The 115,343-nt window shown below is 63.5% G+C and carries 103 protein-coding genes, 1 tRNA gene and 6 pseudogenes (1 of these 110 running past the window's edge); 63 read left to right on the top strand and 47 right to left on the bottom strand.

The features are described 5' to 3' along the window. Positions 1-191 precede the first annotated feature (191 nt). Both rph and rdgB read left to right on the top strand, forming a co-directional pair. Positions 192-971, top strand: coding sequence for a ribonuclease PH (gene rph, locus AWC27_RS16210; RefSeq protein WP_085671555.1), 780 nt, complete (start codon positions 192-194; stop codon positions 969-971). Beyond that, positions 968-1,579, top strand: a complete 612-nt coding sequence (gene rdgB, locus AWC27_RS16215) for an RdgB/HAM1 family non-canonical purine NTP pyrophosphatase (protein WP_085671418.1) — start codon at positions 968-970, stop codon at positions 1,577-1,579. The genes rph and rdgB overlap by 4 nt, the downstream gene beginning before the upstream one ends. A 56-nt stretch (positions 1,580-1,635) precedes the next feature. Here the strand turns inward: rdgB and AWC27_RS16220 are convergent, their stop codons facing one another. The 3 genes from AWC27_RS16220 to AWC27_RS32175 all read right to left on the bottom strand — a co-directional run bounded on the left by AWC27_RS16220 (position 1,636) and on the right by AWC27_RS32175 (position 3,141). Next, on the bottom strand, positions 1,636-1,992 hold the full coding sequence (locus AWC27_RS16220; RefSeq protein WP_085671419.1) for a DUF3817 domain-containing protein: 357 nt from the start codon (positions 1,990-1,992) through the stop codon (positions 1,636-1,638). Beyond that, positions 1,989-2,369, bottom strand: a complete 381-nt coding sequence (locus AWC27_RS16225; protein ID WP_085671556.1) for a hypothetical protein — start codon at positions 2,367-2,369, stop codon at positions 1,989-1,991. Before AWC27_RS16225 ends, AWC27_RS16220 begins: the two co-directional genes overlap by 4 nt. Positions 2,370-2,664: 295 nt before the next feature. Beyond that, entirely contained in the window at positions 2,665-3,141 is a 477-nt protein-coding gene (locus AWC27_RS32175) for a helix-turn-helix domain-containing protein (protein ID WP_245847208.1), read from the bottom strand. On the opposite strand from AWC27_RS32175, the gene AWC27_RS16235 reads away from it, so the two are divergent. Next, a tRNA-Leu gene (locus AWC27_RS16235) sits at positions 3,098-3,181 on the top strand. The two genes, AWC27_RS32175 and AWC27_RS16235, sit on opposite strands and share 44 nt — an antisense overlap. Positions 3,182-3,246: 65 nt before the next feature. Here AWC27_RS16235 and AWC27_RS16240 read toward each other — a convergent pair. Then, a complete protein-coding gene (locus tag AWC27_RS16240; RefSeq protein ID WP_085671420.1) occupies positions 3,247-4,446 on the bottom strand; it encodes a PPE family protein in 1,200 nt (399 codons plus the stop codon). A 418-nt stretch (positions 4,447-4,864) separates the two neighbouring features. On the opposite strand from AWC27_RS16240, the gene AWC27_RS16245 reads away from it, so the two are divergent. From AWC27_RS16245 to AWC27_RS16255, 3 genes are read left to right on the top strand one after another with little or no spacing between them, the layout of a single operon-like run. After that, on the top strand, positions 4,865-7,441 hold the full coding sequence (locus tag AWC27_RS16245) for an ABC transporter ATP-binding protein/permease (RefSeq protein WP_085671421.1): 2,577 nt from the start codon (positions 4,865-4,867) through the stop codon (positions 7,439-7,441). Next, a complete protein-coding gene (locus AWC27_RS16250) occupies positions 7,438-9,174 on the top strand; it encodes an ABC transporter ATP-binding protein (protein ID WP_085671422.1) in 1,737 nt (578 codons plus the stop codon). The genes AWC27_RS16245 and AWC27_RS16250 overlap by 4 nt, the downstream gene beginning before the upstream one ends. Positions 9,175-9,219: 45 nt before the next feature. After that, positions 9,220-10,305, top strand: a complete 1,086-nt coding sequence (locus AWC27_RS16255) for a phosphotransferase family protein (RefSeq protein WP_085671423.1) — start codon at positions 9,220-9,222, stop codon at positions 10,303-10,305. Here the strand turns inward: AWC27_RS16255 and AWC27_RS16260 are convergent. Further along, the gene (locus AWC27_RS16260) at positions 10,286-11,458 is read right to left on the bottom strand and encodes an acyl-CoA dehydrogenase family protein (RefSeq protein WP_085671424.1); all 1,173 of its coding nucleotides are present in this window, start codon (positions 11,456-11,458) and stop codon (positions 10,286-10,288) included. The two genes, AWC27_RS16255 and AWC27_RS16260, sit on opposite strands and share 20 nt — an antisense overlap. Positions 11,459-11,553: 95 nt before the next feature. On the opposite strand from AWC27_RS16260, the gene fabG reads away from it, so the two are divergent. From fabG to AWC27_RS16290, 6 genes are all read left to right on the top strand, one after another. Next, entirely contained in the window at positions 11,554-12,294 is a 741-nt protein-coding gene (fabG, locus tag AWC27_RS16265; protein ID WP_139837045.1) for a 3-oxoacyl-ACP reductase FabG, read from the top strand. Beyond that, positions 12,291-13,502, top strand: coding sequence for an acetyl-CoA C-acetyltransferase (locus AWC27_RS16270; RefSeq protein WP_085671426.1), 1,212 nt, complete (start codon positions 12,291-12,293; stop codon positions 13,500-13,502). The genes fabG and AWC27_RS16270 overlap by 4 nt, the downstream gene beginning before the upstream one ends. Next, on the top strand, positions 13,499-14,704 hold the full coding sequence (locus AWC27_RS16275) for a CoA transferase (RefSeq protein WP_085671427.1): 1,206 nt from the start codon (positions 13,499-13,501) through the stop codon (positions 14,702-14,704). The genes AWC27_RS16270 and AWC27_RS16275 overlap by 4 nt, the downstream gene beginning before the upstream one ends. Next, positions 14,701-15,894 (top strand): acyl-CoA dehydrogenase family protein, encoded by a 1,194-nt coding sequence (locus AWC27_RS16280; RefSeq protein WP_085671428.1) that lies wholly within the window; start codon positions 14,701-14,703, stop codon positions 15,892-15,894. Before AWC27_RS16275 ends, AWC27_RS16280 begins: the two co-directional genes overlap by 4 nt. A gap of 4 nt (positions 15,895-15,898) precedes the next feature. Continuing rightward, positions 15,899-16,600 (top strand): GntR family transcriptional regulator, encoded by a 702-nt coding sequence (locus AWC27_RS16285; RefSeq protein ID WP_085671557.1) that lies wholly within the window; start codon positions 15,899-15,901, stop codon positions 16,598-16,600. An 84-nt stretch (positions 16,601-16,684) separates the two neighbouring features. Further along, entirely contained in the window at positions 16,685-17,053 is a 369-nt protein-coding gene (locus tag AWC27_RS16290; RefSeq protein ID WP_085671429.1) for an Rv1352/Rv1906c domain-containing protein, read from the top strand. Here AWC27_RS16290 and AWC27_RS16295 read toward each other — a convergent pair. The 6 genes from AWC27_RS16295 to AWC27_RS16320 are packed head-to-tail and all read right to left on the bottom strand — an operon-like array spanning position 17,029 to position 23,972. After that, complete coding sequence (locus AWC27_RS16295; protein WP_085671430.1) at positions 17,029-18,567, bottom strand: class I adenylate-forming enzyme family protein; 1,539 nt, start codon at positions 18,565-18,567, stop codon at positions 17,029-17,031. The genes AWC27_RS16290 and AWC27_RS16295 overlap by 25 nt on opposite strands. Then, complete coding sequence (locus AWC27_RS16300) at positions 18,560-20,086, bottom strand: class I adenylate-forming enzyme family protein (protein WP_085671558.1); 1,527 nt, start codon at positions 20,084-20,086, stop codon at positions 18,560-18,562. The genes AWC27_RS16295 and AWC27_RS16300 overlap by 8 nt, the downstream gene beginning before the upstream one ends. Continuing rightward, entirely contained in the window at positions 20,076-21,530 is a 1,455-nt protein-coding gene (locus AWC27_RS16305; RefSeq protein ID WP_085671431.1) for a class I adenylate-forming enzyme family protein, read from the bottom strand. Before AWC27_RS16305 ends, AWC27_RS16300 begins: the two co-directional genes overlap by 11 nt. Then, entirely contained in the window at positions 21,530-22,312 is a 783-nt protein-coding gene (locus tag AWC27_RS16310) for an enoyl-CoA hydratase/isomerase family protein (protein WP_085671432.1), read from the bottom strand. Before AWC27_RS16310 ends, AWC27_RS16305 begins: the two co-directional genes overlap by 1 nt. Then, positions 22,303-23,109 carry an enoyl-CoA hydratase/isomerase family protein gene (locus AWC27_RS16315; RefSeq protein ID WP_085671433.1) on the bottom strand — a complete coding sequence of 269 codons (807 nt, stop codon included), beginning with the start codon at positions 23,107-23,109 and terminating at the stop codon, positions 22,303-22,305. Before AWC27_RS16315 ends, AWC27_RS16310 begins: the two co-directional genes overlap by 10 nt. A gap of 2 nt (positions 23,110-23,111) precedes the next feature. Next, positions 23,112-23,972 (bottom strand): enoyl-CoA hydratase/isomerase family protein, encoded by an 861-nt coding sequence (locus AWC27_RS16320; protein ID WP_085671434.1) that lies wholly within the window; start codon positions 23,970-23,972, stop codon positions 23,112-23,114. 91 nt (positions 23,973-24,063) lie between these two features. On the opposite strand from AWC27_RS16320, the gene AWC27_RS16325 reads away from it, so the two are divergent. After that, positions 24,064-24,726, top strand: a complete 663-nt coding sequence (locus AWC27_RS16325; protein WP_085671435.1) for a hotdog family protein — start codon at positions 24,064-24,066, stop codon at positions 24,724-24,726. Beyond that, positions 24,723-25,601: an enoyl-CoA hydratase/isomerase family protein gene (locus tag AWC27_RS16330; RefSeq protein WP_085671436.1), complete on the top strand. Its 879-nt coding sequence runs from the start codon at positions 24,723-24,725 to the stop codon at positions 25,599-25,601. Before AWC27_RS16325 ends, AWC27_RS16330 begins: the two co-directional genes overlap by 4 nt. Positions 25,602-25,605: 4 nt before the next feature. On the opposite strand, the gene AWC27_RS16335 is transcribed toward AWC27_RS16330, so the two are convergent. Continuing rightward, on the bottom strand, positions 25,606-26,385 hold the full coding sequence (locus tag AWC27_RS16335) for a TetR/AcrR family transcriptional regulator (RefSeq protein ID WP_083113464.1): 780 nt from the start codon (positions 26,383-26,385) through the stop codon (positions 25,606-25,608). A 114-nt stretch (positions 26,386-26,499) separates the two neighbouring features. Here AWC27_RS16335 and AWC27_RS16340 point away from each other — a divergent pair. The 11 genes and pseudogenes from AWC27_RS16340 to AWC27_RS16385 all read left to right on the top strand — a co-directional run. Then, a pseudogene (locus AWC27_RS16340) lies at positions 26,500-26,742 on the top strand (SDR family NAD(P)-dependent oxidoreductase); the annotation flags it as partial. Then, positions 26,742-26,852, top strand: a pseudogene (locus tag AWC27_RS33230) (SDR family oxidoreductase); the annotation flags it as partial. The pseudogenes AWC27_RS16340 and AWC27_RS33230, both read left to right, overlap by 1 nt. A 20-nt stretch (positions 26,853-26,872) precedes the next feature. Next, the gene (locus AWC27_RS16345) at positions 26,873-27,877 is read left to right on the top strand and encodes a dihydrodipicolinate synthase family protein (RefSeq protein ID WP_085671437.1); all 1,005 of its coding nucleotides are present in this window, start codon (positions 26,873-26,875) and stop codon (positions 27,875-27,877) included. A gap of 62 nt (positions 27,878-27,939) precedes the next feature. Beyond that, on the top strand, positions 27,940-28,215 hold the full coding sequence (locus tag AWC27_RS16350) for a GlsB/YeaQ/YmgE family stress response membrane protein (protein WP_083113467.1): 276 nt from the start codon (positions 27,940-27,942) through the stop codon (positions 28,213-28,215). A gap of 162 nt (positions 28,216-28,377) precedes the next feature. Then, complete coding sequence (locus AWC27_RS16355; protein WP_085671438.1) at positions 28,378-29,220, top strand: enoyl-CoA hydratase; 843 nt, start codon at positions 28,378-28,380, stop codon at positions 29,218-29,220. Positions 29,221-29,392: 172 nt separating this feature from the next. Further along, positions 29,393-30,619: a CaiB/BaiF CoA transferase family protein gene (locus AWC27_RS16360; RefSeq protein WP_139837052.1), complete on the top strand. Its 1,227-nt coding sequence runs from the start codon at positions 29,393-29,395 to the stop codon at positions 30,617-30,619. A 123-nt stretch (positions 30,620-30,742) separates the two neighbouring features. Then, entirely contained in the window at positions 30,743-31,954 is a 1,212-nt protein-coding gene (locus AWC27_RS16365) for an amidohydrolase family protein (RefSeq protein WP_085671439.1), read from the top strand. A gap of 8 nt (positions 31,955-31,962) precedes the next feature. Further along, positions 31,963-33,582, top strand: a complete 1,620-nt coding sequence (locus AWC27_RS16370) for an acyl-CoA synthetase (RefSeq protein ID WP_085671440.1) — start codon at positions 31,963-31,965, stop codon at positions 33,580-33,582. Next, complete coding sequence (locus AWC27_RS16375; RefSeq protein WP_085671441.1) at positions 33,579-34,442, top strand: amidohydrolase family protein; 864 nt, start codon at positions 33,579-33,581, stop codon at positions 34,440-34,442. The genes AWC27_RS16370 and AWC27_RS16375 overlap by 4 nt, the downstream gene beginning before the upstream one ends. Then, a complete protein-coding gene (locus AWC27_RS16380) occupies positions 34,435-35,484 on the top strand; it encodes an acyl-CoA dehydrogenase family protein (protein WP_085671442.1) in 1,050 nt (349 codons plus the stop codon). Before AWC27_RS16375 ends, AWC27_RS16380 begins: the two co-directional genes overlap by 8 nt. 14 nt (positions 35,485-35,498) lie before the next feature. Next, positions 35,499-36,698, top strand: a complete 1,200-nt coding sequence (locus AWC27_RS16385) for an acyl-CoA dehydrogenase family protein (protein ID WP_085671443.1) — start codon at positions 35,499-35,501, stop codon at positions 36,696-36,698. A 1-nt stretch (position 36,699) separates the two neighbouring features. Here the strand turns inward: AWC27_RS16385 and AWC27_RS16390 are convergent, their stop codons facing one another. Next, positions 36,700-38,238, bottom strand: a complete 1,539-nt coding sequence (locus AWC27_RS16390) for a hypothetical protein (protein ID WP_085671444.1) — start codon at positions 38,236-38,238, stop codon at positions 36,700-36,702. A gap of 377 nt (positions 38,239-38,615) precedes the next feature. Between AWC27_RS16390 and AWC27_RS33235 the strand changes: the two are divergent. Together AWC27_RS33235 and AWC27_RS33240 are read left to right on the top strand one after the other, a co-directional pair. After that, positions 38,616-39,008: pseudogene (locus AWC27_RS33235) on the top strand (PAS domain-containing protein); the annotation flags it as partial. After that, a complete protein-coding gene (locus AWC27_RS33240; protein ID WP_372516839.1) occupies positions 38,988-40,280 on the top strand; it encodes a putative bifunctional diguanylate cyclase/phosphodiesterase in 1,293 nt (430 codons plus the stop codon). The pseudogene AWC27_RS33235 and the gene AWC27_RS33240, both read left to right, overlap by 21 nt. Positions 40,281-40,361: 81 nt before the next feature. Here the strand turns inward: AWC27_RS33240 and AWC27_RS16400 are convergent, their stop codons facing one another. Continuing rightward, positions 40,362-40,688 (bottom strand): WhiB family transcriptional regulator, encoded by a 327-nt coding sequence (locus tag AWC27_RS16400; protein ID WP_372516838.1) that lies wholly within the window; start codon positions 40,686-40,688, stop codon positions 40,362-40,364. A 416-nt stretch (positions 40,689-41,104) separates the two neighbouring features. Here AWC27_RS16400 and AWC27_RS16405 point away from each other — a divergent pair. Further along, positions 41,105-42,304 (top strand): annotated as a pseudogene (locus tag AWC27_RS16405) (cytochrome P450); the annotation flags it as partial. 154 nt (positions 42,305-42,458) lie between these two features. Here the strand turns inward: AWC27_RS16405 and AWC27_RS16410 are convergent. Genes AWC27_RS16410 through AWC27_RS16425 form a run of 4 tightly spaced genes read right to left on the bottom strand, consistent with a single transcriptional unit; the run spans position 42,459 to position 46,166 of the window. Beyond that, a complete protein-coding gene (locus AWC27_RS16410) occupies positions 42,459-44,102 on the bottom strand; it encodes an acyl-CoA synthetase (protein ID WP_085671448.1) in 1,644 nt (547 codons plus the stop codon). Between the two features lie 8 nt (positions 44,103-44,110). Then, positions 44,111-44,728 carry a PaaI family thioesterase gene (locus AWC27_RS16415; protein WP_085671560.1) on the bottom strand — a complete coding sequence of 206 codons (618 nt, stop codon included), beginning with the start codon at positions 44,726-44,728 and terminating at the stop codon, positions 44,111-44,113. Next, a complete protein-coding gene (locus AWC27_RS16420; protein WP_085671561.1) occupies positions 44,725-45,342 on the bottom strand; it encodes a cysteine hydrolase family protein in 618 nt (205 codons plus the stop codon). Before AWC27_RS16420 ends, AWC27_RS16415 begins: the two co-directional genes overlap by 4 nt. Further along, the gene (locus tag AWC27_RS16425) at positions 45,342-46,166 is read right to left on the bottom strand and encodes an aromatic ring-hydroxylating oxygenase subunit alpha (protein WP_085671449.1); all 825 of its coding nucleotides are present in this window, start codon (positions 46,164-46,166) and stop codon (positions 45,342-45,344) included. The genes AWC27_RS16420 and AWC27_RS16425 overlap by 1 nt, the downstream gene beginning before the upstream one ends. A gap of 306 nt (positions 46,167-46,472) precedes the next feature. On the opposite strand from AWC27_RS16425, the pseudogene AWC27_RS32180 reads away from it, so the two are divergent. Next, positions 46,473-46,923, top strand: a pseudogene (locus AWC27_RS32180) (cyclohexanone monooxygenase); the annotation flags it as partial. Between the two features lie 650 nt (positions 46,924-47,573). On the opposite strand, the gene AWC27_RS16435 reads toward AWC27_RS32180, so the two are convergent. The 3 genes from AWC27_RS16435 to AWC27_RS16445 form a co-directional block, all read right to left on the bottom strand. Then, positions 47,574-48,437 (bottom strand): MlaE family ABC transporter permease, encoded by an 864-nt coding sequence (locus AWC27_RS16435; protein WP_085671450.1) that lies wholly within the window; start codon positions 48,435-48,437, stop codon positions 47,574-47,576. Between the two features lie 195 nt (positions 48,438-48,632). Then, positions 48,633-49,298 (bottom strand): ABC transporter substrate-binding protein, encoded by a 666-nt coding sequence (locus tag AWC27_RS16440; protein WP_245847211.1) that lies wholly within the window; start codon positions 49,296-49,298, stop codon positions 48,633-48,635. 232 nt (positions 49,299-49,530) lie between these two features. Beyond that, positions 49,531-49,938, bottom strand: coding sequence for a hypothetical protein (locus AWC27_RS16445; RefSeq protein WP_139837047.1), 408 nt, complete (start codon positions 49,936-49,938; stop codon positions 49,531-49,533). Positions 49,939-50,921: 983 nt separating this feature from the next. Between AWC27_RS16445 and AWC27_RS16450 the strand changes: the two genes are divergently transcribed. The 4 genes from AWC27_RS16450 to AWC27_RS16465 all read left to right on the top strand — a co-directional run bounded on the left by AWC27_RS16450 (position 50,922) and on the right by AWC27_RS16465 (position 58,804). Further along, positions 50,922-52,175 carry a YcaO-like family protein gene (locus AWC27_RS16450; RefSeq protein ID WP_085671453.1) on the top strand — a complete coding sequence of 418 codons (1,254 nt, stop codon included), beginning with the start codon at positions 50,922-50,924 and terminating at the stop codon, positions 52,173-52,175. A 489-nt stretch (positions 52,176-52,664) separates the two neighbouring features. Next, positions 52,665-53,735 (top strand): alpha/beta hydrolase, encoded by a 1,071-nt coding sequence (locus tag AWC27_RS16455; RefSeq protein WP_085671454.1) that lies wholly within the window; start codon positions 52,665-52,667, stop codon positions 53,733-53,735. A 288-nt stretch (positions 53,736-54,023) separates the two neighbouring features. Next, positions 54,024-57,083 (top strand): MMPL family transporter, encoded by a 3,060-nt coding sequence (locus tag AWC27_RS16460; protein ID WP_085671562.1) that lies wholly within the window; start codon positions 54,024-54,026, stop codon positions 57,081-57,083. A 200-nt stretch (positions 57,084-57,283) separates the two neighbouring features. Next, positions 57,284-58,804: an APC family permease gene (locus tag AWC27_RS16465; protein ID WP_308207146.1), complete on the top strand. Its 1,521-nt coding sequence runs from the start codon at positions 57,284-57,286 to the stop codon at positions 58,802-58,804. On the opposite strand, the gene AWC27_RS16470 is transcribed toward AWC27_RS16465, so the two are convergent. Further along, positions 58,738-60,006, bottom strand: coding sequence for an Rv1453 family transcriptional regulator (locus AWC27_RS16470; RefSeq protein WP_085671456.1), 1,269 nt, complete (start codon positions 60,004-60,006; stop codon positions 58,738-58,740). The two genes, AWC27_RS16465 and AWC27_RS16470, sit on opposite strands and share 67 nt — an antisense overlap. An 886-nt stretch (positions 60,007-60,892) precedes the next feature. Between AWC27_RS16470 and AWC27_RS16475 the strand changes: the two genes are divergently transcribed. The 5 genes from AWC27_RS16475 to AWC27_RS16495 all read left to right on the top strand — a co-directional run bounded on the left by AWC27_RS16475 (position 60,893) and on the right by AWC27_RS16495 (position 64,704). Further along, positions 60,893-61,201, top strand: a complete 309-nt coding sequence (locus AWC27_RS16475; protein ID WP_085671457.1) for a PE family protein — start codon at positions 60,893-60,895, stop codon at positions 61,199-61,201. A gap of 2 nt (positions 61,202-61,203) precedes the next feature. Further along, positions 61,204-62,547 (top strand): PPE family protein, encoded by a 1,344-nt coding sequence (locus AWC27_RS16480; RefSeq protein ID WP_169726807.1) that lies wholly within the window; start codon positions 61,204-61,206, stop codon positions 62,545-62,547. A gap of 48 nt (positions 62,548-62,595) precedes the next feature. Next, entirely contained in the window at positions 62,596-62,889 is a 294-nt protein-coding gene (gene esxG, locus AWC27_RS16485) for a type VII secretion system protein EsxG (RefSeq protein WP_085671459.1), read from the top strand. 32 nt (positions 62,890-62,921) lie between these two features. Then, the gene (locus AWC27_RS16490; protein ID WP_085671460.1) at positions 62,922-63,212 is read left to right on the top strand and encodes a WXG100 family type VII secretion target; all 291 of its coding nucleotides are present in this window, start codon (positions 62,922-62,924) and stop codon (positions 63,210-63,212) included. Positions 63,213-63,723: 511 nt separating this feature from the next. Further along, a complete protein-coding gene (locus AWC27_RS16495; RefSeq protein WP_245847193.1) occupies positions 63,724-64,704 on the top strand; it encodes a lipase family protein in 981 nt (326 codons plus the stop codon). A 54-nt stretch (positions 64,705-64,758) separates the two neighbouring features. Here AWC27_RS16495 and AWC27_RS16500 read toward each other — a convergent pair whose 3' ends face one another. Both AWC27_RS16500 and AWC27_RS16505 read right to left on the bottom strand, forming a co-directional pair. Then, complete coding sequence (locus AWC27_RS16500) at positions 64,759-66,012, bottom strand: EspA/EspE family type VII secretion system effector (protein WP_085671461.1); 1,254 nt, start codon at positions 66,010-66,012, stop codon at positions 64,759-64,761. A gap of 61 nt (positions 66,013-66,073) precedes the next feature. Continuing rightward, positions 66,074-67,648, bottom strand: coding sequence for an adenylate/guanylate cyclase domain-containing protein (locus tag AWC27_RS16505; protein WP_211281651.1), 1,575 nt, complete (start codon positions 67,646-67,648; stop codon positions 66,074-66,076). A 566-nt stretch (positions 67,649-68,214) separates the two neighbouring features. Here AWC27_RS16505 and AWC27_RS16510 point away from each other — a divergent pair. Genes AWC27_RS16510 through AWC27_RS16520 form a run of 3 tightly spaced genes read left to right on the top strand, consistent with a single transcriptional unit; the run spans position 68,215 to position 70,762 of the window. Next, complete coding sequence (locus tag AWC27_RS16510; protein ID WP_085671463.1) at positions 68,215-69,339, top strand: alpha/beta hydrolase; 1,125 nt, start codon at positions 68,215-68,217, stop codon at positions 69,337-69,339. Then, the gene (locus tag AWC27_RS16515) at positions 69,339-69,716 is read left to right on the top strand and encodes a nuclear transport factor 2 family protein (protein WP_085671464.1); all 378 of its coding nucleotides are present in this window, start codon (positions 69,339-69,341) and stop codon (positions 69,714-69,716) included. Before AWC27_RS16510 ends, AWC27_RS16515 begins: the two co-directional genes overlap by 1 nt. Then, a complete protein-coding gene (locus AWC27_RS16520; protein ID WP_085671465.1) occupies positions 69,680-70,762 on the top strand; it encodes a TIGR03857 family LLM class F420-dependent oxidoreductase in 1,083 nt (360 codons plus the stop codon). The genes AWC27_RS16515 and AWC27_RS16520 overlap by 37 nt, the downstream gene beginning before the upstream one ends. Here the strand turns inward: AWC27_RS16520 and AWC27_RS16525 are convergent. Beyond that, entirely contained in the window at positions 70,759-71,790 is a 1,032-nt protein-coding gene (locus AWC27_RS16525; RefSeq protein ID WP_085671466.1) for an alpha/beta hydrolase fold domain-containing protein, read from the bottom strand. The two genes, AWC27_RS16520 and AWC27_RS16525, sit on opposite strands and share 4 nt — an antisense overlap. Before the next feature lie 165 nt (positions 71,791-71,955). Further along, positions 71,956-73,452, bottom strand: a complete 1,497-nt coding sequence (locus AWC27_RS16530) for an acyl-CoA carboxylase subunit beta (RefSeq protein WP_085671467.1) — start codon at positions 73,450-73,452, stop codon at positions 71,956-71,958. Between the two features lie 44 nt (positions 73,453-73,496). On the opposite strand from AWC27_RS16530, the gene AWC27_RS16535 reads away from it, so the two are divergent. The 5 genes from AWC27_RS16535 to AWC27_RS16555 all read left to right on the top strand — a co-directional run bounded on the left by AWC27_RS16535 (position 73,497) and on the right by AWC27_RS16555 (position 77,895). After that, a complete protein-coding gene (locus tag AWC27_RS16535) occupies positions 73,497-74,519 on the top strand; it encodes an LLM class F420-dependent oxidoreductase (protein ID WP_085671468.1) in 1,023 nt (340 codons plus the stop codon). After that, positions 74,516-75,751 carry a cytochrome P450 gene (locus tag AWC27_RS16540; protein WP_085671469.1) on the top strand — a complete coding sequence of 412 codons (1,236 nt, stop codon included), beginning with the start codon at positions 74,516-74,518 and terminating at the stop codon, positions 75,749-75,751. The genes AWC27_RS16535 and AWC27_RS16540 overlap by 4 nt, the downstream gene beginning before the upstream one ends. Positions 75,752-75,774: 23 nt before the next feature. After that, positions 75,775-76,617 (top strand): SDR family NAD(P)-dependent oxidoreductase, encoded by an 843-nt coding sequence (locus tag AWC27_RS16545; RefSeq protein WP_085671564.1) that lies wholly within the window; start codon positions 75,775-75,777, stop codon positions 76,615-76,617. A 136-nt stretch (positions 76,618-76,753) separates the two neighbouring features. Further along, positions 76,754-77,002 carry a dsRBD fold-containing protein gene (locus tag AWC27_RS16550; RefSeq protein WP_085671470.1) on the top strand — a complete coding sequence of 83 codons (249 nt, stop codon included), beginning with the start codon at positions 76,754-76,756 and terminating at the stop codon, positions 77,000-77,002. 98 nt (positions 77,003-77,100) lie between these two features. Then, a complete protein-coding gene (locus AWC27_RS16555; RefSeq protein WP_085671471.1) occupies positions 77,101-77,895 on the top strand; it encodes an SDR family NAD(P)-dependent oxidoreductase in 795 nt (264 codons plus the stop codon). On the opposite strand, the gene AWC27_RS16560 is transcribed toward AWC27_RS16555, so the two are convergent. Together AWC27_RS16560 and AWC27_RS16565 are read right to left on the bottom strand one after the other, a co-directional pair. Further along, positions 77,892-79,049, bottom strand: a complete 1,158-nt coding sequence (locus AWC27_RS16560) for a Zn-dependent alcohol dehydrogenase (protein WP_085671472.1) — start codon at positions 79,047-79,049, stop codon at positions 77,892-77,894. The genes AWC27_RS16555 and AWC27_RS16560 overlap by 4 nt on opposite strands. After that, complete coding sequence (locus AWC27_RS16565) at positions 79,046-80,281, bottom strand: cytochrome P450 (RefSeq protein WP_085671473.1); 1,236 nt, start codon at positions 80,279-80,281, stop codon at positions 79,046-79,048. The genes AWC27_RS16560 and AWC27_RS16565 overlap by 4 nt, the downstream gene beginning before the upstream one ends. A gap of 106 nt (positions 80,282-80,387) precedes the next feature. On the opposite strand from AWC27_RS16565, the gene AWC27_RS16570 reads away from it, so the two are divergent. From AWC27_RS16570 to AWC27_RS16585, 4 genes are read left to right on the top strand one after another with little or no spacing between them, the layout of a single operon-like run. Then, a complete protein-coding gene (locus AWC27_RS16570; RefSeq protein ID WP_372516844.1) occupies positions 80,388-80,747 on the top strand; it encodes a Rieske (2Fe-2S) protein in 360 nt (119 codons plus the stop codon). Then, positions 80,744-81,790 (top strand): amidohydrolase family protein, encoded by a 1,047-nt coding sequence (locus AWC27_RS16575; RefSeq protein WP_085671475.1) that lies wholly within the window; start codon positions 80,744-80,746, stop codon positions 81,788-81,790. Before AWC27_RS16570 ends, AWC27_RS16575 begins: the two co-directional genes overlap by 4 nt. Next, positions 81,787-82,911: an amidohydrolase family protein gene (locus AWC27_RS16580; RefSeq protein WP_085671476.1), complete on the top strand. Its 1,125-nt coding sequence runs from the start codon at positions 81,787-81,789 to the stop codon at positions 82,909-82,911. The genes AWC27_RS16575 and AWC27_RS16580 overlap by 4 nt, the downstream gene beginning before the upstream one ends. Beyond that, positions 82,908-83,867: an alpha/beta hydrolase gene (locus tag AWC27_RS16585; protein WP_085671477.1), complete on the top strand. Its 960-nt coding sequence runs from the start codon at positions 82,908-82,910 to the stop codon at positions 83,865-83,867. The genes AWC27_RS16580 and AWC27_RS16585 overlap by 4 nt, the downstream gene beginning before the upstream one ends. 2 nt (positions 83,868-83,869) lie before the next feature. On the opposite strand, the gene AWC27_RS16590 is transcribed toward AWC27_RS16585, so the two are convergent. Further along, a complete protein-coding gene (locus AWC27_RS16590; RefSeq protein ID WP_372516843.1) occupies positions 83,870-84,517 on the bottom strand; it encodes a hypothetical protein in 648 nt (215 codons plus the stop codon). Then, positions 84,514-85,308, bottom strand: a complete 795-nt coding sequence (locus AWC27_RS16595; protein ID WP_085671478.1) for a hypothetical protein — start codon at positions 85,306-85,308, stop codon at positions 84,514-84,516. The genes AWC27_RS16590 and AWC27_RS16595 overlap by 4 nt, the downstream gene beginning before the upstream one ends. 113 nt (positions 85,309-85,421) lie before the next feature. On the opposite strand from AWC27_RS16595, the gene AWC27_RS16600 reads away from it, so the two are divergent. Continuing rightward, on the top strand, positions 85,422-86,558 hold the full coding sequence (locus tag AWC27_RS16600; RefSeq protein WP_085671479.1) for an acyl-CoA dehydrogenase family protein: 1,137 nt from the start codon (positions 85,422-85,424) through the stop codon (positions 86,556-86,558). Then, the gene (locus AWC27_RS16605) at positions 86,555-87,835 is read left to right on the top strand and encodes an acyl-CoA dehydrogenase family protein (RefSeq protein ID WP_085671480.1); all 1,281 of its coding nucleotides are present in this window, start codon (positions 86,555-86,557) and stop codon (positions 87,833-87,835) included. Before AWC27_RS16600 ends, AWC27_RS16605 begins: the two co-directional genes overlap by 4 nt. On the opposite strand, the gene AWC27_RS16610 is transcribed toward AWC27_RS16605, so the two are convergent. Then, positions 87,768-89,027 (bottom strand): MFS transporter, encoded by a 1,260-nt coding sequence (locus tag AWC27_RS16610; RefSeq protein WP_085671481.1) that lies wholly within the window; start codon positions 89,025-89,027, stop codon positions 87,768-87,770. The genes AWC27_RS16605 and AWC27_RS16610 overlap by 68 nt on opposite strands. Positions 89,028-89,212: 185 nt before the next feature. On the opposite strand from AWC27_RS16610, the gene AWC27_RS16615 reads away from it, so the two are divergent. Next, positions 89,213-89,713, top strand: a complete 501-nt coding sequence (locus AWC27_RS16615) for a MarR family winged helix-turn-helix transcriptional regulator (protein ID WP_245847194.1) — start codon at positions 89,213-89,215, stop codon at positions 89,711-89,713. On the opposite strand, the gene AWC27_RS16620 is transcribed toward AWC27_RS16615, so the two are convergent. From AWC27_RS16620 to AWC27_RS16675, 12 genes are all read right to left on the bottom strand, one after another. Then, positions 89,682-90,797, bottom strand: a complete 1,116-nt coding sequence (locus tag AWC27_RS16620) for a PPE family protein (protein WP_085671482.1) — start codon at positions 90,795-90,797, stop codon at positions 89,682-89,684. The genes AWC27_RS16615 and AWC27_RS16620 overlap by 32 nt on opposite strands. 16 nt (positions 90,798-90,813) lie before the next feature. Beyond that, positions 90,814-91,113, bottom strand: coding sequence for a PE family protein (locus tag AWC27_RS16625; protein WP_085671483.1), 300 nt, complete (start codon positions 91,111-91,113; stop codon positions 90,814-90,816). A gap of 111 nt (positions 91,114-91,224) precedes the next feature. Continuing rightward, positions 91,225-93,186, bottom strand: coding sequence for a SpoIIE family protein phosphatase (locus AWC27_RS16630; protein ID WP_085671484.1), 1,962 nt, complete (start codon positions 93,184-93,186; stop codon positions 91,225-91,227). A 151-nt stretch (positions 93,187-93,337) separates the two neighbouring features. Further along, positions 93,338-93,763, bottom strand: coding sequence for an anti-sigma factor antagonist (locus AWC27_RS16635; protein WP_139837048.1), 426 nt, complete (start codon positions 93,761-93,763; stop codon positions 93,338-93,340). A 145-nt stretch (positions 93,764-93,908) separates the two neighbouring features. Then, a complete protein-coding gene (locus tag AWC27_RS16640) occupies positions 93,909-95,114 on the bottom strand; it encodes an amidohydrolase family protein (protein ID WP_085671486.1) in 1,206 nt (401 codons plus the stop codon). A gap of 53 nt (positions 95,115-95,167) precedes the next feature. Continuing rightward, positions 95,168-96,199 carry a hotdog fold thioesterase gene (locus tag AWC27_RS16645; RefSeq protein ID WP_085671487.1) on the bottom strand — a complete coding sequence of 344 codons (1,032 nt, stop codon included), beginning with the start codon at positions 96,197-96,199 and terminating at the stop codon, positions 95,168-95,170. Between the two features lie 86 nt (positions 96,200-96,285). Beyond that, positions 96,286-96,966 (bottom strand): glycine-rich domain-containing protein, encoded by a 681-nt coding sequence (locus tag AWC27_RS16650; protein WP_169726808.1) that lies wholly within the window; start codon positions 96,964-96,966, stop codon positions 96,286-96,288. A gap of 675 nt (positions 96,967-97,641) precedes the next feature. Then, the gene (locus AWC27_RS16655) at positions 97,642-99,135 is read right to left on the bottom strand and encodes a class I adenylate-forming enzyme family protein (RefSeq protein ID WP_085671489.1); all 1,494 of its coding nucleotides are present in this window, start codon (positions 99,133-99,135) and stop codon (positions 97,642-97,644) included. 73 nt (positions 99,136-99,208) lie between these two features. Next, a complete protein-coding gene (locus tag AWC27_RS16660; protein ID WP_085671490.1) occupies positions 99,209-100,129 on the bottom strand; it encodes an acyl-CoA dehydrogenase family protein in 921 nt (306 codons plus the stop codon). Further along, on the bottom strand, positions 100,126-101,295 hold the full coding sequence (locus AWC27_RS16665) for an acyl-CoA dehydrogenase family protein (protein WP_211281652.1): 1,170 nt from the start codon (positions 101,293-101,295) through the stop codon (positions 100,126-100,128). Before AWC27_RS16665 ends, AWC27_RS16660 begins: the two co-directional genes overlap by 4 nt. Then, entirely contained in the window at positions 101,292-102,386 is a 1,095-nt protein-coding gene (locus tag AWC27_RS16670; RefSeq protein WP_085671491.1) for an acyl-CoA dehydrogenase family protein, read from the bottom strand. Before AWC27_RS16670 ends, AWC27_RS16665 begins: the two co-directional genes overlap by 4 nt. Then, a complete protein-coding gene (locus AWC27_RS16675; protein WP_085671492.1) occupies positions 102,383-103,417 on the bottom strand; it encodes an acyl-CoA dehydrogenase family protein in 1,035 nt (344 codons plus the stop codon). The genes AWC27_RS16670 and AWC27_RS16675 overlap by 4 nt, the downstream gene beginning before the upstream one ends. A 76-nt stretch (positions 103,418-103,493) precedes the next feature. On the opposite strand from AWC27_RS16675, the gene AWC27_RS16680 reads away from it, so the two are divergent. Then, on the top strand, positions 103,494-104,339 hold the full coding sequence (locus AWC27_RS16680) for an LLM class flavin-dependent oxidoreductase (RefSeq protein ID WP_085671493.1): 846 nt from the start codon (positions 103,494-103,496) through the stop codon (positions 104,337-104,339). Here the strand turns inward: AWC27_RS16680 and AWC27_RS16685 are convergent. Next, entirely contained in the window at positions 104,317-105,042 is a 726-nt protein-coding gene (locus AWC27_RS16685; protein WP_085671494.1) for an SDR family oxidoreductase, read from the bottom strand. The two genes, AWC27_RS16680 and AWC27_RS16685, sit on opposite strands and share 23 nt — an antisense overlap. 5 nt (positions 105,043-105,047) lie before the next feature. Continuing rightward, positions 105,048-105,869 carry a FadR/GntR family transcriptional regulator gene (locus AWC27_RS16690; RefSeq protein WP_085671568.1) on the bottom strand — a complete coding sequence of 274 codons (822 nt, stop codon included), beginning with the start codon at positions 105,867-105,869 and terminating at the stop codon, positions 105,048-105,050. A gap of 67 nt (positions 105,870-105,936) precedes the next feature. On the opposite strand from AWC27_RS16690, the gene AWC27_RS16695 reads away from it, so the two are divergent. The 3 genes and pseudogenes from AWC27_RS16695 to AWC27_RS33245 form a co-directional block, all read left to right on the top strand. Beyond that, positions 105,937-108,318: a CaiB/BaiF CoA-transferase family protein gene (locus AWC27_RS16695; protein WP_245847196.1), complete on the top strand. Its 2,382-nt coding sequence runs from the start codon at positions 105,937-105,939 to the stop codon at positions 108,316-108,318. Between the two features lie 36 nt (positions 108,319-108,354). Beyond that, a complete protein-coding gene (locus AWC27_RS32185) occupies positions 108,355-108,693 on the top strand; it encodes a hypothetical protein (protein WP_372516842.1) in 339 nt (112 codons plus the stop codon). Positions 108,694-108,906: 213 nt separating this feature from the next. Continuing rightward, positions 108,907-109,186 (top strand): annotated as a pseudogene (locus tag AWC27_RS33245) (hypothetical protein); the annotation flags it as partial. Positions 109,187-109,958: 772 nt separating this feature from the next. Here AWC27_RS33245 and AWC27_RS16715 read toward each other — a convergent pair. Beyond that, the gene (locus AWC27_RS16715; RefSeq protein ID WP_085671496.1) at positions 109,959-110,447 is read right to left on the bottom strand and encodes a hypothetical protein; all 489 of its coding nucleotides are present in this window, start codon (positions 110,445-110,447) and stop codon (positions 109,959-109,961) included. Positions 110,448-110,597: 150 nt separating this feature from the next. Here AWC27_RS16715 and AWC27_RS16720 point away from each other — a divergent pair, with 150 nt between their 5' ends. The 6 genes from AWC27_RS16720 to AWC27_RS16745 all read left to right on the top strand — a co-directional run bounded on the left by AWC27_RS16720 (position 110,598) and on the right by AWC27_RS16745 (position 115,005). Beyond that, on the top strand, positions 110,598-110,789 hold the full coding sequence (locus AWC27_RS16720; RefSeq protein WP_083113321.1) for a ferredoxin: 192 nt from the start codon (positions 110,598-110,600) through the stop codon (positions 110,787-110,789). A 77-nt stretch (positions 110,790-110,866) separates the two neighbouring features. Further along, positions 110,867-111,982 (top strand): aromatic ring-hydroxylating oxygenase subunit alpha, encoded by a 1,116-nt coding sequence (locus tag AWC27_RS16725; protein ID WP_085671497.1) that lies wholly within the window; start codon positions 110,867-110,869, stop codon positions 111,980-111,982. Further along, positions 111,982-113,535 (top strand): AMP-binding protein, encoded by a 1,554-nt coding sequence (locus tag AWC27_RS16730; protein ID WP_085671498.1) that lies wholly within the window; start codon positions 111,982-111,984, stop codon positions 113,533-113,535. The genes AWC27_RS16725 and AWC27_RS16730 overlap by 1 nt, the downstream gene beginning before the upstream one ends. A gap of 66 nt (positions 113,536-113,601) precedes the next feature. Beyond that, the gene (locus AWC27_RS16735; protein WP_085671499.1) at positions 113,602-114,027 is read left to right on the top strand and encodes a nuclear transport factor 2 family protein; all 426 of its coding nucleotides are present in this window, start codon (positions 113,602-113,604) and stop codon (positions 114,025-114,027) included. Positions 114,028-114,088: 61 nt separating this feature from the next. Then, a complete protein-coding gene (locus tag AWC27_RS16740) occupies positions 114,089-114,562 on the top strand; it encodes a MaoC family dehydratase (RefSeq protein WP_085671570.1) in 474 nt (157 codons plus the stop codon). Continuing rightward, positions 114,559-115,005 carry a MaoC/PaaZ C-terminal domain-containing protein gene (locus tag AWC27_RS16745; RefSeq protein ID WP_085671500.1) on the top strand — a complete coding sequence of 149 codons (447 nt, stop codon included), beginning with the start codon at positions 114,559-114,561 and terminating at the stop codon, positions 115,003-115,005. The genes AWC27_RS16740 and AWC27_RS16745 overlap by 4 nt, the downstream gene beginning before the upstream one ends. Here AWC27_RS16745 and AWC27_RS16750 read toward each other — a convergent pair. Continuing rightward, positions 114,977-115,343 carry the 3' portion of an aldehyde dehydrogenase gene (locus AWC27_RS16750; RefSeq protein ID WP_085671571.1) on the bottom strand. The gene runs 1,124 nt beyond the window's last position, so the window shows 367 of its 1,491 coding nt (coding positions 1,125-1,491); the start codon falls outside the window, past its right edge — the gene reads right to left on this strand; it ends in the stop codon at positions 114,977-114,979. The two genes, AWC27_RS16745 and AWC27_RS16750, sit on opposite strands and share 29 nt — an antisense overlap.

A 115,343-nucleotide genomic window follows, 5' to 3' on the forward strand; every position in this document is an offset into this window, starting at 1 on the left:
ACGGCAACGAAACTGCAGACGCCACGCCAACGCCCTGCGAACCTTCAAGAACTCACTTATTCAGCGGACTCATATCGGATGCGCTATCGCGTTTGCAATTAGGGTGTGGCCGGCCGCGGTGGTGCTGGCGTGACGGGTGTGATGGCCACTGACCGCATCGCCAGCCCCGTCGCCGGGTTAGGGTGGGCGGCGTGTCAAAACGTGAAGACGGCCGCCTCGACGACGAGCTTCGCCCGGTGGTCATCACCCGGGGATTCACCGAGAACCCAGCGGGATCGGTACTGATCGAATTCGGTCACACCAAGGTGATGTGCACCGCCAGCGTCACCGAGGGCGTGCCCCGCTGGCGCAAGGGATCGGGACTGGGTTGGCTCACCGCCGAATACGCCATGCTGCCGTCGGCCACACACAGTCGTTCGGACCGAGAATCGGTGAAGGGCCGGCTCAGTGGGCGCACTCAGGAAATCAGTCGGTTGGTCGGCCGGTCGCTGCGAGCGTGCATCGACTTGGCGGCGTTAGGGGAGAACACCATCGCCGTCGACTGCGATGTGTTGCAGGCCGACGGCGGAACTCGCACCGCGGCCATCACCGGCGCCTACGTGGCATTGGCTGATGCGGTGACTTATCTGTCGGCGGCGGGCAAGCTATCCGATCCAAGGCCGCTGTCGTGTGCCATCGCCGCGGTCAGCGTGGGTGTGGTCGACGGCAGGATCCGTGCCGACCTGCCTTACGAGGAAGACTCGCGCGCCGAGGTCGACATGAACGTCGTCGCCACCGATACCGGCACGCTGGTTGAGGTGCAGGGCACCGGCGAGGGGGCGACATTCCCCCGGTCAACTCTGGACAAGCTGCTCGACATGGCGCTGGCTGCGTGTGACAAGTTGTTTGCCGCTCAGCGCGAAGCGCTGGCGCTGCCGTACCCGGGTGTGCTGCCCGACGGACCGCCGGCACCGAAGGCGTTCGGGAGCTGACCCGCCTGCTGGTCGCTAGCCGTAATGCCAAGAAGCTGGCCGAACTGCGCCGGGTGCTCGACGGCGCCGGCGTGTCCGGTTTGAACCTGTTGTCGCTCAACGATGTTGAGCCATTTGACGAAGCACCGGAAACCGGTGCGACCTTCGAGGAGAATGCGCTCGCCAAGGCGCGTGACGCGTTCGCGGCGACGGGTCTGGCGAGCGTGGCCGACGACTCCGGTTTGGAGGTGGCCGCACTCAACGGCATGCCGGGGGTGCTGTCGGCGCGGTGGTCGGGTCGCCACGGCGACGACGCCTCCAACACCGCGCTGCTGCTGGCACAGTTGCGTGATGTGCCCGACGGGCGGCGCGGCGCGGCGTTCGTCTCGGCTTGCGCGTTGGTCTCGAGAGACGGCGAGGTCGTCGTGCGCGGCGTGTGGCCCGGCGGAATTGCCCGCGAACCGAGTGGCGACGGGGGCTTCGGCTACGACCCGGTGTTCATTCCCGACGGGTCGACGCGCACCGCGGCGCAGCTTAGCCCGGCGGAAAAGGACGCTGTCTCGCACCGCGGTCGCGCGTTGGCGCTGCTGGTGCCCGCGCTGCGCGCTCTGTCGGCCGGCCCCGGGTGAAACCAGCTTCACGTTCGTCCGCGAGCGTGAAACCAGGTTCACGCTCGGCGTTGCCCCTAGAACCCGTAACGCGCCTTGACGTCTCGGGTTTGGAAGTGCTCGACGATGATGCCCACCAGCGGGACGGTGCCGGCAAGCAAAACTCCGATCGTCTTGCCTATCGGCCAGCGAACCTTGATGGCGAGGTTGAAGGCGGCCAACACGTACACGAAGTACACCCAGCCGTGCACCACTTCGATCCACCGGATTTCCCGATGGAAAGCGAGATGCGAGACGATCTCGTAGCACAGCGCGATCAGCCAGATTCCGGTCGTCCACGCCATGACTCGGTAGGCGAGCAATGCCGTGCGAATCTTCTCAACGGGAAAAGCCGACGCGGTCTGCTGTGCCTCGGGTGTCTCGGGTGCGGTCATGCGGTGGTCCTGTTCTGCTTCTCGGTATCGCTCTTGGCGAGCTCGGCCAGGTAGGCGTTGTATTCCTGCATTGCGGGATCGTCGGGTTGCTGCGAGACGGGCTGGGGCCTTTCGGGTAGCAGCCCGTCAGGTATTTCGGTCACGGCGCCCTTGTTGCGAGGCTCGGGCGGCACGTCTTCATAGCGGACGAATTTGCGGTACGCATAGACGCAGAAGCCGGCGAATAGCGGCCACTGCAGCGCATAGCCGAGATTCTGGAACGTGCCGGACACCGATTCGAATCGTGTCCACTGCCACCAGCCCAGAGCCAGGCAGCCGCAGGCCGCGACGATCACCAAAGCGATCAGCGCAGGCCTCCGACGATGTGTAGTCGACACCCCTTGACGGTACCGCGAGTGGCTCATAACTTCGGCCCGACGAATTGGTCGAGACGCGCAACGGCGGCCTTGCGGTACACGGCAATGCCGTGTCGGCTTGACCGGGTCCATGGAATTGCGCGCGCGTCCCGGGCTCCACTGAACAATCCGAGGATGCCTTCGGATCTATTCGAGAAGTGATAGCCGACGCTGCGGACACCGCGATTATTGGCCGCCACACGGCACCCATCGCTGTCGATGAGTCCGCGAACGGATTGCTCGGTGGCCTCTTTGACCAGCAGTTCCTGCCAGGGTTCTAGCCGAATCGGCCTCTAGTGCTTCTTCCCGGGACCGTGTTGAGGCTGATTTCTGGATATGTCTTGTCGAGGGTGATCCTCAGCCGCCACACTTGGCGGCACCGTGAGATACAGCCGTCCCCGAGGTACATACCAGGACGTAGCAACAAGGCCCCGCCGGCAGTGCCGACATGCTTTGCGCAACACCGCACTCCATGGCGCTGATGACTCTCGGCCGGAGTTGATGTCGACTGTCGCCAGTCCTGCACTGTCGGTCGAGGCACGCCGAGTTGTCGAGAGATAGCGCAGTCGTTTACCCCAGCTGCGATTAGGCGCTTGGCTGCCGCGACTCTTCTGCAGACCGCATGCGAAACCCTTCGACTGTTACGAAGCCAAGTTAGGCTGCACCGCCGACAAGTCGTGGTTGGACAAAGCGATAAGATCGCGATGCCCGCGGGCGTGGCGAAATTGGCAGACGCGATGGTTTTAGGTGCCATTGCTCGTGAGAGCTTGAGGGTTCGAGTCCCTCCGCCCGCACAATCTCAGCCGATGGCGCGGCGCGCTCGGCGCCGTAAAGTCCTCTCACACCAGAGAATCAGGCATCATCCTCCAGCAAGAGGTCGTGACATAACCCGCGGCGTGTGACCGTACCGAGGCACCATGCCGCCGCGCATGGCCACTCCTGTTGGCATCCCCGGCATTCCCGGCGCGCCGGACATTCCGGGGTCAGCGGTAGGCAGGGTCGTCATCGGCGTGGCGTGGATTGCCTCAGCCGTGGTGATCTTCGGAACCGTTGCCCAGGCCGGGGGCACCGACAATTGCCCGACGTAACCAGCACTTCGGAATGCAGCCGATACCTCGCTGACCGCTTCGCTCGCTCCGAGACTGCGGGCTATCGTGTTCAGCGGCGCAAGTAGTTCGTTAGGTGCGCTTGCGGCCTCACCCAGGTTGGGCAGCAGCCCCAAACTGCTCTGAACTCCCATCGTGTCGGTGATCGTCGAGCTCAGGTTGTTCACCGATCCGATCGTTGCGTAGAAAGCGAGCAGTGCGTCTAACACAGTGAAATCGTCGGCGACCAGGCCCGGGAAGTACGACGCGAACGCGTTGATCCCCTCGCCTAATGGAATGAGAATGGCCGACAGTTCAGGGGCGATGGGCAGCAGCAGCGTTCCCAGTTCGATTAGCAGGTTGCCGATGATGTTTCCGGCGTCGTCTCCTACGCTGACCACCGCATGGGCGACGGCGCTGTGCTGCGCGGACTGGCCGGCGGGATTGGTGGTCTGCTGTGGCGAGCTGAACGGCGTCAGTTGCCGCGCGCTCGATGAGGTAATCGCGTAGTCGTACATCACGGTGGCATCGGTCGTCCACATTTCTGAGTACGCGAACTCCGTGGCTGCGATCGCCGCGGTGTTCTGGCCGAAGAAGTTCTCCGCTATCAAGGCGCGTAATTGCGCGCGGTTAGCCGCGATCGTCGCTGGAGGCACGATCGTCGCGAATGCTCGCTCGAAGGCCGCGGCCGCGGCCGCCGCTTGGAGTGCCGTCTGCCGCGCCGAGGCTGCGGTTTTGTCCAGCCATTCGACGTACGGGCGGACGGAAGCCGCCATGATCGCCGATGACGGTCCCGTCCAATGAATATCGGTGAGGGTTGAGACTACCGAGCGATAGCTATCGGCGGCGGTGAGCAGTTCAGTCGACACGTCGTGCCAACTCATCGCGGCCGCCCGCAACGGGCCTGAGCCACATCCGCTGTACATACGGGCCGAGTTGACCTCCGGCGGGTATAGCGCGAAATCGATGAACACTGCCCACTCCTGTCTAGCCGATTGAGGTAACGCTGGCCCCCAGTGGCTACGTCGGCGCCAGGGCAGGCGCCAAGAGTGGATCAAAGGGCGCTATAGCGGCGACCGCATCGCCGGTCCCTCAGTGAACTGACAGGAAGTGATAATTAACTCCTCATTGAGATGGGGACTGCGGCGGAAGTCGTCGGCTAACCAAGCGTCGCAAGAACATTCGCCCAACACGGCTTGCCGCAGCCAAGCCTGTTACCGTGGGCCGCGGGTCGGCGAAAGCAACCGAGTTTGACCTTTGGTAAGGCAACCCTTAGTTTGGTGTGTAGCTTGCCGGGGCGTCCTGAGATGCAAGAACGCTGACGCCGCGCGCCGGCGAACCACCACCCGCTTGTCGCGATGGACAACGTGTGGCTCCAGGAGAGGATCGTTGATGGCCCGCGGGTTGCAGGGCGCGATGTTGCGCGGCTTCGGCGCGCGCGACCACACCGCGACGGTGATCGAAACCGTAATGATCGCACCACATTTCGTGCGGATACGGATGGAATCGCCGACGCTGTTCGAAGATGCCGAGGCCGAGCCCGCCGCCTGGTTGCGCTTCTGGTTCCCCGACCCCGCTGGGACCCATACTGAATTCCAGCGTGCCTACACGATTTCGGAAGCAGATGTTCCCGCGGGCCGTTTCGCGGTCGACGTAGTGTTGCACGATCCGGCCGGCCCCGCCTCGACCTGGGCCCGCACCGTCAAGCCCGGCACGACCATCGCGGTCATGTCTTTGATGGGCTCATCCCGCTTCGACGCTCCGCAAGAGCAACCGGCCGGCTATCTGCTCATCGGCGATTCGGCGTCCATCCCGGGGATGAACGGCATCGTGGGAACGGTCCCCGACGACGTCCCGATCGAGATGTACCTCGAGCAGCACGACGACAATGACACGATGATCCCGATCTCGCGCCATCCCCGGCTGCGGGTGCACTGGATCACCCGGCGCGACGAGAAATCTCTGGCCGCCGCGATCGAGAGCCGGGACTGGTCGAACTGGTATGCCTGGGCGACACCGGAGGCCACTGCCCTCAAGAACGTCCGGAAGCGGCTGCGCGACGCGTTCGGGTTCCCCAAGTCCGAGGTACACGCGCAAGCCTATTGGAGCGCCGGTCGCGAGATGGGCACCCGCCGCGGCGGCGATCCGGGTGATGCTGAGCCGAAAGCTGTTGCACCGCCCGAGAGACCGGCTGAGACAGCCGTTCCTGCGCGCGGGAATTGGCGCGCCCAGGCTGCCGGTCAGTTGCTGGCACCGCTGCGCTGGGCGCTCATCGTTTCCGGAGTGCTGCAGGCCGTGGTCACCCTCGTTCAGCTGGCGCCGTTCGTGTTGCTGGTTGAGTTGGCCCGCCTGCTGATCTCGGGCGCCGATGAGTCCCGGTTGTGGAACGTCGGAATTGCGGCCGTTTCATTGCTGGGACTCGGCACGATTCTCGGTGCCGCGCTCACGTTGTGGCTGCATGTCGTCGACGCGCGCTTTGAAAGTGATTTGCGCTCAAGGCTGTTGGGTAAGCTGTCCCGGCTGCCGCTGGGCTGGTTCACCGCTCGCGGCTCGGGGTCGATCAAGCAGTTGGTGCAGGACGACACGCTGTCACTGCACTACCTTGTCACTCACGCCATTCCTGACGCGGTCAATGCGGTGGTCGGGCCTGTGGCGGTGCTGGTCTATCTATTCATCGTCGACTGGCGGGTCGCGCTCGTGCTCTTCGGGCCGGTGCTGGTCTACCTGGTGACGTCGTCGGCGCTCATGGTTGCGTCCGGTCCCCGCATCGCGCAATCGCAGCGGTGGGCCGAGAAAATGAACGCCGAAGCCGGCGCTTACTTGGAGGGGCAGCCGGTAATTCGGGTCTTCGGCGGTGCCGCGGCGTCGAGTTTCCGACAGCGCCTCGACGAGTACGTCGGCTTCCTGGTCGCCTGGCAGCGTCCGCTCGCCGCCAAGAAAACGTTGATGGACCTGGCCACCCGTCCATCGACGTTTCTGTGGCTCATCGCAACCACCGGCACGCTGCTGATCGTCGGCAACGCGATGGATCCGGTGAATCTGCTGCCATTCCTGTTGTTAGGCACAACTTTCGGATCCCGACTGCTCGGCATCGCTTACGGTGTCGGGGGCATTCGCGGTGGCATGCTGGCCGCCCGGCGTCTCCAAACCGCCCTCGCCGAGTCTGAACTCACGGTGCGGGCTCAGCCTCATGAGGCGTCCGGGCGAGATCCCGCCGCAACGGTGGTATTCGATGGTGTCAGCTTCGGCTACCGTCCCGGTGCCCCGGTGATCCACAACGTGTCGCTGCACCTGCGCCCCGGCACCGTCACCGCGCTGGTCGGTCCGTCCGGATCCGGAAAGTCCACGCTCGCCGCGCTGCTGGCTCGATTCCACGACGTGGAGCAAGGGGCCATAGAAATTGGCGGACAAGACATTCGGTCGCTGACTGCTGACCAGCTCTACACGCGGGTGGGCTTCGTCCTGCAGGAAACCCAACTCGTGCACGGCACCGTCGCCGAGAACATTGCCCTAGCCGCCCCGGATGCCACGGCGGCACAGATCCAGGAAGCCGCGAAACAGGCCCAGATCCACGACCGCGTGCTGCGCTTGCCAGACGGCTACGACACCGTGCTGGGTGCAAGCAGCGGGCTCTCGGGCGGGGAACGGCAACGTCTGACCATCGCGCGCGCGATCCTCGCCGATACGCCGATCCTGATCCTCGACGAAGCCACCGCCTATGCCGATCCAGAGTCGGAATACCTTGTGCAGCAAGCACTCAACCGGTTGACCAGGGATCGTACGGTGCTGGTGATCGCGCACCGATTGCACACCATCACCCGAGCCGACCAGATCATCGTCCTTGACCACGGCCGGATAGCCGAACGCGGCACCCACGAGGAGTTGCTTGCCGCCAATGGCCGTTACCGCCGCCTTTGGGAGACCGGCCAAAGCAGGCCGGTAGCCGCAGTCCGGGAGGGCGCACGGTGATCCGCACCTGGATAAGCCTGGTTCCGGCCGACCGCCGTGCCAAGGTAGTCACCTACACCGTGCTCGCGCTCGTCTCGGTCGTGTTGCGGGCGGTAGCTACCGTTTTGCTGGTCCCGCTGGTTGGCGCGCTATTCAGCGGCAACCCGAAACATGCACTGGCGTGGTTGGTTTGGCTCACGGTCGCGACCGTCGCGGGCTGGGTGATCGACACCATCACCGCGCGGATCGGCTTCGATCTGGGCTTCGCGGTACTCGACCACACCCAGCATGACGTGGCCGACCGGTTGCCAGATGTGCGGCTGGATTGGTTCACCCCGGACAACACCTCCACGGCACGGCAAGCGATCGCCGCGACCGGACCCGAGCTGGTGGGTCTGGTGGTCAACCTGCTGACACCGTTGCTCACGGCGATCCTGCTGCCGGCGGTCATCGCGCTGGTCCTGTTGCCGATCTCCTGGCAGCTGGGAGTGGCTGCGCTGGCCGGTTTGCCGTTGCTGCTGGGTTCGCTTTGGGCCTCGGTCCGCCTGACCCGCCGCGCTGATGCCGCGGCCGGTGAAGCCAACAGCGCGCTCACCGAACGCATCATCGAGTTCGCCCGAACCCAGCAGGCGTTGCGCGCCGCGCGCCGCGTCGAGCCGGCCCGCAGTTTGGTCGGCACTGCGCTGACCGCCCAGCACAGCGCGACGATTCGGTTGCTGGGCATGCAGATTCCCGGTCAACTACTGTTCAGCATCGCCAGCCAGCTCGCCCTGATCTTGCTTGCCGGAGCCACCACGGCACTGACCGTTGCCGGCGCGCTGACGGTGCCCGAGGCCATCGCATTGATCGTAGTGATGGCCCGATACCTGGAACCGTTCACTACCGTCAGCGAGCTGGCACCCGCCCTGGAGAGCACCCGCGCCACTCTGGACCGCATCCGTTCGGTGCTGACGGCACCGGCATTGGACGCCGGGACCGCCACATTGCGTGACGTCGCCGCGGCCCCGCGTATCGAATTCGACGATGTCTGTTTCAGTTACGACGGCGCCAGCCCGGTGCTCGACGGTGTCAGCTTCTCGTTGCGGCCCGGCACCGCGACTGCGATCGTCGGGCCGTCGGGTTCGGGCAAGAGCACTGTCCTGGCGCTGATCGCCGGACTGCACCAGCCCTCTCGCGGGCGCGTACTCATCGACGGTATCGACGCGGCCACGCTGGACCCCGAAGCGCGGCGCTCGGCGAGCAGCGTCGTATTCCAGCATCCCTACCTCTTCCACGGCACGATCCGCGAAAACGTATCTGCCGGCGATCCCGCGGCCGACGACGACCGGTTCGCCCGGGCAGTCCAGTTGGCCCGGGTCGATGAGCTCACCGGCCGGCTCCCGGACGGCGTCGAGACGATCGTCGGCGAGGCCGGCTCGGCGCTATCCGGCGGTGAACGGCAACGCGTCAGCATCGCGCGTGCTCTGCTCAAAGACGCACCGATCCTGTTGGTAGACGAGGCGACCAGCGCGCTGGACAACGAGAACGAGGTGGCGGTGGTCGATGCGCTCACCGCCGATCCCAGTTCGCAAACCAGGGTGATCGTCGCCCACCGCCTGGCCAGCATTCGTCATGCTGACCGGGTCCTGTTCATCGAGGACGGCCGGCTGGTCGAGGACGGCGCGGTGGATGAGTTGCTCGATGCCGGTGGTCGTTTCAGCGAGTTCTGGCACCAACAGCATGAAGCCGCCGAGTGGCGGATACTCGCCGATTAGGGGACACCTGCCGAAACTCTTGCCGTATGACTTACAGTCGGGGGCATGAGTGCCTTGTTGTCGATCCCGCGCTACCCCGCCGACGTAACCCCGGAGTGGCTATCGACGGTGCTCAGCCAGCACGGCACACCGGTCGAGGTCGCTGCGGCCGACGTGGCGGCGATCGGCACCGGACAGACCGGAGCCACCTACCGGGTGACGGCCCGCTACGAGACCGAGCCCGGCGGGCTGCCGCAGACCTTCGTCATCAAGCTGCCCGCGCAGGACGATGCGGTGCGCGACCGGGTCGTCATCGGTTATCGCAGCGAGTGCGCGTTTTACACCTCGGTAGCCGATCGGATGCGGGTGCCCACGCCACAGTGTTTCTACTGCGAGATCACCGATGATGCAATGGAATTCGCGCTGCTGTTGGCAGACCAGGCGCCAGCGGTGCAGGGCGACCAGCTGTTGGGTTGCGGTGAGCAGGAGGCCCGGCTGGCGGTGACCGCGCTGGCCGGCTTGCACGGGCCCAGTTGGTGTGACCACGTCTGGCTGGATCTGCCCGGTATCGCGTTCCCGCTGCCGGACGAGCCGTCCGCTCAGGGCCTGGGCGAGGTGGCCAAGATGAGCGCCGACATCACGCTGGCGAAGCTTGGCGATCGGATGCTCACCGAGGATCGCGAAACCTTCGCCGCCGCAATGAGTTCGGTGACGCCGTGGCTGCTAGCCGAGCAAGGGCGGTTCTCCCTGCTGCACGGCGATTATCGCTTGGACAACCTGTTGTTCGATCCCGGCCTCACCCGGGTGAGCGTCGTGGACTGGCAGACGCTCGGCATCGGGCTTCCGGCGCGGGATCTCGCGTATTTCACCGCAACCAGCCTCGACTCGCGGCTGCGGTCGGCAATCGAAGGAGACCTCGTCGATGTGTATCACCGGGCGCTTGTCGGCTATGGCGTCACCGACTATGACCGGGAAACCTGTTGGCGCGACTACCGGCTCGGAACGCCGCAGGCCGTGCTGATCGCGGCACTTGGGTTCGCTTTCGCCACCGCTACCGAGCGCGGTGACGACATGGTGCTGACCATGCTGCGGCGCGGCTGTCAGGCTATCCGGGATCTGGGCACCCTCGAGCTCATCGCTGCGCAGCCTTGACCAGATTCGACCCGATGATCAGCTGCTGGATCTCGCTAGTGCCTTCGTAGAGTCGCAGCAGGCGTACGTCGCGGTAGATGCGTTCGACCGGAACGCCCTGCATGTATCCGCTGCCGCCGTGGATCTGCACCGCGAGATCGGCGACCTTGCCGGCCATTTCGGTGCAGAACAGCTTGGCCGCGGACGGCGCGATTCGTCGATCGGCACCGGTGACCCACTGTCGTGCCGCATCGCGGACCAGAGCGCGACCTGCCAGCACGCCGGTCTGCTGGTCGGCGAGCATCGCTTGGACCAACTGAAAGTTGCCGATCGGGGTGCCGCCCTGCGTCGCGGTGGCGGCATAGGCCACCGACTCGTCGAGGGCGCGCTGGGCCGCGCCGACGGCGATTGCCGCGATATGCACTCGGCCCCGGGCCAACGAGGTCAACGCCGCTCGATAGCCGATGTCCTCGTCGCCACCGATCAGGGCGCCGGGGCCAACCCGAACATCGGTGAGATTGACATCGGCGGTCCACGCACCCTCCTGGCCCATCTTGGCGTCCTTGGTGCCGACCGCAACGCCGGTGGCGTCGGCGGGAACCAGGAATACCGCTATGCCGGCGCCGCGATCGTCGGCCGGCCTGGTGCGTGCGAAGACCACGAACAGGTCGGCGACGGGTGCGTTGGTGATGAACCGCTTCTGTCCGGAAATCACCCAATCATCGTTATTCCGAACGGCTTTGGTGCGCAGCCCGGCCGGGTTGGATCCTGCGCCAGGCTCGGTCAGCGCGAAGGATGCGACGACGTCGCCGGAGGCCATCGGCTCCAGCCAGCGGGCCTTCTGTTCGTCGGTGCCGAAACCGACGAGCACCTGTCCGGCGATGCCATTATTTGTGCCGAACATCGACCGCACCGCCAGCGAGGTGTAGCCCAGCTCCATCGCCAGCTCGACGTCCTGCATCAGGTTCAGGCCGAGTCCACCCCACTCCTGTGGAATCGCGTAGCCGAACAGCCCCATCTTCTTGGCCTGCTCGCGCAGGTCTTCGGGCACCCGGTCGGCGTCGAGAATCTCCTGCTCGCGCGGCACCACGGTGGCGCGGACGAACTGGCGGGTCTGGGCCAGGATCTCCTGAAAGTCCTCGTCAGATACCTCGGGGAGATCAGCAGTGCTCATCGGCGGAAGCTCCTTTCGGAGCAAGATCCTATATGAAATATGATATTTGCGATGATGGGGTGCCCGTTCGGGTGCCGGGACAGTGAGGAATACAGGTGGGGTTGCTCAGCGGACAGACAGCGGTGATCACCGGCGGCGCACAGGGCCTCGGATTCGCCATCGCGCAACGATTCATCGCCGAGGGGGCCCGGGTGGTGATCGGTGACGTGAATCTCGAGGCAACCGAGGCTGCGGCCCAGAAACTCGGAGGTCCCGACTTTGCCTTGGCCGTGCGCTGCGACGTGACGCAAGCCGACGAGGTCGAGGCGCTCATCGCGACCGCAGTCGAGCGTTTCGGTGGTCTGGACATCATGGTCAACAACGCGGGGATCACCCGCGACGCGACCATGCGCAAGATGACCGAAGAGCAATTCGACCAGGTCATCAGTGTGCATCTGAAGGGCACCTGGAACGGTACCCGGCTCGCGGCGGCCGTCATGCGGGAGCAAAAGCGGGGCGCCATCGTCAACATGTCTTCGGTATCGGGCAAGGTCGGCATGATCGGCCAGACCAACTACTCCGCGGCCAAGGCCGGAATCATCGGGATGACCAAGGCCGCGGCTAAAGAACTCGCCTATCTCGGTGTGCGGGTCAACGTCATCGCACCGGGGCTGATTCGTTCTGCGATGACAGAAGCTATGCCGCAACGCATTTGGGATCAAAAGGAAGCCGAAGTCCCGATGGGCCGCGCCGGGGAGCCCAGCGAGGTGGCCAGCGTCGCATTGTTCCTGGCGTCGGATCTGTCCTCGTATATGACCGGGACCGTCATGGAAGTCACCGGTGGCCGGCACATATGAGCCACGCCGTCATTTGTGAACCCGTACGGACACCGATCGGCCGCTACGGCGGAATGTTCAAGTCGCACAGCGCCGTTGACCTCGGCGTCGCCGCGCTGAAGGGCTTGCTGCAGCGCACCGGGATCGCACCGGATGCCGTGCAGGACGTGATCCTCGGACACTGCTATCCCAGCAGTGAGGCACCGGCGATCGGCCGGGTGGTGGCGCTGGACGCGGGGCTACCGGTAACGGTTCCCGGCATGCAGGTCGACCGTCGCTGCGGGTCGGGGCTGCAGGCGGTGATCCAGGCTTGTATGCAGGTCAGCAGCGGCAGCAATGATCTCGTCATCGCCGGCGGCTGCGAAAGCATGAGCAACGTCGCGTTCTATTCCACCGACATGCGCTGGGGTGGCGCGCGAAGCGGCGTGCGGGTACACGACGGGCTGGCCCGCGGCCGAACCACCGCGGGCGGCCGCAACTACCCGGTGCCCGGCGGGATGCTGGAAACCGCTGAGAATCTGCGCCGCCAGTACGGCATTTCGCGGCTGGAACAGGACGAGCTCGCGGTGGCCTCCCACCAGCGCGCGGTCGCCGCGCAACGAGGCGGGCTGCTGGCCGACGAGATCATCCCGGTCGCGGTACGCACTCGCCAGGGCGAGGAGGTGGTCGACACCGACGAGCATCCTCGCGCCGACACGTCGGTGGAATCGTTGGCGAAACTCAAACCCGTTCTGGGCAAGGAGGATCCAGACGCCACGGTGACCGCCGGCAATGCCAGCGGGCAGAACGACGCGGCGTCCATGTGTGTGGTGACCACGCCGGAGAAGGCGGCCGAGTACGGGTTGACGCCGTTGGTCCGCATGGTGTCCTGGGGGCAGGCCGGGGTGGCGCCCAATGTAATGGGCATCGGGCCGGTGCCCGCGACACAGGCCGCCCTGGCCAAAGCCGGATTGAACCTGCACGATATCGACCTCATCGAACTCAACGAAGCCTTTGCCGCCCAAGCGCTTGCGGTGATGCGCGAGTGGAAGTTCGGCGTCGCCGATCGCGACCGCACCAACGTGCACGGCTCGGGGATCTCGCTGGGCCATCCGGTCGGTGCGACCGGCGGCCGGATGCTGGCAACCCTGGCGCGCGAACTCAACCGCCGTCAGGCCCGCTATGGCCTGGAGACCATGTGCATCGGCGGCGGCCAGGGGCTAGCCGCTATCTTCGAGCGGGTCACGTGAACACGTTGCCGCTGAGCGGCATTCGCATTGTCGAAGTCTCCAGCTTCGTTGCCGCGCCGTTATGCGGGATGACTCTGAGTCAGCTTGGCGCACAGGTCATCCGGGTCGATCCGATTGGCGGCGCCTCGGACATCCAGCGCTGGCCGCTGGCGGCAAGTGGGACCTCGATCTACTGGACCGGCCTGAACAAGGGAAAGCGTTCGGTCACCGTCGATTTGCGTTCGGCCGAAGGCCAAGAGCTGGTCCAGCGGCTGATCACCGAGGGCGATGGCATCGTGGTGACCAATGCAGCCGGCCTGGCCTGGCTCGGCCACGATGTGCTGGCGGCCAAGCGGCCCGACGTCATCCACCTGCAGTTGCTCGGGCGCGGCGACGGTTCCACCGGGGTGGATTACACCGTGAACGCGGCGACCGGATTTCCGTTCATCACCGGCCCGGTCGACCACGCCGGTCCGGTGAACCACGCGCTGCCGGCCTGGGATGTGTGCTGCGGACTGTATGCCGCGCTTGCCGTCGTCGCTGCCGTCCGGCGCCGCGAACAGACCGGGGCAGGGGCACGCATCAGCCTGGCACTGGAAGACGTCGCGCTAGCGACGGCAGGCAACCTGGGATTGCTGACCGAGCCCCAGGTGAACGGCACGCAGCGGCCACGCCTGGGTAACGCCATCTACGGCCAGTACGGCCAGGACTTCACCAGCCGCGACGGCGTCGCGTTCATGGTTGTGACCTTGACCGGCAGGCACTTTCGTGAGTTGGTCGACGTGACGGGTACCAGTGCCGCGGTGTCGGCGCTGGCCGAAGCGCTCGGGGTGGATTTCGGGGCCGAGGGCGACCGCTACCGCTACCGCGACGCGCTCACCGGTTTGTTCACCGTCTGGTTCGCCGAGCACACGGCCGACGAGATCGGCGCGGCGCTGTCGGGCACCACGGTGTTGTTCGAGCGCTATCGCACCTTTACCGAGGTGGTGGCAGACCACAAGGTAACCGCCAATCCGCTGTTCGCCCCGTTGCACCAGCCAGGTGTCGGAGATTATCTGGCGCCCGCCCTGCCCGCTGCTTTCGACGGTGCACACCCGCGTAGTACGGCAGCCCCCGCACTGGGCCAGGACACCGCCGACGTACTCACCCAGCTCCTGGGTTTGACCACCGCCGACATCGCACGTTTGACGAGCGCCACCACGATAGGGAATGACAGCCGATGACCAAACTCGCTCAGACACTTGGCCTCACCGAATTTCAAACCGAGATCATCGGGACGGTAAGGCAATTCGTTGAAAAGGAAGTGATCCCCAACGCGGCCGGACTCGAACGTGGCGACACGTATCCGCAAGAGATCGTCGACCAGATGCGCAAGATGGGGCTATTCGGCCTGATGATCCCGCAGGAGTACGGCGGCCTGGGGGAGTCGCTGCTGACTTACGCGCTGTGCGTCGAGCAACTGGCGCGCGGCTGGATGAGCGTATCGGGAGTGCTCAACACCCACTTCATCGTCGCCTACATGTTGCGCCAGCACGGCACCGAGCAACAGAAGCAGCGCTTCCTGCCCCGCATGGCAACCGGCGAGACGCGCGGCGCGTTCTCGATGTCAGAGCCGGAGCTGGGCTCCGACGTGGCCGCGATCCGAACCCGGGCGCGGCGCGACCCCGACGGCGCCTACACCATCGACGGTCAGAAGATGTGGCTGACCAACGGCGCCACCTCCACGCTGATCGCGGTACTGGTGCGCACCGACGAAGGCGCGGAGAAGTCGCACCGCAATCTGACCGCATTCCTCGTCGAAAAGCCCGTCGGCTACGGCGAGGTGGTGCCCGGGCTGACCATTCCCGGCAAGATCGACAAGCTCGGCTACAAGGGCATCGAGACCACTGAGCTCATCTTCGACGGCTACCGGGCCGGCGCCGATGACATTCTCGGCGGCACACCGGGGCGGGGCTTCTTCCAGATGATGGACGGCATCGAGGTGGGCCGGGTCAACGTGTCGGCGCGTGCGTGTGGGGTCGGCCTTCGAGCCTTTGAGCTTGCGGTGCGCTATGCCCAGCAGCGTCACACCTTCGGCAAGCCGATCGCCGAGCACCAGGCGATCGCGTTCCAGTTGGCCGAGATGGCGACGAAAGTCGAAGCGGCGCATCTGATGATGGTCAACGCGGCGCGGCTGAAGGATTCCGGGGAGCGCAATGACGTGGCCGCCGGCATGGCGAAATACCTTGCCAGCGAATACTGTTCGGAGGTAACCCAGCAGAGCTTCCGGATCCACGGCGGGTACGGATATTCCAAGGAATACGAGATCGAGCGGTTGATGCGCGACGCGCCGTTCCTGCTGATCGGCGAGGGCACCAGTGAAATCCAGAAGTCGATCATCAGCAAGCGATTACTGGCCGAGTACCAGGTCTGACGTGATGACCGTCCCGGATTTCGCCGCCCGGCCACAACTTGCCGAAGACGTTGCACGCTTTGTCCGCAAACGGATCTTCGACGGCACCTACGCCGCCGGAAAGTATGTCCGACTGGACCAATTGGCCGCAGAATTGGGCATCAGCGTGACGCCGGTGCGCGAGGCGCTGTTCGCGCTGCGCGCCGAGGGCCTGGTGGCCCAACAACCCCGGCGGGGGTTTGTGGTGTTACCGCTCACCGAACGGGATTTGGGTGACGTCGCCAACGTCCAAGCGCATGTGGGTGGGGAGCTTGCCGCCCGGGCCGCCATCAACATCAGCGACGACCAGTTACGCGAGCTCAACGACATCCAGACTCAGCTCGAGAAGGCCTATGCTGCCGATGATGAGGAGCGAGCGGTCGTGCTCAACCACGAATTCCACCGGGCCATCAACGTTGCGGCCAACTCGCCGAAGCTTGCCCAGTTGATGTCACAGATCACCCGCTACGCACCCGAATCGGTGTTTCCCACCATCGCGCACTGGCCGGGGAAGGCGACCAAGGACCATCGGCGGGTATTGGCGGCGTTGACGAAACGTGATGACAAGCTGGCTCGCGCCGCGATGTCAGAACACCTGGCTGCCAGTGCAATTCCGTTGATCGAGCACCTCGTCGCCCACGGCGTGGTGGTTCAGGCGGTGCCGCGCGATGGTGAGACATCGGCCTGAACAGCCAATGATGCGTTGTTGTCGAACGGCTCTGGGCATACGCTGCCGGGTGGGGGCCACCGGGGCGCCGGACAGGGAGCGCAAATGCGTCTTAAACGTGCGGTTCGTGTCACTGCCGGACTAGTGGCTTTCTCATCAGGGATCATCCTGTCGCCGCCGGCCATGGCTGACCCGATGGACCCGATACCGGGGAACGGAATCTTCATCGTCGGCCCTGACATCGCACCGGGGCTCTACCACACGGCCGGGTCGGCGTCGACCTTCGGAGTCTGGATCAACAACGTGCCGACCCAGGACTCGATGTGCGCCTGGTTTACCTACAGCACACCGGATGCGAACAAGGAGCACGTACTTCAGACGAACATCTCTGTCGGTCCGATGTTCGCGAACATCAACACATCGGTGAAGGCTTTCGAATCGCAGAACTGTCAACCCTGGACGCGGGTGCCCTGAGGCCGGTTCTCCCCGATCATCATCTCCCGCAGCCGCCGCATGTCGACTTTGCCGGTGGCGAGACGGGGGACTTCCCGATCGGAATCCAGCATCAGCCACACCGTCGGGACCTTGAAGCTGCTCAACAGTCCGCTTGCCGCCTCGCGTAACTGGTCTGCATTTTGCGCGCGGCAGATCACCGCTGCGGCCACCCGCTTACCCGAAGGGCCGGGCACATCGGTGACGAAGGCCTTGTCGACGCCGTCGATGGTGCGTAGCGCTCGTTCGACCTCGCCGGGATAGACCGTCGCCCCGCTGACCTTGAACATGTCGTCGCATCGGCCGTGGTAGAAGAGGAAGCCCTGGTCGGTGAGCCGGCCTAGGTCGCCGGTCGGGTAGAACCCGTCGGCGGTGAACAGGTCTTCGCGGCTGCGGCGGCACATACCGCGCAGGGTGTGCGGTCCCCGGATCTGGATCATGCCGACGGTTCCGGCCGGAACCGGGGCGCCGGTGTCGATGTCGACGATGCGAATTTCCATGCCGGGGAAGGGTTTTCCGCAGCTGCCCCAGGCCGCCGGCGGCATGTCGGTGTTGGCGGCATAGCCGCAGTAGGGCCCGAATGCTTCGGTCATGCCGAACAGGACCGCGCGTGCCCCCGGCTGCGCCCGCTGCTCGGGTGGCAGCAGCGCTTCGAGGCTGCCCCGCTGCAATGCCGAGAGGTCCACGCTCGCGCGGTCGGGGTGGCGCGCCAGTGCTTCGGCTTGATCGGGCCAGCCGCGAAACAGCGTGACTCGCTCCGTTTCCAGCAGCCGCAGCGTGGTTTCGGGCCGCGGGATTTCCTCGGTCACCAGTGTGGCGCCGGCGAGCAGCGCCGACAGTACTCCGCTGCCCAAGCCGCCGACCCAGAAAAATGGCATCGGCAGATAGAGCCGGGTGTCTGCGGTGATGCAGCGCGCCGCCAGCCCCGATCGCACCGCGCCCAATGCGCTGGCGTGGGAATGCACGACTCCCTTGGGTACTCCGCTGCTGCCCGAGGTGAAGATGATGGTCAGCGGGTCGGCCTCGTGAACCGTCTCCGTCATGGCGTCGACGATGCGGCGGGCCTGTTCGCCTGCAACGGAATTAACGAGTTGGCCGACCAGCCATACCGTTGTCAGGGCCGGCAACTCGGCTTGCCTGAGGTCGTCGAGATAGCGGTGCCCGCAAAATTCCTCGACGCTCACCAGGAATTGCACCGAGGCCATCCGCAGTTGGGCGATCAGCTCGGCCGGTCGCAACAGCGTGCTCAATGGCACGAGAACTGCGCCGATGCGTGTCAGTGCGACGGCAATCTGCACCCAGCGGGTGCCATTGGGCATGATCAGGCCCACCCGGGTGCCCTTGCCCACGCCGGCATCGATGAATACCGCCGCCAAATCCCTTGTCGTGCTGTCTAGTTCGTGGTAATTGAGCCGCGCGGACGGGTCGACGACCATGGCCTTTCCGCCGTGGCAGGCGGCCTGTGCCCGCACCAATCGGTCGATGGTGTCAGGCATCGAAGAGCCTCTTGAGGCGCTGTGTATCGACCTTGCCACTGGACAATAGCGGTAGCGCCGCACGTGGCAGCGCGACGAACCGCCTCGGGATTTTGTATGCCGACAGCTGCGTCTTGAGCACCGCGCGCAGGGCCTCTTCGTCGAAGGTGTCGGAGCCATCGGGCAGGACGACGACAGCTGCCACCGACTGGCCCCGCTCGGCGTCTGGAATGCCCATGACGTGAGCCGCGGTCCCGAGGTTGGCCAAGGCCTTTTCGACCTCGGCCGCCGACACGTTGGCGCCCGCCGTCTTGATCATGCCGCTGCGCCGGCCAAGGAAGTACATGAACCCTTCGTCGTCGGCGCGGACCAGATCACCGGTATGAAACCAACCGTCGGCGTCGAAGCATTCCTCGCGACTGCGCCCGTAGTACCCCTGCATGACGTAGGGCCCACGGATGCACAGCTCGCCGCCCTCGATGATCATCGTCTCGAAGCCGGGCGCCGGCCTGCCGTAGGACCCGCGCCGCGCTTGGGGTTGGTCGCCTTCGTCCTCGCTGATGAGCAGGACGCTGCCGGCTTCGGTCATGCCGAGCATGTGGTGGCGCAATTCGGGATCCGCCGGCTGGACATCGGGCGCCATGATCGGATAGAGGTTGCCCCGGCGCATCGACGACAGATCGCGCCGGGCGAAGCTGGGGTGGTCGGCCAGGTGCGCGATGCCCGCCACGAAACCGTTTGTCATGGTGGGTCTTTCGGCTTCCAGCAGGTCAAGCATCGCGCCGGCGTCGGTGGTGTTGGAGCACACCAGGGTGGACCCGGCGATCAGCGTGGCCAGCAGACCGAACGCTAATCCACCGATCCAGAAGAACGGCGAATTGCAGAACAACCTGTCGTCAGCCGTCAAACCGCGGATCGTGTTCAGATTGCGCTGGTGGCCCAGCAGCGCGGCATGCGTGTGGACCACTCCCTTGGGTGCACTCGTGGACCCCGATGTGTACACGATCGCCAGTACGTCGGCAGGCTCGACGTCGTCTTCCAAGCCTCGCATCTGCGCCGCCTCGGCGGCGCGGCGGTACGGCCGGTCCACCTGGCGAGATATGACGACGTGGCGCAGTTGCGGTGCGGTGGCGCAGCACATCCGATCGAGATGGTCGAATTCCGGCCCGAGCAACTGCGTTAGCCGCGCCCGGTAGTCATGCGAGCGAAAAGCGGGCGCGCTCAACAAGATCTGCACGTCGGCGTCGACGAGTTGTTCACGTAGCTCACCAGTGGTGACGAAGGTGGAGAAGGGGACCACAATCGCGCCGATGCGCGCCGCCGCCAGCATTCCCAACACGAAATCGCTGCCATTGGGATACAGCAGTCCCACCCGGGTGCCCTTGCCGGCGCCAAGTGCGATCAGGCCGCGGGCCAGCTCTGCCGAACGGCGATCGGCCTCGGCGTAGCTGATCCGATCGTCGTCGCACACCAGCAGTGGGTGGTCTGCACGCGAATGGGCTTGGTGGCGAAGGACTTCGGCGATCGTGTCACGAGGCATGGTTGGCGGCATCGCTGAAGAAGCTTCGGATCACACCCAGGTCAGCCTTGCCGGATGGTGTTCGCGGGATCGCGTCGACGATGACGATATCGGTCGGAATCTCGTAACCCGCCAGGCGTGTTCGCAGGTATTCGACCAACTCGCCGGTGCCAGCCGACTCCGACTGACGCAGTTCCACCATGGCCACCGGCGTTTCGCCGAGCCGCTCGTCGTAACGTCCGACCACGGCCGCGCCGGCGACGGCGGGGTGGCCCTCCAGCGCGGTACGAACGTCGTCGGGCAGCACCTTGAACCCACCGCGAATGATGGCCTGGTCGGCTCGCCCGACGATCCAGAGGAAGCCATCGGCGTCGATACGGGCCATGTCCGTGGTCTGCAGCCAATCCGCAGATGGGCCAAGTTGTCCGGGTTTGACCTCCAGCCGGCCCACCTGGTCTGGCGGCAGGGCGGCGCCGTCGTCGTCGACCACCCGCAGTTGCGCGCCGGGATTGGCCCGGCCGACGCTGCCGCGCTTGGCTAGCCAGTACTGCCGGTGATCGGCAAGCGTCCAGCCCGCCACCCCGCCACCGAATTCGGTTGCTGCATAGGAAGTTAGCACCGGGATTCCGTATTTCTGTGTGAAGGCGTCGGCGTCCTCGGCGGACAGCGGCGCGGTGCCGCAGGTGACGGCGCGGATGCCGGCCAGGTCGGCTCGGGACAGATCCGAGTGCAATACCGTGCGCAGCGCCGCCGGCACCAGCGACACCGTGCGGGGCCGGTGCTTGCGCACCGCCTGGGTCCAGGCGTTGATTTCGAATCGTTCCAGCAATACGAACGGCCTGCCCGCCGTGACGCATTGCAGCACCCGGAAGACGCCGCCGATGTGCACCAGTGGTGAGTTGACGATCGCCACGCCGCGGCGCAGTTCGGTGGGCGCCGGTGTGTTCCGGTAGCCGGCGCCCATCACGCTGTGCGCCAGCATGTCGTAGCCGAGGTCGATTCGCTTGGGCGGCCCGGTGGTCCCGCTGGTCAGCATCCGCACCGCCACGTCCGACCGGGCGGGTTCGGATACCGCTGCTGCTTCGTCAACGCGGTCGAAGAGCGCCGAAATGGACACCGTGGTGGTGCCGGGCGGCTCAGCAACAAGCGACGCCAAATCGTCGGATTCGCCGACGATCACCGGCAGCCGCAGCGCGGCGATGTCTGCCCTGCTGCGATCCTCACCCCGAGACGGATTGATGGTCACCACAGTTCCACCACGCAGCAGCACGCCGAGGAACGCCGCCACCTGGGCGGGCCGGTTGCGCAACAGGATTCCGACCTCTGGCTGCGCCGCGTGGGAGCCGACACGGCTTGCCGCGACGGCGATTTGGCCCCACGAGAGCCATTGGCCGTCATACTCGATCGCGGGTGCATCCGGCTGTAGAGCGAGCACCTGCGCGATGCGCTGGCTAAGCGGATGCATCACCGGATCTTCGGTTCACGCGCGGCAGATTTGCCGGCCGCCAGCTCCGCCGTTCCGAGCGGGTTGCCCAGCCGGGTATAGATCAGGCCCTGGTCCAGGGCAGCCCGGTACGGTTTGTCCAACGACTCCCAGATCGCTTTGACGGTGCCTTGCGTCGCCGAAGGGGGCTTGGCCGCGATTGCCGCCGCGATCTCATGTGCCCGTGCCCATAATCGTTCGGGTTGAACAATTTCCGAGACCAAACCGATCCGCAGCGCGGTGTCGGCGCAGACCCGTTCGTCGTTGCCCATCAGCGCGATTCGTAGCGTCTCACCCAGCCCGATGCGGCGCATCAGCCCGATCGGCTCCAGTGCGCAAACCAGGCCGGCCGACACGTGCGAATCGAAGAACGTCGCATCCGTCGCGCAGAGGACGATGTCGGACTCGTTGAGGAAGTAGAACGCGCCTGCGGTGCACATGCCCTGCACGGCACACACCACCGGCTTCCACATCTTCTGCCACTTCGGACTCAGCGATTCACCCGGATCCTCGTGATTCCATACATTTTCGGGCTGACCATAGGGTGTCTTGATATCCAGACCGGCGCTGAACGCGCGGCCCGCTGCCCTTAATACCACCGCGTGCACAGACTCGTCGAGTTTGACGATGCGCCATGCTTGCGCCATCTCCACACACATGCTGCGGTCGAACGCATTGAGCTGCTCGGGCCGATTCAGGGTGATGGTCGCGACATGGTCCGCGGCGTCGAGGTCGAGCTGGATCCTGGCGAATTTCACCGGCATTGCCAATCGGGATTGCGTTTCTCCGCAAAGGCTTTAGGACCTTCGAGAGCATCCTGGGTCCGCAATACGCGTTCGCGGAAGGCCTCGGCCAGCATCTCGGCCTCGTGCAGCGGCAGGTCCAGGCCCTTGAGGATGGCCAGGCGCGTCCCGCGGACCGCCAGCGGCGCATTGGAATTCACAATCCCGGCAATCTCATGGGCCCGCTCCAGCAGGCGGTCGTGCTCGACGATTTCACTGATCAATCCGAGGTCGAGGGCGCGTTCTGCACTCATCCGCTCATGCTTACCCATCAGCGCCATGCGCAGCGCGACAGAGCGCGGCAGCACCCGGGCCAGCCGCACCAGCTCGCGTCCGGCGACTAGCCCGATGCTGACGTGCGGGTCGAAGAACGTGGCCCGATCGGATGCGATGACGATGTCTGACGTAGTCACCCAGTCCAGTCCGGCGCCACAGCACAACCCGTTGACCGCGGTCAGAAGCGGCTTGGCCATTCGGCGAAACGGTGGCGTACCTTCCTGCGGTGCCTCCCACTGTTCGTAGGTCGACAAGTAGGGGCGTTCATAGATCACCTTGCCGTCGCCGGGGATGGCTTTGACGTCGGCTCCGGTGCAGAAGGCGCGCCCGGTGCCGGTGACGACGGTCAGCCACACCTTGTCGTCGTTTTCGGCTTCGTCGTAGGCAGACCGCAATTCGGTGATCATGTGCGGGCTCAGTGCATTGAGCGCATCCGGGCGATTGAGCGTGATGGTGGCCGTGTGCCCGTCCACCTCGTAGCTGATGGTGCCGAAATCGGGCATGGTCACCGGCCCTGGAACTTCGGCGTGCGCCGCTGCTGAAAGGCCGCCAGACCTTCTTTGAAATCGCCTGTCCGGCAGGACAGTTCCAAATTGAACAACTCCTGGGTCAGGGACTGGCTCAACGTCGCATGCTGACCCAGCTGCAGCGCCTGCTTGGCCAGCCCGATCGCAACCGTCGGCCCGCTGGATAGGCGGGACAGCAACTCTTCTACCGTCTCCTCGAGTCGCTGAGCGGCTACGGCTTGGTGAATCAGACCCCATTCGGCCGCGTCGGACGCGTTGACCTTTTCCCCGAGCAGCAGCATCCGCCGGGCGCGGGCTAGACCGATCAGGCGGGGCAGCAGCCAGGTGGCCCCCGAGTCCGGGCTGAACCCGCGCTCGACAAAGGGTTCCCAGAAGAGGGCATCGGTGGTTGCGATAGTGAAGTCGGCGGCCAGCGCCAGATTGCAGCCCATGCCCACGGCCCTGCCCTGCACACTGCACACCACCGGCAATTGCAGAGTGTGCATCAGCTCGATTACGCGATGGGCGGCATGCGGAATACGGCGCAATAGATCCCCGGCACGCGGCCGTTGTCCGTCGCCGCTGTTGGTGGCCACCCAGTCGGCACCCGCACAGAAGTCGGTGCCCGCACCCCGGATGTGGACAGCGCGCAACGAGTCGTCGGTGGCGGCGTCGGACAGCGCGGCGACGAACTCCTCAATCATCGCTGCAGTCAACGAGTTACGTCGGGACGGGCGATCGAGGGTGAGTCGCAGCACCGCGCCATCGCGGCGCGTTGTCACCGAACCCTCGGTCCCGGCCGAGTCGGCCTCGTGACCCACTATCGAATCCGGCCTTTCTGCGCCGATATGGTGACCCATACAGTAGGCAATACGATTGCTACGCTGTATAAGTTAGCAAGGAAACGTTGCCGACGGAATAAGCGGGCGAGACCCGATAAGGAGAGGACGCATGTGTCCCAGCTCGGCACCCAGATTCGGTGAGGCGCCGCTGGCCCAGACCGTCGCCGCCGCCGGCGCCATCCGGCGGCTCAGTTCGCTACTGCTCTCGCTGGAACACCCGCACCCGGCGGTGGACGCGATGCTGGCCCAATTCGGTGAGTGGGAGCGCGAGCTAGCGGCCGTCGCGCCGCCGGATCCGGCCCCTCGGATCGGTGCTCGCGACGACGACCCCCGTCGGGTCTATCTGAACCACGCCACCGACATCGGCGTATACAACCCCTGCTTTCCCGAGTACCGGTTCGATCGCCACGATGCCGAAAACGCCACCGGCCGGGTCACGTTCCCGGTGGTCTACGAAGGGCCGCCGGGACTGGTGCACGGGGGCTTCCTCGGCGTCTTCTTCGACTGCGTAATACAACATCACAGTTGTCTCGCCGGACTTTCCGGAAAGACGCGCACACTGTCGCTGACATTTCGACGGCCGACACCGCTGCTGACCGAACTGCAATTCGACGTCGCCCGGTCGCAAACCGAACAGGGTGTCGCTTCGACCGCACAACTGTTGCTCAACGGCGAAGTGCTCTGCCGGGGTGAGGTCACCACGCTGGCGTCGCGGCCCGAAAAGCTTGCCGGATACCAATTCGGCGCGCGGCGAACGGAGTCCAGCCCATGAATACTTCGGACGAGCGAGTGCTTTTCGCGGTGGACCACGAGAAGCGGATCGCCACAATCACTTTGAACAACCCCGAGCAGCACAACTGCTATGACGCCGCCATGCGCGAGGCCGTCGCCCGGTGTCTGGACCGCGTCGCAGACGACGACGATCTCACCGTGGTGCTGCTGCGCGGAGCAGGTGGCGTGTTCAGCACCGGCGCCGACATGAACAACGCCTACGGTTGGTACGGCGGATCGGGCGCCGTGGGAGAACGGCACCGTCCCAGCCAACGTCGCCGACTTACCGTGGATCGCAAGTCATTCAGCTTCTACCACAACTTCATGGGCTTCCCGAAGGTAACGGTCGGCGAGATCGCCGGCTACGCGCTGGGCGGCGCCTTCGAAATCGCTTTGATGACCGATATTTCGGTGATTGCGCGCAACACGAAAATCGGCATGCCGGCTACGCGCTTCCTCGGGCCGGCGCTGGGCAGCCTGCACATGTTCTTTCACCGGTTAGGGCCGGTGCTGGTCCGGCGCCTGCTGCTGACCGGTGACATCATCGAGGCCGGCCAGATCGAGCATCTCGGAATCTTCACTGACACATGCGATCCCGATTCGGTGGCCGCCCGTGCCCGGTACTGGGCCGAGAAGGCGGCGAAGATGCCCGCCGACGGCGTCGTCATCGCCAAGGAGGCGTTCCGGTTGGTCGAGCAGAGTCAGGCGTACCAGGGCGAGGAAGTCGCCAGCTATCTGTTCCACGCTTTCGGTACCAATCTGCAATTCGCACCAGGGGAGTTCAACTTCGTCAAAGCCCGGGCAGAGCATGGAACCAAGGAGGCGTTCCGGCTGCGCGACGAACACTTTCACGTGCCCGAACCTGAAGCGGAATAAGTGTTTAACGCTTCGCAGCCGACTTGGCTGGGGCTTTGCGCTGGCGGGCCGGGGCCTTGCGGGCGGGTTTCGAGGCATTTTCGATCAACTGGCCGGCGTGGTCCAGGATGCAGTCGAGACCGTATTCGAAGTTGGTTTCATCGGGGGCGCCGATGCGGTGCCCCTTACCGGTGACCTGAGCGATGAGCGGAGTCGTGTGCGGGTCGATGGCCACCGCGTCCTCGATCGTGCGCGAGCCGTCGTCCGATTGATTCTTTTCGAAGAGTCGGTGCAGCACCACCGATCCACGCACATGCAGCGACACCGCGGAATACGTGTCGAAGGCGTCTTCCGGTGAGAGCCCGGCCTCGACCAGGTTGGCGATCGCCCGCTCCATCTCCTGCGCCCCCAGCCGGGCCGCCTTGGGGCTGAGGGCCGCCCGAATCAAAATCAGGTCGCACAGAATTGGGTTGCCCATGAACGTCTTCCGCATCGACCGGGCATGATTGCGCAACGTCTCGCGCCAGTCGCTGGCTTCCACATACGGTGTGGCGAACACATACTTGCTCAAGGCGCGGTCGGTCATCGCGTTGAGCAGATCGTCTTTCTTGCGGAAGTACCAGTAGATGCTCGTGACGCCGACGCCGAGATGTTTGCCGAGCAACGGCATGCTCAGATTGTCGATCGACACTTCTTCGGCGAGTTCGAATGCGCCACTGATGATATCGTCGGGATTGATGGATCCACGTTCGCGTCGCTGACGCTTCTCCGCGGTTGCCTGCTTTGCCACTACGGGCACCTCCATCAAGATCTATCCTGGTACGCGGTCCGTCAACCTTACCGGGGACCGTCGGCCGTCTGCTACTGTAATACCTATCGTAGGCTTTTTTGTAACCCTGCTTGGGACCGAGATTGCGTCGTGGATCTAGGGCTGGCGGACGCCGCCACGGTGGTGGTCGGCGGTAGTCGGGGAATGGGGTTGGCCACCGCTTCTTGCCTGGCCGACGAGGGCGCGCGGGTGGCGGTAGCCGGTCGTTCGCAGGCCGCGCTGGACGGTGCGGTCGAGGAGCTGACGGCGCGCCGCAGTCCGGCTACTTTAGCTGTGGCCGCCGATATTCGTCAGGGCGCCTCTGCCGGCGGGGTTTTCGCCGAGCTCGGCCAGCCGGCCTGCAGGACGAAATCGGGCCCGTTGTCGCGTTTCTGGCGTCACGGCGCCACTCGTACATAACCGGAGCCAACATCCATGTCGACGGCGGTTCGGATTTCACCTGACCTCTCAGAAGGAGCGCATCATGGCCACGGCAGCTGAGGCCAGGGGATGGGCGCGCGGCGCCTTGCGGGGCATCGGTGACTCGCTGTACACGCCCTTTTGCGGGACCGACGGCGACGACATCGACTGGGACGCCTACCGGAAGTTGGTGCGGTACTGCGTGGGCGATCTCGGCCACCCGATGTTGTGGTGCACCAGCGGCATAGCCGAGTTCTGGGCGCTGACGCTCGATGAGCGAAAGCGCTTGCTGGAGGTGGCGATCGAAGAGGGTCGCGCTGCCAATCCCGACGTGGTCGTGCAGGCCTGTACCTCGGCCATGACCGCCAAAGATTGCCTGCAGTTGACGCTGCACGCCCAGCTGGCCGGCGCCGACATCGCCTACATCCAGACGCCGATGATGGAGACCCACGGCGGCGAAGGCGTGTTGAGGTTCTTCAGATACATCGCCGCACGTACCGATATCGCGTTGGGTATGTTCAATTCTCCGTCGTCGGGCTATGTGTTGACGGCCGCCGAAAGTGCCCGTATCTACGACGAAATTCCCGCGGTATGCGCCACCAAGGAAGGCGCCTTCCGGCCGCAGAGCAGCCGGCTGCTGCATCAGTTGGCGCCCGATCTGGTGCTCTGGGAATGCGACAGGACCGTGTACCGCGCCGGATGGCTGCGCGATGGAATCGTCTGCCCGGCGCAGTTGGGTACCGCCGGTTATCTATTCGAAACCCCCCAGCGCAGAATGTTTTCCGAATATTGGGATCTGGTTCTCAACGACAAACTTCTCGAGGCCATGGACTACGGCCGTGAGTCGGGCCTGGATCAGTTCGACCTCGATCTGGGTGCTTGGTGGACTTGCTATCCGGGCCGGTCGGACTACTTCACCCATTGGGGTGGTGCGTTCAAGTACGCGGCGTCGCTGCTGGGTTTGCCGATCGGTGCTTATCCGCATTCGCGGCCACCGCAGGCAGAGTTGCCGCCGGAGGCCAAGGTGCAGATGGAGAATGCGTATCGCCGGATCGGGCTTATCGACTAGGAGGATTACCGGCACCCGTCGGCGGGCATACGCCAGATATTCGACGGCGGAAGGATTGCAAAATGCTCACCTTGGGTGTCATCGGCTGGATCATCATCGGCGGCCTGGCAGGCTGGATCGGTAGCAAGATCATGGGAACCGACGCACAAATGGGCCTGGTACTCAATGTCGTGGTCGGCATCGTAGGCGGTTTGATCGGCGGGTTCCTGCTGCGTGGCTTCGGCGTAGACGTGGCCGGTGGCGGCCTGTTGTTCTCCTTCCTGACGTGCCTGCTGGGTTCGATCGTTCTACTGGGACTCGTCCGGCTCGTTGTGCATCGCCGGCACGTGCACCGCTAGGCCTCTCTCGGCGGAGTTACGCTCCGGCGGACCGAGATTCGCGGAATCGGATCGGGCTGCACTCGCCCGGGCGACAGTTGTGGGGCGCTGTACCGATAGGTATACAGTACGGGGGCACACGTACCTGTGCTGCGCGGCTGGTCAAGCCCGGAGGAGTTGCCGATGAGTAGCAGTAACGCTCCCGAGACTGAAGCCGCCGTGCTCTACGAGACCACTGCCAGTGGCGTCGCCATCGTCACCCTCAATCGCCCTGACCGACTCAATGCCTGGGGGCCCGATATGGCGCCCCCGTTCTATGCCGCCGTTGACTGCGCCGAACAGGACCCTGCCATCCGGGTGATCGTGCTGACCGGCCGGGGCCGGGCGTTCTGCGCAGGGGCTTATTTGGGCTCGTCGGGTGCTGCTCGAGACGTCGGCGATTCGCTGGAGCAGGCCGGCGGCAAGAGTGTGGCGGATCTGGTCGGCGAACGTCCACCGCATTTCGTGACTGAACTGCGCAAGCCTGTGATAGCAGCTATCAACGGTGCCTGCGTCGGCATTGGTTTGACCCAGGCGTTGATGTGTGACGTTCGGTTCGCCGCGGCCGGTGCCAAGTTTGCCGCGATTTTCGCCCGCCGGGGATTGATCGCCGAGTTCGGCATCTCCTGGATATTGCCGCGTCTGACTGGTTGGGGAGTTGCACTCGACCTGTTGCTCAGCGGACGTACATTTCTGGCTGACGAAGCATTGCGGCTCGGCATCGTCAAGGAAGTCGTGGCGCCCGAAGACCTGATGAACCGTGTCATGGAGTACGCCGAGGACATCGCCCAAAACTGTTCTCCCGCCGCATTGTCGGTGATTAAGCGACAGACCTATCGCGACGCCGGCCGCGATGTCGTAACGGCCACTGCCGAGGCCGAAGCGATGATGTGGCAGGCGCTGCCGCGACCCGACGTCGTCGAGGGGATAGCGAGCTTTCTGCAGAAACGGCCGCCGCAGTTCCCGTCGCTAGATTCCTCGCCGTAGTGAGGCACTTTGATGGACATCTCGCGGCTTGTAGAGGGGTTGGGCAAACCCGACTATGCTGCGCCAAGGAGGTAACCCGGCGTGGCCAGGGCACCGTCGGTGTGAGCGTACTGTAAATACGACAGTAGGCAGGGTGCCAAATCTAGCCGTCGGCGTCTTGGAGTGGTTTCACGTGGTCAAGGTGATGGAGGGCTTCCGGGTCCTAGAGGTCGCACAGTTCACATTCGTCCCCGCGGCCGGCGCCATAATGGCCGACTGGGGCGCCGATGTCATCAAGGTCGAACATCCGGTTCGAGGCGACACCCAGCGGGGCTTTCTGCACATGGGCGGTTTCCACCTCAACCCCGACCGGCATCCGCTCATCGAGCACCCCAACCGCGGCAAGCGCAGCGTAGGCATTGACGTGTCGACGCCGGGAGGCCAGGAAGTGCTCTACGAGCTTGCGAAGAGTTCCGACGTGTTTCTCACCAATTACTTGCCGTCGGCGCGTCAGAAGAACAGGTTCGACGTAGAGCATATTCGTGCGGTGAACCCGAGCATCGTCTACGCGCGTGGCAGCGCGTACGGGGACAAGGGACCCGAGCGCGACGTCGGCGGTTATGACGGGACGGCGTTTTGGACGCGTAGCGGCATCGGTCACTGCCTGACCCCGCCAGAACTGGGTGCGCCGCTGGGTCAAGGCATTCCGGCGTTCGGTGACTCCATCGGTGGGATGAACATCGCCGGCGGCATCGCCGCGGCGTTGCTTCATCGCGAGCGCACCGGTGAAGCCCTCGAAGTGGATGTATCGCTGTTGAGCACGGCCTGGTGGGCGGCCGGCGCGACTATGGCACAAGCCATGGATACCGGTGAAGCCATGCGGGTGGCGATGCCGAAATCCGGCGGCTCCGAATTCAATCCGTTTCTGGGCAATTTCCAGACCGCCGACGGCGGCACTATCAACTTGTGCATCGTGAGCCCGACCGGGTACATCCGCGACACCTTCGAACACCTCGGCATCGCCGCGGCCGCAGACGATCCCCGGTTCGCGACCGCTCGTACGCTGATGGAAAACGCCGAGGCGGCAGGCGATTTGATAGCGCGGGCCATTTCAGGCAAGCCGTTCGAGTATTGGCGTCGGCACCTCAAGACGATGAAGGGGCAATGGGCACCCTTCCAGAGCCCCATGGACCTCGGGGTCGACGAGCAGGCCATTGCCAACGACATGATCATCGAAGTGGAGGCCGCCGACGGGGGAGCGCCCTTCAAGGTCGTCCGCGGGCCAGTGCAGTTCAACCACGAGCCGTTGACGACCACGCGCGCCCCGCAGGCGTCCGAGCACACCGAAGTGGTGTTGACCGAACTGGGCATGGACTGGGACCGCATCGACGAGCTGAAGAACTCCGGTGCCATCGCGTAGCCCAGTGCAACCCGATTTACCAGGCGTTTTACGTATTTCACGCGCGCGTCGCCCGCTTTGCAGAAAGCTGTACCGATAGGTATACAGTATCTACTACGCGCCCATTTCGAGAGGACGTCCACCATGACGACGTTGGACTACCAGGCGATTGACGTCGACAACCATTACTACGAACCGATCGACTCGTTCACCCGGCATCTGCCAAAGGAATTCAAGCGCCGTGGCGTGCAAATGCTGCACGACGGCAAGCGCACCTGGGCGGTCATCGGCGAGCGGATCAACCAGTTCATCCCCAACCCGACCTTCGATCCCATTATCGAGCCCGGCTGTCTGGATCTGCTGTTTCGTGGCGAGATCCCCGAGGGCGTCGACCCGGCGTCGCTGATGAAGGTCGATCGGCTGCAGAACCATCCCGAATACCAGAACCGGGATGCCCGGGTGAAGGTCATGGACACCCAGAACCTCGAAACGGTGTTCATGTTGCCGACGTTCGCGTGTGGGGTCGAGGAGGCGCTCAAGCATGACATCGACGCCACGATGGCCTCGATCCATGCCTTTAACCTGTGGCTCGATGAGGACTGGGGCTTCGACCGGCCCGATCACCGAATGATTTCGGCGCCAATCATTTCGCTGGCCGACCCGGACAAGGCCGTCGACGAGGTCGATTTCGTGTTGGGCAGGGGTGCCAGACTGGTGCTGGTACGTCCGGCGCCGGTGCCCGGACGGATCAAGCCGCGCTCACTGGGTGACCCCTTGCACGATCCGGTCTGGCAGCGGCTGGCAGACGCCGGTGTCCCCGTCGGCTTTCACCTCAGTGACAGCGGGTACCTCGCGATCAACGCGCTATGGGGCGGCACGGCCACCTTTGAAGGATTCGGGAAGAAGGATCCGCTCGACCAAGTCCTGTTGGACGACCGGGCGATTCACGACACGATGGCGTCGATGATCGTTCATCAGGTCTTCACCCGGCATCCCAAGCTCAAGGTCGTCAGTATCGAGAACGGCTCGTATTTCGTCTACCGGTTGATCAAGCGGCTGAAGAAGGCTGCCAACACTGCCCCGCATCACTTCAAGGAGGATCCGGTCGCGCAACTGCGCAACAACGTCTGGATCGCGCCCTACTACGAGGACGACGTCAAGCTGCTGGCCGAAACCATCGGCGTGGAGAAGATCCTGTTCGGCTCGGACTGGCCACATGGTGAGGGACTTGCCGATCCGATGTCCTTTACCGCTGATATTCCGCAGTTTCCTGAGTTCAGCGCCGAAGACACCCGAAAAGTCATGCGCGACAATGCACTCGATCTGCTCGGTGCCAATCTCCCGGTGATGGTGTAGCGTGCCCGATGAGCGAATGGACGATCGGAGCGGTCTTGGACGCGGTTGCCGAGGCCGTGCCCGATCGGGTGATGACCGTCTGCGGATCACGCCGCAGTACGTTCGCCGAGTGCGCCGACCGGACCCGCCGCCTGGCCAACTACCTGGCGGCCAAGGGTTTTGGTGCACATGTCGAACGCGACGCGCTGGGTAACTGGGAGTGTGGGCAGGATCGCGTCGCGCTCATCATGCACAATGACCTGTACCCCGACATGGTCATCGCGTGCCTGAAGGCCCGGGTAGTGCCGGTCAACGTCAACCACTACTACACGCCCCACGAGGTGGCCGACCTGCTGGCCTACCTCAAGCCGCGCGGCGTCGTCTATCACCGCTCGCTGGGTGCCAAGTTCGCCGACGTGCTGCCCGGGGGCGCCCAATTGTTGATCTCGGTTGACGACGGCAGCGGGCTTCCCGGCTTGCCCGGCGCCATAACCCTTGAAGATGCGCTGGGGCAGGGCAATTCGGATCACGGGAACACCCCCCGGCCCGATGATGTGTTGATGATCTGCACCGGCGGCACGACCGGGCGACCCAAGGGTGTGATGTGGCGGCAGGCCGACATCTACGTTGCGTCGATGAACGGTGACGACCACGTCGCCGTCGACGAAATCCATCAGAGGGTGCGCAACGCTGGTCCGCCGTGGTTCGCTGTTTCACCTTTGATGCACGCCGCCGGCATGTGGACCGCGTTCGCGGCGCTGCTGTCCGGGCAGACGGCCGTGCTCTACGACACCAGACAGAAGTTCGACCCGGCTGCGGCGCTCGGGATCGCCGAACGTGAGAAGGTCGGCATGATGACCATGGTGGGCGATGCCTACGCGGCACAGTTCGTTGACGAGCTTGGCCGGCGCAGCTATGACCTGTCTTCATTGTTTGCCATCGGCACCGGCGGGGCGGCCACCAACGTCAGATATCAACAGGCCGTGCTGAACTACTTGCCGCACATCACCTTGATCAACGGCTACGGCTCCTCGGAAACGGGCAACGTGGCCTTCGGGCACAGCAGGCACGGCGCCCGCGCCGACACCTTCGTGTTGCGTACGGGCGGGCTGGTGCTGTCAGAGGACTACCGCCGATTCCTCGAGCCGGGCGATCCCGAGATCGGCTGGGTGGCCCGCTCCGGACGAATCCCATTGGGTTACTTCGATGATCGTGCCGCAACGGCCAAGACGTTCCCAGTGGTGGATGGGCAGCGGGTGGTGATATCGGGCGACCGCGCCTCGGTGCACGACGACGGCACACTTCGGCTGTTCGGCCGGGATTCGTTGGTGATCAACACCGGGGGCGAGAAGGTCTTCGTCGAGGAGGTTGAAGAGGTGCTGCGCGCGCACCCGAGTGTCGCTGATGCCTTGGTGGTCGGCCGAGACAGTGACCGGTGGGGGCAGGAAGCGGTGGCGCTGATTGAATTACGCGAGGGTGCCGACGCTGATGACGGCATCTTACGCGCGCACTGCTCAACCGATTTGGCGCGGTTCAAGGTGCCCAAGGCGTTCATCGTGGTCGATCGGGTGCGCCGCCTGGGTAATGGCAAGGCCGACTATAGATGGGCCAAACAGCATGCGACGGAAAGCGTTAGGACCACGCGATGACGCGACCCGACCCCAGGCCGGTCATCGACTGTCTGGTCAACGTCCACTTCGGTGAGACGCAAGCACAACCCGAGTTCATGACCAAGGTCCGCGACGACTACTTCAAGGGACCCAAGTCGATGTACGACCCGGTCGACCTTTCGGAGTTGCTGGACGAGATGGATGAACACGGCGTGCGCCAGGCCGTCCTGATGGACAGCCTGGCCAAGCCCTCGGTGACTGCCCGCAAGTTCGTCGAAGCGCGCCCGGATCGATTCGTGCTGGCTCTCGGTGGCATCAACCTGCTGCGTCCGGTGGCACCACTACGCGAGCTGACTTCGGCGGCGGCCGACCTCCCGGTGGCGTATGCCGTTGTCGGCCCGAGTTTCTGGGCCGACGGCGCCTACCCGCCCAGCGATGCGGTGTATTACCCGCTGTATGCCAAGTGCGCCGAACTCGATCTGCCACTGTGCGTCAATACCGGGATTCCCGGACCGCCGATCCCCGGCGAAGTACAGAACCCGATCCACCTGGATCGGGTGTGCGTGCGCTTCCCCGAGTTGAAGCTGTGCATGATCCATGGCGCAGATCCGTGGTGGGACATCGCTATCCGGATGCTGATCAAATACCAAAATTTACGGCTGATGACATCGGCATGGTCGCCAAAGCGGTTGCCGGACAGCATTATCCACTACATGCGTACCCGGGGCTCGGGCAAGGTCATCTTCGCGTCTGACTGGCCGGTACTGCGTCAGCATCGCGTGGTGCCCGAAGCCAACGCCCTGGATCTGCCCGCCGAAGTCCTGGACAACTACCTCTACAACAATGCCAACGAATTCTTCTTCGATGGCCCAGAATCAGGAGCGGTAACCAATGGATAGATACGAGTTGCGGCGACTCGACTACAGCCTGACCGAGGATCACAAGGCCCTGCAGGCGGCCTACCGCGAACTGCTTGCGGCTCACTGTCCGATCGAGACGGTCTGGGCTGCACAGGAAACCGGATTCGACAAGAGTCTGTGGGAGCGGTTGTGCGCCGTGGGCGCCACATCCATGGCAGTAGGTGAAGACGCCGGTGGCGACGGAGCGACCTTGGTGGATCTCGCGCTGGTCGCCGAAGAACTGGGCCGAATGCTTGCCCCGGTGCCCTGGATCGACCACATCTGTGCCGCGCGGCTGGCCGAACGGCTGGACTCGGTCGACGCGGGCATGATCGAGGGCAGTCGGATTATCGGGCTCGACGCTGCGCTGGAACCCACTGCCGGACTGCGACTTATCCCTGCCGCGGCGATCGCCGATGGGCTGATGATCCGGGATGGGGACGACGTGCTTCTGCTGAGGTTTGTCACCCGGCCTGCTCGCGTGTCGAACCTCGGCCAGCTCCCGATGGCCTGGGTGGATCCCAGCGCAGCCGACTCGCGAACGCTCTTGGGTTCGGGCCCAGACGCCGTCGCGGCCTACTGTCGGGCGCTGGATGAGTGGCGGGTGCTGACCGCCGCGGCGCTGGTTGGCCTCGTCGAACAAACGATGACCATCGCGGCCGAGTTCGCCAAGACTCGGTATACCTTAGGCGTTCCGATCGCTACGCTGCAGGCGATTTCGCATCCGCTGGCCAACATGGCGATCGTCGTTCAGGGCGGCCGCAACCTGGCCCGGCGAGCCGCGTGGTTCCTCGACAACGAGCCGAACGAGCGCCCGGAGCTGCCGGGGTGCGCGTTCGTTTTCATGGCCGAGGAGGCGCCCAAGGCCGCAACCATGGCGGTCCACATTCAGGGCGGTCTCGGGGTGTCCGTTGAAGCCGCCGCGACGGCGTATCTCGTCCGAGCTCGGGGTTGGGCGCTGGCCGGTGGGGATCCGGGCGCCACCGCCAAGCAAGTCGGACAACTCGTCGCGGACCGCGAGCGCGCTGTCGCACCGGCGTAAAGGATTGTCGAACAATGGATTTCGCCCTCGTAGAACTCGACGCCGACGACAAGAAATTTCTGGCCGAGGTTCGCGCGTTTCTCACTGAACACGTGACCGATGAGGTTTGCCGCCGCGACCGCGACACCGGAGACAACTTCGACGAAGGCGTGCACCTTGCGATGGGTGCGGCCGGATACCTGGAGAAGGAGTGGAAGTCGACGAAGGAAGGCGGTTTCACCCGGGTCCGTCGCCGGATCTGGGAGCTGGAGAAACGCCGTATGCACACGCCGTGGGTGACGTGGGGCACGACGGCGATGGTGGCGCGCGCTGTTGTGGCTTTCGGCAAGCCCGTACTCGTCGAGGAGGTGATGCCCAAAGTCTTCAGCGGCGAGGTGCGAATGTGCCTGGGCTATACGGAGCCCGACGGTGGATCCGACGTCGCGACGTGCAAGACGCGGGCGGTGCGGGAGGCGGATGGATCGAGCTGGATCATTAATGGCTCGAAGATGTTCACCACCGGCGCGCACAACTGTCAGTACGTCTTCCTCATCACCAACACCGACCCGGATGCGCGTAAACACAAGAGCCTGACCATGTTTCTGGTTCCCCTTGACCTGCCGGGCATTGAAATTCAGGGCATCCGCACGGTCGACGGAGACCGAACCAACATCGTCTACTACAACGATGTCCGCGTTGACGACAAGTATTTACTCGGTGAGGTCAACGGTGGCTGGACTGTCCTGCGGGGACCGCTGGACGCCGAGCACGGCGCCGTCGCCGCGTCGCCGGATGGGTTGCAGGACGTCGCGATCATGCAGCACCAGACCGGCTTCATGTCTGCGGCGGTGGACGCGGTGGCAGCCCGGGTCTGGCAGCCGGGCGATGACGGGGTGCGTCCGATCGATGATGGATCGGTGGCATATCGGTTGGGCCGCAGCGTCGCTCGGTTGGAAGCGGCGCTGTCGACGCCGAGCATCTTCGGCCGGGTCGCACAGGCGCAGACCATGCGCGACATCGGCCCCGATCTGATGGATATCGCCGGCCCCGCCTCGGCGCTGCCTATTGATACCGACGGCGCCGCCGATAACGGGGCATCGGAATATCTCTACCGCTTCGCTCCGCTAGCCGGGATATACGGGGGCACGCTGGAGGTCTTTCGCAATATGATCGCCCAGCATGTCTTGGGCCTGGGCAAACCGAACTACTCGCCGCCGGCCGACAAGGCTTCGTGAACTAGTTGTGCAGCGCCACAACGGCATACTTTCCGGCACGGACGATAGCGTAGGAACGCCATAGTTGTCGTTCCATCGAGTCGAACACATGATCCGCAATACTCTTGGCAAGTTCCAACCGCTCACCGCTTAACGGCGCGGGTGGACTTATCTCGGTGTCGCTCCCGGGGGCGTCGCCATCGGCCGGCGGGTCATGACGGCCGGCAAGGTAATCCAGTCGACCGCCGGTTTCGGCTTCGGCGGCGAGCGCAAGTGGTTGCGTCTGGGTGAAGAACTCCTCACCCGTGGATTCCAGAGCTACCAGCATCCACCAGCGCAACACCGGATCAGTGTGTTGCAGGGCGATTTTGGCGAACTCGATCATGTTCTGCCGATGCAAATCCATGTCGGCATCGAGGAACAGCCATTCAAGCGCGTCGCTAGCCGTGTGATTGAGCACGTGATCGAGTCCGAGTGCATCCCAGTCTGATAGAAAAAGCTTGCTGTGCTCGGAGAGCCGCGCGGCCCAAGCGTTCACGGCTTGTTCCGCGGCGCTGGCCGGTTGGGCAAAGGTCAAGGCGTACTTGGTCAGATCGCGGTAGCCAAGGATGTCCATCACCCACATGGGAATGAACTGACGAAGTTTGTCCGCGGGGCTACGTTGGTCATTGCGCAACCACTCGTAGAACGGGTGTGCCCGCAGTCTGTCCTTGCGTGCCTCGATGTGGCGAAGCATGGCGGTGTCGTTGTCGTCTGCCGGACTGATCGCGAGCGCGGGCGCAGTCCAATCAGCTTGTGCCAGAGCGGGTAGTTGCGGGCGACGCGGGACGCTGCCGGTATCGAGATATCTGGTCGCGTAGTCCAGGAATCCGTCGAAAATGCCATTGAAGATACCGAACATCCGCTGGCATGCCTCGCTCGCCCGTTCACGACGCGCGGGGTCGAGTACCACTGTCTCGAACACGCCCTCGGTGTTGCCGACGTGCCCCGATTCCAAATCCAGGTGGTACGGACCAAAGTAGCGGTATTCAAGACCCGTTTGGCGAGAAAGCGTAGCCGCGACTCGTGCAGTGTTGCTGAGCATCACGTGGCCGGTGGCCTCACCGGCCTCGGAGTGGCCGAACCGAATCAACGCATCGTCGCGGTCGTCAGCGACCAGCCGAATGAACTCAATTCCGCTGCGACGGAACGTCTCCTGATCCGGGGACAGAAACAGCCACCACAGCATGTCGCTGGTACGCCAGCCCAACCGAGCATCGAGGTCGAGCTTGCGCCAATCCTCCAGAAACATCCTCGAGTGCTTCTCGTCTTCGACGGTGCCGAGATTGATCACCCATTCGTACTCGTCGTGCGGCTCCGGGAACCTCAGCACCCAGCGGTTCATATCCCGGAATTGCATGATGAACAGTGCGCCGGCCGGTCCGATGGCCAGCCGGTCCTGAGGCGGGACCCGGTCGCTGGACAGCCAGTCGAAAAATGCGTGTCGGCGTGCTGCGTCTTGTCCTGCATCCCGCAGTTGCATCACATGTTTCAATGCAAGGTCTTTCTTCGCTGGGCTCATCCGCCGTTGCTGAGTCACTGATCAAAACAGGCCGTTCGAAGGTGTACTAATTGTACGCCCGCCGAGTACAATCGAGCGACTTGCCTTTCTACCTGCCGCGAACCCGAACGGACCCTGAGGCAAGTTCACCTCACTTCATTCCGTTCCTAGGTGTCGCGTGTGAAAATTGTATGTTGCTGACGACGGTTACTGATGGTACGGCTATCGATCTGGGCGGTGCGGGGGTCCTTGCGAGCGCAGCTCGGCAATGGCGGTGTAGAAGTTGATCTTTGGTCGTTGCGGTGAGGGAGGGTCTCGACCAGATGGATGTTAACGACGACGCGGGTGCTGTACTCGCGGAGGCCAAGCGGGACGCGACCAACGGCGCGATCCAGACGATGCTTGCCGGTGGCGCGAGTGGTCGGGACGCCGAACTCCTGCGCGCGGTATTCGCCCAGGCAGGTGTCGGGGTGGGCATATCCGACATCACCGGCAAGATCCTGGTAGTCAATGCCTTCTTCGCCCGGATGTTTGGTTATGAGACAGAAGAGTTCATCAATACGTTCAGAGTCAGCGATCTCACCCATCCCGACGACACCGCCGAAGTCTGGGATCAGTACGCGGCATTGATGCGTGGTGACGTAGAGATGGTCAGCCTGGAAAAACCCCACCTGCACCGAGACGGACACACCATCTGGAATACCGTCAACGTCTCACTGATCCGTGACGTCAACGGCGTACCCATTTACACCTTGGCCGTATTCGGAGACGTGACCGACCGCCACCAGCTTGAACAACAGTTGCGTCATCAAGCCCTGCACGATCCGTTGACGGGACTGCCGAATCGCAGTCAGTTCTTCGATCGTCTCAGCGCTGCGTTCGAAGACCCGAAATCCCGGGTCGGCATCTGCTATGTCGACCTCGACGGCTTCAAGGACGTCAACGACACGCTCGGCCACGACGTCGGCGACAAGCTGATCGTCATGGTCGCCGAGCGACTGTCCTTGTGCCTGCAGCGACCCCAACAATTTGTTGCGCGTCTGGGTGGCGATGAGTTCGTCTTCCTGTTGCCAGAACCCGCCAGCACGAGCGAGGTTACCGACCTCGCTGACTCGGTTTTGCGTGTCCTTGAGTCGCCGTTCGATATCGATGGGAACCCGATTACGGTGTCCGCCAGCGTGGGCGTCATGGAACAAGAGGTCGCCATCATCTCTGAGGTCGACTTGATGAAGGGGGCAGACGTAACGCTTGCGCGCGCGAAGCAAGCCGGCGGCAACCGGTGGGTGATTCATGATCGCCATCATGAAAACACCCCCATGCACAAAGCGCTCGACCGCGGCGAATTCCGTCTCGTCTACCAGCCGATCGTGCGGCTCGCCGATAACTGCATCATCGGCGCCGAGGCTTTGCTGCGCTGGGAGCACCCGACGTTGGGAACGCTGTTGCCAGACCGATTCATCGGCCTCGCCGAGCGAAACGGCATGATCGTGCCACTCACGAATTTTGTGGTCGAGCAAGCGTGCCGCCACATGCAGGGCTGGGGTGCCGGCCAGTCCGCCGACTCGCAAATGTTCGTTAGCGTTAACGCGGCTGTTCGCAACATATGCGACCCCGGCTTTATCTCGGTGGTCAAGAATGCGCTTGGCAATGCCGGCCTGCCCCCGCATGCGCTGCAGTTGGAAGTTACCGAGAATGCGGTCCTGGGCAAGGACGACAATTCGGTGAAGCGGATGCAGCAGTTGTCCGATATGGGCGTGTCCATCGCCATTGATGATTTCGGCACCGGGTTCTCCAGCTTGGCCTACCTGCGTGACCTGCCCGTCGATGTGGTCAAACTCGCCGGCGAGTTCATCAAGAATCTCGGCGGCAATATTCAGGGGCGGCTGGCCGACGAACAGATCACCCGAGCGATGATTGACCTCGCTCACACGCTTGGCCTCACCGTTACCGCGGAACAAGTCGAGACCGCGAGTCAAGCTGCCCGGTTGCGTGCTCTTGGCTGCGACGCGGCGCAAGGCTGGCATTTTGCCAAGCCAATGCCGCCCGAGCTCTTCAATCAATAGCGCACCCGCGGTACGAAAGATCGCGAAAGGCCTTTGAACGCAGCCGTTTCGGACCAGACCGGAGTCGCGAGTGTCCCGGTTTTATCCGACCTGGCGAGTGCTGCGCTTATTGAGGAAGTCCGCCCACGACACGACCTCGGGGTGCTGCTTGAGCAGGGCCCTGCGCTGGCGTTCAGTCATGCCACCCCAGACGCCGTACTCGACCTGGTTGTCCAGCGCATCTGCTGCGCATTCCCGCATTACCGGGCAGTGCCGGCAGATGGCCGCAGCCTTGCGTTGCGCGGCTCCCCGGACAAAGAGTTCGTCCGGATCTTTGCTCTTGCACAGTGCATTCGACACCCAATCCCGATCTTCTGACTCATCTGAGCGCAGAATTCCATTTGGAGTCACCAGATTAATCTGCCGCATCGCGGGCCGTGTTGCTGACAACGAGGTGTCCCTTCTTCCCGCCCCATGTTGCGATCGTCCCCGCGGAAGACAACGTGTGATCCGCGTCTCGCCTAAGTTTAAGTTCACCGATTGGGTGCCAAGTGCACCAATTTTTTGGGTGCGTGCAAGAGCGGCTTGATTAAATTCAATCCTGCGTCGGCCAGATATCAAGTGTCATGGGGACGGGATGTTCGCGGCGGCGGCCCCGGGTGCTCGGTGCGGCTCATTCCGCGATGCCAGGAATACTTGGTTATAATACTGTAACCATTACCGTTGATCGTGCCGAATGGGCTTCATGTTGTCCGGAAAGGGCAGGAGATGACCACGTTTAACCGTCCTGCCGGCGACGGCGCGGTTGGGCGGCGGTGCGATGAGTTGCGGGTAGCGCGGGCCAAATGACCACGGCCGACGTGGTCTTCGACCCGTTCTCCGAGGAATTCTTCAACGATCCGTATCAGACCTACCGGCGAATGCGTGCCGAAGCGCCCGTCTATTACAGCGCAAAGTACGACTTCTACGCGCTGACCCGCCACCACGATGTGGCGGCGGCCTTCAAGGACTTCGAAACTTACTCGTCTGCCTACGGTGTGGACCTCGCTCAGGTGCGTAAAGGCCAGGTGACTTCCCACGGATCGATCATCGCGATGGACCCCCCGGCGCACCGCCGCATGCGCGGCCTACTGAACAAGGTGTTCACCCCGCGCGCCATTCAGGCGTTGCGGCCATTGGTGACTGAAGTGGTGGATAAGCACCTATCTGTCGTGGATCCGGACGGCTTCGACTTCGTTCAAGACTTTTCGGCGCCGTTCCCTGTCGACGTGATGACGACACTGCAGGGTGTTCCGGAGCGGGATCGCCAGCAGATTCGGCTGTGGATCGATGATCTGCTGCACCGCGAACCCGGCGAAGTCGAGATGAGTGAGGCGGGTCTGAAGTCGGCCGTCGACATGGCCATCTATTACTACCGGCTCACCAAGGTGCGGCGTGAAAGTCTGGGTGAGGATCTGCTGAGCAAGCTGATCAAGGCCGAGATCGAACGCGACAACGGCCAGCTGGAGCCACTGACCAACATCGAGATCACGGAATTCGCAACGCTATTGGGGGGTGCCGGTGCCGAGACGGTGACCAAGCTGCTGGGTAACGCCGCAGTGGTGTTCGCCAGAAATCCCGGCCAGTGGCAGCAGCTACTACATGACCGCAGCAAGATTGGGCTTGCGGTCGACGAATTGCTGCGCTACGAAGCGCCAGCACAGTACAACGTGCGTCGCTCGACGCGCGCCGTCCGCTTGCACGCGACGACCATACCGGCGGGTAAGCCGGTGTTCTTGGTGGGAGCTTCGGCTAACCGTGATCCGCTGGCGTGGACCGACCCAGATACGTTCGACATCAACCGCGACCGCACTCAGTCGCTCAATCTGGGGCTCGGCTATGGCATCCATAGCTGCTTAGGCGCGGCACTGGCGCGCCTGGAAAGCGCGATTGCATTGGGTCGGATGCTGGATTTCATGCCTCGTTACGAGGTCGACTGGAGTAGCTGCAGGCGGGTGAACATGCAGAACGTGGCGGGCTGGAGCAATGTGCCGGTCCGGGTGCTGAGCGTCTTCTCCCTGCGCCACACCAAGGTGCCGTTGGTGGTCCTACCACTTGACGAGGTCACGCTCGCCGAACATCAAGCGATCACCATCGAGAACGAGCGCGACGAAATAGGCTCTGGCCCAAAAGCACCCAAAGCCGCGCGCTGCAACTCGCTCATGATTCGGCTTCGGCCTGTGCCCGCGCCCACAGGTAGTCGGCCTTCCCGGCGGGGCTGCGCTGGATGACGGGGCGAAACACGATGGCCTTGGGGAGTTTATAGCGGGCCAGCGATTGTGCGGCGTGGGCGACCAGCTCATCGGCCTCGGCGTGGGCTCCTGCGGCGAGCGCGACGATCGCCACCACTTCGGTGCCCCACCGCTGGCTCGGCCGGCCGGAAACCACCACGTCTGCCACCGCGGGATGCGAGGCGATCGCGGTCTCCACTTCCTCGGCGAAGATCTTCTCGCCGCCGGAGTTGATCGTCACCGAATCGCGGCCGAGCAATTCGATGCAGCCGTCGGTACGGTGGCGCGCCCGGTCGCCGGGGACCGCGTACCTTACGCCGTCGATCACGGGGAAGGTCGCGGCGGTCTTGACGGCGTCGCCCTTATAGCCGAGCGGAACATAACCACGCTGAGCCAGCCAACCGTTGCCGTCATGGCCCGGCGGCAGCATCGCGGTCAGGTCTTCGGCGGCCACGAAGGTATCGGGCCCGGCGTTGAAGGTGCCCGTCGAGACCGCTCCCGAGGTCGACAGGTGGTGCATCTGCGCACCGGTCTCCGAAGATCCGACGCCGTCGACGACGACGGCATTGGGCAAGGCATCGATCAAGCGCTGCTTGACATATGGGGTCAATAGCGCGCCGCCATTGGCGACGACGGCCAGCGAGGACACATCCGCGACGCCCTTTTCGATGGCTGCCACCAACGGGCGGGCTATTGCGTCACCCACCACCGTCACCACCGCGACGCGCTCGCGCTCGATGGTGCGCACGACCTCCTCGGGGTCCAAATGGTCTACCACCGAAGGAAAGACGATGGACTGCCCGGTGGTCATGGCCGTCATGACGGTCCACTGGGCCGCGCCGTGGATCAGCGGCGGAAGCACCATGAGCTTGGTTCCGGGCCCTGCGGCTACCCGCGCGGTGATCTCGTCGATGGAGCCGACGGGCTGGCCGGTGTAGAGATCACGACCGCCGAAGGAAGTCATGAAGATGTCGTGCTGGCGCCACAGCACACCCTTGGGCATGCCCGTAGTCCCGCCGGTGTAGAGAACGTACAGGTCGTCGGGGGACTGCTGTAGCGGCGGCGGCCCGGAAGAAACGGATGCCAGCGCGTCCTCGTAATCGACTGCGCAGTCGAGCAATTCGTTACCCGAATCGTCGGCGATCTGGATCAACACCCGTAGGCCGGGAAGGTCCGACAGGACCTCGGCCACTCGTGGCGCGAACGCGGCGTGGTAGATCAGCGCGGTCGCGCCCGCATCCTCGAGTAGGTACTGCAGCTCGTTCTTGACGTAACGGAAGTTGACGTTGAACGGGGCGACCCGCGCCGCAAAGCTGCCGAGCAACGCCTCGACGAATTCGTTGCCGTTGTACGCATAGAGGCCCAGCAGGTCCTGGCCCACCTCATGGCCGGCCAGATCGGATCGCTCGGTGTGGCAGCCCAGCCCCTGCGAATGCAGGTATGTGGCAAGGCGGTTCGCTCGCTCGACGACCTGTGCGTAGCTGTAGCGCTTGTCGCCCTGAACGATCAGCTCGCGCTCACCGATCGCGGTAGCGACAGCGTGCGCGACGGCGGGCACGGTAAATTCGGACATCAGACCTCTCACGGTTGGTGGGGCAGCAGGCGGACCATCAGGCCGTTGGCCTCGGTGAGCAACGTGTGGTCGGCGGCGGTCATGGTCGCGGTGATGAAGACCTTCCGGCCCTCGCTGCGCGTGATCCGGCCCTGCGCGGTCAGCGGCTCGTCGATCGGGGTGACGCTGCGGTAGTCGACATGCAAGTAAGCAGTGCGAGTGGGGCGAATGTTGCCCGTTGAGACCACCATGCCGAATAGCCAGTCATAGAAGAGCGGGATCATGCCCCCGTGCACCGCGTTGTTCCCACCGACGTGGGATCGGGTGAAGTGTCCCGTCATGGTTACTCCGTCGGCCCCGCCGTCGCGCAGCGTCCACGGCGGCAGCAGCGGATGGCCCAGGCCGGGTAGTTCGATTACCTTGCCCGCCGGCGCCTCGACTTCGGGCACCCGATGGGATTCCGGCATGGCGCAAGCGCTTTCGACCTGATCGGCGGCAGCGGCCCACACCGAGGCATCGGGGTTGGTGGAGACGGTGAGGTCCTGTAGGCGCCGCATTGCGGCAGCGAATCGGCCCAGATCGGGCGGCGCGCTGAGCGGTTTGACTTCGGGGAATCCGCCGCGGATTCCGGGTGCGGTTTCGGTCATGGCCCCTTCCATGCATTGATCAGCTCGTCGGTGGTGGTGATGGTGGCCAGCAGCGACAGGGTGTTGGTTATGACGGCAGCGCCGTACTCGGTGGGTACACCGGCCACAGCGTCACTAGGTATGACGACGCGATATCCGGCGTTGACCGCGTCCATGACCACATTGGGTATCGCGATGTTCAGCGAAACGCCGACCACCAAAATGGTAGAAATCGCGAGGTTGCGCAGGATCGCATCGAGGTCGGTACCGCCCATCGGTCCGACGCCGTGCCAGCGGCTCAACACCAAATCGGTTGGTTCGGGTCCTAATTCGGGAAGCAACGCGGCACCGGGCGAGCCGGGTGCGATGTCCACGTCGTGTCCGACGGCGAAAATCTTGGCATTGTGATTGGAGCCGCGTCCGTCGGGTCGTCGTTGCACCAGGCAATGCACCACTTGCACCCCGGCCGCGCGGGCCGCTGGCAGCAGCCGCACGATGTTCGGGAGCGCGATGCGCCGAGCCTCCTCGGCAAGTACCGCAAGTCCGGCGTGCGGGCCGACGACCGCTGCCTGACACTCCTGGGTGACGACCGCGGTGTGCTCCGGGGCCACGAGGTCGGCGAGGCGGGCGGCCATCATGCGGTCGCGATAATGTCGTCGCGCGGCGAGACGTCATAGCACTGGGTGGCCCAATTCCGCAACGCCTTACAAGGTTTCGCGTCGACCTTGGACAGTGCGGGATGCTCGACGTAGTTCTGGTAGCGCCAGATGTTGAGGTCGTCCCACACCGTCACCAGGTGCTGCTTTTCTACCCGCTCACGCACGTCCTCCGGCGGCACATCCGAGGCATCGCCGGCGTTTCGCGGCCACCAGATCGCATAGAACATGTTGGAGCTGCGGTCATCGACCGGGGTGCACGCGAAGATCAGCCGGTGGTTGGATGCGTCCGCGAACGCGCTGATGGCGCCACCGCGTCCGAACACGTGGCTGTGAATCCGCAATGCCATCCGGTAAGGCCGGTAATGCGCGGCGGGGTCGATTTCGAATTGCGGGAATGAGGTGAAGATGTCGGGCATTTCCCAGTGCGGCCGGTTGCCGTGGGGATGATGCCAGACGAACACGCAGCCGTACTGCTCGAGGACCGGGAAAACGCGCAATCGCAGCCGGCGGTTGGGCCGGTCCGGCTGATACGGGATGTACCGGTTGGTGCCGTCCGGGCCCCAGCGCCAGCCGTGGAACGGACATTTCACGCAGTCGTCGACGATCGTGCCGCGATGTCCAATGCGCGCGCCCAGGTGTTTGCAGTGTGCCTCCAGTACATGCAGTTCTCCGGGTTCATCGCGATAGGCGACCAGGACCTCACCGAGGTATCGCAGCGGCCCGACCTCCACGGCCGGAAACTGCGGTGACCACCCGACCATCAACCATCCGGTGACCTTCCAGGTGAACAGGACTTTCACGCCGGCTCCTCGGTGCGAGTGATACTAAATCCGTTACAGTATAGATTTCAGCAGGTCGGACCGGTGCGCCCAGGTTGGCAAGGTGCATGAATGGGTGCAGCGGCTCATGACCCTCTGGACGCCCTCGTCATCGGCGCCGGGTTCTCCGGGCTGTACACCCTGCACCGGCTCGTGCGCGTGGGGTACGGATCCGTGTGCTGGAGATGGCCGAAAACGTCGGCGGGACCTGGCTATACAACCGAAACGCGGGCGCACGTTGCGACATCGAGAGCATCGAATACTCCTACAGCTTCTGCGGAGATCCATGCGCTGAGCCGCATCGACATCCGCGACCGCGATGGCATGTCGCTCGGCGAGTTCTGCTGCAGCGAGGGGCGGTCGTCCTACTTCGGGCTGGCGGTGGGCGGTTTCCTGAACCTGTTCACGGGTGCAGGGCCCGGGCAGTCCCAGCGCGGCCGGCAACTTCGTCGCGGCAGTGGAGCAGTCTGTGGAGTTGATCAGCGGTTGCATTGCCTACCTGCGCGCCAACGGATTCACGCCATCGAAGCGTTGCCGAGTGCGCAGCAACAATGGGTCGACCACGCCCCGCGCTCGTCGCACCGACCGTGCTGGTGCACCCCACGTGCAAGCCTTGGTACAACGGCGGCAATGTCCCGGGAAAAAGGATGTATGGGTTATACCGGCGACATTCCCGAATGCCGGCGTCGGTGCGACGAGATCGCGGCCCGGCGGCTACAGCGGTTTCAAGTTGGTTTAATCGTCATTGACAAATCCTGCGGGATTACGGATGAAATGACTCGAATGTCGACCTTTTACCGCGAGGTGTATATAAAGTGCCGCAGCGGAACTGGTCTGATGGCGATAATGCACCGGCTGGCGCCTGTGGCAGCGGTGGTTAACCCCAAGCGGCACTGATGAATTAACCGCCCGGCGCTGCCGCGTACCTGGATGTCGATTATCTTTACACGAATAAAAAACGGATGTGATCTCGGCAACTTCTAGCGCTGGTGTCTGGACTTTGTTGCCCCATGTTGTCTAATGGTAATGCGCCATTAGTTGAAGGGCTGGCAGCTAATGTGCGGTTCGCCGGCCGCCCGCACAATCGATTGAATCGAAGTGATGAAAGCGTTTATGGACCAAAGTAATGGCCGCCATTACATGAATGAACTTGTTGGAGATGGGCACCCGCCGCTACCGACCGGGGGGCTGGTCAACGTGACCGCCGAAGCTGGTTTGGCGAGCCGGTTGACTCCAGTGCAAGCTTGGGAACTCCTGAAGTGCATCGAGAAGGAATTGGCGACGACAATAGATCTTCTCAGATACATCGAAGAGAAACTCGCTGATTCGCTGCCGCACGGGCGATTTAGTCCAAGGTACCTTCGCGCAACCTTGGACGGACATGGATTCCTACCCTGAGAGGTTGAAGTTGCCGTGTGCGCCGTATACCGCCAGTGAGATGAACAGCGTGGTGACCACCACGACGATCAGTGACGTCCGCACCGCCTGCCCGACTGCGATGCCCACGCCGACGGACCCGCCGCTGGCGTTGTAGCCGTAATAGGTGTGCACCAGCATCACCGCGATCGCCATCACGATCGCCTGCAGGAACGACCACAACAGGTCCGAGGGAATAAGGAAGGTATTGAAGTAGTGGTCGTAGAGGCCTGCGGACTGGCCGTTGATGAATACGGTGGTGAAGCGGGCGGCGAAGAATGCGGCGAGCACCGACAGCGAATACAGCGGGATGATCGCGATGAGACCGGCGATAAGCCGAGTGGATACCAGATACGAAACCGAGTGCACCGCCATGCATTCGACGGCGTCGATCTCCTCTGATACCCGCATGGCGCCCAGTTGGGCGGTGGCACCGGCCCCGATGGTGGCCGCCAGCGCGATGCCGGCGTTCACCGGCGCGATCACCCGGACGTTGAGGAATGCCGACAGGAACCCGGTGAGCGCCTGGACACCGACGTTGCCCAGCGACGAATAGCCTTGCACCGCGAGGATGCCGCCCCCAGCCAGTGTCAGCAATGCCACCACCCCGGCGGAGCCGCCGATCATCACCAGCGTCCCCGAGCCCAGGGTCATCTCGGCGATGAGCCGAACAGTCTCCTTGCGGTACCGGGTGATCGCATTGGGGACGTAGCGCAGGGTTTCGCCGAAGAACAGCGCCTGCTCACCAAAATTGTCGACCGGCCGCCACACCCTTGGCGGAAGAGCGCGCACGGACCCAACCCGACTAGTACTCCGCACGTTGCGCGGCAGCGCCATGGCACAGTCGAATCGAGGCCGGAATCATGGTGTGAGGCAGAGCAATACGCACCCAGATACAGTCGTGAATAATCGTGTGGCGGTGAAGGGCCAATCTGCCCCATCATCGTGACCAAATGCGATAAATCGCTTGCCGGCCTGACCCGAGCGGCACGCCATGCATGCAAAATGTTCGCGTCGCACCCGCTTGGGTGGTCAATGCTGGGCCTGGCTCTGATCAAGATTGGGATTGCCGAGCCATTTCGCCCGTATCCGTTCCAGGGTCCCGTCTCGCTCGAGAACGGACTGGGCGGTATCGATCCGATCTAGACGGTCCTGGTCTGCTTTGGGCACGGCGATGGCGATCTTTTCAACCGAGATCCCTGTCCTCTGAACTACTTCGACCCCGGGCACTTGTTTGACCAGTTCCGTGAGCACCGGTGCCAATTTCATGAACACGTCGCAGGCGCCGGTGGTGAGATCCGTCAGCGCGCTGCGGATGGAGCCATAGTCGTAGACGCGAACACGCGCGGCCTTGCCCTCAGCGACAAGCCGGTTGGCTATCGGCTGGCTGGTATTGCCTTGCTGCACACCGATCGTGAGCCCGTGCAGGTCGTTGATGGACCTGACGTATGGAAGCCGGGCAGTATCAACGGCCAGCGATTGGCCGGACACTAGATACGGCGCGGCGAATGCCACCTGTTGCTCACGTTCGGGAGTCACCGTGGTCCCCGCGGCGACGCACTCATACTCACCGCCGTTGAGCGCGTTGAAGATTCCGTTGAAATCGGCGCCGGTGTAGGAGATGAATTCTGCTTGCACGCCAAGTGCTTTCGCGATCTCGGACATCAGATCGATATCGATACCACCGCCTCCGGGCATCCCGTTGAACGGGGGATCGGGAAATGCCGCACCGACCCGCAGCGTCTCCGCATCTGGCGATTGGCACGCCACTGCGCCGAACGCTGTCGTCGCCACCACTCCGAATCCCTTCACCATAAAGCGTCGCCTGCTCAGTGCCATCGGATTTCCTGTCCGCATACGACTTGCTGCGACATTCTAGAGAGCCCCCGCCGCAGCAGGGGCGCTACCGTGCGGTTGGGTTGATCGGCCATCATGTCGCCAGCGTGGCCGCGGGTGGAAACTCCATGGCTTCCGACCGTCCATCGAAGCCCATTCGGCTGCGTATCGTGGACGGATTTGTGATGATGACCGCTCCGCAGCTACGGACAATTGCATTCAGCCGGTATGCGAGACCGAAATTGTCGCTCAAGGTGATATCACCATCGCGGGTGACGAGATAAGGCGTGTCCGCAATTCTTCCGGACCCGACTACATCGACCGCACTATCAGGCTGGGCTGCGTAGCAGGCGAGGCGTTCGAGAGGCCCCGCAACTTGGCCTTTGCGCTTGCCGAATTCGAGCTTCCTGATCTGTGCTCGTGCCTGCTGGGGCAAGACGGCAGCATCCAATGGTTGACCCTGCTCGACCTGATTTCCCGGAGTGAATTGCGCGCCCGTCACAGCGGACCCTGGGGTCAGGTCATGCGGCATAGGATTTGTGCGGCAACGGGACCGATAGAACAGGGCTGTGCCGACGATCGATATAGCGGAACTTTATATACATTATGCATGTGTGCGAAATCCTTCAGCTAGCCGCCGCGGTGAATTATTTTGGTTGCATTGGTGCAATGTCTCTGCCGCCCTTGCTGACGATGTGAGCTAGTTGTACCTGCGGTATCGATTTTAAGTCCAGGCCGAAGCGGCAGAAGTTGCGCGAATCACACTGGGCGGCCGACCAAAGCATTGAATCGCCGTTGTAAACCGCGTTGACAAATGAGTGTTGACGGACCCAGCGACGGCTCCGTTTTATGTCTGCGGTGGGCGGCTTTATCCATGCGGTGATGAGGCCGGCGCCACTGTGTACATTTCTTCCCGCTTTACACCTGAGTCTGGGCCAATTTGACCTAGCAGCCACCCACGGGTGCTGCTTTGCTTCTCTTGAAGCGCCGCAAGTTAATTGCGACGCGGTCACCGGCCACGTGACCAGCGCTTCGGAGCGTGACTTCACGTGCGTGCTTGGACACCTCGAGGAAGGCGCGGTTCTTTGCCTACACATCAAGACATGCTTATAGGGGCACTAATTGCAGCTACTTCAAGCGAGCGGAGCAGGGATGGCTTCGGCGGCCACACCAGCCGCAGTGCACTGCTATTTCGCAAATTTCGCCATCGATGCCAGCCCCGCAAAAGGTAAGCGTCTTGTCGTCTACGGCTGCAGGTCACATATACCGGCGATGGAAGGAAGGGGGTGAGGCCATGAGCCATGACACGCTGTTTACCGAAAGCGAATCGACGTACGCGCTCATCATGTCGGCGATGTTTGTTTGTGACAATCTTCCTGAGTGAATAGTTCGCGCCATCTGCTGGCGGGAATGTCGTTGAGCGAGGATGCGAGATTCCCGTCAGCAGCGGCTGGCAGACGCAATATGTAATTACGAAGGTGATGAATGCCCGAAACGTGCGGTCTGAGTACCGCCGGAATGTTGTCCGGCCCGGATTGGTCATACTGGCCTAATCGCATCCTGGGTACGGCCAACCCGGCGACAATCGACTACCGCACCGGCACGCACCGCATTACCTCGCCTGAAATGACATGGCACGCAGTAGAACCAGTGTTCGACCTGGCCGGAATCACTCGCGTCGCCGACTTGACCTGGCTAGACGATATCGGTATCCCCACGGTTCAGGCGGTTCGACCCGGGTCCATGACATTGTCGGTCAGCCAGGGCAAGGGCGTCACCTACCGTGCCGCCCAAGTGTCGGCGGTGATGGAATCGCTGGAAAACTGGCACGCCGAGAATGTCGGCCCCGACGTGTGGTCGGTGTGTGCCTCGGATCTGGTACCTGGCCTCACGTACGACTTGGGGCAATTGCGCCGACCACAAGAGAGCCTGTACCACCCGGCCGCCAAGCTCGACTGGATGGCCGCTACCACCTTGCTGACGGGACGTCGAACCTGGGCGCCGCACCAAGCCGTCGTCATGAATTTGGAGGTGAAAGACGTATGGGATCCCCCGATGTTTTCGGCGGACTCAACGGGGTTGGCCTCCGGTAACAGCTATTACGAGGCCGCGCTGCACGGGCTGTACGAGATCATGGAGCGGCACAGTTTGGCCACCGGTGAGCCGGGCCTCACGATGTTCGAGGTGCCGCTCGAGGACATCGAAAGCTCATCATGCGCCGAGATGGCCAAGACGATTGTTCGAAGCGGCAGCCAAGTCCGAATTACCCGCATCGATAACTGGAACGGTTATTACTGCTTCGCCGTCGACCTGATTTCGCCGATGATGGAAGTATCTTTTAGCGGCAGTGGACTACATCATGACCCAAACATCGCGTTAGCCAGGGCAATCACCGAAGCGGCGCAATCGCGCCTGACTGCCATCAGCGGAGCCCGCGAAGATTTGCCGCCTCTGATATATCACCGGTTCGCCAAAGTGCACACTTATGCTCCGCTGCGTCCCACGTTGTGGCAACTTCCTCACGCTAGGCAGATATCGTGGAACGTCCCACCTCAGGATTCGTTGATAGATCTCCTTAACTCTGCGGCAGCGGTCGTAGCGACAAAAACCGGCACTGAACCTATCGGCGCCGTTTGCAATTTCGCTGACGCTTGCGTCCCGGTTGTGAAGGTTATTGCGCCCGGATTGCTTGCGTCTGTGCTGCCACCAGTGCGCGAACCGGAGCAAGGGCCCGTCTAATCTGCGGGTATGCACTCTAAATACTGGCGCCTGTGGTACCAGCAGCTCGCTGTTCCGAGTCCGAGCCATCGGCCCGGTTTGTCTTCTCGCTAACGAAAAAATGCCCCTACCAGAAATGGGCGTGCGTTTGGGCCCTACCGACGCCTGCGGCGTAAATATGGTGTACATGCGGCCTGGCCCATCTGAATGACAACTAAAATGTACACAGTTAACGACAGGAAATGTCGCAGTTAACTTACACGCACCGCTAGATTAATCAAGACATAATTTGTGTAGACTTTGTTCAGTACCACTGTTGTGGCCATTTCTCCGCCGTCGATGCCGACGTACGTCTCTGTTTCCATGGTTACTGGTTAGGTGTGCGTTCCGATGCTGTACTTCTTCGAATCGAACAACATTGCGGCCAGGTTGGGAACGGCTACGACCAGATTGGCATTGAGATCCATAGCTTATCAACCTAATTACCGACCGAAGTGAATCTCAGGGGTCATGACCGCATTCAATTACACGTCGAGCGCAGCCGCTGACGCCGCGTCTGCGCGTGCGATTTCACCCACACGCGTATTGGAGGCACGGGGGCCTGTGTCCAGCGAGGCGGACTTGGTCGAGATCGTCGAGACGGGGCCGAGCATTGCCGGGCAGCTGGTGGCTTTGACCTCTCGGGTGGCGATCAGGCCACTGGTGGCGATGGTCGGCCACTTTCCGCGGCTACCCGTGCCGTGGAGCTTGGTCGACTTCGCGTGCGGATTGCTGCCTGTTGGCCGGGGATCCCAGAGCACCCCGATTTCTTTGCCGAACACGACCGCCGAAGTCGTTTGCGCATCCGGGGTTCCCTCCGCCGAGGGGGACCGACGGGCGGTGCTGTACCTACATGGCGGCGCCTTTCTGGCGTGCGGTACGAACACGCACAGGAGAATCGTTACAGCGCTCTCGGCGTTCGCTGACGCACCAGTGTTGGTGGTCAATTACCGCTTAATCCCCAAGCATTCGATTGGCATGGCTGTTGATGATTGCCACGATGCTTACCAGTGGTTGCGAACCCACGGGTATGAACCGGACCAGATCGTACTGGCCGGGGATTCGGCGGGTGGTTATCTTGCGCTCACCCTGGCTCAGCGGTTGCGGGATCACGGCGAGACGCCCGCGGCGCTAGTGGCCATCTCGCCGCTATTGCAGCTGGCCAAGGGCCCCAAGCAATCGCATCCCAACATCGAGACAGATGCGATCTTTCCAGCGAAGGCCTTCGATGCGCTGGAGGCCTGGGTAACCAAAGCCGCTGCCAAGCGCCTCGTCGATGGCCGACGCGAAGAAGTCTATGAGCCGCTAGATCAGATCGAATCAGGTTTGCCGCCAATGCTTGTGCACGTGTCTGGCTCGGAGGTCCTGCTCTATGACGCGCAGCTGGCTGCGGGCAAGCTTGCGGCGGCCGGCGTGCGTACCGAGCTGCGGGTGTGGCCCGGCCAAGTTCATGTCTTCCAGCTGGCGGCGCCGCTGGTGCCCGAAGCTACTCGCTCGTTGCGTCAGATAGGGCAGTACATTCGCCGCGCCACGAGCGCATGAGCGCACGAGCGCACTCAACCAATAACGCAGGCACACAACAAGGTTCAAGGATGTCTACCGCACCCCCAACACAGCGACCGTCCGTCGCCCACGTCAGAGGCGATGTCGAGGTCAACAGTGCCTTCGCGCTTATTCCGGACGGCTTAACGGGTTTTGGCCAGCATTGTCCGCGGAGATGTTGCCATGCTTCGCGTTGAGCCGCGCTGGCAACGGCACACCGGCGTATTGCGGCGCTGCGTGCGAGCGCTCGCTACGCCGGCCAAACATGGCGAAAGCAAATTGTTCTCCATGATCGCCGCGTTTGTGGCCAAGCACGCGTGGCTGGTGGTCGCGTGTTGGGTTCTTTTGCTGGGCGTGCTCAATGTCTCCGTGCCGCAGCTTGAGGTGACGGTGGGGGAGGATTCCTCGCCGTTCATGCCGGCACATCTTCCGGCGGCACAAACGCTTCGGCAGATGTCGGCAGATTTCGGCGTGCCGGCATCTTCTGCCGTGGGCAGTGTCGTGGTTGTCGATGAGGCGGGGCTCAATGATGCCGACAAAGCGTTTACGGGCCGGCTGATCGAGGCGTTGCGAGGCGACAAGGCCGACGTGGCATATGTTCTCGACACGTTTTCCAACGACAAGTTGCGCAACATTGCCGTCAGTCCAGATGGTAAAGCGGTCAACGTGGTCGTGGCGGGTGCGGGCCAGATCGGATCGTCGGAGGCCCGCAAGAACGTTGTCGATGTCCGCCGATTGATCGAATCGCTGCCGAAACCCCCGGGCCTGCATGTCTACTACAGCGGGTTTGCGCCGACACTGGCAGATCTCTTCGGCGCGATAGACCGCTCACTGCTTGTCATCACCGCGGTATCGGTGGTGCTGATCGCGGGGCTTCTACTGCTGGTGTACCGGTCGGTTGTGCTGGCCATGATCCCGTTGGTCACGGTGGGCGTTTCGCTGGGGGTGGCCCGTTGTGTCGTCTCGGTGCTCGGCATGACCGGAGTGATGACGGTATCGAATTTCACGATCGCGCTGATGACCGCGATGGTGCTGGGAGTGGGAACGGATTATGCGATTTTCATCCTCGCCAGCTATCACGAAGGACGCCGCGAAGGGCTCGCCGTGCCGGAGGCACTTGCCCGTGCGGGGCAGAGGATTTCGGGCGTTCTGATCGCGTCTGCGGTGACGATCGCGGTCGCCTTCTCGGCGATGATGCTCACCAAGATCGGCATGTTCCGCGCGGTGGGACCGCCGGTGGCCATTGCCGTCGCGATCACGCTGGCGGTATCCGTGACGCTGCCGTACGCACTGCTATCGATCGCGGGGCGGCGGGGCTACGGTGAACCCCGTCAGCTCAACGAGATGCGATGGCGCCGCCTCGGAGCCAAAATCATCCGGCGCTCAGGACCTTTGACCGCGGTGTCGCTGGTGGTGCTGCTGGCGCTGGCTCTTGTGCTGACGACGCTCAAGATCAACTTCGACGAGAATTCGATGCAGCTGCGCCGTACCGAGAGCAGTATCGGCCATGAAAAGGTGCTTCAGCATTGGGGTTTGAACGAGGCAGCGCCGGAATATCTGATCATCAGGTCTGACCACGATATGCGCAACACAGACGACCTGGCCGCGCTGGAGGTGGTCGCCGCAAGTGTGGCACGGCTTCCCGATGTGTCCTCCGTGCGGTCCATCACCCGTCCGTTCGGCAAGCCGGCAGAGCAGACCGCCATCGGCTACCAAGCCGGCGTCGTGAGTGATCGCCTCGGTGATGCCTCCCGGCGCATCGGCGAGTCCACTCCGGATCTGGCGCGGCTGGGTCTAGGCGCAACTCAGTTGCTAAACGGTGCGCAAGAGGCGAATTCACAATTGCCACAACTTGTTTCGGGAGTACAGGAGGTGGTGCTGCTGGCTCACAAGATGTTGAGCAGCTATGGCGCCGCCAGTTCTGCGCTGGCCACGGTCACCGACGGTCGTAGCACGGTGCCGGTAGCCATCGCCGATTTGACCTCGTCGCTGCGTCTGCTCGACCGTGTTCTCGATGCTTTGAGCAACAACGATCTCGCTGCGGCGGCCATCGGTGCGGCGGATGCGACGCTGGGCCCGATGCTGGCGCCGGAGGTATCCGCTGAATGCTTGGGCAATCCACTGTGCATGCGCGGCCGGGGCGATCTGGCTGACCTGGACGCGATTACCAACGGAGCGGTAAGCCGGGCACTTGGCATTCTGCATGCCGCTTCGGCGGTGCCGCAGGATGCCATCGACCGGGTGCGCGCCTCGCTGCCATCGCTCAAAATCCTGCTCGAACAGCTGCAGTCATTGACTGCCCAAGTAAGTGGTCAACCGCAGGCACAGCTCAACGAGAAACTGAATCAGCTCGCCCAGGGCGCCGAAAAACTATCGGGAGGAATGTCGCAGCTGGTCACTGGCCTTAGCCAAGTGAAGACGGGCGTCGAGATGGTCGTCGACATGACTGGTCGCCTGGATCAGGGCCTGCAACAGGCTTCCAGCTACCTCGATGGTCTGAGTACCCACACCTCGACCGGGGCTGGGCGTGGCTTCTACCTGCCCCCACAAGGCTTTTCCGATCCGACCTTCAAGGCCGGAGAACAACTGCTGTTCTCGCGCGATGGTAAGACCGCACGGATGGTCGTGGTGTGGAAGGCCAATCCGTATGACGCCGAAGCCCGAGATACCGCACGGCAGCTGGCCGCCACCGCACAACGTGCCGCCGCCGGAACAGATCTGCGCGATGCGCGATTTGACACGACGGGTATCGCTTCGATCCTGGACGACATGGGCGACCAAATGCGCCGCGATTTCGCGGTATTTGGATTCGCAGCGATACTGGGCGTGCTATTAGTCCTGATGATCCTGCTGCGCAGCGTGTTGGCTCCGGTCCTGCTGGTGGCAATGGTTTGCCTGTCGTTTGCCGCGGCGGCTGGTCTGAGTGTGCTGGTATGGCAACACATCATCGGCATCGACCTGGAGTTCTCGGTGCTGCCGGTGGCCTCCATGGCGTTGATCGCGGTATGTGCGGACTACAGCATGCTATTCGCTTCCCGCATCCGTGACGAATCCCGAGATGGCATGGTAAGGGGTATCATTCGCGGATTCGGCAAGACCGGCAGCGTCATCACCACGGCGGGATTGGTCTTCGCGCTCACGATGTTCGCACTCATGAGTGGCAGCGTCGTCCAACTGTTGCAAATCGGATTCACCATCGGCGCAGGACTATTGATCGACATCACCATCGTCCGCAACATACTGGTCCCCGCGGCAATGGCAATCATCGGCAACCGGATTTGGTGGCCCAGCCCGGCGCTGGCGACGGGCCCTCAACCGACCCTCAGCCCGCAGGGCGAGAGTGAATAGCTCTGTTGTGGCGGGGTTGCTTTCGGGTGGATGCCGCGGTTCGAGGAGCTGCTGGCGGGACAGTCTGTCTCAGATTCTTAAGAGCTTTGGTGCTTTTAATGCTGGTGATCGATGTCCGGGTGGTGCTTACTTGCGCTGAAAGTATTGCTTAGCCGGGGGTGCCGCCGGGACTTGGCGACACGCGGAAAGGAGCGCGTCCCATTAGCAAGCTCGGCTTTTGGAGCGTCACGATGCTGGGGGTCAATTCGATTCTTGGCGCTGGCATCTTCCTGACTCCCGGCGCGGTGGTCAAGCTCGCTGGACCGTTGGCGCCCCTTGCCTACATCTTGGCCGGCGCCTTCGCGGGTGTCATGGCGATCGTGTTCGCCACGGCAGCTCGATACGTCAAGACCAATGGCGCATCCTATGCCTACACCACCGCCGCGTTCGGCCAGCGGATCGGCATATACGTCGGTGTCACCCATGCAATCGTGGCAGCCATCGCGTGGGGGGTGCTGGCGTCGCTGTTTGTCTCGACGCTGCTGACAACTGCCTTTCCCCATCAAGCTTGGGCACAAGATACGGAGATCTTCAGTGTGAAGACATTGACGTTTCTCATCTTCGTCGCAGTGCTGTTGGCCATCAACATGTTCGGCAACCGAATAATCAAGTGGGCCAACGGAACGTCCACAGTGGCAAAGGTGTTCGCGCTATTGATCTTCATCGTTGGTGGGGTTTGGATCGTTGTCACCCGGCACGTCAACAATTACGGTGTGTCGGGTTCGGCCGGTATCTACCATCCTCGACCCTACGCATTGTTTGGGTATCTCGAGGTTGGCCACGGCGCTGCATCAGGACTGATCCTGGCCACGATCGTCGCCTTGTATGCCTTCACTGGTTTCGAATCGATCGCCAATGCCGCCGAAGAGATGGACCACCCGGATCGAACCCTGCCCAGAGCCATACCGCTGACGATCGTGGTAGTGGGTGCTGTCTATGTTCTCGCGGTGGTCGTGGCGATGCTGCTGGGGTCGAACAGAGTCGTCGACTCCAACGACACAGTCAGACTGGCCGCGGCCATCGGAAACGATGCGTTCCGAACGATCGTCGTCATAGGAGCCCTGGTGTCGATGTTCGGTATAAACGTGGCCGCGTCGTTCGGGGCGCCCAGGCTCTGGACCGCGCTTTCGGATTCCGGGACGCTGCCGAGCCGCTTGTCGAGGAAGAACCGGTTCGGAGTTCCTACGGTCGCCTTCGGAATCACTGCGGCCCTAGCGCTCGCTTTTCCGTTGGCGCTTCGATTCGACAGCGTGAACCTGACCGGTTTAGCAGTGATCGCCCGATTCATCCAATTCATCGTCGTGCCAATCGCACTCATCGCCTTGGCGCGCAATCGGACCGGTGAGCGGGCCGCAGCGAAACGAAACCCCTACACCGATGTGGTGTTACCGATAACTGCGGTCGTGATCTCGATTGCGCTGTTCGTGTCTTTCGATTACCGGACCATTCTCTTAACGCCGCAGGGCAGCGCAAACTACTTCTCGATTACGTTGATCGTCGCCACCTTCGGCGTCGTACCCGCTATCGCGTATCTGCACTATTACCGGACCATCCGGCGTCGGCGGCTTCGCGGTGATGACTTCGGCGGTGGGCCGGTCCTTTGGAAAGCCGATGATCATGCCGAGTCCCGGCGATTGCCGCGCCACTGTAGAGCTTCGAGTGCAACGGCTACCCGGATGTAGTTCTGTGAGAGCGGACGGGGGAGCATCCGTTCAGCGGACTCGAGCCGGCGCAATAGCGTATTGCGGTGGCTGAAAAGAAGTTTGGCGGTGCGGGAGACGTTGCATTGTTGGTCGATGTATGCCAACAGGGTTGCGCGCAGTTCCGGGCTGGCTGACTCGAAGTCGCCGAGCGTGCTTTTGATGAATCTGTCGGCACTGTCGGTGTTTTGGGTGATCAGATCCACCAACTGGATGTCGTTGAAGAAGGCTACCCGCTGCCCCGATTGGAGTCGTGTCACCATGCGTTGGGTGACTAGTGCATCAAGGTGGCTGCGTCGGAAACCCTCGATTCCGTGCGCCGTGGGCCCGATGGCGATGCGCGCACCGGGCGCGCACTTCAGAGCCTGCGAGATGGTGTCGGCGCGCAGGTCGGTGGCGTCGGCTACCCATACCCAACGGGTGGCTGCGGTAGCGGCCACAGTGACTCGAGATGTCGATCCAACGGCCTGGCTAAAGGCGTCGGCGGCGCGGTCGAGGTAGATGTGGTCGCCCTCGAAGTCATCGCTCCACAGGATGGCGGCGGTATGGGGTCGGTCCAAGGAGTACCCCAATCGTGCCTCGGCCCGATCTTGACCAATGGGTGCGCCCTTGAGGATCAGCTCGGCGATCTCGCGCCGCGCGGCATGAGTGCCCCGTGCCAATTCGTGGTGTTCCAGTTTCACCTGTGCGGCAATGCCGGCCAGCGTAGCGCCGATGAATTGGCTGATGGAACGGGATGAAACGACGAGCAGTTCGCGCAACTCGTCTGCGTCGGCGCCGAGTTCGAAAGCGATTTCGATCCAATACTGCCAGGCGACGTCCTGGCCGACGCGATAGAGCTCCAGCGCGATCGAGTCCAGGCCACGGCGCACCAGATCCCTCGCCAGAGCTAGCGGCTCGGGTCCGAGATTAGCCGGCACCGGTGCACCGGGTTCGCGCACATTGGCCGCCGCCCAGTGCAGCAGGTTGGCGCGGCTGGCGCGACGAACGGCCTCAGCGAGGACGGGATCGTCGGCGATCGTCGCGTCCTTGCCCACTGTGGCGCGGTCGAGATGATCGAGCCACTCCTGCCGGGGATTGAGCGCGATTCGGGCGCCTTCGCGAATTAGCTCTCGAGTGCGTGCGGACGGCCCTTCCAGCGACGTCGGGACGTCGGCGATGCGGTCTTGGGTGAGCTGGTACATCTATCGCTCCTTGCTTGGGAGCCAGTCGGGTCGACGTGGGCCGGCGTATTGGGATCGTTGCCCGGGGCTGCGTGAACGTGCCTGGCAGCGATCGGCGGGGTCATTGGCAGTCATCGGTCCGCCCCCCGTGCGGCACGGTTCGAGATGCCGGGTGCGCGTGAGGAACTGGATTCAAGCGTGTGCCCTGTCGGCAGTGCCACACCTGAACGCTGGTGACATCGTTGTACATTCCTTCGTTCCCCGGATGCGTTACTGGTTGGGGTCAGCGGGGGCCTGGCAGTGTCGGGCGCCAGACCCCCGCTGAGATCAACGCCTGACGCCACTTTGGAGGCTGCCCCGGCTGTCGGACGGTCATCGACGAATTCGTGGCGGTCAGGCGAAATCTCTTGGCTGCGAGGCTGCTTAGCAATTCGCAACATAGTCGACTATACCCCCATGGCGTATAGGTGTAGGGAGGAACTTTGCCTCCCACGGATGGGGGTCTACCTTGTCCCCCACTTGTAGGACAAGCCCAACGTTTCGGGACTGACCTTCCTGTCCTGCGTCGCCGGAGTGGTGAATCAGGTGCTGATTTCAGGTCATCTGGCGCCGTTGAAGTTCGCAGCAGTTGGCAATCGTGTTGCACTTTGTCACAGCAATTGCATTCGGCGTGACGTTTGGCACCGCTGACACAGGGTGGGCTGGTGGCGCGGGCATCTTGTCTCGCCTTGCGGGATTGATTGGGCCGATTTGGCCCTGGCTCGGTTGTAGCGGGTACTGATCGAATTGACCCGACCGCGCCCATGCAGCATCCCCGGTACACCGATACGTCTGTTGTACGGGACATTTCACATTGTTGGCTGAGGGTCAGCTGGAGTATCTGTTCGGATCTAGAGGGAGGCAGTGCGTGACTTTACGAGTGGTTCCGGAAGGTTTGGCCGCCGCCAGTGCGGCGGTGGAAGCGTTGACCGCGCAACTCGCGGGCGCACACGCCAGCGCGATGCCGCTGATCACGGCGGTGATTCCACCAGCGGCTGATCCGGTGTCACTGGCCAGCGCGGCCGGATTTAGCGCTCTGGGTGCAGAGCACGCTGCTGTTGCGGCAGAAGCCGTGGAGGAGCTGGGTCGTTCCGGGCTTGGTGTTGGTGAATCCGGTGTCAGCTATCTGGCCGGGGATGCGGCTGCGGCGTCGTCTTACCTCGTCTCGGGAGATTGATGGTGACGGCTACCTTCTGGATGGGCATTCCCCCAGAGGTGCACGCCGCGGCACTTGTCGGCCCTGGCCCGGGTTCGCTCGTGACGGCCGCTGGTTCGTGGGCAGCACTGAGCGCTCAATATGCCTCGGCGGCAGAGGTTCTCACGGCGGAGCTGGACGTGGTGCAAAGCGCGGCATGGGAGGGACCCAGCGCCGAAAGCTACGTCGGGGCGCACGTGCCTTTTGTTGCGTGGTTAGCCAAGACCAGCGCGGAATACGCGCAGGTGGCTGCCGCGCACGAGGCCACGGCGGCAGCGTATGTCAGTGCGCTGGCGGCCATGCCGACGCTGCCGGAGCTGGCCGCCAATCATGTAGCCCACGGGGTGTTGCTGGCAACGAATTTCTTTGGAATCAATAGCATCCCAATCGCGCTGAACGAGGCCGAGTATGTACGGATGTGGATCCAGGCCGCAATCACGATGAGCGTTTATGAGGCAGCGACGACAGTGGCGCTGGCCTCGGCACCGCACAGCACTCCGGCGCCGGTAGTGGTTAAAACCGGTTTCGGTGACGCCGGCGACATACCACCAATACCACCGATACCGCCCATACCGCCGTTACCCCCATCTTGGTTGGCGGCACTACTGGCAGTGCTCGCACAGGTGTTCAGTGTGTTGTATGAGGTGGCTGTAGTCGTGTTCGAGGTGCTATACGTGACGGCCATGCTGCTCGGCGAGGCATTGTTCACGTTGGGCGTGTTGTTGTTTGAGGCTCTTGGGCTTCTGATCAACATTCTCGGGGAAGCGCTAATTACTCTGCTGGGAGTGCTGCTGGACAACATTGCGGTGGTTTTGGCGCTAGCAGGAGTGGTGGGCGTGGTGGGGGCGGGACTCGCCGTGGGCGGGGTTGTGGCCGCCGGAATCGGCGCGGGGATCGCGGTTCCGATCGCTGTGCCGCTGGGCGTGGCGGGCGGCGGCGACTATTTGTCGCGCCGGGACCACGATTGCGCGGACGCCGACGAGGCGACCACCCCGCGGACGGCAGCCGAGACGATAACGGCGCCCACTAACGAGGCAATGACGCCGAACAAGGGCGAAGGTATCGATGCCGCTGCCGCTGGGAAGTATCCGTCGGAAACGCAGTCGGCAACTCCGGCAGCGACATCGGACTCGGATCGGTGTGCCGGCGTCTTGGGGTTTACCGGAACTAGCGGCAAGGAGGCTGTCGGCGCGCCGGCCGGCCTAGCCACCCTCGATGGCGCTGATGGGTTTGGCGATGGTCCGCGGGTTCCAATGCTGCCAGCTAGTTGGGACGCGGATGTGATCGGAACGACGATCGACAGGGAGTTGGTGAGCTTAACGGCATGACGGTAGCCACTTGCTAAACCGAAATTGCACAACGGAAAAGGAGTTTCTGTGAGCTTATTGGATGCACACATTCCGCAGTTGGTCGCTTCGCAGTCGGCATTTGCCGATAAGGCCGGGTTGATGCGTCACACCATCGGTGAGGCTGAGCAGTCGGCGATGTCGGCGCAGGCGTTTCACCAAGGAGAAGCCGCGGCGGCGTTTCAGAGCGCTCACGCCCGATTTGTCGCGGCGGCGGCCAAGGTCAATAGCTTGCTGGACGTCGCTCAAGCGAACCTTGGCGACGCAGCGGGCACCTACGTCGCGGCTGATGCGGCGGCCGCATCCAGCTACACCGGCTTCTGAGATTCCCGGCGCAAATAGCGAAAGGACCTGTGATGGCGCAGATTATGTACAACTACCCGGCGATGATGGCGCATGCCGGGAACATGTCGGGCTATGCCGGCACGTTGCAAACCTTGGGTGCCGATATCGCGAGCGAACAGGCTGCCCTGTCCAACGCCTGGCAGGGTGATACCGGTATGACGTATCAGGGCTGGCAGACGCAATGGAATCAGGCTCTGGAAGACCTGGTGCGGGCCTACCACTCGATGGCAAGCACCCACGAATCCAACACCATGGCCATGATGGCTCGTGACCAGGCCGAAGCCGCGAAATGGGGTGCCTGACAAGTACTGGTCACCAGACAGTGGACTATCGACAGAACCGCTGCGGGAACATCCGCAGCGGTTCTGCGCATCAACATCAATGACGGGTTGCCGCAGGCCGTAGCGGCGGTTCAGTCCCACCCGGCACGGGAGAGCGCCACCCGGTGGTAGTGCGCCGCTGCGTGGTCTGATCCCGCGGCACGGCAATCACAACAAGACGCTCACGGCGTTGGATCCGTTCTCGACATAGCCACTAGGGGGCATGCACGCTTGCCCGGCGACGTGCAGGACAATCCGGATTTCGCGAACTGTCGGGGGCCTGGGCGCGGGAATTGCTATAGCAGAACACATTTGATGCTCCAGTCTGGCTAAATTTCAGTCACGGATCCGCTGACAGGCTCATTTCCTTCAAAGACACGCCTCGGCGGGCGCTCCGGTAACAACCGATACCTATTGCATCGCAATGGTTTTCAACACGCTGGATGCTCTTCCCTCCCGAACGCGTCTGATTGCAAATCGATGCTGTTGCAGCATGGAGACAGACGTGCAACGACTCATCACGACGACCGAGAATATCGATAACGTATGGCTGCCAACGGATTACAGAAAGGCGGCAGCATTGTTCGGCAACACGTTCGGGGGAATGGCGCGTCGGGAGTTTCTCGCAGGTGCCGCTTTGGCCGGCAGCATCGGAGTCCTCGCGCCGTGGGCTGGTCCGGTAATCGGCACCGCCCGCGCAGTTGGTCCAGAACGGGACTCGGGTTTCGATCCCAAGTTTGCTCTTGAGGTGACTCTTCCCCTAGCCCTCGCGGCCTATGCGGTGGCGGACTGCAATACGGTGCCCCTGCCGCCGGGATACGTTCAGACAGCAGTAATCAAAGTCGACGTCGGCGCTGGCTCAAAGACCGCCGAGCGTCATCCAGAAGTAACGGCAATTGCGTTCAACGCCTCGATATTTGGGATGATGGGCCGCAACGCGACTACGCGTACTGCCTTTGTGGCGTTTCGTGGCACCGTTACCTTTGACGACGTGATAACGGATTTCGGCGCAATCCCGGAGCCATACGTTGAGCTCCCCAAATTCGGGTGCGTACACTCTGGCTTCCAGACCGTTTACCAGCTGGTCCGGGAGAGTGTCGTCAAGAATATTTCGGCCGCGGTCCAAGGATGCGACAGGTTGCTGGTCATCGGGCATAGTCTCGGCGCAGCCCTCGCGGTACTCGCTGCTCCCGATATTTTCCTGAATATGCAGCCGATTCAACTAGGTACCACTACCTTTGCCGGGCCAACAGCAGGGCTGGGTGACTTCACCAAAGCCTTCAACAATGCCATCCAAAGCTGTTTTCGAGTAGTGAATTTCCTCGACCTTGTGCCATACGTACCCCCATGGCCTTACATCCACGTAGGCAACCCAATTTGCGTTGACAGCGGTGGGTCGATCGATCCGCTATGGCGTCACAGCCTTTATGCCTATCAGGCCGGGCTGGAAAAACTCAGCAGGCCTGCGACCTGATTGGCTGGTGCCGACGGCTGGCAGGTTTCGCCGCCAGCCATCGTTAGAAGCCATTTAGTCGAGAACCCGCCGTTCCGCCTGGCCCCTGTCGCCCCCGATATCGACCGGTGCCCGCTCGAAGCCGCCCGCCCCGGCGGTGGCGCCAGTCTCGTCGTCCTTCCCGGCGTCGTCGACCAGGCGGCCGCGCTGTTGACCGCCTTGCTGGGCCATCGAGACGACCTGGTTCGTTTGCCCGCTGATCATGCCGGCTATGTTGCCCTGCAATCCATTTGCCGACGAGACTTGGCTCAGCTGTTGCATGGTTGCGGTGAGTTCACCCACTCCGGGCAGTTGAACAAAGCTGAGCAGCTCGCTGAAATTCAGACTCGGTAGTCCAGCGAAGCCGCCCAAGAAATCCGGCAATCCGGCCAAATCGATCCACGTCGGCAACTTGCCCAAGCTGCCGACCCCCGGGAGCAAGCTAGCCAAGCCAGGCAGGCCGGGAAAGAAGTCTGGAATGGTCGGCAGGCCAGGCAGGTTCGGGAATCCTGGGATGGGCGACGGGAAAGTCGGCCAGTTGAACTCGGGAAGGCCCGGGATAGACGGCCACTGAAATTCCGGTAGGCCCGGGATCGGCAAGTTGAAGTCCGGTCGGCCGGGGGCCGGTGGCCAGGTGAATTCGGGCAGGCCGGGGATATTCGGAAGACCGGGGATGGGTATCTCGGGCAATTTGGGTGGCCACGAGATTTCCGGTAAGCCCGGGATCGGCAGATTGGGCAGACCGGGAAATGTCGGCAGGGTCATCGTGATCTCGATTAGGCGGCCGAGCAACCCTTTAAGGTTGGTCGTGTTGTGCATCGTCATGAGCGTCAAATAGAGCAGCGCACCGCCAACGACGGACATTGCCGTCCCGCATGCTGGTACTGCGAGCGCCAGCGACACCGCCTTGCCAACGAGGGGTACCTTCTCGGCCTTCTTGCAAGCCTTGCGGACGGCGCTGACCGTCTTGTGCATTGCAGACAGGACCTTGCGGGTGTCTGAGATGTACCTGGCCTGATTTGAAACAAGATTCCCGGTCAAGCGATCGATGTCGCCAAGCGCCTTGGTGCGCAGCTGCTGACCGACGTTTTGCTTCATGTAGGCGTCAGCTGCATCACCGATCCAGTTGGTACCGGGAATGGCCAGGCCCATCTTGTCGCTGATCTGTTTGAACAGCGACGAGCTGGACCCAAAAATATCGCCATTATCAGGTACCCCGCCGCCGAGCGAGGCCAACAGCCCGGAAATAATGTTGGTGGTTTTATCGCAGAGCTCGGTTCCTGACCCCATTTTGCGTTCCTTACTTCGGTATCTTGTGCGGTCTGTAGTTGCGTGAGAGGTGCTGGCTATTTCAATTCGGGCATATCTCGCCGTTCGACTGGGACAACATCGCCAGCCACTCGTGTGACACCGCCCTCGGTCGGGCGAGTTGTCTGGGTCGGTCGAGGCCGCGCAGCACCGCTTGGTTGGCCACTTCCCAAAAGAGCCTCTCGTGTGCAGCACTTGCCTGCACCGCTTCGGCCGACGCCAGGATGTGGTGCGGGTCAGTCTTCGCAAGCTCGCACAGCCGGGCAGCCACGTTGACCGGCTCGCCGATCACGGTGTATTCGAACCGTTCGTAAGCACCGACATTGCCCGCCAATACCGTTCCGGCGGCAACACCGATGCCCACCTGGCATTCGGGCACCTCGGCGGCCAGCCGCTGTGCGATCGCACGTGCGGTTTCCAGCGCGTCGGATTCGGGTGAAGCAACCCGCACTGGAGCTCCGAAGACAACCAGAGTTCCGTCACCCTGGAACTTGTTTATCAGGCCTTGCCGGCTGTTGACCTCCTCGACGATCGCAGTGAAGAGGCGGTTGAGCAGACCCACAACCTCGAACGGCGGTCTGGACGTGACCAAGCGCGTGGAACCGATGATGTCGACGAAAAGTACTGCCACATGGCGTTCCTCGCCGCCGAGCTCAACCTGCTGCTGCTCGGCAGCTGCGGCGACGTCGCGTCCGACATGCCGGCCGAACAAGTCGCGGACGCGCTCCCGTTGCCGCAGCCCTTCTACCATCGCGTTAAACCCACGCTGCAGCTCGCCAACCTCAGAGCCGTCGAAAACCTCCAGCCGGCAATCTAAGTCGCCGGCTTCCACCCGTTGCAGTGCCAAACTGACGACCCGGACCGATGTCGCGGTTAGCCACCCGGCGATGAGGTTCGACACCAACCCGAAGATGAACGCCGCCACTCCGAGCAGCAACACGATCAGGCCCTGTTCGGTGACGGTCATCTGCGTTTGTGACAGCGTAAACCACACGGCCGCAACGATTGCGATCAGCGGGCCTCCGGAGCCCAACAACCAAGACACTGTGGAACGACCCATCACACCGGGAGCGAAGCGCCGCGCTGGCGGGCCGGCCTCGAGCGCCACCGCCGCCGCGGGCCTAAGCATCAACTCGGCGAAAAAGTAGCAGCTGGCTGACAAGATCATGCCGCTGAAGCTGATACCAAAGACCAATTTCGGTATGTAGCTATAGCTCACGCTGCCGAAGAGCGCAGCGAACAGACAGTTGCCGATCGTCCACAAAACCACCGGAACCAGGGCCAATCGCCACGGCGCCAGGAAGGCATTGCGTTGGTCCCTCGGGGTCAGCGGCTGATCCCCTGTCTTCCAGCGCAATTCGCCCAGAATGCGCCTGGTCATCCACAACCAGCCCAGTGCGATGGCCGCTATGACATAGAGCGGAGCGACCTCCTCGGAGATCCACGCGACGCGCGGCGCAAAGACATTGGGCGCTGGGATGGCAACAGTGACAAACAGCAGCACCAAGCCGATGCCAAGCAGATTCGTGATGATGAGGAATGCGAAGAGCACCGGGCGCGTGATGGGCAAATCGTCCGACGGCACCACGGCCTTGTGCACGAACCTTGGCAACCTCATGACCCTTGACTTCCTGGCGAGATGCTGGGACGGGTCCGCTTTGTCAAGAATATGTACACCGGCTGCCACGAGAGTGACTGGGAAGGGACCGAATTCGGCTCGACGGTGCGAGTTCGCCGGATGGAAGCCGACGTCGCGTAATTCGCCGCCTTGATGCCTGGCATTGCTCCTATATCCTTTGTTTGTCTGTTCACGCATCTCAGCAGGTGCATTGCAACCGAACGCTGATGACGCGGATCGAGCCGGGACAATCGATGGGGCCGGCTGTGCTATATATACCCTACCCCGGTATATCAGATACACCTACGTGGTACGGGTCACAGAAGCCGTCCGGGAGTGGTGCCCCATCGGCAACAGGCCTAGTTGTTCCTCGGTCTCGCCGGCCATCCGCGCAACGCGTGGCGCGAGCCACCCGTCGTTCTCAACGTGGTGGGCGGCTCCTGGGCAAGGCGATACTAGGTGGGTTACAGTATAGATTTCAGCAGTCGGACTGAGGTTGTCCAAGCTGCCGCAAGGAGCGATATGGCTAAAGCAACACCGGCATCAAGTTGGTCTAGGTGGTAGGCATGTCAACCACGACGCGCGCGCTGGATGTCGCACGCGAAGTGGCATTGGTCGTGCCGCGAACGCTGTCCGGTCTCAATCAGTCGACCGGGTGGGTGCCGCACTCTACGCGCGGCGTTCGCCAGTTCGGTGAGGTTTTGTTGGACGAGCTTGTGCTGAGTGGCTTTTCGCTGCTCGGCAGTAACCTGCCAAAGGAGATGCGGCCAGTCGATGGCTGCACGGCGGCGGCCGAGGAATTGTCGGCGCTGGGCATCGATGGCGCGCATGCGGAGCCGGAACCGTTGCGGATACGCGCGATACGCCGTCATCGGATCGGTGGTCTGGTGTACGAGCGGATGACATTCCACCACCAACCCACACTGCCGAAGACGCTGCAGGCCGCCGGCCTGGGTGGCCCGGCGACAGCGGTCGTCCACTTGTGCCGGCATCACGACGGGCCGCGGCCGTGGCTCGTGTGGGTACATGGTGCCGGTCAGGGCGGCCGGGAGGACCTGTTGCTGTCGCGCATCGACCGACTGCACCGCAAGCTGGGGTTCAATGTCGCGATGCCGGTGCAGCCGGGCCACGGTAGCCGGCGCCGGCAGTGGCCGCGCTATCCCGACATGGATCCGCTGGGCAATGTCGCGGGCATGATGCGGTCTGTGTCGGAGGTGCGTGCGGTGGTGCGCTGGGTGCAGCCCAAGGCGGCCGCGGTTGTGGTGGCGGGGATTTCGATGGGCAGCCCGGTGGCCGCGCTGGTGTCCCACTTGGAGCGCCAGGTCGACGCCGTCGCGCTGTATACCCCGATTCTGGGTCTTAATTCGATGATCGCGCGGCACCTGGGGCGCTGGGGTGCGTCCCGCAACGGATTCCGTGCGTTGCTGGAATCTCCTACGGTTTCACAGCTGACCTCGGTGATCGATCCACTGGCGGTCGATCCGGCGCCGCCTCCGCACCGCCGGCTGATCGTCGGCGCTTGGCACGACCGAATGGCGATGCGCGAGCCCGCAATGGCGCTGCAGGAGCGCTGGGGTGGGCAACTGTACTGGTACGACGGCGGCCACGTCGGTCATGTGTTCTCCCAGCGCGTCCAGCAGGTCTCCGAGCGATTCCTGCGCACGGTTGCCGAGGAAGCTGTGCACGAGTAATGGCTACCTGGACCGCACGTGAGGTGGTCGAGCAGTACAACCTCGTGGTCTGGAACGAACGCGACCTGGGGCTGGCCCAGGAGTTGTTCGCCGACAACGTCGTTCGGCACGAGGTAGGTGCGGCACACACGCTCACCCGCGAGCAGGCCGTCAAGCGTGTTGAAGACACGTGGGCGCTGTTCGACAAGTTGCGCTTCGCGCTCAACATCGTAGTTACCGGTGACGACGGCGAGCACGTAACGATCGTGTACGACTCGACTATGACCGGCAAAGACGGCACTGAAACAAGCATCGGCAGCATCGAGGTTTTTCGGGTTGTCGACGGGAAGATCACCGATGTCTGGAATTGCGGCTATCAGCAAGGGGTTTGGAAGTGACTATCGATCGCGTGCTCGATGAGTTGGGCTACTACCTGCTGGCCGGTGCCGGCGGCGAGGGCCCAGCCACCTTGATGGACGAGGCGCGCCGCGGCGAGGAACTGGGTTTCGGCACCGCATTCATCTCCGAACGCTGGAATGTCAAGGAAGCCTCCTCGCTCGTGGGGGCGGCGTGTGCGGTCACCAGCAGCATGCAGATCGCTACCGCCGCAACCAATCACAACACGCGCCATCCGCTGATCACCGGATCCTGGGCCACCACCATGCACCGGCTCTCCGGCGGGCGGTTCACGCTAGGCATCGGCCGTGGCATCGCCGCGATCTATGGCGCATTCGGGATCCCGGCAGTGACGACCGCGCAGATGGAGGACTGGGCGCAGGTTATGCGCCGGCTCTGGCACGGCGAGGTGATCTTCAACCACGACGGACCAATGGGCAAGTACCCCATCCTGTTTCTCGACCGCGACTTCAACGAAGACATTCGCCTAGCACTGGTGGCCTTCGGTCCCAACACGCTGAAGCTCGGCGGCCGCGCGTTCGACGACGTCATTCTGCACACCTACTTCGCCCCGGAAACCTTGCAGCGGTGCGTCAGAACAGTCAAGGCAGCGGCGGAGGAGGCGGGGCGAGACCCGGACAGCGTGCGGGTGTGGTCGTGCTTTGCGACGGTCGGTGACCACCTTCCCGAGCAGCTGCGGCTGAAGAAGACGGTCGCCCGGCTGGCCACCTATCTACAGGGGTACGGCGATCTACTTGTGAAAACCAACAAGTGGGATCCCGCTGTGCTGCAACGGTTCCGCGAGGATCAAATTGTGACGTCTGTCGCCGGCGGGATCGATCACAAGGCCACCCCGGAGCAGATCGAGCACATCGCGACGTTGATTCCCGACGAATGGCTGGAGCCGTCGGCGACTGGGTCGGCCCGGCAATGCGTCGACCGCATTCGCAAGGAATTCGACTTCGGCGCGGACGCGGTGATCATGCACGGCGCCACCCCCGATGAGCTGGAACCCGTCGTCGCCGCCTACCGGGCTGACGTCCGCTAGCCGGTGGCCTCGCGAATGTACTCCCCGATCTGGCGCAGGGAGCGGGTCGCCTCGGGCACCATCGGCGTGATGGCCTGAAAGTCGTGAATTTGACCGGGCCAGACCCGCAACTCCGTCGGCACACCGGCAGCAGCCAGTTTGGCCGCGGCCAACTGTGCGTCGTGCAATAGCACCTCGGACCCCGAGACGTGGATGAGTGTCCTGGGCAGTCCGGCTTCGATATGGTCGAGCGGCTCATAGGGCGCTTCTGGGGTGTCGTCGACCTGGTGCTTGGCGGCCACGCTGGCTAGCAGCGCCGCGAACGCATCGAATGACTTGGCTGAGAACATCGCGTCGGTCTTCATGTTGGGATGCGATTGCTTGGGTGCGTGTCCCAGTTGCATGAGTGGGGAGATCGCCACCAACGCAGCCGGTGTTTCGTCGATGTTGCGCAGCCGCTGTGCCAGCGCAAGGGCGAGATAGCCGCCCGCGGAATCCCCCGCCAATACGACCTGATCGGGCTGGTATCCCTGCCTCCGCAGCCACTGGTAGGCATCGTGGCAGTCGTCGATGGCCATCCCGATCGTGTGCTTGGGCATCAGCCGATAGTTGACGACCAGAAGCGGCGAGTCGGCGAATGTCGACAGCGCATTGACCATCCTGCTATGCGAATTCGCCCCGCCAAACAGGAACGAGCCGCCATGCAGAAAGAGCACCACCCGTCGGGTACCGTCTGCGGGCAGCACCCCAGGAGCGTGGACCAACTGCGCGGTGGCATTGGGCAACGCGATCGTGGCCTCGGCGGCGCCAGGGGGGACGCGGCGGATTCGGGATGCGGCGTCGATGAGGCCCCATGGCCAGGGCAGCAGGGGAGCGTAGCTGCCCACGGTCAGAATCGGCCTGACCATCAGTCGCGACGCCGCCGTGAGCAGCCGGGCGGCAATGCTGGGACCGGACTCGACGACCTCGACGTGAGTGCCGAAATTCACGGCGAAGTTGCGTCTCGCGTATCTGCGGGGGGAGCCGGATAACTGCCTCATTGCGGTCATGCTCAACACTTCCTACGTCGTTGCCCGTGCGACTCCGGACGCGACGAGGGGCCAGAGCGCCGCCGCTGGTCGCGGCCAATGCGTTATTGATAGGGCAATGGTGTTGGGCAGACCTTCGGTAAACGTTGACCAATCATTGAATTCGCATGTTGAGGCACCAAAACGTCAGGGCATGATCAGCGTGCGACTGACCGGTTCCGGAGCGCCCTGCCGGCTGTAAAGACCTCGCTGCAGTGCCGCCAGCAGCGCATCACGCGTCTCGCGGGGATCGATGAGTTCATCGAAACCCATGTGCTCGGCCGATCGATACGACGCCTGCAGTTCGGCATTGCGCAGCTTGGCGGATAGATTCTCGTCGGCGTGGGAGGCGCGGCTTAGCGCGCCGGCCCCCATAGCTCCCATCGTTGCGCCTGGATAGGCGAACGTGGCCACCTGGGAGTCGAAGCTGATCAGTGACATCACCATGGAGCCGAAACCATAGGCCTTGCGCAGCGTCAGGTGCAGCTTCAGGGTGGTTGCCGCTGTCTGCGCAGCGAACATCCTTGCCCCGCTGCGCAAAACGCCTTGGCGCTCGGACCGGCTACCCGGAAGCATGCCTGGGTTGTCGGCCAGGAAGATGAGCGGGAGGTGGAAGGAGTCGGCCACCATGATGAAGTGTGCCGCCTTGTCGGCGGCGTCGGCGTCGATGGACCCGGCCAGAACCTTGGGTTGGTTGGCGACGACGGCCACCGGATGTCCGCCGAGGTGGGCCAGGGCGCAGATGATCGCCTTGCCGAAAGCGGGCTGGACTTCGAACCAATCGGGCCGGTCGAACACCACGTCGAGGACCCCGCGCATGTCGTAGACGCGGCGGTTGTCCCGGGAGACGATGTTCAGTAACTCCGGTGTCGGTCTGGGTTCCGACGTCTGGTCTGTCGGCAGCGACGGCGGGTAGGACCACGCGCTCGGCGGAAAATACGAAAGATAGCGCCGGATGGCGTCGAGCACGGCTTCGTCGTCCTCGGCGACGTTGTGGATCACGCCACTTGCCAGAGCGACATCCGGACCGCCTAGGTCGTCCTTCGAAATGTCTTCTCCCGTGGATTCTTTGACGACCGGCGGCCCGGCCGTGAAGATCGCGCCCTGACCGCTCATGATGCTGAAGTCACAGACCGGGGCCACCAGGGCACCGTGTCCTGCAGATGCGCCCAGCACCGCGGTGATCGTCGGAACCCGGCCCGAGCATCGAGCCTGAGCAAGCAGGTCGGTTGGAGTCCGCCCGTAATGCACTCCGGTAGGCCGGAACCCGGCACCCTCGAGCAGCATCACCAAGGGGATCCTGTCGCGCAACGCCAGTTCGGCGATGCGGTAGCGCTTGGAGTTGCTGCCCGGCGCGATGGTTCCGGCCACCGTGGTGAAGTCCTCGGCGCCCACCAGCACGGGCACGCCGTTGATACGGCCGGAGCCGGTGACGATCGCGTCGGAGGGGATCTCACCACCGACCAGCGTGCCGAACTCGCGGAAGGTACCCGCGTCGAGAAGTCGTTGCACGCGGGCGCGGGCGTCGAGCTTGCCTTTGTCGCGGTGCTTGTCCAGCCGTTCCGGCCCGCCCATGGCCCGTGCCTGCTGACGGCGGCGGTCGAGATCATCGAGGGTCTCGTCCCAGTCCTCGGCTTTCGTCATGCATCTGTCCTACATACTGGATTGCTTACTGTAAAGTCACCCGCATGGGTAGTGCCGCCCGCTTCAAGATCGACGGTGGCATCTCCAATCAACTCACACGCGCGGCGCAGTCGGCCAGCATTCTGGAAGAACGCGGGTACGACGGGGGCTGGACGGCCGAAACCAGTCACGACCCGTTCCTGCCGCTGCTGTTGGCCGCCGAGCACACCTCTCGAATCGACCTCGGCACCAATATTGCGGTGGCATTTGCGCGCAACCCGATGCTCGTCGCCAACCTGGGCTGGGACTTGCAGGCTTACTCCAAGGGCCGCTTCATCCTGGGGCTGGGGACTCAGATCCAGGCTCATATCGAGAAGCGATTCAGCATGCCATGGAGCCACCCGGCGCGTCGCATGCGCGAGTTCGTCTCCGCGTTACATGCGATCTGGTCCGCTTGGCGCGACGGCCGCAGGCTGTGCTTCGAGGGCGAGTTCTACACCCACAAGATCATGACCCCGATGTTCACCCCCGAACCCCACCCGTACTCCGCGCCGAAGATCTTCCTGGCCGCCGTCGGTGCAGCGATGACCGAGATGTGCGGCGAGATCGCCGACGGCCACCTCGGGCACCCGATGGTCTCCAAGCGATACCTCACCGAGGTGACGATGCCGCTGCTGCTGCAGGGTTTGCAGCACTCCGGTCGCGATCGCAGCGACCTCGAAGTGTCGGCCGAAGTGATGGTGGCCACCGGCGAAAACGACCAGGAGTTGACCGCCGCCATCGCCGCCACTCGTAAACAGATCGCCTTCTACGGATCAACGCCGGCTTACCGCAGGGTTCTTGACCTGCACGGCTGGGGCGACCTGCACAGCGAATTGCATCGCCTGTCCAAGCAAGGTGAGTGGGACGCCATGGGTTCGCTCATCGACGACGACATGCTGGCGGCTTTCGCCGTCGTCGGACCGGTCGAGGAAATCGGCGACGCGTTGCGCGCTCGTTGTGAGGGAATCGTCGACCGCGTGCTGCCGATCTTCTACGCCGCTTCGCAAGACTGTATTAGCGCCGCACTGAAGGAGTTTCGTCAATGAGCGCGCCGACCGTGGATGAGGCCGCCAAGCTACTCGCGGATCCGCTGGCCTATACCGACGAGCCGCGTTTGCATGCCGCACTGACACATCTGCGCGCCAGCGCGCCGGTGTCGTGGGTGGAGGTGCCGAATTACCGGCCGTTTTGGGCGATCACCAAACACGCCGACATCATGGACATCGAGCGCGAGAACATGGTGTTCACCAATTGGCCCCGCCCGGTGCTGGCGACGGTGGAGGGTGATGAGCTACAGGCCGCCGCCGGCGTACGCACGCTTATCCACCTCGATGACCCGCAGCACCGGGTGGTCCGCGCGATCGGCTCGGACTGGTTTCGCCCAAAGGCCATGCGGTCGCTGAAAGTTCGCATCGACCAACTGGCCAAGAGCTACGTCGACAAGATGATGGCTGTGGGGCCCGAATGCGACTTCGTGCAGCAGGTTGCGGTCAACTTCCCGCTGTACGTCATCATGTCGCTGCTCGGCTTGCCCGAAGTCGACTTTCCCCGCATGCTGAAGCTGACCCAAGAGTTATTCGGCAGCGACGACAGTGAATTTCAGCGAGGCACTACCAACGAAGACCAGTTGCCGGCGCTGCTGGATATGTTCGGCTACTTCAATGGTGTGACCGCGTCGCGGCGCGAGCAGCCCACCGCGGATCTGGCCTCTGCGATCGCCAACGCGCGCATCGATGGTGAGCCGCTGTCAGATATCGAAACGGTGTCCTACTACCTGATCGTCGCGACCGCCGGCCACGACACCACCAGCGCCACCATCTCCGGTGGCCTGCTCGCACTGCTGGAGAACCCCGACCAGCTCAGGCGGCTGCGCGACGATCCGGGCCTCATGGCGCTGGCGACCGAGGAAATGATCCGCTGGGTCACCCCGGTCAAGCACTTCATGCGCACCGCCGCAAAGGACGCGGAGGTGCGTGGAATACCTATAGCCGCAGGCGAATCCGTGCTGTTGTCGTATGTGTCGGCCAACCGCGACGAGGATGTCTTCGACGACCCGTTCCGGTTCGACGTCGGGCGCGAGCCCAACAAGCATCTCGCCTTCGGCTACGGCGTGCACTTCTGCATGGGTGCCGCCCTCGCCCGGATGGAAGTCAGCAGCTTCTTCACCGAGCTGCTGCCGCGGCTGAAAGCCATTGAACTCAATGGTGATCCGCAATTCGTCGCCACAACGTTCGTGGGTGGCCTCAAGCACCTGCCGGTGCGTTATTCGTTCAGGTGAGCAGCAAACCCGCGAGGATGCCCGTGACACAAAAGACGATTGTCATCACCGGTGCCAGTGACGGCATTGGTGCCGCGGCCGCACGTCAGCTCAGCCGCAATGGACACAATGTCGTCGTGGTGGGTCGCTCGGGGGCCAAGACCAAAGCAGTGGCCGCCGAATTGGGTGCGGACTATTTCGTGGCAGACTTCGCCGATCTGTCCCAGGTGCGCGCACTAGCCGACAAAATCCGTGCGGAGTATCCGCGCATCGACGTATTGGCAAACAATGCGGGCGGTATGTGCAGCCAAACGCAGCTAACGGCCGATGGCTTTGAGAAGACGTATCAGGTCAACTACTTAGCGCCGTTTCTGCTTACCACACAGTTGCTGGATCAATTGATCGATTCTCACGCCGCCGTTGTCAATACAACAAGCTCGTCGCAGAAACTGCTGGTCAGGGTCGCCGTCAACGACCTGGAGAACACGGCTCGACGTAGGCCCAGCGTTGCCTATGCCCTCACCAAGCTGGCAATCGTCATGTTCACCACGGAACTACATCGCCGATACCACGCCCGCGGCTTGTCGGCCGTGACGTTTCATCCCGGCTATGTCAACTCCAACTTCGGCGAAGCGTCGGGGTCACGGTTTCTTAATTTCATGAAGTACCGCATGCCGGTGACCGCGCGGTTTACCGCCACTGCCGAGCAGGGCGCCGAACAGCTGACTTGGCTGGCATCGGGGACGCCAGGTGTCGATTGGACCTCGGGGGAGTACTACTCGAGACATAGGATCGCCAAAGCCAACCGTGCGGCCTACGATGCCCGGCTTGGGAGCGAGTTGTGGGACCGGACTATGGCCAAAATCGGACAGTTCGGGCACCTCTAGCAGTCGCGGGTCACGAAAGCGTGCGGAACGTGCCGATCGGCGTTACCGATAAGGGACTAATGGCCCTAGGGGAGGCCATCGGGATTCATGAAGGTCGAAAGTGACCTAGTCCGCAGCATGATTCGGAGACCGACCCATGCACCAGAACAGTCATCCGCAGTCCGTCATACACCCACTGGTCACGCTCGCCATCGATGAACACCATGGAAGGACATATGCAAAGGTTGAGTTGGAATTGGGCGGTGCACATCTTGCCGGACTAGGCGTGGCATACCGTCATCCGGCCGATTGTCTGGCGAGTAAGTCCGGTCAGGAGTTGGCGACGGCGCGGGCCTTGTCGGACCTGGCCGATCAGGTCAGCGCGATGTGCCGGGCCCGGAATTGACGTAGTTAGCTGCACCGGCCGGTCAGCTGTCCAGGCCACCGACTACGATCGCTAACTGTGCTAAGTGTTGGTCTGGTCGAGTCGGTTGGCTCGAAGGCATGAGCGAAGGCGTGAACGCCCAGACCGCATTGGTCACCGGTGGTGCCTCCGGTATCGGACGAGAAGTCGTCGCGCAGTTGCGCAACGCAGGTCATGACGTTGTGGCCTGGGACCTCTCCGGCGCCGATATCGATTGCGATGTAAGCGATCCCGAAGCGGTATCCGCGGCGATGGAACAGACTGTGCGGCAGCACGGAGTGCCTACCCGGGTGGTGACCTCCGCCGGGATCGGGTCGTCCGGTCTGCTGCTGGCACTGCCGCCCGCGGAATGGGAGCGGGTCCTGGCGGTTAATCTCACCGGCACTTGGTTAACGATCCGCGCGGCCGCTCAAGCGATGATCGACGCCGACGTGCCGGGCTCGATCGTCGCGGTGTCCAGCATCAGTGGCAGCATCGCAGACCGGGATATGGGGGCCTACTGCGTTTCGAAGGCCGGTCTGGACATGCTGGTGAAGGTCGCGGCCGCCGAGTGGGGTGTCCACAGCATCCGCGTCAATGCCGTCGGCCCCGGCGTCACCCGAACCCCGATGCTGCCCGACGCCGAGAAGTGGCCCGCCTGGGTCGAGGGCATGTCCAAGCGGACCGCGCTGCGTCGGCTGGGGGAGCCCGGCGACGTCGCCGAGGCCATCGTGGGTGTTCTCGAAATGTCCTGGGTGACCGGACAAGTGCTGCACGCCGACGGCGGCTTGTCGCTGCACAGCCCCATCGATGCGTACGGCCAAGTCGAAAAACTGATGAGGCTCAAGAAACTGCGCGAAATACACGAACAGAAACAACGGGCCAAAGACGGTTAGTCGGCGGCGAAATCGATGATGCCCCGGACGATTTCGCCGTTGTGCAAGTCGCGGTAAGCATCGTTGATGTCGTCGAGGCGATAGCGCCTGGTAATCATCTCGTCGAGCTGCAGCTGGCCGGTTTGGTAAAGCCTGACCAGCCGGGCGATGTCGGCCCTGGCGTTGCACGACCCGAAGATGGTGCCCGCCAGGGTCTTGTTCATCAGGATGAAGTCCTGTAGATCGATCTTGATCGAACGGGTCGTTTGTGCAGTCATTCCGGTGAGCACACAGGTCCCGCCCTTGCGGGTGAGTTTCAAGGCATTGCCGACGTCGGCGGCGGTAATCAGCGACGGCGAGACCACCACGGCGTCGGCCATTACCCCGTAGGTCAAGTCACTCACCAGGTCGAGCGCCTCGGGAAGCGTTGCGGCGCTGTGGGTTGCGCCGAACATCCGGGCTGATTTCTGTTTGAATTCCATCGGGTCGACCGCGACGATGTGCGCGGCTCCGTTGATCCGGGCACCCTGAATGGCGCCCGTGCCGATCCCGCCGGCGCCGACGACTACGACGGTATCGCCGGCGCGCATGCCAGCGCGATTGGCGACCGAACCGTAACCGGTGGGTATGGCGCAGGACAGCAATGCACTGGGCGCCAGGGGCAGGCTGGGGTCGATCTTGACGAGCGAATTGGCCGACACGACAGTGTGTTCGGCGAAGGCGCCGATCTTGGCCAGGTGCCCGAGCGGCCGGCCGTCGGCGGTGTGATGACGGAAGGTGCCGTCGGTGGGCATCCCCGGGGTCATGGTGCCCATGCCCGCATCACAGATGTATTCCATGCCGCTCGCACACCACCGGCACTGTCCGCACACCGCGACGAATGACATGACCACGTGGTCGCCGACAGCGAAATCGGTTACCGCGGAGCCGATTTCACGGACCGTTGCCGAGCCTTCGTGTCCGCCGATCGTGGGGAACATCGGTGTGCGGCCCAGCGATCGCATCACCTCGTTGGGTACCGACATGTCGCCGGTGAGGATGTGGTCGTCGGTGTGGCAGAGGCCAGCGGCTGCCATCTCGACCAAAACTTCCCCCGCGCGCGGCGGATCGAGTTCGAATTCCTCGACGGACCAGGGCCCGCCGACGTCGTGCAAAATGGCCGCCCGGCTCCTCATGCGGTAGGTACGAAGGTGACCGGAAGCTTGTTCGGTGACCGGAAGGTGAGCCCGACGATCTTGGACTCCACGCCGGTTCCGTCGTCGGGAACGAACGCCAAGTCCTTGACGCGATCGAACAGACTGTTCAGCATTACTCTGGTCTCCAGCCGGGCCAGATGCATGCCAAGGCACATGTGGATGCCGCCGGCGAATGCGATGTGCGCCTGGCGCGGGCGCTGGATGTCGAAGGTGTTGGGGTCGGTCCATCGGCTGTCGTCGCGATTGGCCGAACCCATACACATGTCTATCTGGGCGTCGGCCGGGATTGTCTTGCCGCCTATTTCGACGTCTTCGGTGGTGGTTCGCATGACCATGGTGAGTGGGGTTTCAAAGCGCAGACCCTCTTCGATCGCGCCCGGAATCAGCGACCGATCGTGATAGACCACCGCCAGCTGCTCGGGGTGAGTCAGCAAGAGATAGAGCAGATTGCCCGACGAACGGTACGTCGTTTCCAATCCGGCCGGTAGCAAGAGCCGCAGGAAGGCGATGATGGCCTCGTCGGTCAGCTTCTCGCCCTCGATCTCAGCGCCGACCAGATCGCCGATGATGTCGTCGGTGAGCTTGCGGCGCCGCTGCTCGACCTGATTGAGGAAGTAACCGTGCAACTCGGCGGCAGCGTTCAGGCCCGCCATGATGTCGGTCGGAATGGAGATGAGATCCAGCGAGAGACGACGGAAAAGGTCGAGATCCTCTTCGGGAAGCCCCAACAGCGTGGCGATGATTCGGGTGGGGAATTCGAACGTCACCGCCTTGACGAGATCCGCCGCGCCGTGGTCCTTGATCTCGTCGACGAGCTGATCGCACACCGGCCCGATCACCGACGGCTCCCAACGCTCCAAGGCGGTGGCGCGAAACGCCTTGGCCACCAGGTTGCGGTGATCGTGGTGCTCTCTACCGCCCATCGCCAAGATCGTGTGCCCCATCACCAGCCCGATGGTCTTGTCGTAGTTCGCCGACGTGAAGATCCGGTCGTCGCGAAAGGCCTGATATACACCGTCGTAGCCGAACAGCACCCACTCGTCGTTGGGCTTGAGTTCCTCGGGCATCTGCGACTGATCGGACAGGCCGCCGTGCCAGACCGGGTCGGTGCGGCGCATGTGTTCGAAGAACGGGTAGGGGCTGGTCTCGCCGGTGAAGTCGAGGGTTATGGCCTGGCCCTCGGGATCGATGTGCTCGGTGCGCAGCGTCATCAGCGCTCCTCCTGGGCAAGCGGGAAAGGCAGGTTCGTACCGCCTGGAATATCGCTATCATAATATAAATAGCAACGAAGCCGGTCGACAAGGCGGTGATTCTGCGGTGCTGGAACGCCGATTCGTGTGCTCCGTCGATGAGTTGCCGCCCGGCACTATGAAGCTCGTCGACGCCGGCAGGTTCGGTGTAGGTGTGTACAACGTCGGTGGCGCGCTGTATGCGATCGTCAACTACTGCTCGCACGAAGGCGCCCCGCTGTGCCTGGGCTTGATCGGCGGAACGAACGTATCCGATCCCACACAGCCGGACGGCCTGCGCCGCGTGCGAGACGGTCAGATTGTCCGATGTCCTTGGCACAACTGGGAATTCGATATCACCACCGGCCAAAACGTCGCCGATCCCCGGCGGCGGGTGCGCACCTACCAAGTCGACGTCACCGACGGAGAGGTCTATGTGACGGCATGATCATCGACAGCAACGTACAGCCGCATTTCCGCTACAACGCAGAGATCCGCCGCTATCTCCCCGCTGCGCACCGGCTGCGCTCGATTCCCGACGTCGAACAGCAGTGGTATCAAGCGCCCGGCGGCGACTACCGCGAAGACCTCTATGGCGAGCACTATCCCGGATCGGATCCGGCAACCGCCGCCCGGCACCTGTTCGAAGCCGCCGGAGTCAACTACGCGATTCTCAATCCGCTGACGCGCGGCAACATCGCCGACTACCGGCTCAACAGCAGGATCTGCGCCGCGGTCAACGACTGGCTGCTGGACCGGTGGCTAGAACCCGACACCGGCAACCGTTTTCGAGGCACCATCCGAGTCAACCCCGAAGACCCCGAGGGCGCTATTGCGGAGATCGAGCGCCTCGCCGATCATCCCAAGCTGGTCCAGGTCGGGATCCCGATGCAGTCCCGCGAGCCCTACGGCAAGCCGATGTTCGAGCCCATTTGGGAGGCAGCTGCCGCCTACGGACTACCGGTCGCGGTGCACATCAACGGCGGCAACGGGGTCGACCATCCGCCTACCTTCGCCGGCCACGCGCACACCTACCCCGGCTACGCAGCCTTCATGCCGCTCAACTACTTCGTCCACCTGGCCACGCTGATCGTCGAGGGCGTCTTCGGCCGCCACCCTGGACTGAAGTTCGTTTTCGCCGACGGCGGCTACGACATCCTCACTCCGCTGATGTGGCGGCTGGACACCTTCTGGCTGTCGATGCGTGACCAGACCCCGTGGGTCGACCGCTATCCGAGTGAGTACCTGCCCGACCACGTCCGGTTCTGCTCGTCGGCCCTGGACGGGCCGTTCGAATCCGGGCACATGCCGCGCTGGATGGACTTCTCCGACAAGGCCGACCTGGTGATGTACGGGTCGAGTTACCCCCATTGGTCCACCACGTCACCGGCGTCTGCGGCCACCGGACTCGACGACGCGCAACATGAAAAGATGTTGTGGCGCAACGCCGCTGCGCTCTATGGCCTGAGCGTGGAAAGCGCAGTGGCATGAGCACCGTGGAGCAGGTAGACATCGACGTCACCGTGGTGGACACCGATGTTCACCCACTGCCCGTCTCCGCGGAGGTGCTCAAGTCCTATGCGCCACCCGAATGGGTGGACAAGATCTGGCCGACCGGCAATGCGATCAGTCCGGTGCCGCACTTCTACGACACCCCCGATTCCTACAAGACGATGTCGATGCGACTGGACGCCGTGCCCCCCAACGGCGGATTGGCCGGCAGCGACCCGGATTTCGCCGCCAAACAGTTGCTGGTCGACGCCGGGGTCAGCATCGCGTCACTGGAACCGATGTGCGACGCGCAGCTGCCGCAGGCCGAGCACGTACTGAAGTCGACCCACAACGACTGGCTTGCCGACGTCTGGCTGGACAAGCACAACGGACACGGCCGTTGGCGCGGATCGATCAGCGTCAGCGCGCAGACGCCGGAGCAAGCGGCCCGGGAAGTCGAGCGGTGGGCCGGCCACCCCTACCTGGCGCAGGTCCTGATGACGCCGCAGACCCGTGGAATTCCATTCGGCAGCCCGCATTTCGACCCGCTCTACCAGGCTGCGGCACGTCACGGGCTGCCAGTCGCCACGCATCTGATGGGGCAGACTCCCTTCGAGCTGATCCCGCTGTACCCGGTGGGCAATCCCGCACATTGGCACGACTTCTTCGCGTCCTGGCCGCTGCTGTACGTGTCGCACCTGATGAGCCTGGTGTTCGACGGTGCGTTCGATCGCCATCCAGACCTGCGGGTGGTATTCATCGAAGGTGGCTTCACCTGGGCGATGCCGGTGATGACGCGGATGGACCGGATCTGGGAGGCCCGCCGCGGCGACCTGCCGCTGGTGCGCCGCCGTCCGTCGGAGTATGTGCGCGAACATGTCCGGTTCACCACGCAGCCGCTCGAGGACGCCGACACCGTGCGGTTCCGGGAGTATCTGGAGATGATGGACCTGGGCGACAATCTGATGTTCTCGACGGACTATCCGCACTGGAGCTACGACTCCCCAACGTATGCACTCAACCGGTTCCCACCCGACCAGCGGGACCGAATCATGTGCGGTAACGCGACCGCGCTCTACGGTCTGCCATCGACCGTCAAGGCCCTGCCCGGAGAACGATGACACAAACGAATCTCACACGGCCGCAAGGCCTTAGCCGTATCGACCCAGCGCTCAGAGACAGCGCTGCCGGTCTCGGCATCGTCGAATTCCGGGCCGAGACGCTGGCGGCCGAGCGCGCCCATGCCGACCGGCTCGCCGCCGAGCGGGCCGCGGCAACCGACACCGACGGCGTTACCGTGGAATCGCGCTCTATCGCCGGCGCCGACGGTCACACCCTGGACCTTCGCCTGTACCGGGGCGGCACCAATTCACCTGCGCCGCTGGTGATTTACGCCCACGGCGGTGGCTTCGTGACCGGGAACCTGGACACCGACCACGCACGCTGCGTGGAACTGGCCCGCAGCGCCGACTGTCTGGTGGTGTCGGTCGACTATCGGTTGGCGCCCGAGAACCCATGTCCGGCCGCGCTCGACGATGCCGAATCGGCATTGCATCACGTCGTCAGGAACTCCGCCGAGCTCAACGCCGACGGCGCTCGCGTCGCGGTCATGGGTCGGGATGCCGGTGCCGCGGTGGTCGCGAGCCTGGCCCAGCGGATGTTCGACCAGGAAGGGCCACAGATACTGGTACAAGTCCTGCATCATCCGATGCTCGACTCCGATGCGACTCCGTCGCGTCGGGAGTTTCAACGCACGCCGGGCCTCAATGGGCCGGCGGTGAGCCGGGCCTGGAGCCACTACCTTGGCCATGCCGCCGCAACCGGTCCGCACGTACCCGCACATCGGGCCAATCTGGAGGGGCTGCCACCTACGTTCATCAGCTGCGCGGAGATCGACCCGTGCCGCGACGAGGCAATCGATTACGCCAACCGACTGCTGCACGCCTATGTGCACACCGAATTACATGTCGTGGCAGCAACATTCAACGGCTTCGACTCGGCCGTTCCGGATTGGGTCGTCTCCCAGGAGAACCGGGCGTGGCACGCCCGGACGCTGCGTCGCACGTTCGCTATGTAGCGCTAAACCGGTGTGAACTTGGTGATCAACCATCTGCCGTCGACCAGAGCAAGGTTCACCAGCACACTGCTGGCCGCCATCGATGGATCGGGGCTGTCCTTGCTCGTGGTGCTCTGGTCGACGAAGACCAGCACTACGGCCGAATTGGGATGCAATTCCGATATCGCGGCACGCATTACGTGAGCGGTGGTCTTCAACGACTTCTGCTTGGCTGCCGGTGCCACGATCTGCTGGGTGAATTGGTCGTAGTAGGACAAGAAGTCGCCGGAGAGGTGTGATTTGGCGGTGGCGAAGTCCTTGTCGAGAGTGTCGGGAGAGTACGACAACAATGCGACGGTGCCGTCGGATGCCGCATTGATGGCCGCGCGCGCGACACTGGGGTCGGTCTGCTGATCGGGCTGGTATTGCTTGACGTACAACCACGCCGTCACACCGCCGGAGATCAGCACGAGCAGAATCAGCAGCACCGGAACGGGTCGCACATTGACCTGCACGCGCAATAAGTCGCGTCGCAAGAAGCGGCGCAGCTTGGGGTTCTTCTCCTCGGAAACCTGCTCGTCGGATTCCTCGGCCGCCGAGTCGTCGGCTTCGGGGTCTGCGTCGATCGTCAAGGCTTCAGTGGCCTCGGGGTCGCGCACGTCATCGCTCACGGTACGAACTCAACTTTCGACATCTTGTATTGGCCGGCCTCTTCGGTCACGGTCACCCTGAGCCGCCAGGCACGTGGTTCGTCCTTGGCACCCGCGGAATTGGTGACGCGTGAGGTCGCCGAAACCAATACCAAAGCGGAATGTTCATCCATGGATTCCACGGCCGTCGCGTTCACCGTACCTTCGGTGACCACCTTGGACTGCTCGACGACCTTGGTGAAATCGGCGGCTCGCGCCTGAAAGTCGTCCCGGAACTCGCCGGTCGAGCTATCGATTACCCGCTGGACGTCTTCCTTGGCCTTGTTGAAGTCGAGCGAGGTCATGTTGATGACGCCCTGCTTGGCCCCGGCGGCGAATGCCGCGGCGCGCTGCTGGCGGTCGTTGGCTTCATGATGCTTCCAGACGATGTATCCGCTGAATCCAGCAAAGCCGCAGATGACCAGGATCGCGGCTATCTTGGCAACCATCGCCAGCCCGGGCAGCGGCAGCCAGCTGGGCAACCGGTCGCGCCAGGAGCCCGGCGCGGTCTCTTCGGCTTCTTCGGCTTCTTCGGATTCGTAGTCTTCGTCGTACTCGTCGTAATACTCACCGAAGTCGTCTTCGTCCGCGTCCTCATCGATGACTTCGCCGGTCAGCGCAGCACGGCGTAACCGGGCCGCGCGCGCCTTTGCCCGTGCGGCGGCGGCGAGCGCTTCGGCTTCGGCGGCTTCAGCTTCGGCTTCTTCGGCCAACGCCAGTGCGTCGGCCTCTGCGCTAACCGATTCCGTCGGCGGTTCGGTTGTCTCAGCCATTGCAGTTACAGCTCGTCAACATCATTATCGACTGAACTCCGGTATCTCTTACGGTATCGCCCATTGCTAATATCAGAGTCGCCACCGACCTCCGACAAGGACCGATTAGGCGGATGACCGCTGTCGACTCTCCCGAAAAGATACTCTTTACCTCAACTACCCAAGCATTTCTCCTCAAAGAAGCGCCACTGCGGTACGTCCGCGAACTGCATTCGACGGGTACGTCCTTTGATCCCGTGTGGTGGCGGCGCGCCGCTGAGCTCGGGTGGACGGGTCTGCTGGTGCCGGACGAGTTGGGTGGCGGCAGCGTGTCCGGCAACGGCGTCGCGGACTTGGCCGCAGTCGCCGAACAGCTCGGCAAGACGGTGGCGCCGGGCCCGCTTTATCCGGTCAGCACGGTGCTCGCGGGGCTGGTGGACTGCGGTGAGCCGCAGGCGCATGCCGACCTGATCGCAGCGCTGATATCGGGCGAAGCCGTGGCGTCCTGGGCGGTCGCCGAACCCGGACGGGGCTGGGAGCCGCTGACTCCGACGGTTACCGCCACCCCAACCGACGCCGGCTACCGGCTGGACGGCAGCAAAGATCGCGTGGAAGCCGGCGCCCAGAGCGCGGTGCTGCTGGTGGTGGCCCGATGCGGTGACGATGTTCGGCAGTTCCTGGTTCCCGCCCAGGCACCGGGAGTGCTGATCACCGCGCAGCAGTCGGTGGACCTGGTCAAGCAATACGCGCGGGTCGATTTCGACGGCGTCGTCGTGGCCAGGTCCGCGGCCGTCGGCCACGCCGGCGAGACCGGCGCTCTTATCGAGCGCCAAAGTCAGCTTGCCCAGGTGCTGCAGTGCGCCGAGGTGGTCGGCATCCTGCAGACGGTGTTCGACTTCACCGTTCAGTGGGCGCTGGACCGGCACACCTTCGGCCGTCCGCTGGCGTCGTACCAGGCGCTCAAGCACGGGTTTGCGGATATGAAGATGTGGGTGGAAGCCTGCCGTGCCACTACGGCCGCGGCGGTCGCCGATATTGCGGCCCGAACGCCCTCGGCCGGCAGGTCGGCCAGCATCGCCAAGTCTTATGTCGGCGAGCTGGCCGGCCGGATCGTTCAGGGCTGCGTGCAGATGCACGGTGGCATCGGCGTCACCTGGGAACACGATCTGCACCTATACCTGAGACGGGTTACGTTGTACCGCTCCATGTTCGGCACACCCGAGGAGCACAACCTGCGGGTGTACGAGGCGGAAAAGGCGCTGTCCCAATGACCTCGGTGCCATCTGACGAGTCGGTCGCTGAATTCGCCGGCCGGGCCCGAGTATGGCTGGCAGACAACATGCCTCGCATCGACCCGGCGTCGCCGCCGGCTGCGCCCCGCGACGACGAGCGCTCCTGGCAACGCGCCCGGGAACTGCAAAAGCGGTTATACGCAGGCGGATTCGCCGGAATCTGCTTCCCGCGCGAGTACGGGGGGCTCGGACTGGATTACGAATACCAGCGCGCCTTCGACGAGGAATCATTCAGCTACGAAATGCCGTTGATCCTTAACACGCCGACCTTCACCATCTGCTGTGCCACGCTGCTCGACACCGGTACCGAAGAGCAGAAGAAACAGCACATCTGGGCCGCGTTGCGCGGCGACGAGGTACTGGTTCAGTTGTTGTCCGAGCCCAGCGGCGGATCCGATCTGGCCGGTGTCATCACGCGAGCCGAACGTCAAGGCGACCGGTGGGTGATCAACGGCGCTAAGACGTGGAGCACCAGCGCATTCGCCGCTGACTACGGATTGTGTCTGGCCCGCACCAATTGGGACGTCCCCAAGCACGACGGGCTCACCATGTTCCTGGTGCCCATCGCCCACCCGGGGATCACGTTGCGGCGGATCACCCAGGTCAACGGTTCCTCCGAGTTCTGCGAGGAGTTCCTGGACGGGGTGGACGTCGGCGACGACGCGGTGGTCGGTGAAGTGAACGGCGGCTGGGCGGTGGCTTCCCGGCAGCTGTACCACGAACGCCGCGCGGTGGGTCAGGGCTCGGAGTTCGCCAGCGGCAGCGGCAGCGAGGGCGGCCACACCATCCCGGTCGATTACGCCGGCCTCGCGGCCAAGACCGGCCAGTCCGACAACGAGCGGGTCAAGGAGATGGCCGGGCGGGCACTGGTGCACCGTGCAGTCGCCGAGCAGCTGATCGACCACGTCTATCGCAGCGTCCGCGACGGTGCGCTCCCGCCGGCGGCCGGAACGCTCATCAGGCTGTTCCATGCCGAGACCGTGACGCTCGAGGTCGACACCGCGCTGTCGATCGCGGGTGCCGCCGGCGTCGTTGGACAATACGGCGACGGGCTGCAGACCGGGTTCCGGTATCTGTCCCGGCAATCGGTCGCCATCGGTGGCGGTACCACCGAAATGGCGCGCAATGTCATCGGTGAGCGGGTGCTGAACTTCCCACGAGAATACGGCGCCGACCGCGGGGTCCCGTTCAGTCAGGTACGGCACGGACCGGGGCGCTCACGCCCCGGTCCTGCAAGTACAACCCCGCAGCCGTGACGATTCCTATAAAAGTTAGTGCACCCCATACTATTTCGTCGTTGTCAAGGTAGCGGGCTATTTCCTCTAGCCCGCCGATTGCGAAATAGCCGGCCAGGATTCCGACCCCGATAATAGTGTTGTAGAAGCCGTAATATGTAGCCACCAGTCCGTCGCGGGACAGCGATACCACCATGTCCATCTCGATGGGAAATATCACCGCCGACGCGATCGCAAGCAGAGCAACCGACGCGAGGAAAGCTAGGACGGCCGCGGGAGTGCCGAGCCGATGTGCGTCGGGGATGATGGCCAGCGGCACAAACGATGCCGTCAGTAACATCACGCCGATGAGCAGGCTCTCTCGGGGGTCCCATCGCGCGGAAAACCAGCGGGTGATGCGTAGCTGACAGGTGATTGCCACCAGGCCCGAGGTCCCGAACACCGCCGCGACCAACAGCGATTTGAAATGTGGCGTAACTGTCGAGGCCTGCAGCGGCAGGGCGAAGTAGATCTGGGATGACAGCACATAGGTGCCCAGCATGACCGCAGCGAACCGCAGGAACGGCCAATTGCGGGCGACCGACGACCAATCGGCGAAGATCGACGTCGCCCCGGATTCTTCATGGATCGCACTGATCCGGTGGCGGGGCAGCGTCGCCATCAATGCGACGCCGAGTAGGGCGAAGACTATCGAAGCTACTAGGGCGGATAGCCGAAAGTCTAAGTCCAGCAACACAAGCCCGAGCAATGGGCCGAAAAATATTCCGGTGCGGTTGAAGATGTTCAAGGTGGCGAACGCGTCGATTCGCCGGTCGCCCGCCTCGATGGCCAGGTAGCCGCGCAGCGCTGGATTCAACAGCGCTCCGGCAAAACCGATTACCGCCGAGGCGATCAACAGCGTGGGCAGGGATTTGGCCAGCGCCAGTAACCCAAACGCGCCGGCGTGCAGCAGGCAGCCGGTGATGATCACGGGCTTGCAGCCGATCCGGTCGGCAAGTGTCCCGCCCACGAAGAACATGCCCTGCTGGCTCAGGTTGCGCATGCCTAATACCAGACCGACCGCCCACGCAGCGAGGCCCAGCCGACCACCCAGATACGTGGACAGGTACGGCATCAGCAGGTAAAAGCCCAAGCTGGTGCCGAGCTGATTGACCATCAGCACCCGGCACGGGCGGTTGAAACTGCGGAGTTCGCGCAGCAATCCGAAATCCATTGTGGCGCTTGGATCTTCTCAGCAGGTCATAATCTTGTGGATGGGCGTGCCGCCCGCTTTCCTGTTGACCGCGGCATGTGCTTCTCCCTCTGGGCAAACGATAATCATGGGACACGATTTGAGATAAATAGTGTATTTACGCGCATTGTTGCATTAGCAACTGTAAGCTGGGCTACCATTTTGCTGTGAACCAACACAGTGCGGGGGAGAATTGGCGTGGTGTTCGTCTCACCAAGCTGGGACGCCAGCAGGAACAGGCTTGGGAGCTCTATGTTCACTCGCACGCGTTGCTCGAGCGCGCCCTGGACGCCGAACTGCGCGCCGCGCACGGCATGAGCCTGCTCACCCTGGACGCTTTGGTCCAACTATCCAGAGCACCGGAACAGACCTTGTATATGAAGGATCTGGCAGCGGCATTGGTTTACAGCGCAAGCGGTATCACCCGGGTCGTCGACAATCTCGAACGGGCCGGGCATGTCACCCGCAATCCCGATCCCGCCAACCGCCGCGCGACGCTGGTCAAGCTGACCGCCGAGGGGCGCGCTGCGCTGGAGGAGGCCTGGTCACCTCACGTGAGTACGGTGCAGCGATTATTCACCCGGCACGTCGACGACCGTCAGGCCAAGGTCCTCATTGAGGTGTTCGATGCGGTGGTCAAAGACCTCGAGGGGTCGCCGGAGGGCTAGGCGGTATCAGCACCACGGTCGCCCCGGGCATGGCGGCCAGTGCCACCGCGAGTTTCTCTGGAATGTCCGCCGCGCAGATTTGGGTGGCTACTTGGGTGCTTGCCGTTGTTTGGTGAGCCGTCCTCCGGACGGATGGTGCGGTGCGCGCCGGGAAGCCGCCGCGGGTAGTAAGGCCGCCCAGGGTGCTGCCGGCCAAATTCGCCAGTACCAGATCGTTGGCCGGCCCGGGTGCCGGCTGAGCGATTGTGCTCGGCACTACGGCGGCCAGTTGGCGGATCGCGGGCGAGTAACCCCAGCTCGGTGGCACTGATAGCCGGCCGACCGTGGCCGCCCGACCGGTATTCGCGATCACCCCGGACGCCTTGCCGCTATAGGCGACCAACCGCTGCTGGGAGCCGGCGCCGGTGTTCGTGTCGGTCGCCGACGTGCGGGCGAAGGACGCGGTGGCCACGCCCAGGCTCGCCGAGGCGACGGCCAGGTTCGCGGTGAAGATGAGGTCGGTCGCCAGTAGGTCGACGTTGGTGATGATCTGGCCGATGGTGGACGCCGAAACCTTCGCGGTCTGGGGCGGCGTGGCGAACGGTGTCAGTTTCGATGCACTGGCCGAGGAGACGGCGTAACGGTGCATCGCGACGACATCCTGCGCCCACATCTCGCCATACTGGGCTTCGGTGGCCGCGATCGCCGGGGTGTTCTGACCCAGAAAATTGGTCGAAGTGAGCCCGGCCTTCAGCGCACGGTTGGCCGCGATGACCGGCGGGGGCACGGTCATGGCAAATGCCGCTTCGTAGGCCCCTGCCGCGGCCTTGGCCTGGTTCGCGGCTTGGGTGGCCAGCGCGGCGGTTTGGCGCATCCAGGCCACATCGCGGGTGGCCGCACCGGCCATCGAAGTCGACGCCGGTCCTCGCCAGGGGTCGTCGGTGAGTTCTGCAACCACGGTGGAGTAGTGAGTGGCCATCACGTCCAATTCGGCGGCGAGCGCGTCCCACGCCGCAGCGGATGCCAGCAGTGGGCCCGACCCTGGGCCGCAATAGATTCTGCCGGAGTTGATCTCCGGCGGTAATATACCGAAATCGAAATTCACTGTGACGCACCAATTCTCAGCTCATGGCCATCGCATTGGCGCCCTCGGTGGACGCATACGAGCGCGCGCCGGTGGAGAGGTCGTGCACACAGCTGCCGAAGATCGCCACCGCCTGGCTGCTGACCTGCTGGTAGAGCTGCCCGTGGGCGGAAAATATCGCCGCGGTCAGTGCCGATATCTCGTCGTTGGCGGCGGGAACCAACGAGGTGGTCGGGCCGGCCGTCGCCGCGTTCTGTGCGTCCAGGGCGGCGCAGATGCCCGCCAGGCTGTCTGCTGCCGCCGTGAGCGCTTCGGGATCGGTGATGACGTACGACATATGGTTGCCTCTTCATCGAGTTCCAATAGTTGACAAGGTGTATTGTACGCATGCGGACTATTGCGTTAGCAAGTGTGAGGCTGGTTACTGTCTGTGGCAGTACGCGCGGTCTTAGTCCTCGGCGAAGATGTCTTCGGTGTCGCCGCTGACAACGGGTATCTGGACCAGGGACAGCACATGGTGCGCCGGACTGCCGGGGGGCGCCACCAGGACACAGTCACCGCCGTGTTTGTGTGCCCTGTTGCGCGCCGCGGCCAGCGCGCTCACCCCGGCCGAACCCAGATGGGTGACAGCGCTGAGATCGATCGTCAAAGATGCTATGCCGGAACGACTTTCCACGGCGATCTGCCGGTCCAGCGTGGGCGCGGTGTGCGAATCGACGTCGCCTCGAACGATGATGCGGCCGGCATCGGTCACCAGGGAAACGAATTCGTTGTCGATCGCCTGCTCGTACGTCCCGCGACCCACCACCGTGTCGGTGATGAACTGCGCCGGTCGCGACAAACGATGCGTAAGTGTGGCGGTCGTCCCGCTGGTGCGGTGGATGATGTGTGCCTCGCTCACCAGCGCCTCGGCCATGGCCAATCCACGTCCGCGACCCTGCTCACCTTCCCGGTGGTCTTTCCATTGGCCCTGATCGGAGACCGAGGCGTGCAGATTGCCATCCCCGGACAGCGCCGCTTCGACAACGATCCCGTCGGAAACCTCGGCGGCGTAACCATGTTCGACTGCGTTCTCCACGAATTCGGAGATCGCATGCACGACATCTGAGATGTCGGCGGAATCGGCGCCGACTTCGACCAGCCATTCCCGGAGCTGGGCCCGAATCGCGCGTGCGGCGTGGATGGTCGCGTCGGCCGTGATGTGCAGCGGAGGTGACGGCGTTTTGCGCTGTGCCGCAAGCAATGTGACGTCGTCGTTGTAGCCGGTGGAGCGAAGCAGCAGTTCGAGTGTTTCTGAGCAGATGCGATCGATCGGGCGGCCGGGGGAGTCCATGACGAAGCCGCCGCCGCGGACGATGTGCGCGGCGGTGTCGGCGAATTCTGCGGTGCTGGCTACCAGTGGCCGGCCCGGCCGTTCGATCAGGCCGTCGGTGTAGAGCAGGATCGCGTCGCCGATGTCGAGCAGCTCGGTGCGCACCGGGAATCCGGTACCGCTGCCAAGTGGTCCGGCGCCGGAGGGTTCGACGTAGCGCGCCTTGGCATCGGCGGTCACCACCAATGGCGGTGGGTGCCCAGCGGTGCAGTACTGGAATTCGCCGGTCCTGAAGTCGAGGGAGCCGACGCAGATGGTGGCCGACGTGGAGCCGGGCACCTGCTCGTGGAAGGCATCCACGGCTTCGAGTGCATCGGTGATCGTGTGTCCTGCCGAGATCTGCATCCGCACAGCGGTGCGCAGCTGCGACATCACCGCCGCGGCCTCCACACCGTGTCCCACGACGTCTCCCACGATGAGCACCAGCCGCTCACCGAGGGCGATGGCGTCGAACCAGTCGCCGCCTGCAGCGGTGTCCTGGGCGGCTACGAGATATTCCGCGGTGATGTCGGCGGCGGGAAGCACGGGCACCGAGGGGGCCAGCAGCGCCTGTTGCATCACGGTGGCCGAGTCGCGGACGTTGCGGTATCGCTCGGAGATTTCCTCCACCCGCGCCTCGGCCGCCAGCCGGGCCTTCACCCGTGCGGTCACGTCATCGAAGACAAGCTGAACTCCCTCGATCGACCCGTCTGCTCGCCGCCGCGGCGTGACCACGAAGTCAAAAAACCGCTCCTCCATTCCCGAACCGTCGTAATCGGCCTGAAGTCGCCATTCAGATCCGGATTGCGGTTCCCCGGTTTGATAAACCCGGTCGAACATCTGGTAGATCTGCTGGCTCTCCAGTGTCGGGTAGACCTCCTTGGCTGTCTTTCCGACGGTGTTGACTACGGGATTGAACGCCCGAAAGGCCGCATTCACCGCGACGAAGCGGTGCTCAGGGCCCTGAAGGCCGACCACGATCGCGGGAATGTTTTCGAAGACGCGTCGTACGTCCTCGGCCGCACCGACTGTTTTGTCCCAGTCCATCTCGGCAGCCATTTGGCCGTCCCTCCTACGGACCGATAATCAGACAAGTCGGATGCATGACGAATTCGTCAAGCAACTACAAACAGGTTATCAACGCGGGCCGGCGGCCGGACGCACCAAAATTTGCTCTCGAACGGTCCTCGAACGGGCTTCGCCCGGCCAACTACGCCACGGACAGCGCAGATTCCGCGGTCGGATGCAGTGGCAGCACGCCGGTTAACCCGCACGCCGCAATGATTCGGGCCATGCTCGCGTCGCGGCTGACCAGCCGTAATTCGATGCCACGGTGCCGGCACCGGTCGGCTTCGTCGGCGAGGATGGCGAATGCGCAGCAGCCCATGAAGTCCAGACCGTTGAGGTCGACCACGAGTGGACCGGGCGCCGCGGCCACTGCCGCCGCCTCGGCAAGGAGGCTTCGCCAGTTTTGCTCATTAGAGGCATCGATCTCGCCGCCCGCGCGGATGACCACCGCCGAACCGTTGCGCTGCGTGATCGCCCTGAGCGTGCTCTGTGGCTGGCCCAGCTGGGTCGTCAGCCGCGTACTCAACATCACCGTCGTAGTCGATGACTCTGCTGGAGCCAGTTTCATGGTGTACCCCCCAATCGGCCGCGCCGGACCCCCCGGACGACAAATGGCCGCCTTTTGTATAGCAAGACGGGCTGGGGCGCGTCTATAGGAGACCTATAGATTTCCCCGTCCCGTATCGGGCCGGTCAGCCCAGTCGGCCCGGTAATCAGGCCGACACCGGCTTCTTGACCGGCTTGGAAACCTTCATCAACTTCATCAAGTTGCCGCCCATGATCTTGGCGACGTCCGCCTCCTCGAAGTCGGTGAGCTCGTCGACGAAGGAGATGGGGTCTTTGAGACCTTCGGGATGCGGCCAGTCGGAGCCGAACAGCACCCGGTCGGTGCCCACCATCTTGACGATCTCGGTGAACCGGTCCTCCCAGAACGGGGTGATGTAGACGCAGCGCTTGAACGCCTCGACGGGATCTTCGCTGAACGACTGGGGCATCTTCTTGTAGACGCCCTTTAGGCCCTTGAATAGGTCCGGCACCCAGTCGGCGCCGTTTTCGATCGACAGGATCCGCAGCTCGGGATTGCGCGACAACGCGCCATGGCACACCAGCGCACCCATCGCGTCCAGGATCGGCCGGTGGCCCATCGCGAAGCTGCGGAAGGCGGTCGGCTTGAACGGCAGGAACTCATCACCGGGCTCCCACACGTTCGCGAACTCCGAGTAGCCACTATCGGAGGCATGCATTGAGACTGGCAACTCGGCCTTGACGCAGGCCTGCCAGAACGGGTCGAACTCCTCGAGGCCGAACGACCGGCTGCCCTTGTAGCCGGGCACCGGCGCCGGACGGACCAGGACGGTGCGGGCGCCGCGCTCCAGGCACCACTCGAGTTCCTCGAGCGCGCGCTCGACGATGGGGAGGGTGATCACGGGGGTGGCGAAGATGCGGTCGGAGTAGTTGAACGACCACTGCTCGTGCATCCACTCGTTGAGCGCGTGGATTACGTCGTGGGTCATCTCCGGGTCGTCCTTCATCCGCTCCTCGACCAGGCTGGCCAGGGTCGGGAACATCAGCGCGTAGTCGATACCGAGCTCGTCCATGACCTCGAGCCGCGCGCCCGGTTCGCGGAACGCGGGGATGGCCTTCATCGGCTCGCCCAGGATCTCCCGGTAGGTCTTACCCTGCGCGCCGTGGCGGAAGTAGTCCTCCTGGGCCCCGGGGCGCGCGACCACGTCGAACGTCGGGTTCGGGATGTACTCGCTGATATGACCGCGCACCACGATCTTGGTGCGACCGCGCACCTGCACGTAGTCGATGACGTTCTTGCGCTTTTCGGGCAGGTACTTGGTCAGCGCTTCCTGCGGCTCGTACATGTGGTTGTCGGCGTCGAACACCGGAAAGGGAAGCTCGCGAGACGGCATGGCGATCTCCTGCAGAAGTGTTGATCTCTAAGTGCGGTAATGACGTTACCACTTTATCCGTCGGTGCGAAGCCCCGCCGTCGGCGTGGCTCCATTGATGATCGCGAAGTTAACCGTTGCCGTCGCGGCGAGTTCCTCGCCACCGTCGCCGTAAATGTCGACTTGCATTACCATCGCCCGCCGGCCGGCCCGCAGCATCCGGGGTATCGCGAGCGCCGAGCCCTGCCGGATCGGCCGCAAGTAGCGGACGAACAAGTCGGCAGTAGTCATGGTGGTACCGGGCTGCAGATATTCCAGTCCGAATTGGCCCCCGGCCACGTCGATGAGCGTGGCGATCAAGCCGCCCTGCAGGGCACCGGAGGTGTTGACCACTTGCGGGCTCACGGGCATCGTCATCGCGAACTCGCCGTCATGGATGCCCGGACGCATGCCGAGTTGGCCGAAGAGCTCGGACAGCGACGGCGGGTTCGGCTCGTCATCGGAATCTCGAATACCCAGGGCGCGGCTGCAAAAGTCATACAGCTGGCCGGAGTCGATCGGGCTGCCGGTCAATTCCTTTCCCAGCCAATGTAATCGGAGCGCGCCGACCACGGTCTGCATGACGATCGCTGCCGCGGCTCCCACGTCCAGTCCCGGGCGGAAGACGCCCTCGGTGATGCCTTGCCCGACGATGTCGCGGATCAACTGATGCAGCGGCGAGAGCACTCTGGCGTATTCGCGGGGCCGGGTCTCGGCTAGGTGCTGGTTGTAGAGACTCAGTGCCCGATTGAGGCTGTCCTGGGTGGTGGATTCCGGCTGCGCGCTGATGCGGTCGATGACCAGCTTCAGTGCGGCCGTGCTGTCGAGTCCGGCGGTTTCGGCGCGCCACATTCCAGCCGTCCGGGCCATGGTCCGGTCGAAGAGCGCCAGCAGCAACTCGTCCTTGCTGTTGAAGTGTTGGTAGAACGCGCGCAGGGAGGTTTTCGAGCGCGCGACGACCTCTTGCACCGTGAAATCGGTACGTCCCGTTTCGCCCAATATTTCCACCGCCGTTTTGATGAAGCGGTCGGCGCGCGTCACTTCGGCTTCATCGCAGGTGCCTGCCATTGGCGGTCTCCTCTTTTCGGGCGTTGTCAGCACGCTCTGAGAATGAGGTTACCGCGCGTTGCGAAGATATCGCGGAGCTACACCGGTTAGGGGGCGACGCGCAGGACGCGCGATTGGGCAAGGGCCTGGGCGAGTCCGATTTTTTCGTCGTCGGTGAGGTTTCCGGGTAACTCGCGCACGTAGAAATCGCTGTTCTGCGCGACGAAGTGCAAGGCGGGTTGAGCAATGCCGTTGGCAGACAAGACCACAGAGCCTGCGCTATCGACAAGTTCGACGGTGCGGCCGGAGCCGTTGACAGTCAGTTGCCCGGCTTGGGCGTTGATTACCCGTCGCGACGGGCTGATGCTATTGCTGTCGTACCAGATCCGCGGCAGTGGCCCGCCATACAACGCCTCGTAGCGTTCGCGGAACTCGCTGAACGTGCCCACCCGACGCCTATCGACGACGTTGCGGCCGGCGGGTACGTGATTGAGGTATCTGCCGAAGTAGTGGTGGCTATAGGCGGTGTATTCGGCCGTGAACAGGATAAATGTGTGCCAGGCTTGGTCGACCATTGCCGAGTACATTCCAAGGCTTACGTCATCAGTGATCTCGCATAACACGAAGAACTTTTTCACTTCACTGAACAACTCTCCGGCCAAGGCAGGAGTGTCCGCGACCCGATCATTAATGAGTCGGTCGATGACATAGGGTGCGTCGAACGCCAACGCCTTTTTGTGTCGCTCGCTAAGCACTGAAGATGGTGTGGAAATGGATTCCGATCGCAACAGCCCGTCTCCATATTTTTGCTTAAGCCGATCGCGGTGCGTCCAATGACTGAAGCCGTTCGCTTCGCGAGGGCATGGACTTTAGCTCACTTTGGCTATCGGCTCGCTGGTGATGTATCAAGGCGGTTATTGAGTTCTGCCGTCATTACGACAGATTGCACAACCCACACCCGGATGGACCGTCCGCAGCAAGCATTTCTGTTGCGTAGGTAGTGATGATGAGCCGGCCTGCCGTGGTGGTGTCACCCACGCAAGTCGAGTTGACAACATCGCGGCTGGATGCTATTCCGCTCATTCTTGGGAACCTCCGTGTCGATTGCGAACATGATCGGCGCCATTGCCGGTGCGGCTCATATCGTGGGTCGATGTGGAATAGGCCCACTACCAGTGCAGTTGGACTTATCCTCACCGCGAGCAAAACCCTAGCCGAAGTGAATCAGCTTGCAGATAGGCATGATGTCGAAAAGATCGGGCGTTTTATACCGATCTGCCCTTATTGACGGCTTTGCAAGATGTGGCCGGCGAACAGCAGGGGACATCAAACGCCGCAATGGCTGCCCCGCCCCGGGCAGTGTTGTGATTGCGATCGAGAGAGGGTTTGGTTTGGCGGGTCGACGCGATGTAGCCGGGCGGCATCTGGTGGGTGCCCGCCGAGCATGATCCGGTAGGACGCGATCACCCGCCCCGCGCGGCGATCATCGCCGAGCGGTTCACTTTGGTGGCCGCGGTGCGCGGTATGGCGTCGACGAACTCGACGGTCTTGGGCACCTTGTAGGGGGCCAGTCGGCTCTTGGCGTACTCGATCACCTGCTGTTCGGTCAGTGCCTCCGCGGTTTGCACGACGGCGTGAACGCGGCGTCCCCACTGCGGATCGGACAGACCGATGACCACGACGTCGGCTATGCCCGGATGTCCGGCGAGCGCCGACTCCACTTCTGCCGGAAAGACATTGGCGCCGCCGGTGATGATCATGTCGGCCCGGCGGTCGACGATGTAAAGGTAGCCGTCCTCGTCCAGGTGGCCGATGTCGCCCGCGGAGCGAAACCCGTCCTCGGTGGAAGGAAGTGGCGGCGCGCCCCCTAGATAGCGGTACCCCGCGCTCATCGGCGCACGGAGGTAGACATCGCCGTGCTCGCCCGGGCCCAGCGGTCTCTTGTCGGCGTCCAGAATCCGGATCTCGGTATCCCGGAATCCGCGGCCCACGCTGCCCGGATGAGTCAGCCACTCGTCACCGCGCAATGCGGTGAGGCCGAGGTTCTCGGTCATCCCATAGGCGGTCACGATCTGCTCCGGACTGAGCAACTCGAACCAGGTGTGTAGCAGCGATGGCGGCATTACCGCCGCACCCTGCAAGATGAAGACAATGCTGGATAGGTCTCGCTGACGAACGTCGGGGCGGGCGGCGATTCGCGCCAGCATGGTCGGTGTGGCGGTGAAGTTGGTGATGCCGAAGCGTTCGATCACGTCTAAAACCAGTGTGGCGTCGAACTTTTCGAGTACGACAAGATGGTCGCCGCCCAATAGCATGAGGAAGGTGGCGAAGCCGTTGGTGTGATACATCGGCGCGGGCACCATGATGGTCTGGGGCTGGGCGATCGGTGTCCAGTTCGACAGGAATGGCTCGCCCTGCTGGGGTATCCACAGCGATGGCGCCAGATTGAGAATCACCTTGGGCACACCGGTTGATCCGCTGCTGCAGATGCCGTTGGCGGTCGGCGAAATAGCTTCGGGTAGGGGACTTTCGGACTCGGCGGTGGCGCGGGCATCTAGTTCCCAGCGGCTCTCTTCGTCGACCACCACGGCGGGGTCGATCACCGCGCGCACCCGCTCGCGCTCCCATTCGGGTAGATCCCAATGCATCGGAATGGGGACAGCGCCGATCTTCCAGCAACCGAGCGCGGCTAGCACGAGGTGCTGTGAATTCGGTATGGCAAGTGCGACGAGGGAACCCGTTTGAGCGCCGCGCGCTGCCAGGGCTCGGCCCCACTGGTTGGCGCGTGCGTCGAGGTCGCCGAAGGTCAGTGACTGCGCGGTGCCGTCCAGCCCGATAACGGTCACGGCCGGCTCGTTCCGCTTTTCTTCGGCGAGCTGCTGGAGTTTGGTTCCGAACGGGATTCCGTCCTCGAGCGGATTAGGGGTTGTTCCAGATGCGACGGGTTCAGTGCTCAACTGCGCCGCTCTCCCCCGCAAGCGGGAGGTGCCCCCACCTCATCGCTGCACTCTGCATCGTCGCCGGCGCTGCTCACGAGAAGAGCGTCTCCAGCGAGCCGTTTGCGACGTCGGGAACGAGGCGCAACGCCAGTGCTTCGCTGCCCAGCGGCAACCGGATGAGCGGTTGGGTGTGCCGGTCGAGGACGCTGACGTCGGACTCGTCGCAGAAGCCGAGCGCGCCGAGCAACTGATGCGCGGTGCGCAGCACCTGACGTGCGGTGTCGGCGGCCTTGAGCCGCAACACCAGCGCGTCCGCGGAACGAATCCGCAATGGCACCGTTTCGGGTCGGCACAGGGTGAACTTGGCGAGTTCGCGCAGTCCGCGCAACGCGACGGAAGCATCGGCGACGGCGAACCTGACGGTTTGGAAATCGGCGAGCGGCTTGCCGAACTGAATCCTGGCGCGCACGTGCTCGGTCGCGATTTGCAGCAACTGCTGCACCGACCCCAGAATCCGCCATGATCCCAGCACGAGATGAAGATTAACGTCGGCGGCCGCCACGGTTCCGTCGGGTGCGCTCAGTGTGGCGGGCACCAAGAACGGCCCCAACTTGGCGCTGGTTCGCGACGCCGGCTGAACGTGGTAGCGGTTGCCGTCGAGGTCTGCGGCGATCCAGCTGCCGGACAGGTCTCCGTGGTCGATGCGCGGTGCCTCGGGGTTCACCAACGCCAGTCGGGCCCCGTCGACGGCCAGCAGCTCCTCGACCAGCGGATAGGGCAGAGCCGTCGCGCCGGCGGCCTGACAGAGGACCGCTGCCGCCAGGGCGTCATCGGGGCTGCAGCGGACGTCGAGCTCGAAGGCACCGACCTCTCGCAGCGCTTCGCGCGCCGAATCCCGGATGGCGCTGTCGGTTTCGGCCCGCAGCGCCGCCTGCGGACCGCCCAGTAGGGCCAACCGCTTGGCCGCGACAGCGGCGAAGTCGGTAATATCTTGCGGCAGTGCGGTATTCACCGATGTTGTTCTCCCAGGACGTCGCGTGCCACCAGCATTCGCTGCACTTCGATGGTGCCCGAGGCCACGGTAGCGGCCTGCGCGTAGCGCCAGTGGTCTTCGATAGCCCCGTGCAGTGCAGCCGACCCACCGCTGTCCAGTGCCGTTGGACCGAGCACTTCGAAGAGCAGCTCCGCCACCTGCTGATCACAGGTGGTGGTGGCGATGCGGGCCGCGCTGGCGGCCGTGCCGGCCGACGGGTCGTCCTGCAGCGACACGGCACGATAAGCCAGCAGTCTGGCCACCCGTAAGTCGGCGAGCGCTCGAACCCAACGCGTACGAAGCGTTTCCGGTAACCGGTCCCAGTCCTCGCCAAGCTGGTTGCGCATCCGGTCCAGTAGGGATTCGCAGCGCGCGTAGCGCGCGATGCCGACGCGCTCGAAGGCCAGCGCTTCGCGCATCACCCGCCAACCGTCGCCGGGCTCACCGAGCACGTCGCCGGGAAAGGCCTGCACTCCGTCCAGGAACATCTCGTTGAGGTGATGCGGTCCTAGCATCGACGGGATCGGACGGACGGTGAACCCGGGTCGGTCCATGGGGATGAGAAACAGGGTGAGCCGCTTGTGCTTTGGCGCATCCGGGTGGGTGCATGCCGCGAGCACACACCAGGACGCCATCTGCGCGTACGACGTCCAGACCTTCTGGCCGGTGATGCGCCACGCCTGGCCATCTGGACCGTCCGGGACCGCGCGGGTACGCAACGAGGCGAGGTCGGTGCCGGCTTCTGGTTCGGAGAATCCCTGGCACCAGATCACTTCGCCGGAGGCGATGGCCGAGAGGTGCTGGGCCTTTTGCTCGGCCGTTCCGTAGCGCATAAGTGCCGGCCCGACCCAGTTGATCCCCATATACTGCGGGCCACGCGGCTCGTGATGAGCCCACATCTCTTCGCGCAGTACCGTCTGCTGCCAGACCGAACCGCCGCCGCCGCCGTGCTCTTTCGGCCAGGCCAATGCCAGCAGCCCCTCGGCGGCCAGCAGCTTACAGAAGGATTCGGTGGCGGCAAGGTCTTGCGGGTCGCTGGTGCAGGCACCCAGGAAACCGGTGGGAATATTGTCAGATATCAACTGCCGCAGGTGTGTTCGCAGTTCACCTGCGTCGTCGCCGAGGTCGTAATCCATCGTCGTCATCCCTTTGGCAACCCGAGCACCCGCTCGGCGATGATATTGCGCTGGACTTCGGAGGTACCGCCGTAGATGGTGGCGGCCAGCGCATCCTGGCGTTCGAAGAGCAGGTCCGGGTCCGCGCTCGACTCCGGTCCCGACGAATCCGCACTCAGCTCCCAAACGCGTTGTAGGGTAACCGATCCGAGTAGCTTCATGATATCGGCTTGCGGGCTGGGCCGGCCGGCGAGTTCATCGCTCAGGGCACGGTAGCCGGTGGCCCGTAACGCCTCGGCGTCGCTGAGGAGGCGGCCGAGGTCACTGTAAATGCCTTCGTCGACGCTGTTGTGCAACGAGTCCAGACCGCGCTTGATCTCTACCCAGTTCATGATCCAAATCATTTGGCGTTCATGGTGTAGCGACGACAATGCGACGTTCCAGCCGCCGTTGAGCGGACCCAACAGGTTGTCCACCGGAATCTCCACATCGTCGAGGAAGACCTCGCAGAACGTTTCGTCGGAGATCGACGCCATCCGGATGGGTTCGATCCGCACGCCGGGTGTGTGCAGGTCGAGGATGAGGCAGGAGATGCCGCGATGTTTGGCCGCATCCGGATCGGTGCGCACATATAGTGTGCACCAACGTGATTCGTGCGCCTGAGTGGTCCAGATCTTGTGTCCGTTGACGCGGAAAACGGGGCCGTCGCGCTTGGCGCGGGTGCGTAGTCCGGCGAAATCGGAACCCGCTTCCGGCTCGGACATGCCCAGCGCCCACCATTCCTCGCCCCGCAACAGCGGTACCAGCAGGCGGTCGATCTGCGCCGCGGTGCCGAACTGGCGGATTCCGGGAGCGGCAACGTTGGGACCGGCGATGTTGGGCAGCTTGGGTGCCGAACGCATGGCTGCTTCCAGACGGACTTCCATGGCGTCACGCAAACCCAAAGACCGACCGCCGTGTTCGGCCGGCCAGGTGGGCTGTAGCCAGCCGGCTTCGAAGGCCGCTCTCTGGTAGGCCCGTCGCAGCGCGATGTCCCAGCGGTATTGGCGATACCGCTGGTAGTAGTCGCCGGGCAGAAATTCCGTCAACCATGCGCCGAATTCCTCGGCAGGGGCTGTCATATCGCGCCTCCGGCAAAGCGGCGGCCCAGTTCGTGATAGAGGACGCGGCTGTCGCCCAGCATCGCCGCGCTCTGCCAGGCATGCCGGACGTAAAGGTGGGTGTCGTGTTCCCAGGTCTGCCCGAGCGCGCCGTGCACCTGCACGGCGGTGCGTGCACAGGTGCTAGCGGCGTCGCCGGCCGCGGCCTTGGCCATTGCGGCGGCAGTCCACGTCGGATTGGCGGCTGCTAAGTAGGTGAGGCTGCGGGCGCGTTCGATGCTGACGTAGTTGTCGGCGAGTGCGTGTTTGATGCCCTGGAATGCGCCGATCGGCTGGCCGAATTGCTGCCGCGTCTTGGCGTGCTCGACGGAGCGCTGCAACGCGCCGCTTGCCACGCCGACCAGATCGGCGGCAGCGGCGATCAGCGGTGTGGCCAATGCGGATTCGAGATCGATGGGCGCGGTGGCCAGCGGTTCGGCGTCGATCTCGATGTCGGCGACGGGCTGTGCGGGATCGGTCGACTCGCCCGCCTGGACGGTTACCCCGTCGCCACTGCGCACCACTGCGGCCAGCACGCCGTCGCCGGTAACGGCCAGCGTGACGATGAGCTCGGCGCGGGTGGCATTCGTAACTGCGACCGCACGTCCGCTTAGGCGCCCGCGCCGCAGCGTCATCGGGGCGCCGGGGAGCCGCCGACCGGGAGAGTGCACCGCCAGGGTCGCGACGACACCGTCGGCGATGTCGGCGATGACTTGTTGGCACACGTCGCGGCAGGCACGCAAGACGCCTGCGGCCAGGCCGACGCTGCTGAGCAAGGGGATGGGCGCCAGCGCCGCGCCACATTCTTCGAGGACCACTGCGAGGTCACCCGGTCCGAACCCGGGTGCTGCCAGCTCTGTCCACCCGTGGTCGACGACCGTATTCCACAGGGCGCGCCACCGCTCGGGATCGATGAGCGCTTGGCGCACCACCTCCGGCGGACATTCGGTACGCAGGATGTCGCGCGCGGTGTCGCGCAGCGTCAGCTGCTCCGAAGTCAGGCCGACATCCATAAGACCTCTAACATAGCAAAAATAGTAAACTAGCGATCCGGGTCCGATCGAGTCGAATACACGCATAGGTGGGCGCATGGCCGAGTGGTTTCTGTTTCTGCCGCAGGTGCGGTTGCCGGTGGCCGATATCGCCGAACGGGCCCGGTACGCCGAAGCCAGTGGGTTCGATGGGATTGCGTTCATCGATCACCTCGAGGCGCCCGGACAACCGGCTGAAAACATCTGGGAGGCAATGGGCATTGCCACCTGGGTGGCGGCCAAGACGCAGCGGTTGAAGATCGGTCACCTGGTGCTCTGCGATGCGTTCCGGCACCCGGCCGTGCTGGCCAAGCAAGCGGTCACCCTGGCGGCGGCCTCCGACGGCAGGTTCGAGCTCGGCCTGGGCTCGGGGTCGTGGCCAGCCGAATTCGCCAGATTCGATGTCGGTGACCAAGATCCGGTCGCCCGCGTGCGGCAACTCGAGCAGCACCTGGGTCTGATCAGGCAGTACTGGGCTGACGGTGAGCGGGCGCAATCTCCCAAGCCGGCCCATCCGATACCGCTGATCCTCGGCGGCAGCGGCCGCCGCATGATGGAACTCGTTGCGAAGTACGCGGATTGGTGGAACCTACAGTCCAACCACATCGACAGGTTGTCCCGGCTGGCGCCGGCTGCCGGAGGAGCCCGCATCTCGGTCCAGCAGATGGTGGGGTTCATCCGGTCCGGTAGCGATCCCGACGCCGTCCGCGAAGTCAGCTCCCGGCGATTCGGTCACCTGGGACCGGGCCTGGTGTGCGGTGACGCCGCCGAGCTCCGCAGATATTTCGCCGGTTTGGCGGCCCAGCGAGTCGAGCGTTTCTACGTTTGGTTCGCCGATTTCGCGGTCCCCGAATCACTGGCCGAATTCGGGGAGTCGGTCATCAAGGAGTTTTCTTCGCCGTAGCGCGCCGGCGAGCCTCGGTGGGCACAACGGGTGGGCGCGCGTACGGGCCGCGCTGCACTGCACTCAACCGGATTTCCGGCAGCTCCACCGACGGGTCCACTGTGTCCAGCCAGGCGACCGCCGCGGCGATGTCGGATACCTGAATCGCATACATCTCGAACGGAACATCCTGCAGCATCTCGGTTTCCACCGGTCCCGGCGTCACCAGGTGAACGCTGATGCCGTCGCGGTCGACTTCAAGCGCCAGCGCCCGGGCAAAGGCGTTCATGCCGGCCTTGGATGCAGAGTAGGCCGTGCGGGCCATCATCGGTTCGTGAGCCGCCGAGGACGAGATGAACACCAGTCGTGAGCCCGCCGGCATCTTGGGTAGCACCGCCGACGTCACCACGAAGCAGGAATCCAGGTTGGCCGACATGATGGTGCGCCACTGCTCGAATGTCTGCTTGCGAGCATACGTCCCACCGAGCGTGCCGGCCGCGTGCACGACGAGATCGACCGCGGTGAGTTCGCTTATCGCCGCGGCGAATCCGGCCGGATCGGATGCGTCTGCCACGATGTGGCGAGCGCCGATCTCGGCGGCCGCCGCGCGCAGCGGCGCTTCGCGTCGAGCCACCAGGACTACGTCGTAGCCACGCTCGCACAGCTCACCCGCGCAGGCTTTGCCGATCCCACCGCTGCCACCGGTGACCAGTGCGGTTCTCACAGGCTTTAGTGACGCCGCATATCGCGCGTGCGCGACAACGCTTGCGGGGAAAGCGCATGGATGCGTTGTTCGGGGCGGCCGGACAACACGTAGGTCTGGGTGTCGGCGAGGTGGCGGCCCGCGATGCGACGGGCCCGGTCGACGTCACCTTCGGCGATCGTCTCGGCCAGCTTGGTGTGGGTGTTGAGCACGGCACGGCGCTTGGCCAGTGACGGGTAGGTGCCGCGGGCCGCACTCTCGTCGGCCCATTGTTGTTCGTGGCTGGTCCACAGCGTTTCCAGGCTGCCGACGACGGCGATGATGGTGTGGTTGCCGCAGCCGCGAACGATGAGGTCGTGGAACTGGCGGCCGATCTCGGTGAAAAGCCGCCCGTCGTCCAGGTTTTCGGCCATGGCATCGTTGACTCGTTTGAGCTCGGGCACCAGGGTGTCCGCGCGGTCGGGCCGCTGGGCGGCCAGTGCGGCGCAGGCCGGTTCGAGTTCTTGCAATGCCATGCCGAGGTCGGCGACCGCGACGGATTCGCTCTGCAACAGCAGGCCGAGCATGTAAGCGGCGCTGGTCTTCGCCGGTGCATGCACGACCGCGCCACCGCGGTTGCCCCGGCGCACCGACACCAATCCCTCGGTCTCCAAGATTCGCAGTGCTTCTCGCAGCGAGACCAGGCTGACGTTGAACTGCTCGACGAGCACTTCCTGGCGGGGCAGCAGATCGCCGTCGGCGAGTTCGCCGTCGATGATCTGGCGACGCAATTCGTCGGCTACGATTTCGGCAATCCTCGGCGCCGACAATCGGCGACGGGCGTCGGGTCCAATTCCCAGGGCGGTCATCCGATCCTCGCAGGGCTCACTTGCTTACTGGCTTTGCTATTTTAGCAGTAATGGTATAAATAGCCGCGTGAGTCGCGAGGCCGGGAATCGGCCGACACCGCTAGGCGAATTGCGGGTTGTCGAGATCAGTGATCGCATTGCCGGCAGCTACTGCGGGAAGCTGTTGGTGGACGCCGGTGCACAGGTCCGCAAAATCGAACCGCCGCAAGGGGATCCACTACGGCGATACACGGCGACTTGCTCTCCGGTGGACGGCGCGGCGTCGCCGTTGTTCAGTTATCTGAATGCCGGCAAGCGCAGCCTGGTTCTGACGCCCAATTCCGAACAGTACCTAGCCGAACTGGCCGCGGCCGACATCGTGATTGTCACCGGCAGCCGGTCCCAGGCGGCGGCCCTTGGCATCGACCCGCAGCGATTGTTAGCCGACGCCGGGCAGGCGGTCATTGTCACGATTTCCGATTTCGGCTGGGTTGGTCCGTTCGCCGAACGCGCCGCCACGGAGTTCACCCTGCAAGCCTGGGCCGGGTCACCCGGCTTTCGCGGCGACCCCGCCGGCCCGCCCATTTCAATCGGCGGCAACCTGGGGGAGTACATGGGCGGCGTCTTCGCTGCGTTCGGCGCGCTGGCTATGCGCCGCCGCGTCGAGCATGGCGGCCCGGGTGAGCATCTCGACCTGTCCATGCTCGAGGCCATGGCCATGATGCAGAGCAGTGAATGGCTGCATTCCCAACTGCTGCAGGTGGGTCCGGTGCGGCGCACGCTGGAAGTGCCGTCGATCGAACCGGCTAAGGACGGCTACGTCGGGATCACGATGGTCACCGGTCAGCAGTGGCTGGATTTCGCTGCGATGGTCGAATGCCCTCAGCTGGAAGAGATTCCGCAGCTGCGCTTTCAGATCGGCCGGTGGGAATACCGCGATCTCATCCGCGGATTGATCGGTCCCTGGATGGCCGAACGGACCGTCGAGGAGATCGTCGCGTTGGGGCAGCTGTTCCGGCTGCCGATCGCGGCTCTGGGCAACGGCGCCACTATCCGCGACACGGACTACGTGGTCGAACGCGGGGTGTTCGTCGACAACCCGGCCGGGTTCCACCAGCCGCGCCCGCCGTGGCTGATGTCGCGGTGTGCGCCCGCACCGGTGGGTGCCACCCCGGTGCTCGGAGCGGGCGATGGCGAACCACCTTGGCAACAAAGGGAACTCACTGGACAGTCGTCACCATTCGGGTTGCCGTTGCACGGTGTTCGGATCGTCGATCTGACCGCGTTCTGGGCTGGGCCGGCGGCCACTCACCTGCTCGCGGCATTCGGCGCCGATGTCGTGAAGGTGGAGTCGATTCAGCGCCCCGACGGCATCCGGTATTCGGGTGGCATGCGCACCGATGTGGACGACTGGTGGGAGTACGGCTGGGTCTTCCACGCGATGAATACCAACAAGCGTTCGGTCACACTGGATTTGGGCTCCGACGAGGGGCGGCGGTTGTTCCTTTCGCTGGCCGCCGACGTCGATGTGGTCATCGAGAACTTCTCGCCGCGAGTGATGGACCACTTCGGGCTCACCGCCGACGTACTGCTGGAGATAAACCCCAAACTCGTCGTCGCCCGGATGCCGGCATTCGGTTTGGACGGGCCCTGGCGCGAGCGAGTGGGATTCGCCCCCACCATGGAGCAGATCGGCGGCTTGACCTGGGTGACCGGGTTGCCGGAGACTCCACCGGTGACCCCGCGCGGTGCGTGTGATCCGCTGGCCGGCGTGCATGCCGCCTTCGCGGTGCTGGCCGCCCTGAACTTTGCCGAACGCACCGGATCGGGCCAGCAGGTCGAGCTGCCGATGGTGGAAACGGTGTTGAACACCACGGCGATTCAACCGATCGAAACTGAGGTGTTCGGCAGGACCCTGAACCGGCGTGGCAACCGCGGCCACGGCGGAGCGCTGCAGAACATCTATCGGTGCGCCGGGGACGACGATTGGATCGCGGTCAGCGTGGTCAGCGACGGGCAGTGGCGGGCGCTGGTTGAGGTGATGGGTCGACCGTCCTGGTGCGACGGGGGGTTGGCCAGTGCCGATGGGCGGCAAGCGCGCGCAGACGAGATCGACGCCGCGCTGGGTGACTGGTTTGCCGGGCAGTCGTTAGGGCCCACGGTGGAACTGCTGGCCGAGGCCGGCATTCCGGCGGCCCCGGTGATATCGCCGTCGTTGGTGACGGACAATCCGCAACTGCGCCAGCGCGGATTCTTCGAATCGCTGCATCATCCGCGGACCGGCGCCGGCCTGTACCCCACGCCGCCATTCGCGTTGCTTGCCGGCCAGCGCGAGTGGCTGTTGCGCCCGCCGCCGACGTTGGGCGAGCACAATGAAGAGATATTGCGCGATAGGTGTGGGCTGACTGAGGACGATCTCGCGCGCCTTGCGGCAAGCGGGGTGATCGGGACCCGCCCGGCGGGGCTCTAAAAGGGGCCTTGGCTGTGACGCTTGCCGGGGACGGCGATGCCTGCTAGCCCTGCCCCAGGGCATGCCATTACACTTCCCGACGATGGAACCGGGTCTGCTGCGGTTGATGTCCAACAGCTGCAAGCCACGGCCAGCCGATGGAGTCAGCGAAGTGCTGAACTTGCCGCCCTAACGCCCCCCGCAGCAGGTGAGCCGTTTCAACCCATTACGGCGGCGGTGGGCAGCGTCCATGTCGCGGTTGAACTGGCCGCAGCGGCGTTGACCACCCGCACCCAATCAACGGCCCTCGCCGTAATGACCGGTGCTAGACGGTATGGCGCCAACGAAGAGACCGCAGCGGCCGAGATGGCCGCCATGCGACCCAGGTTGGTCTAGGTGGTGCCAACCCTTTCCCAGATCCAGGCATGGAGCACTGAACCTCTCATAGAGGCGGCCTCCTATTGGACTAAGACCGCCGATCAGTGGGAAGACGTGTTCTTGCAGATCCGCAATCAATCCCACATTCTGCTCTGGGAAGGTGCTGGCGGTGAGGCCTTGCGGCAGCGAACCGGTGCTGACGTGGCGATCGTGGTCGCCAAGGCCGACCAACTGCGTCAAGCCAGCAAATTTGCCCGCGATGGCGCCGGAACCATCGGCACCGCCCAACGCAGGGTGCTCTATGCCGTCGAGGACGCGCACAACGCGGGTTTTTTTGTCGGAGAAGACCTCTCGGTCATAGATACCCGAACCAGCCACAATGCCGCCGAGCAAGCGGCTCGCCAAGAACAAGCACAAGTATTCGCTACAGACATCCGCCAACGCGCCACCCAATTACTTGGGGCCGACCAAGAAGTAGCCGCCAAAATCACCGCCGCAACCACCGAACTCACCCCCACCTTCCCCGAAACACACCCTCTTGATGACCACATAGTGAGCGACGGCAAAGACAAGGGTGGCGTCCGATTAGTCGACCAGCACACATTCAAGCAAGACCCACCCGCACCCCCAGGTCCGCCCGGCAACCCGTTTGCAGGCTGGACCGACGAGCAAATGAGGCAAGTTGCGATCGAGATCGCCCACGGCCACGCGCTAGAAGTGCACCCGGAGGATTTTCCTCCAGGATGGAACGAGCCAGATCTGGCACGCTGGATTTACGACACGATGAAAGACTCGAACACGCGTGCCGCTACCAGCATTGACTCCGGCGCGCTGACGCTGCTGCGTGACGGCAGAGTCATTCTTATCCAGCCCAAGGGCGGAGATTTTGGGACCACCTTCGCACCTAGACCACGCCCCGGCGACTCGTGGCGGACCCCGCTGGACTATTTTGAGCAGCGGACTAGGGCGCTGGACCCACTCCCGCCTCCTGTCGCGGGGCGGCTGCCGCCCTTGACTCCCGGTGAGATGGCGCCCAGAATGTCAGCCCCTCCGCCGGCGCCCCCGATACGGGGTGGCGCCGATCTCGCGCCGATGGAACCCCCACCTGCTGCGCGCACGTCTATGGAGCCACCAGGACGTCTGGGCGGCCCGATGGCGGGCGGACCGGTGCCGCCAGAGTCCATCCCCCACCCAGTTCAGCTGCCGCACAGCCACCACGAGCTACCTGTGCTGGGCAAAGACGAGTTACCGGACCTAGATGAATTCGGCTCAAGATGAACTGATTACAGTCCAGGAGGGTACTGTCGCCCTAGCTGCGCGCGACGTATTTCTTCCCCCCAACGGTCGATATTCTCGATTTCCTCGGCGGTAGTGGTCCTCCCGCCATTTGGAAACAGAAGCTTAGCGCGCTCGTGACCGCCGATTTTGCGGCGACGCTGCAGGCCGCGCAGCAGGCTGATCGCTTCGGTGTCGGAGAAACCGGTGACGATCGCAAAGTCCAGGCCCGCCCCGACAAGGCCGCTGGCCCAAGTGATTTCAGTGAGGAACAACACTCGCGCCCAGTCCAGATTGGTCAGCGGCTCCGCATTTTCAACGGCACGCTGAAGGCGAAGGGTGAGTTCACCGAACTCCTCCCACGTCGACAGCCCCAGCACCTGAAACGGAAATGGTGTGCCAGATGCTGACCCTGCCCACTGCTGCAAGGCCTGTTTAATGAACTCGCGTTCCCTCTCGGTCAGATTGACCGCCACCAACTCAGAAGAGCTTTTCATTGAACCGATCGTACGACCAGCACCTGACGTATGTGGACGTCGACTGCCACGATGCTGCAACGACGGACTGACGCTCGACGAGCACAATGAAGAAATATTGCGCGGTAGGTGTAGGCCACCGGCAGGCACATAGAGCGAAAGGGGCATTCGATGCGAGTGAAAGTGGACCCGGATCTGTGCGAGGCCAACGGGTTTTGCGAATCGATTGCCGCAGACATCTTTGAGTTGGGCGATGAGGATGTAGTTCAGATCGCCGACGGCCCGGTGCCGGAAGGGCGGGAGATCGACGTCCGCGCCGCCGTCGAACAATGCCCGAGGGCGGCGCTGAAAATCATCGAGTGAAAGCGGACAAGGCTGGCGCTTGCACGTTCGATAGTTAAAATAGTAAAAATAGAGCCAGCAGTCGAAGCGGAGAGCTCGTGACGAACACCATTTCAGACCCGGCCAGCGATCCGTCGGAACGGGAGTTCGGGCCTAGTGGTATTGCGCTGTCGTCGTACCGGTTCCCGACGGGATGGTTCATCGTCGGCTTCGCCAACGGGCTCGGCGCCGGTGACGTCAAGCGCGTCCACTACTTCGGTGAGGAGCTGGTCCTGTTCCGCACCGCCTCCGGTCAGGTGCATGTGCTGGACGCCTACTGTCAACACCTCGGCGCCAACCTCGGCGTCGGCGGAACCGTAGAAGGCGAGAACATCGTCTGCCCCTGGCACGGCTGGCACTGGCGCGGCGACGGCACCAATGCGCTGATCCCGTACAGCAAGATCGGCTGCAAGAACAACGTCCGGATCCGCACCTACCCGGCGATGGAGTGGTACGGATTCATCCTGGCCTGGCACGAACGCCACGGCCGCCCGCCGTACTGGCAGCCGCCGGTGCTGCCGGAGCTGGAGACCAACGAGTACTACCCGCTGCACCCACACACCCAAATGCTCAATCGGGTCAAAGTGCACCCGCAGATGATCATCGAAAACGCGGCCGACCCGTATCACGTTCAGTACGTGCACAAGGCCGCCAACCCCGCCAACACCGCGTCGTTCGAGGTCTCGGGATATCACCTGCACGCCACCGTCAATGCCAATTTCGGCGGCGGCCGGGCAAAGACCTGGCTGACCCCTAACGGACCGGTCGACGCCAAGATCATCTATGACAACTACTCGCTGGGGCTGGGAATCGTCCGGTTCCCCAGTGATCTGGTGGCCACCATCCAGGTCACCGGGCAGACACCGGTCGACGAGGATTACACCGACTACTTCTACACTCAGGCATCCATCCGCGAGCCTGGCGACGGTGGCGATGTGCCCACCGGCCGTGCCGCCAAATTCCTGGCATTGCAGCAAGAGGTCATCAAGCAGGATTTCTTCACTTGGGAGAACATGAAGTACCTGGAGAAGCCGAACCTCGCTCCGGAAGAGGCCCGCGACTACGCCGCCCTGCGCCGCTGGGCGCACCGCTTCTACCCGAGCGAGCAACCGTCGGCCAGCGACTTCGGATACACCGCGCAGGGCGAGCCGGATCCGGCTGCAGCGGAAGCCTGATGAGCGGGCCGCTGGGTCCCGCCGATTTCGGTGTCGAACGTTTCACCGTGCCGGCCGTGCTGGATCGGCGGGCCGAGCAGCATCCCGAGCGGGTGCTGTTGTCGATCGCCGGCACCGAGGTCACCTTCGAGCAGATGCGGCAGCGGTCTTGCGCGGCGGCGAAGGTTTTGGCCGACAACGGTATCGGGCGCGGCGACTGCGTCGCGCTGTTCACCGCGACCTGCCCGCAATGGATCTACTTCTGGCTGGGCGCCGCACGGATCGGCGCGGTGAGCGCGGGGGTGAATGCGGCGAACAAGGGCGACTTCCTACTGCACAACCTGCGGCTGTCGCGAGCCAAGGTGATTCTCACCGACCCGGAGCGGCGCCCGCGGGTCGACGAGGTACTCGATCAGCTGGACACGGAGTGCGTTGTGCTGAAAGGGGATTCGCTTCCCGACGTCCCCGCCGGTCCCGACAGCAGCGCAGAGCCGGGGGACGTGGGTGCACTGTTCTTCACCTCCGGCACTACGGGGCCGTCGAAAGCCGTTGCCACGTCTTGGCATTACCTGTTCACGGTTGCCGCGACCGCCGCCGCCGCCTGGAAATTCCGTCCGCAAGAGGCGTTGTGGACCGCGATGCCTCTTTTTCACCTGAGCGCCGCACCCAGCGTGCTGGCCCCGATGCTGGTCGGCGGAACCACGGTGCTCGCCGGCGGCTTTCATCCCGGCCAAGTGTGGGACGACGTGCGCGCCCACGGCGCCATCGGATTCGTCGGGGCCGGTGCGATGGTAACGATGCTGCAGAACCTGCCGGAGGATCCTCGTGACGCGCAGTTGCCACTACGGTTCATCTCCGCGGCACCCATCGACGCGACGTCCTACCACGCCATCGAAGAGCGCTACGGATGTCGCATCGTGACGATGTACGGGATGACCGAAGCGTTTCCGCTTGCGGTCAAAGGCGTTGACGACCAAGGGGTTCCAGGAACATCGGGTAAGCCCAATCCGAACTTCGAGGTGCGTATCGTCGACGGCGATGGCGCTGAGTTGCCGACCGGGGCGGTCGGGGAGATCACCTGCCGGCCCAGATACCCGCATGTGATGAGCGAAGGGTACGTGGGTAGCGGATTGCGGGTTGAGCCACATCAGGAGTGGTTTCGGACCGGCGATCTGGGCAGGTTCGACAGCGACCAAAACCTGACCTATCTGGACCGGCTGAAGGACTCGCTGCGCAGGCGCGGCGAGAACATCTCTTCGGTGGAAGTCGAGAGCGTCGCCATGAGCCATCCGTCGGTGGCCGAAGCCGCGGCGGTCGCCGTGCCCAGCGAATTGGGGGAGGATGACATCTTGCTGGTCGTGACATTGCGGCCCGGGGCAGCATTGGATTGCGCGGATTTGCTCGACCATTGTTCGGTCCGGATGCCCTACTTCTGCGTCCCGCGATTCGTCGAGACGGTTGATGAACTCCCGAAGAACGCCATTGGGCGGATACGTAAAGACTTGTTGCGGGCCCGTGGACTAAGCCAGGTGGCGTGGGATCGTGAAAATCACGGCTACAGAGTTAGCCGATGAGACGCTAATGTTACGTCCATGTAACGCCGGTCCTGTCGTTCCCCCGGGAGAGGTTGAAGATCAACGATGACCATGACCTATCAGGAGCAGCAGATGCTCCAGGCCGCGACGGGCCGCGCCGCCATTCTGGATCTAACCGCCCGGCACAATCGCGCCTATTCGGATGGGGACCGCGACGCGTGGATCGCTACCTTCCGTCATTCCGGAGCCAGCTACACCCGTGACGGCGAGACATACACCGATTTGCGTGCGGCCTTCGACGGCGGCGACGGGCAGCGCCAGGTCAGCCTCGACCATGAGATTCAGGTCGACGGCGTCAACGCCGTCCAGCGCTGCGTTGTGGTGCTCTTTGCCGCCGTATACGGCGATACCACGCTGCGGGCCACCGGGACATTCCGAGACCGGCTGATCTACGAACGTGGTGGCTGGTACTTCACATCCCGTGTTCTGCAATGGGATTCGGTACCCAGCCGGCACCCGCTCGTCATGTGAGCGTGCCGAGCACCGGGTGAGTTACCAACTGGCCTTCGGCACCTATGAAGATGCGCTGCAAATGGTCGGCGCGACGAGCGAACCGCGCACCGCGGCGACAGAGGTCAGCGGCGCGCGCATTCAGTTGTTCGCGGCGATGGTCCGCGACCCTAACCGTTCATATTGGGATGCCGAGTACGCCCAGCAACAGTGGGGCGGTTTGCTGGCTCCGCCGGCTCTGTTGATGGGCTGGCTGGTACCGCCGCCATGGCAGCCCGGCTGCAGGGCGCCCACGGCGTCGATTGCGTTGCGGGTGCCGCTGCCGGGAACCACCTTCATCAACGCCGCCAACGACGTTGAGTTCCTGCTGCCCATCGTCGAAGGTGATCGGCTCACCCTGGTCGAGGAACTGGTCGCGGTGTCGCCGGAAAAACGGACGCGGCTGGGTACCGGTCATTTCGTTGAGACGCAGGAAACCTATCGGCGCGAGGACGGCGCGGTGGTGGCGATCAACCGAAATACATTGTTCCGCTTCACCCCAGCAACGGCCCAATGAGCGATACGGATCTGGACTGGAACGACATCGACGTTCCCGTCGACCTCCCCGAGGTCGTCGACGAGATCAGCTATCAGCGCGTGGTGGAAAACGCCGGAGCCACTTGGGACTACTTTCCGGGCCATTTCGATCCGGCCTACGCCCAAAGTCAAGGAAACCCAACGATTTACGTCAACACCATGCACCTGGCCGGTTTCGCCGACCGGGTCGCGACCCAATGGGCCGGCCCGGCAACGCGTGTGGTGCGCCGCTCCATGCGGCTGGCCGGCTCCATTTACGCCGGCGACACCATGGTCGGCCGGGGGCGGGCGGTGGCCAAGCGATATGACGACACCGTGGATCCGCCGCGCTACCTCGTCGACGTCCGGATCGAGGTGACCAATCAGCACGGGGAGCTGTGCTGTCCGGTCGAGATCACTCTGCAGTTCCCTGAAACCCGTTGATCGGTGGCATCTTTCCATTGCACACCACCGATTGCAGCTCGACGTACTCGTCGAGACCCTCCGGCCCGAACTCACGCCCGATGCCCGAATGCTTGAAGCCGCCGAACGGGCTGCTGATGTCGAGTTGGTACATGTTGATGCCGTAGGTACCGGTGCGCACACGACCGGCGATCTCGAGACCGTGGGCTGTGTCGGCGGTCCACACGGAGCCGGCCAGACCATACTCGCTATCGTTGGCGATCCGGATGGCGTCGTCCTCGTCCCGATAGGTCAGCACGGTCAGGACCGGGCCGAAGATCTCTTCGCGGGCGATGCGCATGTTGTTGGTCGCGTCAGTG

The sequence above is a fragment of the Mycobacterium szulgai genome (genome assembly GCF_002116635.1).
Lineage (GTDB): Bacteria > Actinomycetota > Actinomycetes > Mycobacteriales > Mycobacteriaceae > Mycobacterium > Mycobacterium szulgai.

Coding starts and splice junctions, on each gene's coding strand:
- AWC27_RS16220 (WP_085671419.1), bottom strand. CDS start 1,992: ATGACCGCACCCGAGACACCCGAGGCACAGCAGACCGCGTCGGCTTTT.
- AWC27_RS32175 (WP_245847208.1), bottom strand. CDS start 3,141: ATGGCACCTAAAACCATCGCGTCTGCCAATTTCGCCACGCCCGCGGGC.
- AWC27_RS16245 (WP_085671421.1), top strand. CDS start 4,865: ATGGCCCGCGGGTTGCAGGGCGCGATGTTGCGCGGCTTCGGCGCGCGC.
- AWC27_RS16255 (WP_085671423.1), top strand. CDS start 9,220: ATGAGTGCCTTGTTGTCGATCCCGCGCTACCCCGCCGACGTAACCCCG.
- AWC27_RS16260 (WP_085671424.1), bottom strand. CDS start 11,458: ATGAGCACTGCTGATCTCCCCGAGGTATCTGACGAGGACTTTCAGGAG.
- AWC27_RS16270 (WP_085671426.1), top strand. CDS start 12,291: ATGAGCCACGCCGTCATTTGTGAACCCGTACGGACACCGATCGGCCGC.
- AWC27_RS16280 (WP_085671428.1), top strand. CDS start 14,701: ATGACCAAACTCGCTCAGACACTTGGCCTCACCGAATTTCAAACCGAG.
- AWC27_RS16285 (WP_085671557.1), top strand. CDS start 15,899: ATGACCGTCCCGGATTTCGCCGCCCGGCCACAACTTGCCGAAGACGTT.
- AWC27_RS16290 (WP_085671429.1), top strand. CDS start 16,685: ATGCGTCTTAAACGTGCGGTTCGTGTCACTGCCGGACTAGTGGCTTTC.
- AWC27_RS16295 (WP_085671430.1), bottom strand. CDS start 18,567: ATGCCTGACACCATCGACCGATTGGTGCGGGCACAGGCCGCCTGCCAC.
- AWC27_RS16300 (WP_085671558.1), bottom strand. CDS start 20,086: ATGCCTCGTGACACGATCGCCGAAGTCCTTCGCCACCAAGCCCATTCG.
- AWC27_RS16305 (WP_085671431.1), bottom strand. CDS start 21,530: ATGCATCCGCTTAGCCAGCGCATCGCGCAGGTGCTCGCTCTACAGCCG.
- AWC27_RS16310 (WP_085671432.1), bottom strand. CDS start 22,312: ATGCCGGTGAAATTCGCCAGGATCCAGCTCGACCTCGACGCCGCGGAC.
- AWC27_RS16315 (WP_085671433.1), bottom strand. CDS start 23,109: ATGCCCGATTTCGGCACCATCAGCTACGAGGTGGACGGGCACACGGCC.
- AWC27_RS16320 (WP_085671434.1), bottom strand. CDS start 23,972: ATGGGTCACCATATCGGCGCAGAAAGGCCGGATTCGATAGTGGGTCAC.
- AWC27_RS16325 (WP_085671435.1), top strand. CDS start 24,064: ATGTGTCCCAGCTCGGCACCCAGATTCGGTGAGGCGCCGCTGGCCCAG.
- AWC27_RS16330 (WP_085671436.1), top strand. CDS start 24,723: ATGAATACTTCGGACGAGCGAGTGCTTTTCGCGGTGGACCACGAGAAG.
- AWC27_RS16335 (WP_083113464.1), bottom strand. CDS start 26,385: ATGGAGGTGCCCGTAGTGGCAAAGCAGGCAACCGCGGAGAAGCGTCAG.
- AWC27_RS16345 (WP_085671437.1), top strand. CDS start 26,873: ATGGCCACGGCAGCTGAGGCCAGGGGATGGGCGCGCGGCGCCTTGCGG.
- AWC27_RS16350 (WP_083113467.1), top strand. CDS start 27,940: ATGCTCACCTTGGGTGTCATCGGCTGGATCATCATCGGCGGCCTGGCA.
- AWC27_RS16355 (WP_085671438.1), top strand. CDS start 28,378: ATGAGTAGCAGTAACGCTCCCGAGACTGAAGCCGCCGTGCTCTACGAG.
- AWC27_RS16365 (WP_085671439.1), top strand. CDS start 30,743: ATGACGACGTTGGACTACCAGGCGATTGACGTCGACAACCATTACTAC.
- AWC27_RS16370 (WP_085671440.1), top strand. CDS start 31,963: ATGAGCGAATGGACGATCGGAGCGGTCTTGGACGCGGTTGCCGAGGCC.
- AWC27_RS16375 (WP_085671441.1), top strand. CDS start 33,579: ATGACGCGACCCGACCCCAGGCCGGTCATCGACTGTCTGGTCAACGTC.
- AWC27_RS16380 (WP_085671442.1), top strand. CDS start 34,435: ATGGATAGATACGAGTTGCGGCGACTCGACTACAGCCTGACCGAGGAT.
- AWC27_RS16385 (WP_085671443.1), top strand. CDS start 35,499: ATGGATTTCGCCCTCGTAGAACTCGACGCCGACGACAAGAAATTTCTG.
- AWC27_RS16390 (WP_085671444.1), bottom strand. CDS start 38,238: ATGAGCCCAGCGAAGAAAGACCTTGCATTGAAACATGTGATGCAACTG.
- AWC27_RS16400 (WP_372516838.1), bottom strand. CDS start 40,688: ATGCGGCAGATTAATCTGGTGACTCCAAATGGAATTCTGCGCTCAGAT.
- AWC27_RS16410 (WP_085671448.1), bottom strand. CDS start 44,102: ATGTCCGAATTTACCGTGCCCGCCGTCGCGCACGCTGTCGCTACCGCG.
- AWC27_RS16415 (WP_085671560.1), bottom strand. CDS start 44,728: ATGACCGAAACCGCACCCGGAATCCGCGGCGGATTCCCCGAAGTCAAA.
- AWC27_RS16420 (WP_085671561.1), bottom strand. CDS start 45,342: ATGGCCGCCCGCCTCGCCGACCTCGTGGCCCCGGAGCACACCGCGGTC.
- AWC27_RS16435 (WP_085671450.1), bottom strand. CDS start 48,437: ATGGCGCTGCCGCGCAACGTGCGGAGTACTAGTCGGGTTGGGTCCGTG.
- AWC27_RS16440 (WP_245847211.1), bottom strand. CDS start 49,298: ATGCCCGGAGGCGGTGGTATCGATATCGATCTGATGTCCGAGATCGCG.
- AWC27_RS16450 (WP_085671453.1), top strand. CDS start 50,922: ATGCCCGAAACGTGCGGTCTGAGTACCGCCGGAATGTTGTCCGGCCCG.
- AWC27_RS16455 (WP_085671454.1), top strand. CDS start 52,665: ATGACCGCATTCAATTACACGTCGAGCGCAGCCGCTGACGCCGCGTCT.
- AWC27_RS16460 (WP_085671562.1), top strand. CDS start 54,024: ATGATCGCCGCGTTTGTGGCCAAGCACGCGTGGCTGGTGGTCGCGTGT.
- AWC27_RS16470 (WP_085671456.1), bottom strand. CDS start 60,006: ATGTACCAGCTCACCCAAGACCGCATCGCCGACGTCCCGACGTCGCTG.
- AWC27_RS16490 (WP_085671460.1), top strand. CDS start 62,922: ATGGCGCAGATTATGTACAACTACCCGGCGATGATGGCGCATGCCGGG.
- AWC27_RS16495 (WP_245847193.1), top strand. CDS start 63,724: ATGGAGACAGACGTGCAACGACTCATCACGACGACCGAGAATATCGAT.
- AWC27_RS16500 (WP_085671461.1), bottom strand. CDS start 66,012: ATGGGGTCAGGAACCGAGCTCTGCGATAAAACCACCAACATTATTTCC.
- AWC27_RS16505 (WP_211281651.1), bottom strand. CDS start 67,648: ATGAGGTTGCCAAGGTTCGTGCACAAGGCCGTGGTGCCGTCGGACGAT.
- AWC27_RS16510 (WP_085671463.1), top strand. CDS start 68,215: ATGTCAACCACGACGCGCGCGCTGGATGTCGCACGCGAAGTGGCATTG.
- AWC27_RS16515 (WP_085671464.1), top strand. CDS start 69,339: ATGGCTACCTGGACCGCACGTGAGGTGGTCGAGCAGTACAACCTCGTG.
- AWC27_RS16525 (WP_085671466.1), bottom strand. CDS start 71,790: ATGACCGCAATGAGGCAGTTATCCGGCTCCCCCCGCAGATACGCGAGA.
- AWC27_RS16530 (WP_085671467.1), bottom strand. CDS start 73,452: ATGACGAAAGCCGAGGACTGGGACGAGACCCTCGATGATCTCGACCGC.
- AWC27_RS16535 (WP_085671468.1), top strand. CDS start 73,497: ATGGGTAGTGCCGCCCGCTTCAAGATCGACGGTGGCATCTCCAATCAA.
- AWC27_RS16540 (WP_085671469.1), top strand. CDS start 74,516: ATGAGCGCGCCGACCGTGGATGAGGCCGCCAAGCTACTCGCGGATCCG.
- AWC27_RS16550 (WP_085671470.1), top strand. CDS start 76,754: ATGCACCAGAACAGTCATCCGCAGTCCGTCATACACCCACTGGTCACG.
- AWC27_RS16555 (WP_085671471.1), top strand. CDS start 77,101: ATGAGCGAAGGCGTGAACGCCCAGACCGCATTGGTCACCGGTGGTGCC.
- AWC27_RS16560 (WP_085671472.1), bottom strand. CDS start 79,049: ATGAGGAGCCGGGCGGCCATTTTGCACGACGTCGGCGGGCCCTGGTCC.
- AWC27_RS16565 (WP_085671473.1), bottom strand. CDS start 80,281: ATGACGCTGCGCACCGAGCACATCGATCCCGAGGGCCAGGCCATAACC.
- AWC27_RS16575 (WP_085671475.1), top strand. CDS start 80,744: ATGATCATCGACAGCAACGTACAGCCGCATTTCCGCTACAACGCAGAG.
- AWC27_RS16580 (WP_085671476.1), top strand. CDS start 81,787: ATGAGCACCGTGGAGCAGGTAGACATCGACGTCACCGTGGTGGACACC.
- AWC27_RS16585 (WP_085671477.1), top strand. CDS start 82,908: ATGACACAAACGAATCTCACACGGCCGCAAGGCCTTAGCCGTATCGAC.
- AWC27_RS16595 (WP_085671478.1), bottom strand. CDS start 85,308: ATGGCTGAGACAACCGAACCGCCGACGGAATCGGTTAGCGCAGAGGCC.
- AWC27_RS16600 (WP_085671479.1), top strand. CDS start 85,422: ATGACCGCTGTCGACTCTCCCGAAAAGATACTCTTTACCTCAACTACC.
- AWC27_RS16605 (WP_085671480.1), top strand. CDS start 86,555: ATGACCTCGGTGCCATCTGACGAGTCGGTCGCTGAATTCGCCGGCCGG.
- AWC27_RS16610 (WP_085671481.1), bottom strand. CDS start 89,027: ATGGATTTCGGATTGCTGCGCGAACTCCGCAGTTTCAACCGCCCGTGC.
- AWC27_RS16625 (WP_085671483.1), bottom strand. CDS start 91,113: ATGTCGTACGTCATCACCGATCCCGAAGCGCTCACGGCGGCAGCAGAC.
- AWC27_RS16630 (WP_085671484.1), bottom strand. CDS start 93,186: ATGGCTGCCGAGATGGACTGGGACAAAACAGTCGGTGCGGCCGAGGAC.
- AWC27_RS16635 (WP_139837048.1), bottom strand. CDS start 93,763: ATGAAACTGGCTCCAGCAGAGTCATCGACTACGACGGTGATGTTGAGT.
- AWC27_RS16640 (WP_085671486.1), bottom strand. CDS start 95,114: ATGCCGTCTCGCGAGCTTCCCTTTCCGGTGTTCGACGCCGACAACCAC.
- AWC27_RS16645 (WP_085671487.1), bottom strand. CDS start 96,199: ATGGCAGGCACCTGCGATGAAGCCGAAGTGACGCGCGCCGACCGCTTC.
- AWC27_RS16665 (WP_211281652.1), bottom strand. CDS start 101,295: ATGACGACGATGGATTACGACCTCGGCGACGACGCAGGTGAACTGCGA.
- AWC27_RS16670 (WP_085671491.1), bottom strand. CDS start 102,386: ATGACAGCCCCTGCCGAGGAATTCGGCGCATGGTTGACGGAATTTCTG.
- AWC27_RS16675 (WP_085671492.1), bottom strand. CDS start 103,417: ATGGATGTCGGCCTGACTTCGGAGCAGCTGACGCTGCGCGACACCGCG.
- AWC27_RS16680 (WP_085671493.1), top strand. CDS start 103,494: ATGGCCGAGTGGTTTCTGTTTCTGCCGCAGGTGCGGTTGCCGGTGGCC.
- AWC27_RS16690 (WP_085671568.1), bottom strand. CDS start 105,869: ATGACCGCCCTGGGAATTGGACCCGACGCCCGTCGCCGATTGTCGGCG.
- AWC27_RS32185 (WP_372516842.1), top strand. CDS start 108,355: ATGCCTGCTAGCCCTGCCCCAGGGCATGCCATTACACTTCCCGACGAT.
- AWC27_RS16715 (WP_085671496.1), bottom strand. CDS start 110,447: ATGAAAAGCTCTTCTGAGTTGGTGGCGGTCAATCTGACCGAGAGGGAA.
- AWC27_RS16720 (WP_083113321.1), top strand. CDS start 110,598: ATGCGAGTGAAAGTGGACCCGGATCTGTGCGAGGCCAACGGGTTTTGC.
- AWC27_RS16730 (WP_085671498.1), top strand. CDS start 111,982: ATGAGCGGGCCGCTGGGTCCCGCCGATTTCGGTGTCGAACGTTTCACC.
- AWC27_RS16735 (WP_085671499.1), top strand. CDS start 113,602: ATGACCATGACCTATCAGGAGCAGCAGATGCTCCAGGCCGCGACGGGC.
- AWC27_RS16740 (WP_085671570.1), top strand. CDS start 114,089: ATGGTCGGCGCGACGAGCGAACCGCGCACCGCGGCGACAGAGGTCAGC.
- AWC27_RS16745 (WP_085671500.1), top strand. CDS start 114,559: ATGAGCGATACGGATCTGGACTGGAACGACATCGACGTTCCCGTCGAC.